This is a genomic window from Maribacter zhoushanensis (genome assembly GCF_029350975.1).
Taxonomy (GTDB): Bacteria; Bacteroidota; Bacteroidia; order Flavobacteriales; family Flavobacteriaceae; genus Maribacter; species Maribacter zhoushanensis.
The window spans coordinates 1-115,343 of the sequence record NZ_JARKMR010000005.1; the positions used below are offsets into that span (position 1 = coordinate 1).

Genomic DNA, 115,343 nt, shown 5'->3' on the forward strand with positions numbered 1-115,343 from the left:
CCTTCGAGATCATGCTGAGGTATGAATTCCTGAACAAGTACAAACGAGTGATCACCCCAAGATTCTTTTAATAAAAAACGACATGAAAAAAACAGGATATATTTTTTGTGGCTTGGCGGTAATGGCTATGATGGCAAGCGCACAGGACAAGAAAGTACGTAAAGCGGATACAAAATTCACGAACTATGCCTATGCCTCGGCGATACAATCGTACGAGCAATTGGTAAAGGACGGTTATACAGAAGAAGAGGTGTACAAGAATTTAGGTAACGCAAACTATTTAAATGCAAACTACGAAGAGGCATCCAGCTGGTACGGCAAACTGTTCGCACTTGAAGGCGCGGACATCGACCCGGAGTATATGTACCGCTACGCACAGACCTTAAAATCTTTGGAAAACTATACGGAATCCGACACATGGATGCAGAAGTTCAAGAGTGCAAAAGCGAACGATCAACGTGCCATCACTTTTGGAGAGAACCAGGACTACCTGGAACAGATCGAGGAACGTTCTGGTAGGTACGAACTGAAGAACATCGGTTTGAACTCGAAGGTATCGGATTTTGCGCCCTCGTTCCATGAAGAGGGGCTCGTATTCTCCACGGCAAGGGACAGCGGACTGTTAACGAAGAACATCCATAAATGGAACAACGGTTCTTTTCTGAACCTATATAAAGCTGCACAGGACGACCAAGGGAATTTCACCGATGTGGACAAACTGAGCAAGAAACTGAACAAAAAGACCCACGAATCGTCCACGGCATTTACCAAGGACGGACAGACGATGTACTTTACACGTAACAACTCCGATGATGGTAAGTTCGAAAGGGATGAAGAAGGAGTCAGTAGACTAAAAATATACAGAGCACGATTAATAGAAGACGAATGGAACGAAATCGAAGAACTGCCCTTTAACGGTGACAGTTACTCTGTAGCACACCCAACGCTGAACAACGACGAAACGAAACTATACTTCGCCTCTGACATGCCGGGCACGAAAGGGGAATCGGATATCTACGTGGTGGACATCAACAAGGACGGTACATTCAGTACACCGAAGAATCTTGGAGAACGAATCAATACCGAGGCAAGGGAGACCTTTCCGTTCGTGACGGAATCCGATAAATTATATTTCTCTTCTGACGGGCATCCGGGACTTGGAGGGCTTGATGTCTTCGCGACCGACCTGAAGAACGAAAGGGGAGAAGTGTTCAACGTAGGACGTCCCTTGAACGGAGAGGAAGACGACTTCTCGTACATTATAGACGAAGAAACGAAGAAAGGCTTTTTCGCATCGAACAGAAAAGGAGGACAGGGGAACGACGATATCTACAGTTTTGTGGAAATGACGCCGTTGGACTTCACCTGCCATACAAATATCACGGGAATAGTAAAGGACCAAAAGACCAATGTACTTTTAACGGATGCATCGGTAACGGTATACGACAAGGACAACCAGGTAGTATCTAGTTCACAGACCGATGCCAACGGAGCTTTCGAGATGGAAGGCAACTGCGAGGAAGGCAGTTACAAGGTAGTGGCTACCAAAGCGGACTATGAGGAAGGCAACAAGACGTTCATGACGGTCAAGGCGGAGGATGCGACCGGTATAGAGATCGTACTTGCACAGGTGGACCCATCCGCACCGATAGGTGCTGACCTTGCGCAATACCTGAACATAGAACCGATCTACTTCGATTTCGACAAGTACTTCATCAGGGAAGATGCGAGGATCAGTATCGAGAAGGTACTGGCATATCTTAACGAATACCCTAGCGTGAACGTACAGGTACGCTCTCATACGGATTCAAGGGCTAATGACGCATACAATATGAAATTATCGGCGAACAGGGCAAAGGCAACAGCGGATTACCTGATCGCTGCGGGCATCCCTAGCAATAGGATCTCGTACGAAGGCTATGGCGAGACGGAGCTTACAAACGATTGTAGCAACAACGTTCCCTGTAGCAAGGAAAAGCATCAGCTCAACAGACGATCGGAGTTTATCGTGGTGGAATAACTCGTATAGAATAATAATTATTATATAATATAGAATCCGATATTTTAGACTAACGATTGTGTTTTTCTAAAGTGTCGGATTTTTTCATGAATCTAAATTGATTGAATTGCCATTGGCAACTCAAAAAAGAAAGCTCAAAAACCTTCTATTTTATATAGAAATCAAAATTATTGAAGAGTACTAAATTAGAGAAAGTCTAATATTTTTTTGTGTTGCGTTTTCTTTTATTTTTAATAAAATCAAGCAGTTTACCGGAAAGGAAAGTAATTGCTAAGCTTTTGATAGTCCCTTTATTACCAAAGGTAGCTCCTAGACCCTGTCTAAATTGTTGTGGTACCAAATCAGTTTTAGCGTTGTTCAACTGCAGTTTAATGCTCTCTTGGGCAATTAAACGTTGTAGATTAAGAACTTTCAAGCGTTCATCTATTTCTTCAAAAGAATGGTATTGCTTGCTCATAATCAGTCAAAATAATATTTAGATAATTTTTTAAGTACAGGTTTGTTTAGCTGCTCCCTAAATATATAAAGCATTATTGCTAAAACTATATAAAAACCGGCTACTATAATAAAGCCAATGAAGTAACTGTTCATTAGTTCAGACAGCCATAAACAGGCTGCAAATGACAAAAATAAAATTGCAAAAAGACTACTTAAACCTATTAAGAGAAGTTTTAGTATGCCAGTGGCATTTTTTGACAAGACTTTGAAAATTTTAAGTCTATAGTATTCGTCACTACGTTCTAAATATGACTCCATTTCGGTTTTTAGCGCCATGAGGTCATTTTTGAATTCTTCAAAAGCCATAACTGCTATTTATGTAGTTGAGCGTTTTGGGCTTTTAATTCTTCTAGTTTTTGTTCTAACTTATCAATGATATCATCTGCCTTGTAGCTCATCGTTGAAATTGCCTCGTCTAATTTTCTATCAAAAGCATCTTTTTGTTCATTAGCGGTTTTTGTTAGCTCATCTTTTGCATGAGAAACTCTTTCAGCTATATCATGACTGGTATCTTCAACTTTTCTTTTGATTCTATGACGTGTTTCAATTCCTTTATCAGGTGCGTATAAAATTCCTATTCCGGCACCAATAGCAGCTCCGGTTAATATCGCTAATAAAATATTTCCATTATCGTTTTGCATGGTATTAAATTTAATATTTCAAGATAAATTTAAATACTTAAAAATGCCTGACATATGATTTAAATCATATATGAAAATTATAATAGCGTAAAAAAAAGAAGAATTTTATTTCATTGAAAATTAGTGAAGTAGCTCATATACCTGCTTTGCAATTTCTAATTCTTCATTTGTAGGGATTACCAGAATTTTTACCTTAGAATCCGTGGTGTTTATTTCTCTAACATTTTTAGACCTTAAATCATTTTTGGAGTCGTCTAAGTGAAGATTAAAACACTCCATATCCTTGCACACGAGTTGACGCATTAAATTGGAGTTTTCTCCAATACCGGCGGTGAAAATAATAGCGTCTAAACCGTTCATTGCCGCAATATAGGCACCTATGTATTTTTTAATTCGGTAGGCGTTCATTTCTAAGGCAAGAATGCAATCGGTATTACCTTTACTCGCCTCTACTTCAATATCACGTAGGTCATTGTAACCTGTAAGACCTAGCATTCCACTTTTTTTGTTCAAAAGTTCATTTACTTCATCTAAACTATACCCAAGTGTATTCACCATATAAAATATAATGGAATGGTCAATATCACCACTTCGTGTACCCATTACCAATCCGTTAGACGGTGCAAATCCCATACTGTGATCTATGCTTTTACCATCTTTGATAGCGGTAATACTACAACCATTTCCCAAGTGAATGGAAATGAGCTTGGTATTTTGATTGCCTAAATATTCATTTGCTTTCTCAGAAACATATTTATGGCTGGTACCATGAAATCCATAAGCCTGAACTCTCTTTTCTTCGAACAGGATATTGGGAACGGCATATTTTTTAGCTTTTATGGGCAACGTACCATGAAAGGCAGTATCGAAAACAACGATCTGCTTAGATGATTCAAAAATTTCTTCCGCCATTAGTATTCCTTCTAAATTGGCAGGGTTGTGTAAAGGGGCTAGGGGGGAAAGTGATTTTATTTTTTGTTTAACTTCTTCATTGATTAAAGTAGTATCAACATAATCTTTACCACCATGTACCACACGATGACCAATGGCATCTATTTCCTCAGTACTATTAATCACGCCCATTTCAGCATCAAGCAAAAGAGAAGTAATTCGCTCCAGACCAGCTTTGTGAGTTGTAATTTCATAGGTTTTTTGAACCTTATGGGTATCCGTTTTATAGGTTGAAATAGCTTGGGTACTACCAATACGCTCTATAGATCCTTGACAAATAATCTTTGCCGAAGGCATATCTAAAAGTTGATATTTTATAGATGAGCTACCAGAGTTGATAATTAAAATATTCATGAAAATGAGTTTAGAATCCTTCTGCTTGAATAGCAGTAATTATTACGGTGTTAAAAATATCATCTACGGTACAGCCACGGCTTAAATCGTTAACAGGTTTGTTTAAACCCTGTAACATTGGTCCGATAGCCAAAGCACCAGTTTCACGTTGTACAGCTTTGTATGTGTTGTTACCAGTATTTAAATCAGGAAATATAAACACACTAGCTTGCCCTGCAACTTCAGAATCCGGCAATTTACTGAGTCCTACTTTAGCATCTACCGCAGCGTCATATTGAATAGGACCTTCTACTTTAAGATCTGGTCTTTTTTCTTTAATGATTTCAGTTGCCTTTCTAACCCTATCTACATCTTCACCAACGCCAGAAGCACCAGAAGAATAAGAAAGCATAGCTACTTTAGGTTCAATTCCAAAAGCGGCACTTGTAGCGGCAGATGAAATAGCAATTTCAGAGAGCTGCTCTGAGTTTGGGTTAGGGTTAATAGCACAGTCTCCAAATACCGTAACCCTATTGGGTAAGCACATGAAAAATATGGAGGACACAATAGAAACCCCTGGTTTGGTTTTAATAAATTGAAGTGCCGGTCTAATGGTATGTTGGGTGGTATGTACCGCACCTGAAACCATACCATCTGCATGCCCTTTATGAACCATCATAGTGCCAAAATATGAAACATCTTCCATCAAATCTTTAGCCATTGCCAAGTTTACGTTCTTATGCTTACGCAATTCAAAAAGGGTAGAGGCATAGTCTAAAAATTGTTCAGACGTCGTTGGGTCTATGATAGCGATAGTATTGATATCTAAATCAATATCTAGTTCAGTAATTTTTGAGATGATTTGTTCTCTATTTCCTAAAAGTGTAATATTAACGGCATCGGCATCTATAAGCATTTTGGTTGCCATTAAAATACGTTCATCTGAACCTTCAGGTAGCACAATATGTTTTTTAGAAGATTTAGCTTTCTGCAGCAGGTTGTACTGAAACATTCTAGGGGTAATGCCCTTAGCCTTAAAGGTGATTAACCGTTCAGCCAATTCTTTTGTGGGAATGTGCTTTTCAAATTCTTGTATAGATGTCTGTATTTTTTCAGTGTTTTCAGCATATATACGTGGTCTAATAGTTCCAATTTTGTTAGTAACATAGAACGTACCCCTTGCAACCGAAAGAATAGGTATAATATCTGACAGACCTTCTATCAGTTTTATGATAGATTCTTCTGGAAGTAAGCCGCCGGTTAAAACAATACCAGAAAGGCTTGGGTAATTTGTTGAGATGTTAGCTTGTAGCGCGCCTAAAATAATATCTGCACGATCACCAGGTGTAATCACCAGACTATCATCTTTTAAATGTGTAATGTAATTACGTAATTGCATTGCACCAACACTAAAGCTTCCTACTTGATTGTTAATATAATCTTCACCAAAAAGAATCTTGGCATCTAATTCTTGGGCAATTTCTTTTAATGTAGGGCTACCTAAAATAGTGTTTACAGGTATGGTGCCTACTAAAACATCATCAGGTAATTTTTCTTTTAATCCGTTAGAGACAATAGTAACATTTTCTGGTTGTACTTTGTTTGCTACTATTAACAGGACGTCTACACCTTTTTCTTTAAAAGAATCATAGGCCATGTATAGGTTACCCACTAGTTCATCTAAAGTTTTATTTTTTCCGCTTGCTAGAATTACTGCGGGTATACCTAAGTTTTTTGCAATAAGCACGTTGATATCCCATTCAATTATTGCGCCTTCTCCAGAAAAATCAGTTCCTTCAACTAAAACGAAATCGAACTTGTTTTCTATGGTTTTATACTTGTGTATAATATGCCCTACAATTTCATCGTCTTTATCTTGGTTTTTTAATTGAACCACCTGGCTACGAGTATATGCAAAAGCCTCTTCAGGTTTCATATCTACATTGAAGTAGCTTAAAACAGTGTCAATATGGTTGTCTGTCTTACCATTTGGAACTTCGTCTATAATAGGTCTAAAATAGCCGACTTTAGCAGTTCTGCCCAATAGAAGTTGCATGAGACCTAGTGAAACAATTGATTTTCCACTGTTGGGCTCTGTAGTAACAATATATATAGCTTTACTCACGAATAAAAGGGATTAGTGTTTAACAAATTTATAGGATTCTTAATGGATTTGGTCTTTCAATATAAAAATCTGACACTTTAGTTTGAAGTTGATAATTATTAGGTCATAATAACAATATATGCCCATATGTTTCTCTTTTTTGATTTTTTAAAGTGTAATTACCAGATGCTTTTAAAGATACAAGTAAAACTTTTGTTTTTTAATTAAAGAACCAAAAATAGATAGGGTAAAGAGTTTTAAAAATGACTTATCTCATATTATAAACATGAGATAAGTCATTTTCATCTTTGTTAGTAACAAGTACATTTGACTCTGTTGTTAATTTTCTGTCCTAGATGCAAAACGAAGTAAATACTAGTCCTTTCCTTTTAAGTGGAGAACGTGCCTTTCTTGATGGACCACGAAGTAGGTTTAAAGAATTGTGGTTTACGTTTAAGGTACAGTATCAATTTATTAGAGCATTTAGAAAGTTACATTTTATAGGCCCGTGTGTTACCGTATTTGGTTCCGCACGTTTTAAGGAAGATAATCAATATTATAAATTAGGGGTAGATGTAGGTAAAGCTGTATCAGAAATGGGGTTCACGGTCATGACCGGCGGTGGACCAGGAGTTATGGAAGCAGCGAACAAAGGAGCTTACCTTAATAACGGCTATTCAATAGGTTGTAATATTATACTACCTCATGAACAGAAACCAAATCCGTATTTGCATAGATGGATTAATATTCCCTATTTCTTTATCAGAAAGTTTTTGTTGCTTAAATATAGCTTTGCATTTGTGGTATTGCCTGGAGGTATAGGTACGTTAGATGAACTTTTTGAGGCTGTAACGTTGATACAGACAAAAATGATACAAGATTTTCCGGTAATCATTTTTGGAAAAGAATATCATAAAGAATTATACCATCACATACAGGTAATGGCAGAAAACGAAAGTATATCAAAGAAAGATATGGATTTGATGTTCTTAACGGATTCTGTAGAAGAAATGAAAGAACATCTTAAAGAGCACGCGGTAAAAAGATTTAAACTAACTAAAAGACCAATGAGAACAAGATGGTGGTTTGGTGAAAAGAAACAAATGCGTTCAGTTTAAAATATTTTAATTGTTAGTTACAATAATAATAGTATAAAATGTTTAAAATCAGTTTTTTGAAAATAATTTTACTAATCATTATTTCAGTTTTTATTACTTCTTGTCAGTTTGAAAACAAGGGCGATATAGGTGCTTTGCCAATAGATAGTACCAATGTATTACTAGCAGATAAAAAAGAGTTAAAGAAGATTGAACAAATTAAAGTCTTGAAAAATATAAAGGTAGGTAGTTATTTTCAGTTTATGGATTCAGTAGTGAGCAAGTATGATACACTGGTACCATATTCGTTAACTGAGCATTTATTGGTTCGTAATAACCCTTGGATAATAGATACTTTGGCGCATACGGATTATTATAGAATGATGGCAAGAGATTCTTTTGTTTATGATCAAAAGCAAATGATAGTGTTGCCAAAAGGCAGTAAGTTAATAGTCCCCGATTCATTAGTAGCTTGTAAAATTTTAGAAGAATTTGCAACTACAGAAATTGATGTTAACATACCAGAATACAAATTACGTATCTATCAAGATTCTGTTTTATTAGAAACGTTTCCGGTTAGGGTGGGGCAATATCGAGAGCGTTATTTAAAGTTTGGGGATCGTGTAACAGATTTACGAACAAAAACAGGAAAGGGAACAATAGTAAGGCATGCAAAGCATCCAGATTTTTACAATCCGGTAAATGGAAAACGGTTTTATATTACCAGAAGAGATGATGGTAAAACCACTATGATGCCACAGATTCCTTGGATTGAGACTGAAATAAATAATATTAGAAACGGTCAGATGATTCATCCTACAACAAACCCAAAAACATTGGGTAAGGCATATTCAAATGGCTGTATAGGTCTTGGTGAAGGTGATGCTTGGCGCGTTTATTATTACGCACCATTAGGTACAAAACTTAGAATTAGATATGATTTAGAAACCTATGATGAAGGTATGGTCATTTCAGTACTTAGAGATGTTTATCACTTAACTGATGATGAAAAAGATTAATTATTCTAAAGCTTAAGCATATTTAGTTTAAAGTGATTTTAAATAATATTCACTAATAATTTTATTAATTTTACTGAAGTGAACAAACTGTTTTCCATACTGTTATCATCGCTCATCATGCTACAAAGCTTTGGTGTGCATTATGATGATATTGTACAGTTAGATGAATTGATCGAGCACGCACAATTTCATAATGAACAATATGGAGATAATATAATAGTTTTTCTTTCTAAGCATTATGGTGAATTGAAAGCTGATCACCAACGTGATCATCAAGAAGAAAAGAAAGATCACGAAAAATTACCCTTCAATCATAGTGGAGCATCGCATATTTGTATAGCAGATGTTATTTTTACCAGATACAAATCAGAATTAAACGAAGTAGAAGTACTTGATTATACAGATTCAAATTTCTATTATCAATCACCATCTTCATCTTTACACGTACAGGGCATTTTACAGCCGCCACGCTTTTCATAAAACAATCGGTTTTTTTTAATTTTTTAGTTCAGATTTATGTTAATGAATTTGAACAATTCACATTGATTTATATGAAAAGATGCTATCACATATCATTAATTTCAGCTTAAAGAATAAGCTTATTATTCTTTTGTTTACCGTATTTATTATTGGGTACGGGCTCTTTGCACTTTCGCAAATACCAATTGGGGCGGTACCAGATGTTACCAATAATCAGGTTCAGGTAATTACAACTTCACGTAATTTATCTACGCAAGATATGGAGCAATTCATCACATATCCTGTAGAATTAGAAATGGCAAACTTACCCGGTGTCAAAGAAATTCGCTCAGTATCTAAGTTTGGTTTATCTGTGGTTACTATTGTTTTTGAAGATGATTTAGGGACATACTTACCTAGGCAGTTAATTGCTGAAAAGATTGCTTCTGCAACAGAGAAAATTCCAGCCGGTTTTGGTACGCCACAAATGGGACCGATTACAACCGGGCTGGGTGAAATCTACCAATACGTTTTAGAGGTAGAGCCAGCGTATAAAAATGAGTATACCACGACCGAACTAAGAACCATACAAGATTGGATTGTTAAGCGACAATTGTCTGGTATACCCGGTGTGGTGGAGGTAAATACCTGGGGCGGATTTCTAAAACAATATGAGGTTGCTATAAATACCCAAAAACTCAATGCCATGAATATCACTGCAAGTGATGTTTTTAAAGCACTGGAAACCAACAATAGTGTTTCTGGTGGTGGGTATATTGAAAAAGTGAATCAGGCTTTCTTTATTCGTGGAGAAGGGTTGGTCTCGTCTCTTGAGGATATTCAAAATATTGTTATTACCACTAAAGATGGACTACCAATTTATATTAAAGATGTTGCTGCCGTAGATTTTGGAAGTGCGGTTCGTTTTGGCGCTATTACAGGTAATGGGGAAGGCGAGAAGGTGCTGGGACAGGTCATGATGTTGAAAGATGCAAACTCTAAAAAGGTAATTGAGGCAGTAAAGGAACGTGTTGCTGAAATATCAACTTCGTTGCCAAGGGGAGTATATATTAATCCGTTTTTAGAACGGAGCGAACTTATAGCCAAAACAACCTTTACCGTTAGTGAAAACCTAATATTAGGGTGTTTAATAGTCATTTTTGTGGTGGTATTACTACTCGGTAATTTTAGATCAGGTTTGGTGGTGGCATCTGTAATTCCTTTGTGTTTGTTATTTGCATTATCACTCATGTATATTTTCGGTGTTGATGCCAATTTAATGAGTTTAGGCGCCATAGATTTTGGTATTATTATAGATGGTGCCGTAATTATTGTAGAATTTATTGCCTTTGAAATTACTAGAAAACAGCAAGAAATTAATGGTTTGGCAAAAGTAGAGCAACAACAATTTAAAGATGAGATTACCTTTAACGGGGCATCTAAAATGATGAATTCTGCCATTTTTGGGCAGTTGATCATATTAATCGTTTTTATTCCTATTCTTTCTTTAAGTGGGGTAGAAGGTAAAATGTTCAAACCTATGGCGTTAACCTTTAGTTTCGCATTAATTGGAGCAATGATTTTATGTTTTACCTATGTACCGGTAGCTGCATCCATTTTTCTAAAACCATCAAAGGAATCAGATAAAAACATATCTGTTCGTTTAATGAAATGGTTGAATAAGAAATATGAGCCAATTATAAATTGGGCTTTACAAAGCAAGAAATTGGTATTGGGCATTGCAGCATTATTTCTTTTAGGGGCAACTGTTTTGTATACTACTATGGGTGGCGAGTTTGTGCCAACTTTAGATGAAGGCGATTTTGTAATTCAGCCCGTATTAAAAACAGGAACATCATTAAGTAAGACTGTAGAGATAACTACTAAAATTGAGAAGATTTTACTTGACGAGTTTACTGAGGTTCAGCAGGTAGTCACCAGAATTGGAGCTGCCGAAGTACCTACTGATCCTATGTCTATGGAAGAAAGTGATGTCATCATAAAATTGGCTCCGAAAGGGGAGTGGACAAGTGCAAAATCTAAAGATGAATTAGCAGATAAATTTAAAGAAGCATTAGCCATTATTCCGGGGATGGAAGTAGAATTCACGCAACCAATAGAAATGCGTTTTAATGAGCTTATTACCGGTGTACGTGCAGATATAGCCATAAAGATTTTTGGTCCTGATTTAGACGTATTGGCTAAAAAAGGAAATGAAATAGGTACATTGATAAAAGATGTTGAAGGTGCCGCAGATGTCAGTGTAGAAAAAATAGCTGGTCTACCTGAAATGAGTGTTGATTATGATCGCGCCAAAATTGCCCGCTTCGGATTAAATATTCAAGAACTGAATGATTTAGTTTCTATGGGTTTTGCGGGCAAAACGGCTGGTAATGTTTTTGAAGGAGAAAAGCGTTTTGATTTGGTTGTGCGGTTAGATAAAGCAAAACGTCAAGATATTGAAGATCTTAAAAACTTATTTGTTGATTTGCCCAACGGAGGTAAAATTCCGCTAAATGAGTTGGCTAACATCAGTTATAAAAAAGGGGCGGCTAAAATATCTAGAGATGATACAAAGAGACGAACTGTAGTTGGTGTAAATGTGCGCAATCGCGATTTGCAATCGGTGGTAGATGATGTTCAAAAACTCATTGTTGAAAATATAAATTTACCTGCAGGCTATACCATTACATACGGTGGTCAATTTGAAAATTTACAAAGTGCCCGTAACCGACTTTTGGTAGCCGTACCTATAGCCTTAATACTCATTTTTGTTCTATTGTATTTTGCGTTTCATTCGGTAAAAGAAGCCCTAATTATTTATTCCGCAATTCCGTTGGCAGCAGTTGGTGGTGTATTGTTATTATGGATGAGAGGTTTGCCCTTTAGTATTTCTGCAGGTGTAGGCTTTATCGCCCTTTTTGGTATAGCCGTTTTAAATGGTATTGTATTGATAGAACATTTTAAAGAGTTGAAAAAATACTCTTTTAACAGTTTAGACGATTTAATAAAACAAGGCGCAAAAGATCGCTTGCGAGCAGTATTGCTAACAGCATCTGCCGCTGCACTTGGTTTCTTACCCATGGCAATATCTACAAATGCGGGTGCAGAAGTGCAAAGACCTCTGGCAACTGTCGTTATAGGTGGTCTATTTACTGCCACAATATTGACTTTGGTAGTTTTGCCTGTACTATATTCTATGTTTGAGAAACATAATCATTCAAGAAAGCCTATACCAAAAACAACATTAGAAAATGGTATTGCTTTTATTGCGTTGCTTATTTCTGTGGGTGTATCTGCACAAGAATCAAATAGTCAAAATCTTATTGAATTAATACCCTTGGCAATTGAAAACAACATGGGTTTAAAAGCAAGTAGATTAAGGGTAGATGAATCTAAAGCGTTGATCAATAGTGCATTTTTTTTCAATAAAACACATGCGTATTATGAATATGATGAAAACAATTTAGCTATCAACAATGTTCCATTAAAGGTATTTGGCGTACAGCAAGATTTTCGTTTTCCTACTGCTTATTTTTCTGAAAAAAAGGTTAATAAGGTAAAAAATCGTTTGATGCAAAGCGAATATAATATTCAGCGCAAGGCAATAACTAGAGATGTTACAAGAGGTTATTACAACTATCAAATTGCTCGAGAACAAGTAAAAGTATATAAACGATTAGATAGTTTGTATGCCAATTTTTCAAAGGTGGCAGCTAGAAAATTTGAATTAGGTGAAACCAATTATCTTGAAAAAATTACCGCAGCTTCTAAACAGCGAAAGATAAGTTTAGACTATCAACAAGCAGTTCAACATGTAGCCGCTGCTTATGCCAATTTGTTGCAATTAATTCAGGTAGAAGATAGTCTGGTTATTTCAGAAGAAATGAACTTGAAGGTTGACATTCAAGATGTAAATGTAGATGCTTCACCTGAATCTGTTTATTACGAAAATAATATGCGATTATTGGCTGCAGAACGTAGTTTTAGCAAACAGCAACTATTACCGGATATTAGTTTGTCCTATTTTCAAGGTTCAAATTCAGAATTGAACGATAATCTATTTGGCTATCAATTAGGACTCAAAATTCCGTTATTGTTCGGTGGTAACACTTCTAAAATTAAGGCGTCAAAAATTGCTCAAGAAAGAGTGGTAACTGAGTCTGTTGCATATAAAATCCAGATAAAAGCTAAGCAAGAAATCTTGTTACAACAATTGTTGCAACTACAAAACTCATTAAACTATTATGAAAATGAAGGCGCAGAGTTATCCGATGAAATATTAAAAACGGCGAGTATTAGCTTTAAAAATGGAGAAATAGATTTCTATCAATATATACAAAGTTTAGAAAGTGCTTATGATATAAAATTGGGCTATCTAAATGAATTGAAAGCTTATAATGAAGCTGTCGTTGATATTAATTTCTTAACCTTATAAATAGGGAATCATGCAAAAAAATAGATATAAAATAGTGTTGTTTTTCTTTTTCGCAATTATTTCAAGTTGTGGAGATAAAGAAAGCAAAACAAGTGAGAATACTACATCTAGTAAGCAAGTAGATGATCGAATTAAAATAACAAAATCACAGTTCAATCAAAGTAAAATGAGTTTGGGTGAAATTGCAGAAAGTAACTTCCCGGTAATGGTAACCACGTCGGGCATGATAGATGTGCCACCGGAGAATAGAGCGGTAGTAAGTGCTACCATGGGCGGTTACATAAAGGCAACACCTTTGTTAATCGGTGATAAAGTTAAAAAAGGACAATTGTTGGTTACCATTGAAAATCCGGAGTTTGTATCCTTGCAACAAGAGTATATGGAGGTCAACGGGCAGTTGAGCTACTTAAAGGCAGAATACGAACGTCAGCAAACTATGGTAGCCGAAAACATTACATCTCAGAAAAGTTTTTTAAAAGCAGAGAGTGAATATAAAACAGGAGTAGCAAAATACAACGGGCTACGGAAGCAATTAGGCATGTTGAATATATCTCCAAGTCAAGTAGAAAAAGGAATTATAAGTTCGGTAGCTTCTATTTATGCGCCTATATCCGGTAGTATTACAAGTGTAAATGTTTCAAAAGGTACCTATGTTTCTCCCGCAACTTCTATTATGGAAATCATTAATAATGACCATATTCACCTAGAACTATCAGTATTTGAAAAAGATATTATGAAAGTAAAAAAGGATCAGCGAGTAGAATTTAAAATACCAGAGGCATCAAAAGAATTATATACGGCAGAAGTTCATTTGGTAGGCACATCTATAGGAGAAAATAGAACCATAAAAGTTCATGCACATATAGAAAATGAAGACGAAGCTAACTTTCTTACCGGTATGTTCGTTGAGGCAAATATTATTACCGCTACATCAAAGAAAATATCATTACCATCAGCCGCTATTGTTGTGGTCGATAACGAATCGTATGTACTACTATTAGATGAGAAAAAAGACGATAATTATTATTTTAAGCAGACTTCCGTGAGGACTTTAAGTACATATAATGATTTCACGGCATTAGAAAACACGACGAATTTTGATGAAGGAGCACAATTTTTGACCAAAGGTGCGTTTAGCCTGATAGGGGAGTAAGGTAAAAAAAGGAATTAGAAAAGATAGGTACTAGTATAAAAGTAGACTAATTGGTAGTTCAAAGAAAAATAAGATTATGAGGAGTTATATGCTGTTACTACTATTTTTATTGACCAGTTTAGGGACTGTAATTGCACAAGATTGGCAGACAGACCTAAACGTAGCCAAAGATATAGCCAAAACAAATGAGATGCCTATTATATTGGTATTTCAAGGTTCAGATTGGTGTGCGCCTTGTATTAAATTAGATAGGGCGGTATGGTCTACAGATAAGTTTAAAGAGTATGCGGATAAACATTATGTGATGTTGCAAGCAGACTTTCCGCGTAGAAAGAGCAATGCATTACCAAAGGAGCAATTGAATAAAAATAAAGCTCTGGCAGAAAAGTACAATAGGCAAGGTATATTCCCATTTGTTGTTGTAATGAATGCAGAAGGTGAAGTTTATGGTGAAACCAGTTACAAGAAACTTTCACCAGAACAATACATTGCAGAACTAAATTCATTCATAGAATAGCTTGAAAAAACTATTTCTCATATTGATGATAATTTCTGTTGGGCAACTATTTGCCCAAGAGCCTTTTAAGCGTACCATGAAATTAATGGGTAGCCGATTTGATATTACGGTCGTTGCTAAAGATCCTGTTGAAGGAGATGAGTATATAGATTTGGCTATCAATGAAATAAAGAGAATAGAAAACCTAATGTCTTCTTGGAACCCAGATTCACAAACATCAGAAATTAATAGAAATGCTGGAATTAAACCGGTCAAGGTTGATGCCGAATTATTAAATTTAATACAGAGGGGCATAGGTATTTCTAAGCTGACAGATGGTGCTTTTGATATTAGTTATGCCTCTATGGATAAAATCTGGAAGTTTGATGGCAGCATGACTACAATGCCCAAAGATGCTATGGTAAAAGCATCGGTTTCTAAAGTAGGCTATCATAATATAATTTTAGATAAAGACAAACATACCGTCTTTCTTAAGTTAACAGGAATGAAAATTGGTTTTGGAGCCATTGGTAAGGGGTATGCTGCAGACAAGGCAAAAGAACTACTAATTTCTAAAGGCGTGGTTGCCGGAATTATAAATGCTTCTGGTGATATGAATACTTGGGGAAAACAACCCGATGGTAAAGAGTGGAAGGTTGCCATTACCAACCCTATGGATAAAAACAAGGTCTTCGCGCTATTGCCAATTACTAATGGGGCGGTGGTAACATCTGGCAATTATGAAAAGTATGTGAATATTAATGATGTAAGATATACCCATATTATTGATCCTCGAAGTGGCTACCCTGCAACAGGTATTATAAGTGTTACTGTATTTGCACCAAAGGCAGAACTGGCAGATGCCTTGGCAACATCTGTATTTGTTATGGGTATAGAGGTTGGTTTAAATAGAATTGAGCAATTGCCACAAGTAGAATGTATTATTATTGATGATAAAGGAAATATTACAGCTTCTAAGAATATTGAAATAAATACCATAGAATGAAAAAGGTTTTAATTTTTACGTTGATTGCAGCATCGTTTAGTAGCTGTACCGTGTTGAAAGAATACGAGAAAATAAATATTAATGATCCAGATATGGTTCTACAAGATAAAAAGGTAGACAGGAATTTAACGACCATGCATTCTTATAGGGAAGCAGCGGTTGGTGCAAACGGAGGTAAGACTGGTGGCGGCTGCGGCTGTAATTAATATAGAACCTAATTTTTACAAAATGAAAATTTTCAAATTAATAGTTTTTATAGCAGCATTATTCGTGTTTACAGTTAGTCATGCCCAACAAGCAAAAGATTCTGTAAAAACATATAAAAAGCGTGTTTTAGAAACTACGGAAGTAGATTTCTTGACCAGTTATTATTCTCAAGATGGAGACAATGCAGCCGTAAGTGGCGGTTTGGGTACTGAAGAGTTAACTGATTTTACGGGCACATTCGTGGTTGCCATTCCGTTGAACGATGATGATGTATTAACTATAGATGCAGGTGTTTCTGCATACACATCGGCTTCTTCAAGTAACGTAGACCCTTTTGATGGTAGTGAACCTGCAGACCCTTTTATAGCAAGTTCTGGTGCTTCTAGTTCAGATACTTGGGCAAATATTTCAGGATCATATAGCCATAGTTCAGATGATAGAAATACCATTGTTTCTGGAAAAGTTTCGGTGTCTAGTGAGTATGATTATTTTTCTTTAGGTTTTGGAGGTGGTTTAACAAAGCTGTTCAATGAAAAGAATACGGAAGTCAGCATAAATGCGAATGTTTATTTAGATAGCTGGACGGCTATTTATCCTCAAGAATTAAGACCTTTTGCTAGTGGTGCCAATGGAATTAATAATGGTTTTTTTAGTAATTATACCATCACTGGTAATAGCAATTACAACCCAATATTCAATGAGTTTGATGATGAAACAAGAAATTCATATTCACTGGGTTTTGGCTTTTCTCAAATCTTGAGTAAGAATCTTCAAGGTTCTTTGGCTTTAGATTTTGTACGCCAAGATGGTTTGTTGTCCACCCCGTTTCAACGTGTTTATTTTAGTGATGTAGCAGATTCGTTCATTGAAAATTTTCAATTGGCAGATGCCATAGAACAATTACCATATAACCGTTTTAAGGTCGCTGCAGGTGGGCGTTTAAACTGGTATATTAATGAGACCTTTGTAGTGAGGAGTTTTTATCGATATTACAATGATGATTGGGGTATTAATTCACATACCGCAAGTGTAGAGGTTCCAATAAAACTAACGGATCAGTTTACCATATATCCATCATATAGGTTCTATCAGCAGTCCGCCGCAGATTATTTCTTTGGTTATGAGCAAGCTTTGTCTACTGAAACTTATTACACATCAGATTATGATTTGTCAAAATATTCAGCAAATCAATTTGGGATGGGAGTTTCGTACACAGATATTTTTACAAAAATGCATATCTGGAAACTGGGACTTAAAAGTATAGATGTGAAGTTCTACAAATACGACAGAGATACTACTTTTAGTTCTAGTATCATTACCGCAGGGTTTAAGTTTGTGGTGGATTAAAATTCATTATTGATTAGAAACGAAAAGAAGGTCTATCGGCTTCTTCTTTGTCTTTTGAAATATGATTTTAATTTGGACATCGTTCAGAATTAACCAAAAGAAATAGTTAACTTTTCAAGCGTATAAAGCGGTAATAAAATTTGATTTTGATGGAATTGAGAAAAGAATATGACCTTATTTGTGTAGGTGCGGGTATCATGAGTGCTACGTTGGCTTTATTGGTAAAACAGTTAAAGCCAGATCTTAAAGTACTGATCGTTGAACGATTAGATAAAGTAGCACAAGAAAGTTCTGCAGCTTGGAACAATGCCGGTACAGGACATTCTGCACTGTGCGAATTAAATTATACTCCGGAAAATGAAGATGGTACAGTTAATATTAAAAAGGCAATTAACATTTGTAGCCAGTTTGAAACCTCTAAACAATATTGGTCTTATTTGGTAGCGGAAGGTTTTATAAAAGACCCAAAGTCATTTATAACTCCCGTGCCACATCATAGTTGGGTAAAAGGAAAAGACAATGCCGACTATCTTGAAAATCGTTATAAGGCTTTTAAAGAGCATTTTATGTTCAATACCATTGAGTTTACCACTGCAAAAGAAAAGATGCAAGAATGGTTCCCTTTAATGATGCATGGTAGAACAGAAAATGAGGTCATGGCAGCTTCTAGAATTAATAGGGGAACAGAAATGAACTATGGCTCGTTAACGGAGCAATTATTTGATATTTTAGATAGAGAGTACAATACTAAAGTGCTATTTAATACCGAGGTGGAAGATATTGATCCAGATCACGATGTAGAGTGGTTGGTGAAAATGGAAGACCTTATAACGGGAGAGAAAAGTACCGTAGATTCAGAACATGTTTTTATAGGCGCCGGTGGTGGCAGTTTACTGCTGTTGCAAAAAGTAGAAATTGAAGAAAAGGATGGTTATGGCGGTTTCCCGGTAAGCGGGGAATGGTTAGTGTGCAAAAACCCAGATATCATAAATCAACACAATGCCAAAGTATACAGTAAAGCAGGTATAGGTGATCCACCAATGTCCGTACCTCATTTAGATACTAGGTACATCAATGGAAAAAGAGAATTACTTTTTGGTCCGTTTGCAGGTTTTAGTCCTAAGTTTTTAAAAGAGGGTTCCAACTTAGATTTATTAAAATCTATAAATTTTGATAATATACCTTCTATGTGGGGTGTGTTTTGGCACAATTTACCACTAACCAAATATTTGGTAGAACAGGTAGCCATGAGTTTTGAAGATAGAATGGATTCTCTAAGGGCATTTGTAAAAGATGCTAAAGATGAGGACTGGGAAATTATGATAGCTGGTCAACGTGTACAGACCATTAAGAAAGATGAGTTTGAGGGTGGTTCTCTAGAATTTGGAACTCAGTTGGTACATAGTAAAGATGGTAGAATTACCTGTCTATTAGGAGCCTCACCAGGTGCATCTACTTCCGTGAAGATTATGTTAGATGTGTTGGAAAAAGCTTTTCCTGAAATAATGGATTCTGAGTTTGGTAAAGCTCAACTTAATAAAATGGTTCCTTTCTATAAAAAAGAGGTTACCAAAGATTTGTTCGATAAGGAGCTAGCTCGTGTAACCAATGTTTTAGATTTATGAATATAATTTATTTAAGATAAATTTATGCTTAATAGCACTAAATCAGTACAATAAAAAAATAGAACTTGCATTATCATTATTCAGTACAGATACTACAAAAATTAAATGCGGTTTAAATTACCTTTATTTTTATTCTTCATAATTAGCTTTTCATCACAAGCACAACTAAGTGATTTAGCTCGTTTAGATTTTACATTTATACCTAATAAAGGTTCTGATGTAGAGTATACACGGTCAAGATTTCTTGTTAATTACCCGGTAAAACTTAAGAAAGAAGGGCAGTATTTATTTTTAGGAGTAGATTATAGTAATGTACACCTTCGCTTTAAAGATGATGAGCTTCCTTTTGATAGAGAGTTATTGAATGATTTTAAACTTTTAGATTTCACCATTGGCTATACCAAACCATTAAAAAATGGGTGGCGTTTAGGTGCACGTTTTCAGCCAGGTATAAGCACAAATCTTACAGCTAGAAATCTGAATGCTAATGATTTGGTTTTTTCGGGAGATTTAGTTTTTATAAAAAAGTTTGAAAAAGATTTAGAAAAGCCGTCACGTTTAATAGTAGGTCTATCTTATTCACAAAATAGGGGGTATGTTTTCCCATTGCCCTTCATTAGCTATTACAAAAAGTTTAGACCTGATTGGTCTTTTAATATTGGTATTCCAAAGTCTAATTTACAGTATCATCTTTCAGAAAAGCATCGCTTTAAGTTATATGCACAATTAGATGGTTTTACCTCTAATATACAGAATGGAGCATTAGTGAACGAAAATGAATTCGCTGAATTAATTAATATGTCTTTGATTAATGGAGGTCTACAGTATGAGTATCATTTCACGGATCACTTGCAGTTAGATTTACGGGCAGCTTATAATTTTAGTTTAAATAATAAGCTTAAAGACGGTAATAATAACACCTTGCTTACTATAGATAATGATTCTAGAAGTTATTTTAGGGCAGTATTAAGATTCAAAATATAAATACTGGCAATAAATATAAAACGCCGAAATCTAAGACTTCGGCGTTTTAATTTTACAATAGCATAAGGGCGTTAGCCAATTACCGATTTTTCAGTAATAAATGGTTGATTGTAATGTCTTTGTCCTGTTGCCTTATAAAGGGCATTTGCCAATGCACCAATAATTGGAGGCAAAGAAGGCTCTCCTAATCCGGTAGGATCAATACCGTTGTCTACAAAAAAGCTTTCTATTTCCTTTGGGGCTTCTTTATGTCTGATCAAGCGATAAGTATCGTAATTTTTATGTTGAGGTTTACCATCTTTAAAAGTCATTTCGCTGTATGTTGCATGACCTATACCGTCGATGATACCACCTTCAATTTGGTTTTTTGCTGCCATAGGGTTAATGACAATACCACAATCAACGGCACACCAAACTTTATCTACCTTTGGTGATTCTGTATCTGTAGAGAGGTCTAAAATCTGTGCTACATAAGAATTATGGCAGTAATATGCAGAAACTCCTCTTGCGGTTCCATTTTTCTGACTTCCGTACCAACTAGCTTTATCTCTCACTAATTTAAGAACACCTGCATAACGCACAGGGTCGTAATCGTTCTTTTCAGGTTCTCCAACAGGATTTTTGATGGCTCTGTCAAATAACTCTAATCTAAATTCAATTGGGTCTTTACCAGCAGTCTCGGCAACTTCATCTAAAAAAGCTTGTTCAGCACCGGCAACAAAATTAGAACGTGGGGCACGCCATGCACCAGTAGTCACATTGGTTTCTAAACTAAATTTTTCAGCTAGGTAGTTATCTACGGCGCCTGCAGGAAATCTATTTTCAAAAAGTAAATCGTCATTACTACCCGCGCCTTTAACGTGCCATGCAATTAGATTACCATCTTTATCTAGACCTGCCTTATATTTTACTTTATATGTAGGGCGGTAGGTACCTTGGGTCATATCATCTTCACGAGTATAAACCAACTTTATAGGTGTTTGCATACGTTGAGATATCACGGCAGCTTCTACACCAAATGTACCATAGAGACGACGACCAAATCCGCCACCCATACGGCTCATTTTAATATCAATTTTCTCTAGTGGCATTCCTAGTCTAGATGACAAGGTCTTCTCTAAAAACTCAGGAGTCTGTATAGGTCCGTTGAATAATGCTCTTTCAGCAGTAACATCGGCATAAAAGTTCATTGGTTCCATGGTATTGTGCGCTAAAAAAGGAGCACTGTAGGTGCGTTCAATAACCTTGTCCGCTTTTTTAAATGCACTGGCAACATTACCATCTTTACGAGCTGGTTGTTTAGAAGAAGTATTCAATAATTTTGTCAATGCTTCGTCATGCCCTTCTGTGCTTTCTAGTGCTGATGTTTCTTCCCAAGTTACGTTTAGCGCCTTTTTTGCTTGCATACATTGCCAAGTACTTTCACCCACAATAGCTACAAGCTTATTAATGGCACCGGCATCTGACCATTGTTTTTCTGTATCTTCTTTATATACTTCAATAGGGAAAACATCTTTGATGCCTGGCATAGTCTTTATGTCATCGGCATTCATAGATTTATAGGTCATACCAAAAGCTGGCGGGTGAACGATCATGGCAATCATCATTCCTTCCTCTTGAATATCTATACCGAACAAAGGTTTACCGGTAACAATATTAGGACCGTCAACATTACGTCTATCGGTGCCTATAATATCAAAATTACTTGTTTCTTTAAGTTTTACTTCTTCTGGTACTGGTAAAGTAGCCGCTTTAGAAGCCATTTCTCCAAATCCGGCAGAGTTGTTAGATGCGGCGTGACTTATAACACCGGCATTGACCGTAATTTCAGCTTCGTCAACTTGCCAAGCTTCTGCAGCTGCAGCAACTAACATATGCCTTGCTGTTGCACCTGCCATTCTTAATCCTGACCAACCAACACGAATAGATTGACTGCCACCTGCTAATTGTCTTTGAAAAATATCAGTGTTTAAAGGAGCTTGTTCTACAATTACATTTTTCCAATCTACACCAAGTTCATCTGCAACAATCATGGGCATAGAGGTTTTTACATTCTGCCCAATCTCTGGATTTGGAGACATGATAGTCACCATACCATTATCTCCAATTTTTAGAAAGCTATTAATATCAAACCATTCTTTTGGTATGTTACTAACTTGTTCAGGGGTAGGTTTACATGATGCTAGCCAACTAAATCCTAAAATCATACCACCACCGGCAAGCGTACCACTTTTTAAGAAAGAACGTCTATTATATGTTGTTTTAATGAGTGTCATCTTTTTGTTTTTTGAAGGTTAAAAATCCCAACATTGTGGGGTATAAATTACGCGTTAGAAATACTAGAAGCATTTTTAATAGCTTTCTTAATTCGCGTATAAGTACCACAACGACAGATATTACCGTTCATAGCATTTTCAATTTCGGTATCAGTAGGGTTGGGGTTCTGTTTTAAAAACGCACTGGCATTCATAATTTGACCCGCTTGGCAATACCCACATTGGTACACATCTTCTTCTATCCAAGCCTTTTGAACAGGGTGGTCTCCGTTTTCAGAAAGACCCTCAATAGTAGTTATAGATTGTTCACCCACGGCAGAAACCGGAAGCTGGCAAGAGCGCACTGCATTATCACCTAAGTGAACGGTACATGCTCCACATTGTGCAATACCGCAACCAAATTTTGTGCCTACCAATTTTAAATGATCCCGTAATACCCAAAGCATTGGTGTAGAAGGATCTACATCTACTTCTTTGGTTTCTCCATTAACTTTTAAACTGAAATTTGCCATTCGTTTTTCCTATTTGTTTGAGTTCTCTGAAATTAGGTATTTTTTTAGAAAAATGACCGAGATTTAAGAACAAAAAATCTTAAAATTTTCTTGACAGCATATTAAGATTGAAATTTTTAATTTTTGTGTAAGGTATTGATAATTAGAGGTGTGAAGGGTTTATTAGAAATTTCCATAAAAATGGCGTTTTCCATTTCTCTTTTTAACTTAAAACCGAAAGAGTTATTTAATTATTGAATAGTGATATTTAAAGAGTGTCTATCTAAGTAGTTTTAGCAACGATAGCAATCCTTGTTTTCTGAATAACCACTAATCTATTGAATATGATAACACAAAATATTTCTGATACTGTATCTGATTCTATTATTAATACCATTGGTAACACACCATTGGTTCAATTAAATAAAATTTTTAAGCATAATAAATTCAATCTTTTCGGCAAGCTAGAAGCTGCAAACCCTGCCGGAAGCATTAAAGACAGAACTTCCCTTTTTATATTGCAACAAGCACTTGCCAATGGCAGAATAAAAAAGGGAGATACGGTCATAGAATCAAGTTCAGGTAATATGGCGGTTGGTCTGGCGCAGGCATGTTTATACTATGGTCTTAAATTGATAGTTGTAGTAGATCCCAAATTAAATTTACACACAGAGAAAATTCTAAATACCTATGGTGCCCGCATAGAAAAAGTAACTGAGCCAAAAGAGGATGGAGGCTTTTTAGCGGCAAGATTAGAGCGTGTTCGTTACTTATTGATCAGTATTCCAAATAGTTTTTGGTCAAACCAATACGGTAATCAAGACAATCCGTTAACGCATCATAAAACAATGACAGAGATTATGGATTCTTTAGAGGGTAAATTAGATTACCTATTTGTTGCTACCAGCACATGCGGCACATTAATGGGCTGTGCAGATTATATAAAAGAAAACAATTTGGACACCAAGATAATTGCTGTTGATGCTGTAGGTAGTGTTTTGTTTGGCGGTCCGCCATTAAAAAGATTAATTCCGGGTCATGGTGCGGGTGTACCTTCCCAATTTTTGGATACGGACAAGATTTATGATCATGTATATGTAGATGATGTTGATTGCGCAAGAGGATGTTGGTCATTACTGGAAAATGAATCAATTTTATGCGGAGGTTCTTCTGGCGGTATGATCAGTGCCGTAAAAAAGTACAGTAAAAAAATAGAAGCGGATAGTAATTGTGCGCTGTTTTTAGGTGATCGTGGAGAACGCTATTTAGATACTATCTATAATCAAGACTGGTTATTAAAAGAATTACCGGAAAGTAGAAATGCTTTTACTCCCTTAGGAGGGTGGAAAGTAGCATAATCTATGAATGATAATAGCATATATAATATTGGAATAATAGGTTTTGGACCTAAGGGCTTCTATGGTTTTGAAAGATTGATAGCGTATTTAAATGAAGCTAAAATTTTAAATACTGTACAAATACATGTTTTCAATAGCACATCTTTTTTAGCATCGGGCGATGTATATAGATCAGATCAGCCAGAGTACCTAATTATGAATTACGCCAATCGTAATATTAATAGTTGGGTATTACAAGAACCTTTTTCATCTGCTACCGAAACTCCTGATTTTGTAACATGGCTTGCAGATAATGGTCATAAGAATACTGCTTCTGGAAAATATGCACCTAGAGCTCTAGTAGGTAGCTATCTGGCAGATTGTTATCAGTATGTATTAGACCATTTGCCAAGTAATGTTCAGGTAGTTACGCATATTGGCACGGTAACTAATATGACAAAACAAAAGAATAGTTATCAAGTATTTTATAAGGATAAAGCAACCAGTAGACAAGAAGTTGTTACCTGTAACAAGGTTTTATTTACAACGGGGCACCATTCTTTTAAAACTCAGAAAAGCAAAAGTGTCATTTCAGAAAATAAGATTGATTTTATTTATCCTACCAACGAAAAATTAAAGCCTATATTTTCAAGGTCTTTAGTAGCTATAAAAGGTTTTGGGCTAACGGCTATTGACGCAATTATAGCTTTGACAGAAGGTAGGGGAGGTAATTTTGAAAAGAGTGATACAGGTAATTTAAAATATATTTCATCAGGTGATGAGCCTTTTAAAATTTATCCGTTCTCTAGAACCGGTGTGCCTATGGTACCAAGAAATGACTCATTGTCAACTGTTACGGATTTGTATTTTTTAACCGAAGATGTGGTAACTGAACTTAAGAAAAATAAACCTGTTAGTTTTAATGCTACGCTGTTACCTTTATTTAAGAAAGAATTTTATTTTTCATATTACACGGTATTGTTTAGAAATTATGGTCATCAGTTTTATTATGACGATGATTTTAAAGTAATGGAAAAACAGGTGAAATATTTTCATGAAGATTACCCTGATTCTCCTGTTTTTAATTGGAAAGCTATAATAAATCCGTTTAAAGAGAAGTCCGTTTTATCAACAAAGGAAATACAAGTTTACCTACAGTTTTTAATTGATGAAGCTAATGATGGAGAAGAAAAAAGTCCGTTAATGGCAGCAGTTACCACATGGCATAAAATTAGTCCTATATTCAATGAGCTATATAGTTTTGGAGGTTTAGATGCGGTTTCGCACAAGGAATTTGATACCTATTATTTTGGACTGTTCAATAGGTTATCCTATGGTCCGCCAGTTGAGAATATGCAAAAAATTGTAGCGCTTTGTAACGCAGGTATTTTAGATTTCACTTACGCTAAATCTGCAACTATATCTATAGATGATGCTAATAAAAATTTTAGCTTACAAATAGATAATGGTCAAAGAACGGAAATAAACTATTTGGTAAATGCAACAATTTCCAGGGCTAAGGAAGGAAATTTTGAAAATGAACTTTACCAGAATTTGTTGGAAAATGGACTAATTAGTGAATTTGAAAATAAAACACAGACCGGTTACAAACCAGGTTGTATAGAAATTAGTAAAGCAGGAAATGCTATAGACGGCAATGGTCATGTCAATACAGATATTTCATTTTATGGAACACCTACAGAAGGCATAACCTGCGATAATGATACCTTGTCAAGAACCCGAAACGATTTTGCGTCTATTTGGGCAAAATCTACCAGTGAAGCAATTAAAGAGAAAGATGAAAGAACAAAAAAATATAAAAGGAAAGAACATGTATTATAAGGGAAAACCTGAATATCAATTGACACCAAAGACTTCTGAATGGATGCATGAGCTATTCAATGACCAAGGGGTTGTAAGAGGTTTAGTTGAACGATATGGTTCGCCCATAAACATACATCATTTACCATCTTTCAATCTCAATTGCGAAAGCTACCAGGAGGTTTTTCAATCCTATGGATTAAAATATAGAATTTTTTATGCCAGAAAAGCTAACAAATCTAAAGGTTTGGTAAAACAGGCATTTACATCTGGTATAGGTGTAGATACCGCCAGCTTTAAAGAGTTGGAACAGTCACTGGCACTGGGCGGAAATGCTGAAAATTTAGTGTTGACGGCAGCAATAAAGACCGAAGCACAAATAGAATTGGCAATTAATAATGGCGTACCCATTATTTTGGATAATGAAGATGAATGTAGGTTGACCCAAACAGTAGCTGCTAAATTGAATAAAACGGCAAAAGTTGGATTTAGAATTAGTGGTTTTGAAGTTGATGGAAAGAAACTTTATAGTCGTTTTGGTTTTGATGTAGATGAAGTAATAGATTTTATAGGGTCCTATGTTGGCGACGGTAAAACTTTTGATTTACTAGAAGTAACCGGACTTCATTTTCATTTAGATAGTTATTCTACGCATCAGCGAAGTGTCAGTTTAATTGCAAGCATTCACATCGTTTCAGCTTTAAAAGAAAAAGGATACCCCATTTCATTTATTGATATAGGCGGTGGTATTCTAATGAACTATTTAGAGGATGAAAAAGAGTGGACGAATTTTAATGAAAAATTAAAAGATGCTGTATTAAACCAGGATAATGATATTACTTTCAATGATAATGGATTGGGCTTTAGGCTAGAAGATGGTAAGTTGAATGGTAAATTGAATACCTACCCGTACTTTAATAAGATAAATAAAGGTTCTTTTATAAAAGAGGTGCTAGATTTTATGGATGATGCATCAGGGTTATCGGTAGCATCTTTGTTACTTAAAAATGATATAGAAATACGTATAGAACCTGGTCGCTCTTTATTGGACCAAGTGGGAATGACGGTCGCAAAAGTCATCCACCGAAAAAAAGATGCTAAAGGGCAATGGTTGGTTGGTCTAGAAATGAATATGAGTCAGATGATGAGTTCAAGCGCAGATTTTCTACTAGATCCATTTATGCTTTATAATTCTGAAATTATGGAAAATGAGCATGTTGATGTATTTTTTACGGGAGCTTATTGCTTGGAAAGAGATGTATTGTTAAAAAGAAAAATAACACTACCTAGATTACCGGCAATAGGCGAGTATGTGGCTTTTGTGAATACAGCGGGTTATATGATGCACTTTTTTGAAACGGAAGCGCATCTTTTTGAACTAACTACCAATTTAGTTTTTACGGGATTAAATGAAAAGTTATCATTTTTTCAATTTATAGATGATAAAAAGATTGTGTTGGAATAGCATTATTAAATGCATCAATAACTAAGTGTATTAAGACAAGGCAAATTTGAGGTATTGGGTAATTTGTATAAAAATTAATTATCATGAAAACACAAGCATATTTAGCCTTCAACGGCAATTGTCAAGAAGCATTGAATTTCTACGGAAACCTGTTCAATGCAGACATTAAAAACAAACAAACATACGAGGATAAGAAAATTGATGTACCGTCATCTTTTCGTCAAAAATTACAACACGCAGAATTAAAAGGTAAAGGTGTACACTTTATGGCATATGATGCGGCACCAGATACACCATTAAATAATGGAAATCAGATTAATATGAGTATTGATACGGATAGTCTAGATGAAGGAAAACAATTGTTTGAAGATTTATCTAGTGGTGGTCAGGTACACCACGAATTTAGAGAACGAGAATGGGGTCATTTTGGTAGATGTACAGATAGATTCGGAATAGGGTGGATGGTCAATGTAGATAAGTAGACCAAGCTCTAAAAAGTAATTAAAATTTAAGAATATAAATATTAAGTATCGAGGCAAAACTCCTTGGAGTTACGCCTCGATTTTTAGATTAAAACAAAACATATGGATATTATATATGAATATGATGGCGTAACAGCTAGTCAAAGATTAGAAAGTTTTGCAGAAGAGAAGTTGAATAAACTACAAACCAAGTTCAGTGACATAATTAGGGCCGACGTGTTTTTAAAACAAGAAAACACATCATCAGATGAAACGGGTATGATCTGTAATATACGTTTAAGCCTACCAGGTCCAAGAATTTTTGCCGAAGCCAGCAATGAAAATTTTGAAGAGTCTGTCAATGAATCTGTAAGTGAATTAGAAAGACAACTGAAAAAGAGAAAAGATAAACTGAAAACTTATTAATACCCTATTATGAAAAAAGCATTAATACTTTATTTTGGCAAAAAGTTTTATAACAATTGGTTAAAGAGAAAACGTGCTGAGCAATCTAATAGAGCAATGAAATAAGAAGTTTGAATAAAGCATAAAAAAGCCCTTGCAAATTGCAAGGGCTTTTTTATGAATGAATATTATTTATATATAATCTTCTAAAACTTCAGTAGTCTCTAAAGCATTCTGCAGATGCTCTTTCTGTACTCTAATAATTTCTTTTAATCTATGTGGCATCATTACTTCTGCCAAGGCATTATCATAATCATTAATTGCAGCTTTATCGCCTCTTATAGCTTCTTCTAGCATAGCTTCATCATTATCTTCGGCAAAAAACGCTTTTACGTCCATCCAAGTTCTATGTAATGTTCCGGCCGCACTTCCTTCAATTTCTACACTACCTAACTCAAGCTCAGGAACAGTTGCTCTTAATTCTCTTAAAAATTGCATACGATCAATAACTTTTTTTTCAAAGTAGCTTTTAATTCCTACATCTTTAGAATTTTCAGATGCCTTTTCAAATCCTTTAATAGCATCTTCATTTTTACTTATTAAATCTTTTAAGTGATCTTCAATCTTTTTTATATCGGTGTTCATGTATTAAATTTTATTAGACCTTATGGTCTATGGTTAAACAAATTTTATATTACTAAGATACGGGCATAGAACGGCAATGCTTAGCTATATAAAATATCACTTTTGCTCTATTCAATAAGTAGTTATATACCATAAAAATGGGGCTTAAGTAAGTGTATTGGTATATCATTTTAAGGGATTGAGTTAAGTAGAAATGACTGTTCATATTATTTTGGTCAGGAACAATAAAAAATAATAGAATGGGATTATCACCTTTATTTGGAGTAGCAAAAATGTTAGTAAAAAGTAGAAAATTAAAAATGGCGGCCGTAGGACTGCAGTTAGCTTATTTGGGATACACTTATATTTCAGATAAAAGAAAAAATAAACAGGTAAGAAAATAATTTAAAATTTGTTGTAATTGTTTGATTTTTAATTGTTTAAATTGATTTATCGATTTAATGGTTCATTGAAATTTCAAAAACCTATGAATTTTTATTAATAATCAATTGAATGAGTTGTAAGACCTTTGGAGTATTAATCCCCAAAATCTAGTAATATGAACAATTCAATTAAAACTAGCCTTTTGTTTGCTTGCATGGCAACCATGGGCTATGGCCAAGATTTGGCCTACAATGACAACAGCACTACTTTTCAACAAAGAAAGGTTGAAGAAGTAACTAACCGTACAGAGAATTATAACAAGCTAAAGACACTTGGTTTTTCTGATGCAGAAATCTTTGAAGATTTAGGTAATGCCAATTTCTTGACCAAAAAATATGCAAATGCATTATACTGGTACGGTAGACTTATGGAAATTTCTGAAGATGGTACATTAAAGAGAAGCTACCAGAAGAGATTTGACCATGCAGTATCTCAATTAGGTAAAGAAGTCCAAAATGAAATTGCCGATGAGAACTGGACAGAGTTGGTAAAAGATGATTATAAGATGACGCGTTCAGTTGTACCATCTAGACTTACCTCTAATAATAGACGTAATTTTTTACCGTGGGATGGCCAAGGTACAAACAATGAGTTTGCATCAAATAAAGTAGCTCCAGCAAAGACAAATGGTGAGTATGCACCACCGGTAGCTATTACAAATGGTGGTAGAACTGCATACTACAGTAAAAAAACATACCAAAAACCTACAACTGGTATGTTCTCCAAAAAGAAAGAAGTATATAAGATTTACAAAGCCGATAAAGTAGGTGGCGAGTGGAAAAAAATTACTGAAGTGGCTGTATGTCCAAGTGATTATTCTGCTAAACACCCGGCAATATCGCCAGATGGTAGTCGTCTATTCTTTGCATCTAATATGCCAGGTACATTTGGCGAGTATGACATCTACGTGGCAACGATTCGGAAAAATGGAATGTTAGGTCAAGCAAAGAACTTGGGTACTAAAGTAAATACTGCTAAAAACGATGTACACCCAAATCCTATTTCTAATGGTAGCTTGGTTTTTGCATCAGACGGTAGAGATGGTTACGGAGGTTTAGATGTTTACATGGCAGAAGTTGGTCAACGCAGTGTTGGTCTTGCAGTTAACATGGGTAACACTATCAATAGTTCTTATGACGAGTACTCGGTAAATCTTTTACAGAGCGATGGATCTGGTTATGTGGTATCTAATAGAATGGCTCAAGGTAAACATACCCAAAATATAGCTTTTAATTTAAGCGATAAGCCTATTAATGAGAAAAGTAGAGATGATCGCTTCCTAGAAGCCTTTAATACAGATAAACGAACACAGTATTCTAGTTCGGTATTTGAAGATGAATAACCACCCATTATTCATTTCCCCCACTAAATCACAGACAATTTCAATTCTAATCACTAAATCTAATCGTTATGGAAAGTCCGTATAAAATCAATAGTTTTCTTATTGCTTTATTCTTATTGGCTCTTGTCCAAACAGTAAAAGGTCAAGAAACCAATGCAAACTTAGGATCAAGTAGTACCTACCACAACCAATTATTTTTCAATAGGTTTTTTATAAACCCAACGTTCTCTTTGGTACGTGAGAACAAATCATATTTAAATATTCTACATAGAAATCAATACGCAACTTTTGAAGATAATAGTCAAAACTATTTTCTAGGTTTCAGCAATAAATTAAACGAAAGTACTGCAGTTGGTATTGGGGTTTACAGTCAATGGTCTGGTGTGGTTCAAGAATTTGGATTCAATGCTAACTACGCATCTGCAGTACGTTTAGGAGAGAAATCTGTACTAACTTTTGGTACCAACGTTACATACTTTAATCAAGGATTGGACAAAAATAGAATTGTAGTTGCCGAAAATGATCCACAATTGGCAGATGCAAGAAAAGAAAGTAAAATTGCCGTACAGCCAGGCATTAACCTAACGTTAGGTAGCTTTGATTTTGGTTTGTACGCAGAAGACCTTTTAAAATACAATCAAACAACGAACGAATTTTTAACCGAATTGTCTACCAAAAGTGTAAAGGCATCGGTACAGTATACGCACTCATTTGAACATTCAAGAGGACTTTTTGAGAACGCAAGGTTGATGCCAATGGCACAAGTAGGGCAAAATTATGATGGTAGCCTATATTATTTTGGATCTTTACTATTAGATATGCCTAAATATGGTTGGTTGCAAACTACGGTAGATGAAGAGTATGGAGTAGCGGCAGGAGTAGGGTTTAACCTTAGTGAGAAAATGTCTCTGGGTTATTTAATGGAAAAAGATTTATCAAGTGAGGATGCAAACCTTGGTTGGAATCATGAAATTACCTTGGCATATAAGTTCAAAGATGATGATTTGGCTATCACGGTAGCAGATAACTCTTCAGACAATCAAATAGATAATATTGTACGTAACTATGAAGAGCAAATAGCTCATTTAATAGAGGAACGTGATAATGCAAGAAAGTCTAATCGTAAAAGACAAGAAACAATTACAAACACGGCTACACCTGTTTCAGAAAGTAGTTTGGCATATGAGAATAAAATTATTTTAGATGAGTTGATTTTACGTCAAGATTCTATTGAAATTGAAAGAATAGCGGCATTTGAAGAACGTTTTGAATTAATTGTTAGAATGTTACGTAATGATATTGATACTACGATAAAGAGCTCCTTACAAGACTTTAGCGTAGAAGAAAACACCTCTTATGCATCAAATGATTTAAAAGACGATGCAATGGACTTTGTAACTGAACCTGCAGATGCATTTGCTACGGCATCAGCTTCAACAGCAACAACAACAGCTACGAAGACATCAACGGTATCTAAGTCTTCAAGAAGAGCAAATTTCAAAGAATTACCATCTACAAGAGATAACTTTAAGGCAATGCCGGTGAAAATGTTAGTAGATTCTGATGTTATAGATATGAACTCTGGTTATTATGTTATAGCCAATGTTTATAGCCAAACAAAGTATATGAATGCTTTCATGAAAGATTTGAAAGAGAAAGGGTTAGATCCAAAACAGTTTTATAATAAAGAAAATGGACTGTATTATGTATACTTGGCAGATTACGATTATAAGAACGATGCCCAAATGGCAGCAAGCACAGATTTAAACGGAAAATACAATCAAGAGAAATGGATCATGCAGGTGAATGAAACTACTGCAACCGCATCTAATACTTTTGAGGACGATTATATAAGTATCGAGTAATGGATTAAAAACTATTCATCGATATGGTTATATGGTTGATTTGAATTGTCAATAAATGGAGGGGTGTTGTCCGGGGGGATAACTGGGGCCCCTCCTTTATTTTTTGGTTCATATTTATAGTGATTCTCGGTTTTAACTTTATGTTAACTATCGACGAATTACCTTCTTTTTTATGAAAATGTGGTATTTGAACGAAAATTCTTATGTTTTCAACGGGGATATTGCATTAATATATATATTTCGATCACCAAAAAGATTTAAACCCAATTGTATAACCCCAAATCCCCCCACAACCATGAAAGAATTTACCCTACTAAATTCCGGTTTTAAAACACATTTTTTTCTTCACAAGATTTCTATCATTATAGAATTTCGAAATCTCATTAATCCAAAGTTTGGCAAACGCCTCGGTTTCATGAATTAATTCTCTAGCGGTTAACCGTTTTATGATTTAATTTTTTAACTGAACAATAGTGAAGCATGGTCAATATTTTGACTATTCTTCTAGGCGAAATTTGTCAATTTTTGATGTAAAAATGAACTTATAGCATACACTATTGGTTTACAAAACATAGCTATTGTTTAGTTTTCATGCCTTTCAACAGGTACCTGAGATAACTTAAAACTAATTTTAGTTATTGTTCTATTTTTAGAACGATAGCCTCAAAATCTATGGAGATTATGAAAAATTCAAGCATTAGAATAATAGTATTAGAAAAAGATAGTTCATTACATTCCGTGTATAAAAATCACTTTGAAGATATAGATGGTTATGAAGTGGTAGGCTGCTACACATCTGCCAAAGACGCTATTAAAGATTATAAATTTACCAAACCTGAAATTGTATTATCTGAGATAGATTTAGATGATATGAACGGGGTAGATGCCATTAAGCTTTTTAAGAAAAAAGATTGGGAAGTGAAAATTATAATGTTTAGTGAAATCAATGATTTCGACGTTATTAAAAATGCTTTCAAAAAGGGAGCTAATGGATACTTGACTAAGCCATTGACCTTAGACAAGTTAGAACACGCTTTACGTAGTATGGAAAAAGAAGGTGCGGCAATGAGCAATGATATCGTCAAGAAAATTATAAGTAATTTTCATAGAAAGACCTTTGCTTTTTTCTCGGAGAGAGAGAATCAAATTGTAGATTTTCTATGTCAAGGTGCTACTTATAAAATGATTGCAAAAAAATTATTTGTGACGCCTAGTGCCGTAAATTTTCACATTCAGAATATTTATTTAAAGCTAGATGTTAACTCAAAATCAGAGGCACTTTCTAAGTTAGAACAATTACAGAATCAGCTAGAACAGTATTAAAAAATGAATTCTTAAGTATTGATATTAAGGGTAGTACGAAAACCCTTTCGAAAATAAGTTGTTTTCAATATTAAGTATAACAACCTTATATTCAGTAATTTATATTTTTGGATTTATACATTGATATTTTTAAAAAATTGAACTACGATAATTTTTCGTTGTGTAAATATTGAATGGTCTTCATAGTAACTATTTTTGGTTTAACTTATTTCAGCAAACCAATTTATACTATTTATGTACCATTTAGGATTAGATATCGGCAGTTCATCTATTAAGATTGCCTTGGTAAATGCTTCAACAGGAAAAAGTGTTGGGGTGGTTACAGAACCTGAAACAGAAATGTCGATGGAAGCTGTAAAAAACGGCTGGGCAGAACAGCGTCCAGAAGATTGGTGGAGCTACGTCTGTAGTGGCATTGACAAGATATGTAAACAAGAAAATATTGATAAAAAAGATATATCAGGCATTGGTATATCTTATCAAATGCACGGTCTAGTGCTCATTGATAAAGAAGGTAATTCCCTTAGAAAATCTATCATTTGGTGTGACAGTAGAGCTGTTGGCATTGGTCAGCAAGCCTACGAAGAAATAGGGGCAGATACTTGCGACACCCATCTTTTAAATTCACCATCAAACTTTACGGCATCTAAGCTGAAATGGGTGAAAGAAAACGAACTTGACATTTACGCTCAAATTTATAAAATGATGCTTCCGGGCGATTACATTGCCTATAAATTATCAGGAGTAGTAAATACTACGGTTTCCGGTTTATCAGAAGGTATTTTTTGGGATTTCAAAAAAGACAGTATAGCAGATTTGGTACTGGATTATTACGGATTGGAAAAAGATATGATACCGGATATTGTAGATACTTTTTCGGTACAATCTAAAGTCAATGAAAAAGGAGCAACTGAAAGCGGGCTTTCAATAGATACCCCAATATTATATAGGGCGGGAGACCAACCAAATAATGCATTGGCATTAAATGTGTTTAATCCTGGAGAAGTTGCGGCAACAGGTGGTACATCTGGCGTTGTTTATGCGGTAACAGATAATCTTTCAGTAAAAGAAAGCTCTCGGGTAAACAACTTTGCACACGTAAATTATTCAAAGGGAAAACCGGCTAGAATTGGCAAATTACTTTGCATTAATGGAGCAGGAATTCAATATCGTTGGTTGTTGAATAACCTAGATGTAGACTCTTATGAAGAAATGAATACGTTGGCAGATGAGGTTTCTATTGGGGCAGATGGTGTAGCTATGATTCCCTTTGGTAACGGGGCAGAAAGAATGTTAAAAAGTAAAGACGTCGGTACAAGAATTGTCAACCTAAATTTAAACAATCACGGTAAAGGGCATTTGTGTCGTGCAGCGTTAGAAGGCATTGCTTTTTCTTTTGTTTACGGAATGGAAATTATGGAGTCTGATGGTATAAAAGTAAATGTAATGCGAGCCGGTAACGATAACCTTTTTCGTTCAGATATCTTTTCGAATACAGTCGCAACTTTAATAGGGTATGATATTGAGATTTATAATACTACTGGTGCAATTGGAGCGGCTAGAGCGGCAAATTTACATAAGGGAGATTTTGAAGCTTTCGGTAAGGCAATATTAGATAATGATTATGTAATGACCTTCAGTCCTAAAAAAGATAAAATAGCATACCAAGAAGCCTACGCTACTTGGAAGAAAGAATTAGAATTGATATTGAACAACAAATAAATCATCATAATGGCAAACAAGGAATATTTTAAAGGAATAGACAAAATTAAATTTGAAGGCAAGGAGTCTGACAATCCGTTAGCTTTTAAATACTATAATCCAGATCAGGTTATTGCGGGTAAGACAATGAAGGAGCACTTTAAGTTTTCAACAGCTTATTGGCATACCTTCTGTGGTCAAGGTTCAGATCCATTTGGTCCTGGTACACAGAATTTTGAGTGGGATAAATCATCTGATGCGGTGCAAGCGGCTAAAGACAAGGCAGATGCTGCTTTTGAGTTTTTTGATAAAATAGGATTTGATTACTACTGTTTTCATGATTTTGATTTAATTGAGGAAGCATCAACATTTGCGGAGTCTGAAAAGAGATTGGCAACGATAACAGAGTACCTTAAGGAGAAGCAAAAAGAATCTGGGAAGAAATTATTGTGGGGTACGGCTAACTGTTTCTCAAACCCAAGATATATGAACGGTGCATCTACCAATCCTGATTTTAATGTATTGGCAAGAGCAGGTGGTCAAATTAAATTGGCTTTAGATGCTACTATTGCCTTAGGTGGTGAGAACTATGTTTTTTGGGGTGGTAGAGAAGGTTATATGTCTTTATTGAATACAGATTTAGGTCGTGAAGTTGACCATATGGGGCAGTTTTTGACTATGGCAAGAGACTATGCACGTAGCCAAGGGTTTAAAGGAAATTTCTTTATTGAACCAAAACCAATGGAGCCAATGAAACATCAGTATGATTTTGACTGTGCAACAGCCATTGGGTTCTTGAAAGAATATGGTCTAGAGAACGATTTTAAGATGAATATTGAAGTTAATCACGCCACATTGGCACAACACACTTTTCAGCATGAAATTGCCGTTGCCGCAAAAGCAGGTATGTTAGGTAGTATGGATGCTAACAGAGGAGATTACCAAAATGGATGGGATACCGATCAGTTTCCTAACAATATTCAAGAAACTACAGAAGCAATGTTGGTATTCTTGGCAGTTGGTGGTTTACAAGGTGGCGGTGTAAATTTTGATGCCAAAATAAGAAGAAATAGTACGGATTTGGAAGATGTGTTCCATGCACATATTGGTGGTGCAGATACTTTTGCAAGAGCATTGATTACTGCTGATAAAATTATTGAATCATCATCTTACAACAAGTTACGTGAAAATAGATACAGATCTTTTGATTCAGGAAAAGGAAAAGATTTTGAAAACGGTAAGTTAGATATGAAAGATCTTTACAACATTGCTAAAGAAAATGGTGAGTTGGAGTTACAGAGTGGTAAGCAAGAATTGTTTGAAAATATCATCAATCAATACATATAAATATTTTTACCCATTAAGCGTTTTAGCATAGTAGCTTTTTGGGTACTAATAGTTATAAAATTAAATTTAAATGTCCCTAGGTTTTTACCTTAGGGACATTTTGCTTTTTACGAATAATTTAAATGTCAAATTAAATCTGTTCTTTTGCAGTATATATTATGAAAAAAGTAACCTTAAAGGATATTGCCGGGCATTTTGGTGTTTCTATCTCAACCGTTTCTAAAGCGATAAACGATAGTCACGAGATCAGCAATGACCTAAAGGTAAAAATTCAAGCATACGCCAAAGAGAAACATTATAAGCCTAATAGATTGGCTCTTAATTTGTTGAATAAAAGCACTAAGACCATTGGTGTTGTTGTACCTAACATATTAAATTACTTCTTTGTTCAGGTTCTGTATGGTATAGAGAAGGTTGCAAATGAGAGTGGTTATAATATTATTAGTTGTATTAGTAACGAGTCTAAAGCAAAAGAAACGAAGACACTTGAATTTTTTGACGCGGGCACTGTAGATGGTGTCATAATGTCCCTTGCGGAAGAAAGCCAGAATGAGGATCAGCATGATGCGTTGATAGATGTTATAAATAATGATATACCCGTAGTACTTTTTGATAGGGTTTCGGACAATGTGCAATGCGATAAGGTGGTTGTAGATGATCTTGAAGCCGGTTATAAAATCACTAAGTACCTCATAAACATTGGCTGTCAAAATATAGCTGTGGTAAATCCTATTTCAAGCTCAAGCGTAGGTAAATTAAGATTGTTAGGCTACAAAAAAGCATTAGAAGAATTTGACATACCATTTGATTCTAAATTAATTATAAATCTTACGGTCAAAGATGATTTAGATTTACTGATGTCATTTCTTTTGAATTATAAAACCATAGATGGTATTATAGGAATTGATGAATTAATTGCTGTTCAAGTCTTAGAAGTTGTAAAGGCAAGAGGCTATAATGTACCTAATGATATTTCTATAATTGGCTTTACCAATGGGCAGTTGTCTAAATACGTAACTCCGTCATTAACAATGGTTAGTCAGCATGGAAAGTATATTGGCGAGCAAACCGCTAAATTGTTGATCAATAGAATTAAAAATCCTGGGCTACCTTATGAAACTAAAACAGTAAAGACCAGCTTGCTGGTACGTGATTCTACTAAAAAACTACAATAAATTTATACGGTATCTGGGTGCGGATGTTCCCACGGTCCACGATATTCTCGCTGTAATAGGGCAGTAGCTTCTGGATCATTTAAAACGTTTCTACTTTTAGGATCATAGGTTAAAGGTCTTTTTAAATCCATCGATAAATTAGCCAAAATACAGCTGGCAGATGAAATGTGCCCTTGTTCAATGTCTGCAACAGGTTTTGTATTGTTTTTAATTGCATTTAAGAAATCTATCATATGCCTACGCGTTGCTGGTGCGGCATGTAGTTCTAAATCTTTTTCGGTAAGGTCTTCTATATATTTTTCTTTTTCATAAAGTACATTAAAACGAATACTGTCGCTACCATCAACGGGTACAAATTCGGCTTTCATGACATCTCCCTTAAGTACACCTTTTTCTCCATATATTTTAAATGCCCAAGGGTACTCTGGGTCATTGGGATTTCCCCATGTTCTATGCTGCCAGTTGCAATTAAGACCATCATATTCAAAAACGGCTGATTGTGTATCAGAAATATTAGATTTGCCTTCTTTCTGCACATAAATACCTCCTTCAGAACTAATGCGTTTGGGCCATCCTAAATTGAGCATCCAACGAACGGTATCTAACATATGTACACACATATCTCCTGTAATTCCGTTTCCATATTCACGAAATGTTCGCCACCATCTCTTATGCGGTAATCCGTCATAAGGTCTTATAGGTGCAGGGCCCGTCCACATTTCATAATCAAAGAAATCGGGGATTTCCTGCTCTGGCGGATTTCCATTGGCGCGCATGTGATAGTAGCAGCACATATCTACATGACCAATGGTGCCTAGCATTCCGGTATCGATGATTTGTTTTTTAGCATCAACCAAATGCGGAGTACTTTTTCGTTGTGTACCCACTTGTACTACCTTGTTGTATTTTCTTGCTGCGGTAACCATTGCTTCACCTTCCATAACATCAACGCTGGTAGGTTTTTGAACATACACATGAGCGCCAGATTTTATAGCTGCAATACAAGTTAAAGCGTGCCAATGATCAGGTGTGCCTATAAGAACAATATCCAATTTTTCACTTTGTAACATGGTTCTATAATCAGAATATAGTTTTGGTTTTTTACCATTCTTCTGTCTTTCGGATACTAGCTGGGCAGCTATGTTTAACTGGTGACTATCAACATCACACAATGAAACTACTTCTACATTCGCTATTTGAATAAGACGCAATAAATCACCAGTGCCATACCAACCAGTTCCTATAAGGGCTACTTTTTTTGGCTTTTCGTTTGCGAAAAATTCGAATCCGTATGAAGGTATAGAAGCGAAAAGTAGCGATGCCGATGCTGCTTTAATAAAATTTCTTCGCTTTAATGATTGTGGTAGGTTAGGCATGACAAGTTGAGTTTAAGTAGATTATGAACATCACAAATAAAGTACTTAAGATAGCAAATACTTTAAAAATAATATTGAATGATTGTGAATTTGTTAATATGGAACATATTTAGGTATATTTAAATCAAAATTTTATCGACTGCAATGAATATACGTTTTACCCTGATTTTGCTGTGCCTAGTGGTTACCACTTTTACAAAAGCTGAAATAACACTACCCAAAATATTTTCTAATGAAATGGTCCTGCAACGAGAAAGTAATGTGTTGTTGTATGGCTGGGCAGATCCCAACGAGGAATTTACTATTTACACGAGTTGGAACGATGAGACCGTTCAAGTAAAAGCTGGTAACGATGCAAAATGGGAAATCACCGTAAAAACTCCAGAAGCTGGAGGTCCTTTTAAAATAAGCTTTACGGGAAAGAATAATGAAATTACTTTACAAGATGTTTTGATAGGCGAAGTTTGGCTTTGTTCTGGGCAAAGTAATATGGAGTGGAGTGCAAACAGCAAAATAGCGAATAGGGATTTTGAAGTCGAGAATGCAAACTATCCAAATATTAGACTATTTACTGTAGCAAAAAGAACAGCAGATTACCCACAGGAAGATACAGCAGGATCTTGGACATCTTGTTCATCTGAAACCATGCAAGATTTTAGTGCGGTTGCTTATTTTTTCGCAAGAAAGCTTCAAAAGGAAATGAACATTCCGATAGGATTAATAGATAACGCATGGGGAGCGTCTAGCGCAGAAGTGTGGACACCAGAATCTGTTTTTAAAGCACACCCTGAATTGGTAGAAGCGCACAAAAAATTAGAACCAAATAAATGGGTAACGGTACAGAAATCATCTTTGTTCAATGGTATGGTGGCGCCGTTGACCAAGTTCAAAATAGGTGGTGCCATCTATTATCAAGGTGAAGCTAATACGCCAAATGCTGAAAGCTATCAAGAGCTTTTTACCAATATGATCACATCTTGGCGAAAGGAATGGAAAGATGATTTTCCATTTTATTATGTTCAAATAGCGCCATTTAAGTATGACCAAGAATTTGCAGGAGGTATCGTTAGAGATCAGCAAAGAAGAACTTTGGCACTAGAGGATACTGGTATGGCAATGACAAGTGATATCTGTACAACAGAAGATATTCACCCGCTTAACAAACAAGATGTAGGTTTACGTTTGGCAAATATTGCGTTGAAAAATCACTACGGTCTATTAGCCAACACAGAAGTATATGGTCCGCTTTACGAATCTTTTGAAGTAGACGGCAATCAGTTAAAAGTGAAGTTCACTCACGCTGACGGATTATATAATAAAGGAAAGAAAATAACACTTTTTGAAGTTTCAAATGCTGCGGGAGAATGGTTTGCTGCCAAGGCAAAATTAAAAAATGGAGAGGTGTTATTGACTTCAAGTGAAGTAAAAAAACCGACAGGGGTAAGGTATGCTTGGAGGAGTACGGACATAGCTACCTTATTCAATAAGGCAGGTTTGCCCGCTTCTACCTTTACAAGTAAATAACAACATAGCTGAATTTGTACCAATGTGCTTGAAAAATATCCGTCCGTCCAGTAACGAATGTTATTCAGCTAAAAACGCAGGTTCTTATTTTATTTAATAGTTAAATTGTAATCATCAACTAATCTCAAATTATGCAAATAAAAGAATCCTCAGAAATCTTTGATGTTATCATCGTAGGTTCAGGAGCCGGTGGTGGTATGGCTACCAAACAATTGGCAGATGCAGGTTTAAATGTAGCTGTTGTAGAAGCGGGTCCATTTTTTGATCCTGCCGATCCAAAAACCATGACACAATTAAAACAACCTTATGATTCGCCACGTAGAGGTGCAGGAACAACCCGTGCTTTTGGAGAATGGGATATGTCTTGGGGAGATTGGGAAGTAGAAGGAGAACCATATACGCATGCAGAAGGAACTGAATTTAAGTGGTGGCGTGCAAGAATGCTAGGAGGACGTACAAATCACTGGGGGCGTATTTCTTTACGCTTTGGACCTAAAGATTTTAAAGGGAAAACCCGTGATGGTCATGGAGATGATTGGCCAATAGGATATGAAGACGTTAAACCATATTACGATAAATTAGACAAGTTAATTGGTGTTTTTGGCACCAATGAAGGTAGAGAAAATGATCCTGACGGGTTTTTTCTTCCTCCCCCGAAACCAAGATTGCACGAGTTATTTTACATAAATGGAGCAAAGAAATCTAATATACCGGTTATACCTGGTAGACTTTCCATGCTGACCAAAAGAATTAATGAAGACCGTGGCGTTTGTTTCTATTGCGGACAATGTGGAAGATCATGTCAAATTTATGCCGATTTCTCAGCAGGTAGTTGTTTGATCTTTCCGGCGCAAAAGAGCGGTGGTCAAGTAAAACTGTTCGTAAATTCAATGGTGCGCGAAGTCCTTACCAATGAAGAAGGTAAAGCAACAGGGGTATCGTACATCAATAAAGAAGATAGAAAAGAATATACACTTAGAGGCAAGGTGGTTGTATTGGCTGCATCTGCATGTAGTTCGGCACGTATACTTTTAAACTCTAAGAGTAAACAACACCCTAACGGATTAGGGAACAGTAGTAACTTAGTTGGTAGATATTTACATGATTCTACGGGATCTAGTGCTTCAGGAGTAATTCCTGGTTTAATGAACAGAAAGACCTCTTATAATGAAGATGGTGTTGGTGGTATGCACGTTTACTCGCCATGGTGGGGAGATAATTCCAAGTTAAATTTCCCAAGAGGATACCACATAGAAGTGTGGGGCGGAATGGGGCAACCTAATTATGGTTTTGGTTGGGATCCTAATGCCTTGAACCAATATTTTGGATTGAAATCTGGAGGCTATGGAGATAGCTTGCGTGATGATGTAAAGAAATACTACGGTTCCGTAATAGGTTTTGGTGGTCGTGGAGAAGCAATTGCTTACAAAGACAATTACTGTGAAATTGACCCTACAACCGTGGATCAATTTGGTATTCCTGTTTTGAAGTTTAACTACAAGCATTCAGAGTACGAGGTAAATCAGGCAAAGCACATGCAAGATACCTTTGAAGAAATTATTCATAATATGGGTGGTCATTATTTAGGTGAAAAGCCAGGTAAAGACAAAGATTACGGATTAAATAAGCCAGGTGAAATTATACATGAGGTGGGTACTACCAGAATGGGAGATGATCCTAAGACATCGGTGACCAATAAGTTTCAACAGTTACATAATGCAGATAATGTATTTATAGTAGATGCAGGGGTGTTTGTATCTCAAGCGGATAAGAACTGTACTTGGACTATTATGGCGCTTTCATGGAGAGCATCAGATTATATCATTGAACAATTAAAGGCACAAAATATTTAGATGATGGATAGAAGAAAGAGTTTACAAACTTTAATACTTGGTGGTGCTGCGGCAACTTCTGGGCTAGTCTTCAATTCATGTAAGACTGAAAATGGCGAATCTGTAGATCAAGATATTGCAGCTAGTAGTGAAAAGTATTTTGGAAGAACACCGGCAGAATTGGAACGTATAGAAAAGTTAAACGCTGAGCAGTTGTTCAACGAGCATGAGATGGAAACTATTGCAGCTTTAAGTGTAGTGATACTTCCTCCAAAAGAACCACATGGCGGTCCTATAGAAGCAGAAGTGCCGGCACTTGTAGAATTTATGGGCAAAGATATTCCAGAAATGGCACCTACATTATTAGGTGGCTTAATGTGGTTGGATCATAAAAGTAATACAGAATTCGGTACTGAATTCAAGTCGGCTACATTAGAGCAGAAAAAACAAATTTGTGATGAAATTTGCTGGCATGATACAGAGAAACCATTAAGTGAACAACCACTGGAAATTCAGTTTTTCTATACTATGCGTGGCTTGACCGTTACTGGATATTATACCTCTAAAGTGGGTATTGCAGATTTAGGATATAAAGGAAATTCACCAAATGTTTGGGATGGTGTACCGCAAGATGTACTAGACCAGCACGGTGTTGCTTATGATCCAGAATGGATTGCAAAATGTGTAGACCAAAGTCAGCGTAATGTTATGGCTGAGTGGGATGACGAAGGAAATTTACTTACGTAAACAACATTATAATGATAAAGAAAGTAATGATAGCCGCTATTCTTTTGGGTAGTGGTTTTTTAGCGCAAGCGCAAGAAGTAGGTCTGCAATTATATAGTTTACGAAATCAATTTAAAATGGATGTTTCTAACACCTTAGGATTGATTAATGAATGGGGGATAACCAAAATTGAAGGGGGCGAAACCTATGACATGCCATTAGAAGATTTCAAAGTTTTGTTGGTCGAAAATGACTTAGAGATGGTAAGTGTAGGTGCTGGCTTTGAAGATTTGGAAAACGATGTTGAAAAGGTCATTAAAAACGCTAAAGATTTTGGTGCAAAGTATGTAATGTGTGCATGGGTACCTCACGATGATAATAAGTGGGATTTAGAAGAAACTAAACACGCCACGGAAGTATTTAACAAGGCAGGAAAGATTTTAAAGAATAACGGACTTGTATTAGCTTATCACCCGCATGGATATGAGTTTAGACCTTATAAAAGCGGAACATTGTTTGACTATATGGCACAGAATGCTAAAGATTTTACATTTGAGTTAGATGTTTTCTGGGCGCAACATGGTGGTGCAGATCCATTGGCATTAATGAAGAAATATCCTAAAAAAATTACCCTTTTACATTTGAAGGATATGGAAAAAGGTATTGAGGGTAATAACACTGGTCATGAAGATGATGATACTAACGTTGTGCTAGGAACAGGACAAATTGATATTGCAGGCATAGTCGCCGAAGCTAAAAAAATAGGAATTGAATACATGTTTATAGAAGATGAATCTAAAAATGTAGTTACCCAAGTACCAAAAAGCTTGGTGTATTTAAAGACCTTGAAGTAAACCAACAACCAAAAGTGCATTCTAGCCTTCTATTTTTATACTATAGAGGGCTATTTTGTTTTACAATAAGTATACCTGTCCATTTTTTACTTTTCATTTTCAAACTTTAGAATGGTATTTTTACTCTTTACTAGTGAATATTATATTTTTCTAGTTGTTTAAGTTATAACAAATGAAAATGTGTGCCATGAAGACTATACTACAATTAGTGACACTATGCCTTATCGTTTTTACAACCAGCTGTAAAACGGAAGAATCTAAAAAACAAATGGATACTACAGCTGAGTTGGCAAAAGAAATAGAGGTAGATTCCGTAATAGAAGAAAAAGTCCAAGAGCCAGTGTTCAAAAGCTTGGAAGGTGTTGCAGATACTACATTTGTTCGTTTAGCAGACTATAGTGATGGCTTTGCATATGATCTTAGATATGCCACCGATAATAACTTTCTTAAAGAACAGGTGTATGAATGTGGAGAATGTTATACAAGAGCAAAAACGGTAAAGGCTTTGTTGAAAGCAAATGAAGAATTTAAAAAGCATGGTGTAAAAATTAAATTTTACGACTGTTACAGACCTAATTCTGTCCAGTATAAAATGTGGAAAATAGTACCTAATCCACAGTATGTAGCCAATCCTGTAAAAGGTTCTATTCATAATAAAGGTGGGGCAGTAGATATAACTTTAGTTACCTTGGATGATAAGGAAGTGAAAATGCCATCAGATTTTGATTTCTTTGGTAAACGAGCCTATCATGATAATTTTGATTTACCACAAGAGATACTTGATAATAGAAAGTTACTAAAGGAAACTATGGAAAAACATGGGTTTTGGTCCACCAGAACAGAATGGTGGCATTATAATTTACAAGGCGCATCTAATGATCCTATTGCAAACTTTAAATGGGAATGTAATGAGGTGGAATAAATATACTTATCTGTTCGCTTTAGTTTTTGCGATTAATTTTATGAGTTGCTCTAGCCAAGTAGAGATTATTCCATTGTGGCCTAAAAATTCTGTTCCAAACAATATAGAAAATGAGGTACAGGAAGTCCAAGAGATAACGGATATTTTAAGAATTTCAAAAGTTCAAGAACCAACCATAGAAGTGTATTTACCAGAAAAATCTATTGCTACCGGCAAAGCTTTCTTGATTTTTCCAGGAGGGGGTTATGGTATATTGGCTTACGATTGGGAAGGTACCGATATAGCTAAATTTTTGAATACATATGGAATTGCAGGAATTGTTGTTAAGTACCGATTACCATCTGATGCTACCCAGGTTGATAAGCACAATGTACCTTTAATAGATGCCCAACGGGCAATAAGGATAGTTAAAAGCAAGGCAGAAGACTGGAACTTAGATTCAAATCAGATCGGAATAATAGGGTTCTCTGCAGGCGGTCATTTGGCGTCTACCTTGGGTACACAATATAATCGTAAGGTTTATGAACCCATAGATGAGGTTGACGAGCTTAGTGCAAGACCAGATTTTATGGCATTGATGTATCCGGTAATTACAATGGGGGAGAATACTCATAAAGGTTCTAGAGAGAATTTATTGGGTAAAAATCCGTCAGAAGATTTAGTGTATCAATATTCAAACCAATTCAATATTGATGAAAATACACCAAGAACATTTCTAGCCCATGCTATTGACGATACTGTGGTACCAAGAGAAAATAGCGAATACTTTCATTCGTTATATAATGTAAAAGCAAAAGAGAAATCTGTACTGTATTTATATGATAAAGGCGGACATGGATTTAGTTTGGCAAAAGGACAACCAAATTTAGAGCAATGGACTAACCGACTGTTAGAATGGGTAAATGCATCTGAATAGTATTATTTATTAATAAATAATATATTGTTCTTTTGAACTTCTCTATTTTTGCAATCGAAAATTTCGGGATGTAGCCCTTCGACTTTACTCTGGATAAACTGCACTACAGTGAATCTTAAGTAGTTGAAAAAATATATAATATTAAGGAGATACTCTTTAATTAACATTTCGGGATGTAGCGCAGTCCGGTAGCGCACTCGGCTGGGGGTCGAGTGGTCGCAGGTTCAAATCCTGTCATCCCGACTGAATAAGAAAATGAACTGTGAGAACAGTTCATTTTTTGTTTCCAAAAGCGTCATAAACATAGTTTATAAAAGCGATTGGGAACAAAAAATGAAAAGGCGATAGCCTTTATTTTGTTATTTGCACTGAGGGTTTATTAGGATTATCAAAATCCTTTTGTTTTTGTAAACGATTGGAAACAAAAAATGAAAAGGCGATAGCCTTCACTTTGTCGTTTGCTACGAGGGTTCATTAGGGTTATTTATATTAATTAATAGTCCAAAAATCTCATAGACTTGGGCAATTTGTCTTGACTCGTGTTTTTATACTTAATTGCTTATCTTTCATTTCGCACCAAAACAAAATGTAAGTATATTAATATTCTTGCTCCTTTTGTTTTTAAATAGTAGGTACAAATGAAAAATACGATCCTAGTTTTTGTTTTATTAATCGTAGCTATTATAACAGGTTGCTCTGGTTCAGAAAATCCAGTAAATAATGGTTCTTCAGAAGAAATAGACAACGTAGAAATACCTAGTGACGATTCCGGATCAGATGAAGTCATTGATGGAACTATGCGAGATATCTCTCCTAAAGAATTTGTACTTGACATGGGTTCTGGTTGGAATTTGGGCAATACATTAGATACTGAAGATGTTGACGTGACGGCATGGGGAAATCCTTTGACAACTAAGGCAATGATCGATGAGATTGCCAACATGGGATTTAAAACTTTGAGATTGCCGGTAACTTGGCAATATCATACCGGTTCAGCGCCAGATTATCTATTAGAAACTGATTGGCTGAATACAGTTGAAAATATTGCAAATTTTGCTTTAAGCAATGATATGTATGTGATTATCAATATTCATCATGATGATGAGTGGATTGTACCTACGTATGAAAATGCACCTTTGGTAAAAGATAGATTGACTAAAACGTGGACACAGATTGCCAACAGATTTAAACCCTATGGAGACTATGTAATTTTTGAAACTTTAAATGAACCACGTCATGAAGGGTCACCAGAAGAATGGGAGGGAGGCACCGCCGAGGGGCGAGATGTTGTAAATCAATATCATCAGGTCAGTGTTGATGCAATTCGTGCAACAGATGGCAACAACGCCGTTCGTAAAATTATGGTTTCAACCTATGCGGCTGGTACAGGAGAAAATGTACTACAAGATTACATAGTTCCAAATAATGATGAAAATGTAATTGTCTCCATCCATAGTTATTCTCCTTATTTGTTCAGTCTTGCAGGTACTGATCCAATTTGGGGAACAGATGAGGATAAGGCGCAATTAACGCAAGAATTTAATACCATTCAAAATAAGTTCGAGAGCGAAGGTAGGGCAGTAGTCATGGGCGAATGGGGTTCCACTTTTTCCGATAACGAGAATGACCGTTTAGCTCATGCTGAATATTATGCTAACCTCTGTGCCGAACGCGGTATTTGCCCCATTTGGTGGGATAATGGCAATGCAGATGAATTCGGTATTTTCAATAGAAATACGTTAGAATGGGTATATCCTGAGATTGCAGAAGCAATTGTTAATGCTACGAATTGATGGTGAAATTTATTTTTTTTCAGTATTTTCTGAGGTACTAAGTGTATATAACATCTAATAATGGTGCAATAAAAAAATATCGAAATGAATAGCTTTAGTTTTCATTTCGATATTTATAATCAAGGTTTAGTGGAATTTCGAACTCATTAATATTTTATTTTAAATCATTTTCTTTTTTTCTTCTTTTTTACTTTGGATTTATCCAATTTCAATTTCTTTTTGATTCTATTTTCTTCATCCCCAATAAAAGAGAAGTAATCGTCATTGTATGAATGCTTTTTAGCTTTTTTAAGAAACTTTAAAGCATCTTTATATGCTTCCTTGGTTTCTAACGCATACGCTGAAAGCCAAAACAAATTTCCTTTTGATATCCCTTTTAATGTAAGGGCAAAAGCAATTAGTTTGTTTGCCCTTTCAATTTCATCAACCCAAATCAAGTATTTTATGTAAAGTGGATATACACCCAAATAATAACTATCAATTGCGATGACTTTGTCAAAACAATCAAATGCTTTTTCATATTGGTTTAAGTTTCTGGCATATACTTTCCCCAAAAGACAAAGTGCTGCGCAGTGGTTTTCATCATAAGACAAGGCATAGTTTAGTGATTCGCAAACTTCGTCCCAATCGTAACCAGATGCCGCTTTTGCCTTTAGGTAATAAGTGTCGGCTATTGTAAGTCCCATTTTTGTTGTTTTAAATCGTTTTTTAGCTTTTGCCGTTTTGGTTTAAAGCCTTTTTTCTCTTCTTGATGTTTAAAGTCCGTGCCCTTAAAAACACGAATAGGGTTTCCACGTTGCAAATTCATATGATTTTCCCATTCGTCTATCATGCTATTTTTTAACTGCGCTAGATTAACTTCGTTTACTTTTTCTTTTAATCGAGCTATTGCTAATTTTTTGTTTTGATGTTGTGATCTACTATCCATTGCAACTACTTGAACTCCAGTTGTGTTATGAATTGCTCTCACCGCCGAGTTTACTTTATTTACATTTTGGCCACCAGGACCCGTACTTCGCATAGTTTGAAAAGAGATGTCCTTTTCATCCAATTTCATGGTTTGCATTTGCTTCAATTCAAAAACTCCAATAAACCAGTTTTTTCGTTTATGGTATTTTCGAAATATAGAGATACCGATCCATTGAATGGTTCCCAACCAAGTTGCTAAAAAGGCTTCAAGATCTTCTCCTCTTAAGCGAATAGTCACCGATTGAACTGTTCCATTTAGGTTTCCTTTTTCTCGGTGTATTATAATATGTTTAAACCCTTTCATCTTGGTTTCTTCCAAAAATCGTTTAAGCACTTGGGCAACGACCCAGCTACATTCTGCTGGACCTCTACCTGCTGTTATTTGTATAATTTTTTCCATGTTTTTTAATTAAAAGTTAAACTATAGTGTTCCTACGCCTTTGACTAAGATCAGGATGACAGCTGAGCAAATACTGCTAGCTGCAACTGTCAACTGAACACTAATGTTTACTTATCCATTCTTACTATTTTAGGGGTAAAGGTTCCTATTACTTCTACTAGTTCTTGTTGATTTGCCATGACTTTATTAATGTCTTTGTAAGCCATCGGCGCTTCATCAATACCTCCACCAATAAGGGTTACTTCATTTGATTCTAGTTGCTTTTTAATATCACTTCGTGTAAAAGTTTGTTTACACTTTCGTCTTGAAAAAAGCCTTCCTGCACCATGAGAAGCAGAGTTTAAACTCTCTTTATTTCCCAAACCTCTAACAATGTAACCCGGTGCGGTCATAGAGCCAGGAATAATACCCAATTCACCTTTTGCAGCTGGGGTTGCTCCTTTTCTATGTACAATACACTCTTCGCCATTTACCTCTTGCTTCCATGCAAAATTGTGATGGTTCTCGATTTTAGCCACTGGCTTTTCCCCTAAAAGCTTAGCAAGTCTTGCGTGAATATCGTCATGACATGCTTTGGCATAATCTCCCGCTAAATTCATAGCTAACCAATATTCTTGTCCGTCATGTGTATTTAAATCTAACCATGCTAAATGTTGCACGTGCTTAGGTAAAGGACATTGCTTTGTTGCCAAATAGGTGTAATGTTTTGCAATGTTGGCTCCTAGACCTCGCGACCCACTATGAGAAAGCGCACCTAAGTATTCACCAATTTTCAAACCCCATTCGTTTTGGTTATCTGCAATAGTAACCGTTCCAAATTCTACGAAATGATTTCCGCCACCTGAGGTTCCCAATTGTTTATATGCCTTATCTTTTAATCTTTTCAAGAGAGGGGTATTTTTAAATTCATCTCGCTCAAAGATTTCATGATCGTGCTTTATCTGATGCGTTTCCCGCATTCCAAATTTGGTATGTTCCGAAAGGAAATTAGCCAATTGGTGTTTCTTTCCTTTGAGGTATGAAACCGGAATCGGATAAATAGTCAAACACATTCGACAACCGATATCGACACCGACTCCATACGGAATTACTGCATTCTTAGTAGCCAAAACTCCGCCAATGGGCAGACCATAACCACTATGGGCATCGGGCATTAAAGCCCCAGCGACAGAAATCGGAAGCTTTAAAGCATCATACAATTGGTATTTTGCTTGTTCTTCAATTTCATTTTCTCCATAGATATGAAAAGGTGCTCGTACCGAACTTAAGGCTTGTTTTTTTACTATAACCGGGTCTAATAAACTTTCGGAAATCTTACCCCAAACACCATCGCCCTTATAGTTTTCAGGATGCAACAACACTTTTTTGGCTTCAGTTAATATCTTTTCTTTTTTTACTCTTTTATGATACCTATTGATTTGACCTAAAGTGATATTTATACTATTGTTCTTTGGAAAGCCCAATTCGATAAGGTCTTTTCCACTTAATTTCTTTCCCATGATATTTCATATTAGAGAATAGAATGACCGTTCAACCTTTGAAAAGCCATACTTAATTTGATAAAATGTCTCGGAAAGTTTTGCTCTTAATTAATAAGCATAAAAAAAGTCCGAAACTTTAAAGGCTTCGGACTTTTAATCATAATCGTATGAAGATTTATGTATATAGAAAGTCCTGAAGCAACACTGTTAAAGCACCTGGTACCTTTAGTGTATTCTGATATGTGTTAGAAAAAGTCATATATACTTCAGTTAATTAGTTTTATTGCAGTATTGCGCTGCAAAGCTAAAATGTATTTTTATATTACACAAGAAAAAATAAATATAATTTACTGATTATCAATTAGTTATATTGTTTATTAGACATAGGTATTCCTGTCCGTTGTTTAACAGATAACAGTACAATTAATCAATTTGCTGTTTTTCAAATACTTAGCTTTTAAATAACATTCTTTTGGAATTTTTAGAATTCTCTAGAAAAATTGCATAAAAAAAGCGCCCAATTTCTTGGACGCTCTAGTTATGTATCTGTTTTTAATAGTATCTATCAATCAATTCGATGCAATCCTAGCTTTTCAGCGTCCGGTATGTGATTAAAATGATTTAGCATGTACTATTTTATTTATAATTAACTTTTAAATTTTAAAGATTAAAATGTGGCATGGAGCCTATAATATCTCTATTACTTTACCATACACATTTTTTGTCCATCCGTTAATTCTACCGTGATTATTACCAATTAGCAAACCTCGTTTATCATTCTTCCCTTTTACAAGGTGTGTAAATTCATTTCCACGTACTTTACAGAATACAATATCACCAACATTACATTCATCCCAACTAATTGGCGCAAGGCGCACTGGTTGTTTTGATTTTAACAATGGTAACATAGAATTACCGGGTTCTTTTGAAATGATGGTTTCCCCATCAAGTAATTTTTGAATTTTCCAATTCATAATTTAAATTTTAAAAGTTATGCAGACCAGTATTGGCATGCATATCCCATAAAATTTTCAAAAGAACTATTTCAATGAACTAATGCAAAGATGCAATTTTTATCTTAAATCTGATTTATTAGATCATATAAGAGGTCTTTTCTACTTTTACCTTCCAATTGCTTTTCGTAGCAACTGCTTAAAATTACCCCAAATTGTTGGGAAGGTTTTAAACCTAGATCAATCAAATCTTTTCCTGAAATCAAAGGTTTAATTTCATTCTCTCCAAATTTTTCAAAAAGGTTAAAACAGGTTTCGGATACTTTATGCTCGTCTAAAATGACATCTCTACCAGTTCTTCCCGCAGAATCAGCTTTGCTCTGCCAGCCTAAGATATCAATTCTACATTTGTTGTGTAACCTTTTCCAGGCTGCCTCCTTTGCCCCAGATGCATATAATTGCCCAGGTCTCATATGTAAGCCAACAATAGTGGTTACCTTATGGATCAAAGTTTTATTATTGGTCATCCGTTTTAAAAAAATTTCGGCCAAGAGCATTCCCTTAACATCATGACCATAAGCTGTTAATTCTGGGGTTGTGGTAGAGGGTTTACCAACATCATGTAACAATGCACCAAACATAAAGGGTAATTTCCATTTCTCAGGAATATGAGCCCTTAATTTTGCAGCATTATCCAAAACCATACATGTATGTACCCAAACATCTCCTTCTGGATGCCATACAGGGTTTTGAGGGCATCCAACTAAGTTTTGTAATTCGGGAAAATGCTTTAACCAGCCAGAATCTCTTAAAAATTCTAATCCTATAGAGGGTTGGTCTGCTTTAAGTAAAAGCTTTTCCCATTCTACAAAAATGCGCTCTCCCGGTAATTCTGAATAAGAATCTACCATTTTTCGACAAAGAGCCAAAGTTGATTTAGCGACCGATTTTCCTTTTCTCGGCAATAACTGCATGATACGAAGAACCCGTAGCGGATCTTCTATAAAGGTTTGCTCGTTGGTAGCCCTAAGAATACCTTTTTGTAAATCTACGAGTCCATTAAAAGGATCTACCAATTCTTTGGTATGTAAGTTTAGATACATGCTATTAATGGTAAGGTCTCTTCTTAATCCTGCCTCTTTAGGAGTCATTTTTTCGTCTAGTTCAATGGTAAATCCTTTGTGGCCTATACCCACTTTATTTTCTCTTCTAGGAATAGATATGTCGATTTCTAAATTGGCTATGACTGTTTTAATAACACCAAAAGAATTACCAACCATATTACAATTAATATCTAACCCCTCTATTAAATTGGTGAGTGCTACATAAGAAAGACCATAAACTTCAATATCTACATCTTTAATTTTTAAACCTTGTATTTCATCTATAACAGCCCCACCAATTAACATTGCAGTTCCGTTTTGTAATTCTATTTCTTTAAGGAATTTTTGGAAAGCAACTTCTTCAAAGAATATATTCTTGGTCCTTTGTAAGTTTTCCATATTCTGTTTTATTTAAATTTTAGCTTTCTCTCTTCTTTTCTTCCTCCAAGGAGCATTTACCTGAAAATCTCCAGCCATAATGCAACCGTAAGGCATTACTTTATCAATTATCTCTCCTAAGCCATACTCTTCCATTTGAGAACGAACCGTTTGTGCATTTTTATAAGCGCTAGGCAGCTCAGAAATATCAATTTCTTTAGAAAAGAAACGAACATCTAATCCTTCCGTTTCCAAATTGAACAAGGCTTCTTTGGTAAAATCTGCATTGTTTCTTTTGTGTTGTGTTCTACTCATATTTCTACCAGCTCCGTGTGGGGCAAAACCTAAGTTCTTAGTGGTGGTTTTACCTTCCACAATCAAAACAGGTTCAGCCATATTCAAGGGTATTAATCTTGGACCGGTAATATCAGGCATAAATTTAGGATCTAAGGGTGTAGCGCCTTTAGCATGGTAAAACAAATCTCCGTCTTTAAAAACAAAGTTATGCTCATTCCAGTAACGGTCTTCAGCTTCCATCTCTAGAACTTCTAAAGTGGCGTTATGAATACACTCGTGGTTTAACTTTGTCCATTTTCTTATCGTCTGCAAAGCACTCCAGTACAATTGTCCTTCTTCAGTTTCAAAAGGGATCCATGCATTTTGTTTTAACGCAGCTGGACAAAGGTCTTTTCTAAACCGTTCTGCAATGTGCATTCCTTTTTTGTACAACCTTGCACCTGGCGCTCTAGAACCGTGATGAGTAATCATCATAGTATTACCAGTTTTTTCTGAAACACCAACAAATAAGAAGTGATTACCATCACCTTGAGTTCCTAAATGTTCTATTGCAAGACTTATGTCCTTTGGTGTATTCAATAGTTTATTTGCTTTGAACTCAGCTAATAATTCTTGGGGTAATTTATATTGTTTACCACGTGGTCTACCACCTGGTCCAAAATGTGTAATTGAATGTGCGGCATCTAAAACTAGTTTTGGATCTGTTTTTCCGAAATCGGTCAACATTACAGAGCAACAAATATCTGCACTATGCATACCTGGGTGAATAGCATTCTTTGCTACAACAACACCACCAACGGGAATTGTACCTAGTGGCCCAGTAGGGCACGCATCAGGCATTATAGCCCCATTGACAGTTGTAGGTGTGCGCATTAAAACTTTCATGGAATCCACTACTTTAGTTACATTGGTCTCTTCCAATTCATTTTCGGCTTTTATATTTATTTCGAATTCTGCAGGGTTAGAATGCAGGTTGATCATAGGTGGTAAACGATATTGCTCTAAGAAGTCTAACATAGCTTCTTCTTCCAACTGGTTTGCGTTAATATAATCTATGGCTTCTGGAAACCATTTTCCTGAACGAAAACCTAAATCAATTAATTCTTTTCCTGTGATGTTTACTGTATTTTTCATCTGTTTAGTGTTATTGTTTTTTTAAGGTCATATGCAATTCGCTATTAGAAATTTTAAATAATCGGTAAATCTTTTTAGCTCATTTCATAATTTCTTTTAATTAGCTCTGCCGACTCCATTCGTTCGGCAGAGCGCTACATGAAGACTGTTTTAACTGGTCTTCTTTATGATTCTGGTACAAACTTGAGAACTATGTGCGCAATTATTTTGCGTAGTTGTTTTTGATTTTTTATTTTAATCAAAAACATTGTTAAATGGCAATCAATAAAAATGCACTTATCCGTTATAAAACGATTGATAAATGTCTTCAGAATACATACCGTAAATGGACATTAGATGATTTAATCGAAGCTTGTTCAGATGCTTTATATGAATATGAGGGTCGTGAAATCAATGTAAGCAAACGTACCGTGCAAATGGACATTCAGTTAATGCGAAGCGATAAATTAGGTTACAATGCACCCATAAAAGTTTACGATAAAAAGTATTACAAGTATGAGGAAGATGAATATTCCATAACAGATATTCCCATCACAGAAAATGATATGAATGTGCTTAGTGAAACTGTAGAAATGCTCAAACAGTTTAAAGACTTTTCATTATTTTCTGAACTAGGGGGCATTATTCAACGATTAGAAGATAAGGTGTACACAGAGAAAACGCATCAAGCTTCAATCATTCATTTAGACAAAAACGAGAACCTAAAAGGACTTCATTGGTTGGATGAATTGTATCAAGCAATTCAGAAAAAAATAGTATTGAAATTGGAGTATCAATCTTTTAAAGCAAAGCAATCTGGGGTGATTCAATTTCATCCTATACTATTAAAAGAATTTAATAATCGTTGGTTTCTAATTGGGAAAGGTGCAAAATCAAGAGGAATTGTAAATTTAGCTTTAGACCGTATTAAGAGTGTTGATTATGCTTTTTCCGTGCCTTATATACCTGTAGAGTTCAATGCAGATGAATTTTATAAGAACGTAATTGGGGTAACTGTAAACCAAGGGGAAAGAGCGGGCAATGTTAAATTGTGGGTAGATCATAGGCATGCACCATATGTGGTAACAAAACCTTTGCATCATTCGCAATGTATTGAAGAAAGAAATGAAGACGGTAGTATAGTTATATGTATTAAGGTCAAATTGAATTTTGAATTGGAACGAATTATACTGGGCTACGGAGAAGCTATGAAGGTTTTACAGCCAGAGCGATTAATTAAGCGTATTGCCCTACGAGTCAATAGAGCAAAGAAGTTATACGATATAAAGCCATCTTAACTCATTCAAATGGTCTATTCACTCAGTTTGCATTTCATATCTCGTAGTTTATGTAGACTTTTATCAAAACCATAAAACTACCAATCATGAAAAAGCTGATTTCACTAATTTTTCTATTTATATGTACACAGTTTTTTGCCCAAGAGTCTCTTGAAATAGTACTAAAAGACTCTAGCAAACTAAAACTAACTAGTCTAAAAATTGATGTGACCATCATTGGCAATTTTGCTACGACTACGTATGATATGAAATTTTATAATGAATTAGATAGAACCTTAGAGGGAGAATTAGTATTCCCGTTAGGGCAGGGTCAGTCGGTTTCTATATTTGCGATGGATGTAAATGACAAACTTAGAGAAGCCGTCATTGTAGAAAAAGAATTGGCTCGTGTTGCTTTTGAAAGTACAATAAGGCAAAACATAGATCCGGGTCTGTTAGAAAAAACAGAAGGCAATAATTACAAGGCAAGAATTTATCCGATTTTGCCTAAAAAGTATAAGCACATTGTTTTGACTTTTGAGCAAGAATTGTCAACATTAAATCAACGTCAAATTTATGAACTGCCTTTAGGCATGAAAGCTAAGTTGGATAATTTTTCAATACAAATGAAAGTATTGAATGAGGGAAAGCTGCCTAAAATAAAAAGTGATAATGAAAACTTCTTTTTTAAGGAAAGTAATGGTGGTTTTACGGCATCTTTAGAGAAACAGAATTATATACCAAACTCACCTGTTATAGTAGAGTTGTCAAGTACTGGCAATGCTGAAACACTATTAAGTTATCAAGACTATTTTTATATAAATCAAACGCTTAAACCAAATACTAGGTTAAAGCAAAAGCCTAAAAAAATTAAATTGCTTTGGGATACTTCGTATTCATTAAGAAATAGAAATGTAGAGAAAGAATTAGCAATACTTGGTGAATATTTTGATTACTTAAGAAACGTCGAAGTAAATTATATTTCTTTTAGTAATTCTATAGTTCAAACTAAAATTTATAAAATAGAAAATGGTGATTGGCAAGAATTAAAAGAAGCATTAAAAGATGCTGTTTATGATGGTGGTACATGTATGGATTTTTCTAAGTCATTAGCAAAAATTTTGGGCGAAACACTTTTGTTTACAGATGGTTTGGCGAATCTCGGAGATTATGCTAGAACTAATAACGGCTCAATTTATACAATCAACTCTACTACGTCTGCAAATCATGAATTGCTAAGAGAAGTCGCTACAGTTTCTGGTGGCAGTTATATAAATTTAGTAAGGTTGCCACAGACCGAAGCCTTAAATATTCTAAAACACGAGACATTTCAATTTTTAGGATACCAGCAGAATAATGATATCTGGGAAGTCTATCCAAATAAGAAAACAAACGTTTCTGAAGATTTTACCATTTCTGGAAGATTTTCAAAAGATAGCACTATAGAGTTGTTATTTGGCTATAGCGGAAAAGTAACGGAGCGCATCAAACTTCAGATTAACAAAAATAAAAGCGATGATGTAGTAAAACGACTATGGGCTAAACAAAAGCTAATGCACTTAAGTGGTAATAAAGATGAAAATAAAGAAGAGATAATCTCGCTTGCAAAGAGTCATTATTTGGTAACAGATTATACTTCAATGTTGATTTTAGATAGGGTTGAAGATTATGCGAAGTATCGTATTGAGCCACCCCAAGAATTAAGAGCTCAATACAAAGAACTAATTAAGGATTTAGAAAAAGATGAAGCATATCACCTTGAGCGATTTAATGATAGAAAGAAAGATTTATTCAGTAATTATGATAAAATTTTAAACTGGTATTCAACCAAGTATCCCAAAAAGACATTAAAGCAAAAAGGTGATGCAACAACCAATGGTGTTAGCTCTAGTATAGTAACAAATACCACTAAGGTAGACACTATTGAAGTAGTTGAAAATTCGGTGAGTCCAACTCTAAACCCTAGTGTTATAGGTATTGATTCTACAAAAAGAATAATTACAGGTACTATTGTAGATCAAGCTGGGTTGCCGCTGCCAGCAGCAAGTGTAGTCGTACAGGGAACAGCTAATGGCGTAACAACAGATTTTGATGGTAATTATAGTATCAATGCAGAAGAAAATGATGAATTGGAAATATCATATATAGGTTTTAATTCTTTGTCTCAAACAGTTACTGATTCTAATAATATTTCTATTTCATTAGACGAAAGTTCAGAATCTTTAGAAGAAGTTATTGTTGTAGGATATGGTACGGAGGTAAAAAGAGAAATGACTGGCTCTGTTACAATTAACGTAGCTCAAGCTTTACAAGGTAAGGTAGCAGGGGTAGAGGTAACACAAATTTCAGGTGAGCCAGGTTCAGATTCTAATATTACAGTTAGAGGTATCAATTCAGTTACAGCTAATAATAGTCCGCTTTATTTTGTTGATGGTGAAATTGTTTCAAATAATCCGATGGACGAACTACAACTTGAAGACATTGATGGTATGCAGGTGCTAAAGGCATTAAATGCAGCTTCCATTTACGGAGCTAGAGCTTCAAATGGAGTAGTTATTATAACAACGAAGAAAGGTTTGGAAACTAACCAAGAAGCAATTGAAAAATTTAATCAAGAAATAAGTGATCAGATAGATCTTAAATCTTGGAATCCAGATACGCCCTATATTAAGATTCTAGAAAAAGAACCTAATACAGAATTAGCCTATTGTAAGTATTTGGAAATTAGAGATAAATATTCAAATAGTCCCTCTTTTTATTTAGATGTATCTGACTTTTTTGAGCGCAAAGGAAAATCTGACATTGCAATTAGAATTTTAACCAATCTAATGGAAATTGAATTAAGTAATCATGAATTAATGAAAGCTCTAGGCTATAAACTTGAATACTTTAATCAATATGAATTAGCAGTAATTGTCTATAAAAAAGTTTTAGAACTAAGACCTGAAGAACCGCAATCTTATAGAGATTTAGCTTTGGCATATGAGCAATTGGGCGAAATACAAAAGGGGTATGATTTATTATTTAAATTATATAATGGCGATTTATTAGAAAAAGATGAGGATGACCGCTTTAATGGAATAGAGCAAATTGCTTATGTAGAACTAAGTAGACTGGTATATAAGTATGGTAACAAACTAAAATTAAAAAAAGAAGAGAAAGAAAAGTTTAAACCTCTTGAGACAGATGTAAGAATTGTGATTGACTGGAACCATAATGATACAGACATAGATTTATGGGTTGTTGATCCTAAAGATGAAAAAGCAAATTACTCAAATCAAGAAACAAAAATAGGAGGGCATATGTCTGAAGATATCACAGAAGGTTATGGTCCAGAAGAATTTATGTTGAAAAATGCTATTAAAGGCGAGTATAAAATTTTAGTAGATTATTATGCTGATGACGTTCAGAAAATTTCAGGACCAACAGTTTTAAAAATTACCATGTTTACTAATTATGGTAAACCAAATGAAGAGCGTAAAACAACTGTAGTAAGACTTGATAAAGAGAAAGATGAACTTGAGGTAGGTAGTTTAAGGTTTTGAGATTTCAAATAATCTAAATTTTATTCAATTTTTCATGTTATAGTAAATAAAAAACCACTGTTAAGTAAAAGATTAACAGCGGTTTAATTATTCAAGCATACAGTTAGGTAGCTTTAAGAAAGATAGATCTATGATATAGCTAATACCTTAATTACGTCGTTTCTTTTCAACGTTCTGACTACGTGCAGCATAACCACTGTTTAATGGTACTTCTTTAAGTGGTATTGCTCCAGGCTCCTCCATCTTATCAATAATAATTTCAAGATCTTCATCAGCCAATAAGGTTCTTATATGGTCAATGTTATCGCACCATGTTTCTTCTTCATTTTTATCAAGACTCGGTGACCTTTCGTTACTGCGGTTTTCGTCAGCTACAACACGTGCTTGTATTCGGCTGAGGTTTGTTGGACTCATAATTTCAACTCCGTAAAGTGAATTTGACTCCTTTTTTACGACCAGGCGACCATCTTCTACCCATGCAGTTTGCATAGTTTCGTTTATGGTATAACCTGCTTTTTCAAGTGCAGATTTTATTGCTTTTCTTCTTGCTTCGGCGATACGGTTTTCTGAAGTATTCTTATAAAATTCACGAGCTTTTGCGGCCGTTTCTAACAAATCTTTAAGTGACGAATTTTCGAGTTTCTCTCTCCACTGTGCCATAAATTTAAAGTCTTCGCCTAGTGTTTCTATGAGTAATAAGCTATTACTTAAATCTTCTCGAGCTTCTCTGAGTGCAAGTTCATTTTTAGTGAAATCTGCAGCGTCAATGATTAGAGAATCCAACTGAACCTCATATTTTGCTTCGCTTGAATCAAGCAAACCACAGCGGTCTATTAATGCCTGTATTTTATCTTGAGACATCTCGTGTACGTACATTTCTTTGAGTGTATCTTCTAGTTTTTTCAAGCGTGACTTGGTTTCCGGTAACTTTGCTTTCCATGCAGTAACTGATAACATACTATCGCCTTGCGACAAACGTTGCTGCATATCTAATTGTTCTTCAGATAACTCATCAACCTTAGAGATAGATTTTTGTAGTAATTCGTATAAATTATCTATTTGCGATTTATATGTGGCAAGGTGACTTTTTGTAATAATACTCGGAGCGTTAAAAGGTTCAATAGCAATATTATTTTCTATTGATAGTGCTTTCAACTCGTTATGGGTACTTTTTAGATGTTTAAAACTATCCCAATCTGTGGTGCGCTCGCTGGCTACTTTTTTTTGTAATTTCTTTAGTTCAGCATTTAAGTATTCAATTTGTTGTGGTACTTCTTGCTCAATTTGCAGGTAATCATCAATGGTTAATTTGGCAAAATGTCCATAGGTTTCTGCTAAGCCTTTCTCCAAATCTATATCTAATAGATTATTATTTCTAGCATAATCTTCAGTTCGTTTTAAGGCATATGCAAGTTGTGAGAGCCATCGATCTTTTATGATTTGACGTTCTTGTTGTGTAACAATACGTACTACTTTAGGTCCGCTCATTAATGTTGTATTAGTGCCATTTCTATGGCGTTTTTGAGTTTTAACTGTTCCTCTTGAGTATTCTCAAGCCACTGGTATGATGTTGTTCGGTGTATATGTGGAATAGATCTCTTTAATACTTTTGGGCGCCATAATTCTCTATAACGAGCCTGTTTTAAAAGCATATTATAAGGTGCATCACATTCTATACCTAATACAAAATGACCTTGTTGTTTATCTTTAATGGCAAGATCCATATAGAATACAGAATTATCACTGTTTTCTACAGTCTCATAACCCAAACTCTCCACATAGGCTTTAACGATATTTTTGAATCCGTCATTTCTGATCTTAGCTATTTGCTGTTGATCGCTAGTAGATAAAAGGCGTAAGGTTTTGGTAGCCATCTCAATTTGATTATTAGAGTGTATTTCTGCATAATTGAGATACGTTTGTATATAATCTCTAGGTTTAGATGCCAATCTTCCTGTAGATAAAATATCAGATATTGCTTGTGTAGGCATAGAGGTTGCAATAACTACTTTATTCCGAGCTCTAGTGATGGCTACATTAAGTCGACGTTCGCCACCGCGATGACCTAACGCTCCGAAATTTCTACGAAATGAACCTAAGGTGTTAATACCAAAAGTAGTACTGAATAAGATCATATCTCGCTCATCACCTTGAACATTTTCTACATTTTTAACAAAGAAGCCCATGTCTTCTCCATCTTGCTGCTTATTACGAGCAATGGTAAGGGCTCTACCAAACGTACCATCTTCTACGGCATGTTGTTCAATGATATCTTCAATAAGTTCTGCTTGTTTTTTATTGAAGGTAACAATACCCGTACTCAGTCTCTCATCTTCAGGAAGTGTCCAATGTTTAGCTAAATAAGCAATTAATGTATCCGCTTCGTCTCTATTGGTCTGTTCGTCATAAATTCCATTAACACGAAGTACTTCTATAGGTTTTACAGCAGTAATTTCTTCCTTTGGATGATATGCAGGAATATGTAACATACCGTCATAGAATGCGTAATTAGAATAATTGATAAGTGCCTTGTATTGCGAACGATAATGTATTTGTAGGGTAGTGGTAGGCAAGACTGTTTTTGCCAAGGACAGTAGATCCGGACTGTCTTTTACCTCTTTTTTATTCCACGCATCTTCATAATTTACAAGCTCTTCTTCAGAGTGATCTTCGTCAAGTTCTGACTGATCCGTATCATCATCGTCGTCTTCTACCTTCTTGGTAAAAAATCCTGTGGGAGGCATTTGTTTTTCGTCTCCGCTTATAATTACCCGTTTACCTCTATACAATGCAGGTATTGCATGATCCACTAACATTTGCGATGCCTCGTCAAAAATTACAACATCGAACATACCGGACTGTAAGGGTAATGCTTGAGAAACCACCTCAGGATTCATAAGCCAAACGGGTCTTAGTTCAAGTAATCCTAATGGTTCGCCTTCTGTTATAAATTCACGGAGTTTTTTATAATTCTTACCTCTTAATCTCGTAATGCCATTCCATGCTGATTGAGAATCTATTTTGTCAAAATTGAAGTTGAGTGCTAAAATATTTCTATTGAGCGTTTTCATCGATTTTAGATTTTTTTCTAAATCACCAATCTTATTTATCACTTCACTCTCTGCCATAAGCATTGAGGGATACGTTTTTTCAATACGCTGCTTCCAAGCCAACAATCCTTCACGATGAAGCGAAGTACCTATTACAACAGACCATTTTTCTTTAGGGAAATTAGAAAGTTCTTGTTCATAGTTTCTAAGAATAGCAAAGATTTCAATAAGTTCATTTTGAGCCGGACTATCGTTAAAACGTATTCTAAATTTTTGATAAGCGACAAAATTTTCCATATCAGCAATGATCGATGTAATAGGGTCTAAGTCTCTGTAATTATGTTCTATAGCATGATTAAAATTAGAGACCGCATTAGGTGTCAACCATTTTTCAAGCACCTGTAACTTCTCTAGAGATTGTTGTCTGTTTTGATGGCGTGTGCTTGCATTTTCTAAGGCAATAGAGAACTCTTCAAAGGCATTCTCATCACCCGTTTCAAGTATTGCTCTTGCTTCATCTTTTGCAGGACAGCTACGTAAGGTACTTACCAGTGAAATTGCTTTTGATAAATCTCGAGTCGTTGATTTTATGTCCACAGCCAATCGTCTCGGTTCATTTATTTCGAGAGAATTAGTCTTTAATTTTACAAGATTTTGAGCGTATTCATTCCGGTACGCTCTAAAATTATTTTCAAGGTGTACTGCAGCTTGTAATTCTTTAACGGTATTTTCATTTAATTGAAGGTGATGCTCATTCGTTATTTTTTTAAGCCGAGCTTTATATATCCAATAAAAAGGATTCATAATTTTTAAACCAGAGGTACTTAAATAACTAGTACAGACCTTATTTAATTTCAATACTTTATCATCGTCTAATGTATCGAAATAATGAGCAAATCTATCATCTTTATAGTTAGAGATAAGCTGCTCTACTTGTTCTAATAGTTGACTAAGCTTGTCATGAATATCTTCACCAATAGAGCGGTTATCAAATTCATCATAAAGAAGATCTAGCCAAAGTTGACTTTGAGAAGCTTGTGATTTTGATACGTTAATCAACACATTTTTATGCGAAGCTAACCATTGACTATAATGTTCCGCATTAACGGTGTCTAGTTTTCCGGTAGACTCTTTAATAAAGTCTACACGTATTTTTTCAGTTTCATAGAACGCGTACAGGTCTTTGGTCAATACTGTTTCAGTAGTACTATCAAACGAAGTTACTTGAAGGTTTTGAAGATTATTACCTTCATACTTAGAGGGTACCCAATCTGTTATTAAGCTACTTATTTCTTCAATATGTATGTTAAGCTTGTCTCTGGTGCTATCTTCAAAAAGCATTCTCAGTTCAGGTACTTCTAGGTATTCTTTCGAAGTAATAGCAATCAATTCTGATAGCACATTTCTATAGCTCAACCCAGAAGTATCGTCTTCAAGATGAATCTGATGAGATAATACATCAAGATTAGCTTCTATTCGATCTATTTTTTTTCCGAGATCTTCGCGTTTTTGAATAAGATTATCTAAGTTGTGTTGATTGTAAGGTTGAGAATAATAGTGTGCTATTTGTTCTCGTATACCTTGTATGATTGGTTGGCGATCACGTATTAAATCTGTAATAAGCAAGGCTCTTTTATCTAAGCCAACTGCTTGTAATCTTTTTAAAATAACTTGTATTGCAGCTCTCTTTTGAGAAATGACCAACACTTTTTCGTTTCTACCAATACAATCTGAAATAATATTGACAATGGTTTGACTTTTCCCTGTACCTGGTGGACCTTCGATAACGATGCCTGGCGCTGATCTACTTTTTAGAACAGCGTTATCTTGAGAAGGATCAATTGCCATTGTGGTATACCGACCATTTTCTGTACTTTCTTCTACTTGGGTAGTTATTTCAGGTTCAGAAATTTTTAAGATAGGTTCCATTGATGAACCAGTGTGCGGTAATTTTTGTAAAAGACGTAAGTCTTCACTAATGGCCTGACCCGTAAAATTTGCATTGAAAAATACCGCAGATGGATGCAGCTCTGTTCCAATTTCATCTCTACTGAAATTAACACTAGGGTGTGCAATGAGTTCGTTTGTTTTTGCAGGAAAACATGCGCTAAACGCATCAATTATTTCAGAACAATGCAACGATTGTCTACCCAGAATCTCACGGCTTATTTTCTCTAATTTTTTATAACTATCAGGATCTAATGTATTTGCAAGAGCAGGGTTCAACCTTATTTCCCCTTGCGCATAATCAAAACTTATTTTTAACGATGTAGTTGCTCTAGAACTAAAGTCTAAATGAACTGGCCATAATAGAATAGGCATGATACGTGGCCTGTGGGTCATTTTCTGTTGGGCTATCAAAAACGGAAACCCCATAAATAACGAATCTAAACCTGTATCGCGCTTAAAATTGGCAGCTTTAAGCAACATTCTTCTCGTTCGTCTTGCTAACAGTGCATTTTTATTGAAAGCCAAGGGGTCTACATTTTCCGTACCTGTAGATCTTTTAAGAATATTTTGTACAAGCTTTTCAGTAGATTTTAAGCTAGTGCCAAGTTCATTAACGTCAATACGAGCCGAGTGTTTTGATATAATCAACCTAACTAACGGACCTCTAGAGGATGCGTACACCACTTTTTTCTCAAAATGACGTAATAAGCTAGAACCATATTCATGTTTGGGCGGTGCTACCCATCTGTTTTTAGGAATAGATAGACATAGTACAGAAGGTATAATGGGTAATCTCTTTTCAATTCTGAAACGATCTGCCCATCTATCCAACGCTTCATTATTACAGCGAGAGAAACCTTCTAAATGGTTGTTTAGCATCTCAAAGATTTCTAATCTATACTTTATAAGACAAGCTTCATAAAAAGGTACGTTGAGTTCTAGATCATGCTTTTTCGCAAGTTTTTTTGTTTTGTTTATAAGCTCCTCCAATGTAATAAACTGATTTCGACTGGCACTTAAAACAAGTATCATATCTTCTTCACGAACCCTTAGATTACTCATAACATCTGAAAGTCCGGCATTATGTGCATCTGGATAAAGGCGACGCAAGAAATCCATTTCAGATTTAAGTTTTACTCGTGAAGAACTTAGGCTGTAAATTAAAAACTTATCATTGTCTAATTGAATTTCTTGGTTTTTTGCTTTTCGCGTAATGTTCGCTTTTCTTTCCTTAAGCTGAATGAGCCATTTTTCTCGCTGAATACTTGCTAAATAATCGGGTACTTGGCTTTCAACAAGGTTGATAGCTTCTTTCGTATTTCCCATAAGCCATGCCGGGATTACGATCTGTCCTCGCCAAGTAAGCGGCAATGCCTCATTTAAAACCATTAAGGCTAGGGGGTAGCACCATTCTAAAGCAATATCCTCTTTATTTCTAAGATCACGAACAGCTGCAGATTTTTGGTCGTTACCAAGAACCTCACTTACCCAGCTGGCAAGAGAACCAGAATTAAAAAGCGATAAGCCCTCTTCCCAATGTTCTTCTTCGGCAGCAGCTAAAGCAAAGAATGCAACATTGGTATAACTTTCAGAACCCAGCGTAATTTTCTTTTCTTTTTTCGTAGTCGTTGTAAGGTGTTCTACAGGAGCTAAGACCTTTTCATTTTTAAGCCATTTATCAACCTGTTCCCAATTCCAACGTTTTACCGGGTCTCTGTAAAGTAAACCCTTAAGCAAATGCAAAATACGCTCATCAATAGTAGGCGGAATATCTACGCCTCTAGTGATCAGGTGAATCATAAATGCTTTGTCATTGATATTTTCAAAGAATTCTCCCTTTGTAATATGTTCTAAGACAATCATACCTAAACTCCACCAATCTGAAGCCGGACTAACACCACCTATAATGGCTTCTGGGGCGGTATATCTAGTAAGTTCTATGGGTGTGTCCGTATCTAGATCATAATCTGACAAACGTGCAGAACTGTAATCTATAATAACCACATCAAAATTTTCAGAATCTCTTAGTAGAAGATTTTTAGGACAAATATCGCGATGACGAATACCTGCCTCAGAAAAATCGTGTATAGCTCTACCGACTTCATCCACTAATTTCTCTATTTTATCAAGCTCTAGATATCCCAATTTATCTAAAGACCCACCATCTATGCATTCAGAAACTTCAAAAAAGCGACCGTTCCATTCACCGGTTTTTATAAGTGTGGCAATATGGTCGCTATCCATTTTGTCCAATACTTTGTAAAGACCCTTGTCCGGCTCACTGTTTTCAAAATACAGGGTTAGAAAGTACTCCTTGTCTGCAGCGTCTTTGACTATAAAGCATTCTTTGGTTGTACGTTGTGCTTTAACAGTTTTAACAATTTGATATTCATCTATTTGTTGGGTATTGGTATTTTCATGGGCAGTAGTTAGCGTTTCAATATCTGCACTACATTCCATACACATAAAGTCGTTTGGCTGAACTTCGTGTCCGTTAGTACAGTAACGCGCGTTCTGTACAACAGGGGTGTTTTCAATTTCTACCTTACCGCCTTTTGGTGTTTGGGTAACGTTCATGAGCAACCAACTACACGTAGCATCATTGACCGTATTTTGGCAGTACATTTCTTGAACAGGGCGTTCACTATTACAAGCAGGGCAGAGTCTTACAAATTCCATAATTATTACTTTTTGATCACTGCTTGACTGTGCGTTAGGGTTACATTATTCTCTTTACTTGCTTGGGTAATCTCATTCATTCCGTCAACGGGTATGCCTGCCATCCAAATAGTTTCTGGGGTAATATGAAGGTCTAATTTTTTCTCTATAGGATGTTCTAGATATGTAGTGAATTCATTTTTACCTACCGATGTTAGAAAGTGAACCTTTTGATTATCACTACCAAGAAGTCTTTTGGTCTGGCTTTGAGTATGGTCATAAGGTTCAGATATTAATACATCTATCAATCCGTTTTGCACTAGCTTTTTTTCTTTTAATACATCAAACGAATATCCGCTATAGACCAAAATATTCTTATCAAAGGAATTTAAAAATACAAGCAACTCCGTAAGAGGTTTTTCTTGATCAAAAGGTTCACCGCCAGAGATGGTAATTCCGTCACATTGTGGTAACCATGTTTTTAAAACTTGCTTTAAGTCGTTCATGGATACCTTGTTGGTATTAAATTGCCAAGTATCTATAGAAATACAACCTTCACAATGAATAGAACAGCCTTGCAGCCAAATACCTATACGTTTTCCAGGACCTAATGTTGTAACCGGATAGTGCACACGAGAAATATGTATATCCATATAGGTTATTGTTTTTGCAGAATAATTGTTGTGCCCGTACTGTCTACGGTAATAGCAGTAGCTTTTAAATTATCATTAGGTGCAGGGTCAAGACTGAAAAGAGAACGTGAAATAGGGGTAATGAAGTGATATTCTATTTTATTTCTAATACCACGCCCACCATTACTTAGGTCTTTTAAGGCTAATTCTTTTAGACTGTTTTTTACGGAGTCATCTATATTCAAGGTGATGTTCAGTTGTTTTTGTATGGCTTTCAAATGGTTATCAAGCATCATATCAAAAATCATCTCGCCAACATGTGGTCTTATATAGTCAAAAACAATAATATTATCACCAATACGATTTAGAAGTTCAGGCCTATTCAGTTCAAACTTGAAATAATTCTCAATTTCATACTTAATTTTTTCTTGTATGGTAACAAAAGAATCCTCATAAGAAGTATGGGCAATACGACCACCAGTAGGTGTCTTCTTGTAAATTCCTAGGTTAGAGGTGAATATAATGAGGGTTTCAGAAAAATAAACTTTATCGCCACGACCGCTGGTGAGAACACCATCATCTAGTATTTGTAAAAACTTATCCAGTATACGCGGATGTGCTTTTTCAATCTCGTCAAATAATAGAACGCTAAAAGGTTTTTCGCGTACCGCATTGGTAAGTTCACCACCAACATCATACCCTATATACCCAGGAGGAGCACCTAAAAGACGCTGGTCTGAATGCTCTGCACTGAACTCTGACATATCAAAACGGATGTAAGCATTCTCATCGCCAAAAAGTAAACTGGTCAATGTTTTTGCCAATTCCGTTTTACCTACTCCCGTTGGTCCTGCCAAAAATACAACACCTCTAGGGCGACTATTTCGTTTGGAAGAACCTACACCTGTAATAGCTCTTTTGACAATATCCATTATGTGCTGTACAGAATGATTTTGTCCTTTTACTCGAGTCTTAATAAAGGTTTCTCCCTGCACAATTTTCTCTCGGTCTATATTGATCCAAGGGTCTTCTGTAACCCCGATCTTATATCTACGTACGGCATCGGCAATATGGGTTATGGGTATAGATTCTGCTCTTGTAAGCTCTATAATTGCAACAAGGTCTAAAAGTAGTAGGCCTTCTGTTTCATTTACAAAATCGGTAACAATTTTATCTACGTCTTCATCTTGTTTACCAAAACCTTTAATTAGCGTATCTACAAGTCTTCTGCGTACAATGTGGTCTGGTTTTTCTATGGGAATGTGGCGTATTTTGGGGTTGTTTACCACCATCCAATCTGGCAGATCACCTTCTTTGTCAACGATCCAAATAACCGAATTGTAAAATGGGGTAGGCGGATTGCCGTGTGGTCTTGTATTTGTAGTTTGTGAAAGTACGTTTGCAAGACTAAAAGTATCATGCTCCGCTTTTACCAAACTTTCAGGATTCATGAGTAATTGCGATGCAAAATCTACAATCAATGCAATAGGACTTTCCTTGAAGTTGACTATAGATTGAAGAACGTTATTAAAAGTATCAAGATTATTAAAACTAGTAGGACTACTTAGCGGTATGTTCAGCTTGTTGAAAAGGGCTTTTTTCTCATTGGGGTTACCGGTGAAAAAAGGAATGTCAAATCCGTCTAACGGGTTGTAATATAACACCTCTTCATACCCTAAACTTTTAAGTTCAATGTCAATCGCATTTTCTAGCCTATGCCAGTTGAAACCGCCAAAACCATTGTCAATAAGTTGTAAGTCTTTGGTGTTCCCAGAAAGTATAAATTGGCTCTTAAGTGTTACAAATCTTCTAAGGTCCTGTAGCCATCTTACTTTGGTATCTTTCATATATGTTTTGACTTGAAATTTATAAAGCTGTATAAAGGCTTTTTAATTGAACGATATCAGTTGTTTAATATTTTAAATAAAAGATAATAACAACTACGTCAAGTGTACTCAAATATAAATGATTCTATTTGAAAATAGTTTGTGTAACGTAGTATTTAGGTTACGTTTTCACGACAATTAAAATACAGTATGGTAATGCTCTATAAGTAATACATTATCTAATTATGCAATGCATTTAGATTGTAGAAAGTATTAAAGAGATGTTGAAAAATACATTTTAACACTTACTTCTATACTATTAATTTCTCTTTTTTATAGAAGTGGTAGGAACAAAAAACAGCAGATAAAATTTGTGGGACAGTTACTTGTTATTAGGGTATTGAAGTTGGATTTTTTTGAGGATGATAAGTGATGTAAAAATCAGTAATGATATATAGCACATAGGAATTCCAGAATCAGTTTTAGGGCATTCTGCCTTATTAACAAGCTGCATTATCGAAGCCACTAAAGCAATTAGTGCTGCAATAGCGGTAAATATGAAGTAGATAAGATTCCACTTTTTAAACAAATGCGAAACAAAGGGTAGTATAAAACAAATTAAGATAATTAAACAGGCTGGCACAGCCCCAAACTTGGGGCAGCCATTACCTGTTGTAAATTCTGTAATAACAAGGCTACCCGCACCAAAAAGACCAATGAGGAAAAGAATATTTATAATCCAGTATAGATTGATATTAGTTCTCATTTTTAAGAGTGATATGACAAGTAGGACACTCTAGTCCGCTAATTTTACTTTTTAGCTGTATACCTGTTAAATGGGTAACTACAAAATTTTGAATAAAGGCATGTTTACTAGTGTGATTGTTTACTTCAATCTGTAAATCTTTATATTTTTCACGAACTAAATTTCCATATTCTTGGTCACCCCAACAATTTGGGCAAACTCCTTCAGGAGTTATATCAAATTCGTCCGGTCTTTTATGGAACATTTTTTTAAGAGATTCTATCATAATTTTGTTTTCAATTTTGTTACTAATGTATCGTTTGCCTTTAGTAGATTACGTTCTTTTATAACATCTACGACCGAATTAATTTTAGGTGCAATAATCTCGTCTTTGTTACCATTTGAATAGGTTACCGTTATTTTATTAATATTTTGATTTTGTCCTAATCCAAAGTGTATCAATGCGGTTTGATCACTCGCTAATCCCTCACCCGTTACCAGCCAATCTGTATATGTTTGGTTTGGTGTAACAACGGTAACTTTTGCTCCCATAGCTTCTGCGGCATCTGCTAAATCTACTTGTACAAAATTGTTGTTATTTCCTTTATTGATAAAAGCATTTGACGGGCCATCTAGATTGGCCCAGATAAGATCCAAATGACCATCCGCATTGAAATCGCTTACAAGTGCGGTTATACCGTAAAAAGGATTTTCAACACCACTTTCTTTTTCTGTAGGAACAAAGGTGTGGTCTTCTTTTTGAATCAATAATCGTCCTGGTAGTTTAAATATTTTGCTAAAAGGAAAATCCACATAATTCTCTGCTACCATTAAATCTTGTAAGCCATCATTATTCATGTCAGCAAAAGTACATCCCCAAGAAAACTCATAATCAGCAATTTTAGCTTCTTCTGCGGCATCTGTAAATCGAAAGTTACCTTCATTCTTGAATAAAATCCATTTATCATTAAAAAGAGATTTATCCTTAATATCTCCACTTGCCATAAAATTTGGAGCAGTTGTACCAACATTTGAGAACATAAAATCAACCAATCCGTCATTATTATAATCACCAACAGCTAGCCCCATAGGGTAGGCAAACTTGCCAGTTAACGGGTTAGATTTCATTGTAAAAGTTAAATCGCCATTGTTTTTGTAGGTTCTAGCTTCGCCAGTATCATGCACTACAACTAGATCTAGCCATGAATCATTGTCAATATCTACAAGAACTCCTTGAAAAGTGTTGTGTATATAGTCTAAACCGGCAGCTTTTGTAATACTCTTAAAAGAATTATCACCGTTGTTCAATAATAACTCGCTTGTAGATCCATAGTCATAGCGTTCAAATATATTTTGACCCTCCATCAATTCTTTATGGAGGTATGTGGCTAAGAAAATATCTAAATCGCCGTCCTTATCAATATCACCAAGAGTGATTCCTGCAGGGGACGACTTTTTATTTACCGGAGTATTAACGACTGTTTCTGTAAATGTTTTTCCATCATTATAGTAAATTCGAAGACCATCTTCTCTACCAATAATTAAATCTGTAAAGCCATTATTGTCCATATCTCCGGATACAACACCTAATGAGGTAGTAGTGTTTCCTTTTTTAGGTAAGCCAACTTCATCTGAAATCAGTACAAATTCATTATTACGATATGCATAAATGGCATCTTCTTGGTCCATTCCACCACCAAAAAATACTTCATCAATGTTGTCATTATTAATGTCAATAAGGGCAGACGGAGCTAAAGGAAGTGATTTGTCACCAGTGTATTTATGAATACAATCTAAGGGTACACTTGAAAATTCAGGTATTTTATCTGATTCAATACTAACATCGTATTTATCAGAAACTGCATCACGCCAAAATCTAAAAAATACTAAGAGTATCATTGTTAATAGGATTATACCTATTATTTTAAGTATTTTTTTAATCATTATGTAAAGGTTTTAGAAGATTATTTAATTGGTATAGCGATAAGCTAAAAAGTATAAAATGAGTAATATTCATAAGAATTGGTAAAGTATGCTGACCAATAGCAGGAATAGCTAAACCAACTAGGGCTACGACAATTAATATTACAATTGGACTAAAAATTGCCATCCATTTTTTATAGTAAGTACCGCCTTTAAGTATAGCAACAATAAAAACAATGGATAGTAACGCAACTATGACTCTTAGCGCTTGCACTAATACTTCCATATGATTTGTATAATGGGCTAGTAAATCTTTATATACTTCTGGGGACATTACATTTTTAAGATGTACAATGTTGCCTATTGAAGAGCGAGAGCCAATCCATATTCCCCCAACGGCAAAAGCGATAAAACCAATTGCGAGTACCATTCTGGCTAATGTTTCATTGCCCGATCTCAACATTAGATATATATGAATATAGCCAGCAAAGTAAAAGGGTAGACCAATGACTGCTAAAAAATGACCTAAAGACATATGATCTAAGTCTACAAAAGCAAAGAATTCATAATTTTCTGAATGACCCAAAATATTAGTAGAGTAGTGGAGTAAATATTCTCCCATCCCTACCAGAATAGATCCTATTAATCCTAAATAGCCTAAAAATTGAATAGTTGTTTTTGTACTCATGTGGTTGATTTAGAATCTTTGACGAATAATTTTAACAATTCTTTCAATAAAAAATAAAAAAATATAGAAGTGGGTATTATAGTTAAGGCCCAACCCACAAAACCACAGACTAATTCATATGAAAGAGAATTTAGTGTTTTCCAAAAACTAAGATCATAACTTGCTTTTATCGCTTTAAAAGTTAACAAAGTATGTTCCGTTCCAAAAAGTGTTTCGCCAATATTGATAAAAGGAATAAAAAGAAAAGCCTTCATAGGCTCAACCACATAACTTAATACAATCATTATAGGGAGGTTTAATTTGTATTTAACAGCAAGTGCGGTGAGAACTATTGTTGAAATGCCAAAAATTGGAAACAGAGAAACTACAATTGCAACAGTAATACTTAATGACAATTGCCTAGGAGTAAGTCCTTGTTGAAAAAGTGATTTGAATCTGCTCCAAGTTGTTTTAATAAAATTCATTCAATAATTATATTCAGATAAGTTTTAAGTCGTAAACTAGACTCAAAACTTTTGAAACAATTTTGAAAGTAATATTAATTTAATGGATTCTGAATAATGATTTTCTAGAAGTTACTACAGGCGACAATAGTAGCTTTTGTGATTATTTTTAGAACTTAGTAGAACGATGTTATCTAGCGATTACAGCGTATAAAATACCAATGACAATAATGCCAACGAAAGTATAGCCTACTAATTTGCCCGTAATTTTAGAACCTTTGAATACCGAAATGCCCAATTTAACAAGCATATTACTCATTACTGCGGTAACTATAACAGATGATGCCAGTTTAATTTTTTCTGCATCAGAAGCAAATTTTGCCAAGCTTATGGTGATAGCATCCGTATCTGCTAATCCGGCAATTAACGCAGAGTAGTATAGACCACTCTCACCGAAAAATTTATTACTGTAAAAAACGGCAAAAAGTATGACCACATAAATTACACCAAACCAAATGGCATTAAGTAAATTCATAGGGTTGCCTAGCTTAATATTTGTGTCGGGCTTATTGGTATCTTCTCTAATTAATAGAAGGGAAACTGTAAGGCATAGAATTGAAAATATGGCAAAAGGTATGGCTACATATTTAAAAAGTGCGGTATTGAAAATATAGACCAACAAGGCTAGCCTTGGAAACATTATTGCCGATGCTATTATTATACCTGCAGCATATTTTCTAGAAAGTTCAGGAGATTCTACACTACGCGAAGCATAGCTCCAAGTTACCGCAGTACTTGAAATTAGACCACCCAGAATTGCGGTTAATAAGATACCTTTTTTAGAGCCAACAAATTTGACCAGAAAATAGCCTATGAAATTTAAAAAAGATACAATAACGATGATGGATCCAATCTCAAACGGATTAATCAATTCATTAGGACCGTAATTATTATTCGGTAAAAAAGGTAGAATCAATAAAGCTATAATTGAAAATTTTATCAATCCGAAAAGCTCGTCAGATGTAATATTTCTTATAACAGTATGAAAACGAGTCTTTAGAGATAGTAAGGTGACTATAATCACTGCCGTAGCGACTGCATTTCTATAATAATCTGCAGAAACCATTAGCCCTAAAACCAAAGTTGCAATCAATGCGATGTTGGTAGTGAAACTACGCTCATATTCTACAATTTCTTTATATAAATGATTGAAGCCTAAAAAGAAAATGAAAGTACCTAGACCAATAATGGGCAACCAGGTAGAGTAGATTTCAGTAAGGCTGCCAAGGGTGAAACCTAAAATGGCTACAATGGGGAAAGCACGTATACCGGCAAACCCTTTATCTTCCTTTAAGTTATTATATTCTCTCTCTAGTCCTAGAATTAGACCAATACCCAAACTAATGAGTACCCCTAAGATATAAGGATTCAAATACTTGGTGATATTTTCAACTTCATCCATATATTAAATACTTAAAATTGATCATTTCTAAAGATGGAAATTATGATATAAAACCCAAGAATTGCAGACAATACAAACCCTATTGCACCTAAAAGAGGAACGCCGTTAATTAATGGCGGCATTTTAGCCATGACCAATAAAGATGATCCAATGGAAAGTGCTGCGATGATAACGGCAAAGACTAAGCGATTTACAGCCTTGCTAGTTGCAGTTTGAAACTCTTTAAGACCTTTATGTTCATGCACGATTTCTAACTTACCTTCCTTAATTTTTTTTAAGATAGTATTGATATCATCTGGCAAGGTGTCAACTAACGCGTTGATATCTTTTATGCGGTTAAGGTTCTTTTTAAACAGGTATTTTAAGCTAAACCTTCTTTGTAAGATTTTTGCGGTATAAGGCTCTAGATTTTCAGTGATATTAAATTCAGGATCTAGTTTTAACCCAACCCCTTCAATAAGAACAATACCTCTTATCATCATATATAGATAATGGGGAATTATAATTTGATTCTCGTATAGGACAACTTTAAACTGAGACAAGGTATCGCCCAGTTTAATGTTCTGTATGGCAGTATTACTTACACCTTCAAGTAATTGATAGAGGTCTTGTTCTAGTTTTTTATAATCGGGTATATTAGTTCTTATAGCAATGTTTTCTAAGAGTGTAATTATCTTTTTAACGTCTTTGCTGAGAAAATACAGTAATAAGTCGTTTATATATTCTTTTTCATTGGGTAGAATGGTACCCATCATTCCAAAATCTAAAAAACATATTTTTTCTGTTTCCGGAATTATAAAAATGTTACCCGGGTGTGGGTCTGCGTGAAAAAATCCGTAATCTAAAATCTGTTCTATATATAGGTCAACACCAATTTTTGCAATTGCTTTTGGGTTTATGTTTGCTTTTGTAAGTGCTTCAATATTAGAAACTTTTATACCGTCTATAAGTTCCATACAAATAATCTTATCTGTAGAGAGTTCCTTATAAATTTCAGGTACGTGAATATTTTGATTGTCAGCAAAATTTAGGGCAAAACGTTCGGTATTGCCTATTTCTCTCGCAAACTGTAGTTCTTCATTAATGCTACGTTCAAAAGATTCAATAATACGAATTGGCTGAAAAGCTTGCGCCTGCGTACTATATTTCTCAAGACTATCGGCAACCTGCTTCATGACCATTAGATCTGCTTCAATGACTTCTGTAATATGTGGTCTCTGTATTTTTAAAATGACATCTTCACCATTTACCAGTTGAGCTTGGTGTACCTGCGCCAAAGATGCTGCCGCTAAAGGTTCTAATTTAATGGTGGCAAAATACCCGAATTTTTCAATACCTAATTCTTGCTCAACAGTATGTAATACATCAAAGTCTTTAAGTTTGGGAACATGATCCTGCAGTTTCTCTAGTTCTTCTATAAGCTCTAGCGGTAGCATGTCTTCTCGGGTACTGAATATTTGTCCCAGTTTTATGTAGGTAGGTCCTAATTCTTCAAGAACCATTCTAATACGTTCGTATTTAGAAAAAGATAAATTTTTCTGAGTATCTGGGTGGTTGTCCAGATACTTTTTAGGAATTAATTTAAGAATTGGACTATGTGATAACACATCTTCAAAGCCATATTTAACAAGTACATTGAATAAAGTGGTGTACCTCTTTATTTCTTTCTGAGTTGAAATTCTTAATATGGCCATTAGGTTTATAGTTCTGTGTGTTGAAAATTTTAGTTTTCAGCTTTATGTTCTTCCAAATAATGATGTAACATTTGTTTTAAGCTTTCTAGGTATTCTTGCATGACTACCTTGTCCATATGCGGGTGTTGACTAACAGGCAGGGTCATTGGATTTTCGTCTAAGGAACGGTATAGTTCTGGGTAGTTAGTTTCTATATTGCTAGTAAGCTGGGTAATTTCATTTAATACTTTATGTAACTGTTTCATATTTTTATTTTAATTATTTACTTGTGGTAGAACCAATAATGGAATTTTTATTTTAGCACTTAAATTTTTAATGATATTCTCTCTTAAAAGTTGTTTAAAAAAACCATGTTTTGTTTTTAAAATTACCATGGTATCAATATTCTGGTTTTCCTTTTCGATTTGATAAAGTGTGTACGCCACATTGTCTTGTAGTTCAATCTCAAAAAAATGATGTTTAGTTTTTTTTAATTCACTTTTTAATAATTCTTTGTTCGAGATTTGTTCATTGCTTAAAGTTTCTTCAGTTTTAACATGCGCAATGTTTAATGTAGTTTCTTTTAAGTTAACCATTTTTAAAACAGGAGATAACTCGGCATTAGTAAACGTATGCTTATAATCGGTTGCTAATACAATTTCCTTTGCACTAGAGTTCTTATATTCTGGAGGAACAACTATTAAAGCAGAATTTTCTAGATGCTCAATAAGATCTAAAGCATTGCTACCAATAAAAATTTGACTGAGAGCAGAAGATCCTTTAGTACCAATTATAACAAAATCGGCATTTATGATATTTTGGGTATGGTTAGTCAAATTTATAACCGATTCGGTTTTTAAAATTCCTTCAAAATAGAAGTCTTGATCTTCATTTTGCAGCTCTAAACTTTTAATTAAAATATCTAAAGATTTTTGAGTGGCAGATTTAGACATTTCTGAAGAAGGCGCGTTATGGTAGCCATGAAGAATGTAAAATGTGCATGTTTCATTCTTAAATAAATCAAGAGCGTAATCAATTGCTTTTTGAGCGTTTAAAGAAAAATCTGTTGGAATAATAACTTTTTTCATAGTAGAAAAGCTTTGAGTTTTAATAAGCAAATAGTTTGGAATTTATACTCTTGTAATACCTAATCGTTTTATCATTTCTTCACCATCAATTACATGTTCGGTGATAGCGAAAACTTCTTTTCTGTTCGTTCTAAATTGTTTTACAAAAACTGCGATTTCATCTTCAAGTTGCTCATGTTCTGTTCTAAAAGTATGAGAATCATACGCAAATGGGTTATCTATTAATTCTGCCAAATGATGCAAGTGGGTATCAATTCGTTTTACCAATGAATCGCACTTCTTATCCGTATCAATAAGGCTTACTTCTATTTCACGCACCATATCAATATTATCTTTCTTAGAAATCCACATAAAGTATTTATCTATTAAGTGATGTAGGAACTTTAAATCTTCATTGTAAAAAGCCATATCAGATTTCCAATGTTCCGTCAATACATAAAGAGATTTCCAGTCTGCTTCATGAATGTAGTTGTCTTTAGGTCTGTTTCTAAAAGTGCTCATTTCTTAACATTTTAATTATAGCATAAAGTTATAATCCATAGCCTTAAAAAATAATGACCAAAATCATATGAAGTATAGACTAACAAAGTGTAGAATTTGTAGTAATAATGTAAAAAGATGTCAATTTGATTAAAAACCAAGATATAAACCGAACAACCTCATTTTTAAGTCATAAGACAATTATTTGCATGAAATAAAAGAAAAATGACTAATTTAAATTTTAGGTTGAATTTGATCAACCCAAATAGGTTAATACACCTTTTATAAAAATAAAGATGGTTGAAGAAAATAATGATAATGTGTTAGCGGATGAACAATCATTATCACAAGAAAGCACTGTAGTTCAGGAACAAGGTGTAACAATAGTTGATGCAATCCAGAATTTAGAAGCAGATTTAGATGCTGAAATACTGCCTGAAAAAACAAAAAAGAAGAATGCTAAGAAAAAGAGCACTTCTAAAAAGAAGAAACGAAAAAATATAAAGTATAAGTCAAGTACATATAAATTAACTAAAAAGATGAAAGCAGAGATTAAACAGGTAACTAAATCAGCAAAGAAAGTAGAAAGTCTTAAAAACAAACTGAAAAAAGCGAAAAAGAAAAATGCTAAGAAAAGCGAAATAAAAAAAGTGAAAAGTAAGTTGAGCGCGTCGGTCAAAAGACTGAAGAGCAAGAAAGCAAAACTTAGAAAAGCTTTAAAATAATATATGAAAAACCGAGATGAAAATCTCGGTTTTTTTTGTTCAATATTTGATTGACTATATCTCAAAAGACTGCATAAGTAATAGATAATTGAGATTTATAGGTTGATTTTATAAAGCATGATATTACTCATATCATACCTAAAAGATTTCCTGTTATTTTGAATTATAATAATCTATAATTCATGAGATATCTGAACATTAGCGTACTATTTCTACTTTTTCTTTCTTGTGGAGAAAAACAAGAAAAGGTACTACCCCAAAAATCTCAACTAATATCTTCTGTTTATGCATCTGTTACCATACAACCAGATAGTATATATCAGGTTTATGCAGTAGTAGCCGGTATTTTAGATGATAATTTAGTAGAAGAAGGAGATTTGGTCAAGAAAGGAGATGCTATTTTACAGATTAATAATCGTACTCCCGTTTTAAATTCAGAAAATGCGTATTTGACTTTGCAACAGTCCAAAGAAAATTTTCAGGGTAGTGCCGCTATTTTAAAAAGTATAGAAGATGATATTTATGCAGCAGAATTGAAGTTCAACAATGACTCTATAAATTTTGCTAGACAAAAACGGCTTTGGGAACAGAATATAGGATCTAAGGCAGAATTTGACAATCAGAAGTTAGCGTATGAGCTATCAAAAAATCAACTGAACCAACAAAGGTCAAATTATACCAGAACAAAGAATGACTTGGAAACTGCTCTGCAGCAAGCAAAGAATAGTTATTCATCCTCAAAAATTACCGCAGAAGATTATACCATTAATAGCAAGATTAACGGCAAAGTCTATGCATTGTTTAAAGAACCGGGAGAGTTGATCAATACGCTAGAACCATTAGGTGCAATTGGTAGTGCTACTCATTTTAAAATAGAAATGTTGATTGATGAAGTAGATATTATTAAAATTAAAATGGGGCAGACTACCTTAGTAACTCTTGATGCTTACCCAACAGAAGTATTTACGGCTACTGTAAGTAAAATATATCCGCAAAAGGACGAAACATCACAAACTTTTAAAGTAGATGCAATTTTTGAGAATCAGCCCAAGGTATTGTACCCTGGTCTTGCCGGTGAGGGTAATATTGTAATTTCTAAGAAAGAAGATGTACTTACCATACCTAGAACATATCTTATTGACGGCAATAAAGTTATGACCGAAGACGGTACGGTTACCGTTGAAGTAGGTGCTGAAAATTTACAAAGAGTAGAAATTATTTCAGGTATAACCGAAAATGATTTGCTTCTAAAGCCTGTAGAATAATGAATTGGCCTGTTATACTAAATATCGCCAAAACCCATCTTTTGACCAAGATGAAATCTACTGCAACTGCAGCCTTGGGGGTAACTTTTGGCATTGGTGCTTATATAACTATGGTAAGTTTTATGACAGGTCTTAATGATATGTTAGATAATTTGGTGCTGAACCAAACTCCTCATATTCATTTGTATAATGAAATAGAACCTACAATAGACCAGCCAGTTTCCTTGTATGAGCAGTTTAATAATTCCGTACAAATGGTCAGTTCAATTAAACCTAAAAACGGACAAAAAAAGATTCATAATGCGCTGCCGATCTTAGATCATTTAAAACAGATGGATGAGGTAAAAGGAGCTACTGCTCAGGTGCGTGCACAAATCTTTTACCTATCTGGTTCTATTGAATTGTCAGGTAATTTGGTAGGTGTTGATATTATGGAAGAAACTAGACTTTCAAATATGCGAGATTATATCATAGAAGGCTCTCCCGAGGCTTTGAACAATATGGATAACGGTATTTTATTGGGTTCTGGGCTAGCTAGCAAAATGTCTTTGCAAATTGGAGATAGAGTACAGGTCAGCACAACTAGAGGCACTGTATTTCCATTGAAAATAGTGGGTATATATCAAAGCGGAGTGGCAGATATAGATAATTCCCAAAGCTATTGTAATTTAAAAACGGTACAGCGAATACAAGGAGAGGCACAAAATTATATCACTGATATCAATATAAAATTGAACAGTATTGAAAAAGCCCCAATTTTGGCAAAAGGTTTTGAAAAGCAATTTGATGTTACCGCAACTGATATTAACGAAGCTAATGCCCAGTTTGAGACCGGTACAAACATTCGTAACTTAATTACCTATGCTGTATCCATAACCTTGTTAATAGTAGCAGGATTTGGAATATATAACATTCTAAACATGCTTATTTATGAAAAAATGAAAGATATAGCCATTTTAAAAGCTACAGGGTTTTCAGGTAAAGATGTGCAATATATATTCATGAGTCAAGCTATGATTATAGGTATAGTCGGTGGCGTTCTAGGCTTAATTTTAGGTTTTGTACTATCGGTCATCATAGACGGTGTTCCTTTTAAAACAGAGGCTTTACCTACTATGACCACCTATCCGGTTCATTTTAGCTCTATGTTCTATATTATAGGAATTGTATTTGCACTCATTTCTACATTTGTAGCGGGTTGGCTACCATCTATCAAGGCAAAACATATTGATCCGGTAAAAATTATTAGAGGTACTTAAGACATACTAGATGGACATTGTATTAGAAGCAAAAGATATAAATAAGCACTTTCATAAACCAAAAGATTTCCATGTCTTAAAAGATATTTCATTTCAAATTTTTAATGGGGAATTTGCTTCTATAATGGGGAAATCTGGTTCTGGAAAATCAACACTATTATATATTCTGTCAACGATGGATACTGAATATACAGGCGATTTATTATTGAACAATAAGTTGGTAACGGGTTTGTCTGCAACAGAATTATCATTAATTAGAAATGAGAATATTGGGTTTGTATTTCAGTTTCATTATCTGTTATCAGAATTTAGTGTAATTGAAAATGTAATGTTACCCGCCAAAAAACTAGCTCGTAAAAGTCATCAAGAAATTGAGCATGATGCCATGGAGAAATTGAAAATGTTAGGTATAGAGAATTTGGCAAAACAGAAGGCATCGCGTATTTCAGGAGGAGAAAAACAACGCGTAGCCATTGCTAGGGCATTAATTAACAATCCGTCTATACTTATGGGCGATGAACCCACCGGAAATTTAGATAGTTACAATTCTGATAATGTTTTTAATATCTTCAAGCAACTGAAAGAAGAAGAAGGGCTATCATTGTTAATAGTTACACATGATGAAGATTTTGCGAAACGAACAGACTACATCATACAAATGGAAGATGGTAGAATTGTTGGTAAATCTAGTAACTTGTAACAAATCATAGTTGTTGTTTTTACTTTAATACTACGGGAATATACAGAACGCGAATTTTATGTGGACGTCAATTTTTATTGGAATTTATGTAATAGTAGCATTGTCAATTGTATTGTCAATTCTTTTATATGGAGCAAAGCCTACCAAAAGTTTAGCTTGGCTCTTAGCTATATTTGCCCTACCTGTTGGTGGTATTTTCCTTTATTTATTGTTAGGTAGAAATAGAAGAAGGTACAAACTTATTCAGAATCAAAAAGACTTGTTCCATAGAATGCCAATGCCGAACACGGAACGGATAAACGTTTTTGAAGGCAAGTATGATAAGCTAATGACACTCAGCTACAAGAACTCTCATTTTCCTCCTACTACTGGCAATGAGCTTAAAATATTAAAAGATGGGAGAACAACTTTTGAAACTATATTTAAGGCATTAGAAGGAGCAACGACCAGAATTCATATTCAATATTACATATTTGAAGAAGGAGATTTAGCTAATAGGTTATTAGCGTTGTTTGAAGAAAAAATAGCGCATGGGGTAGCTGTTAGAATGATTTATGACGGTGTAGGTAGTTTTTCTTTAAGTAAGAAATATTTAAAAAAGTTACTAAATATAGGCGTAGAGGTATACTCTTTTTTGCCATTTAAATTTGGAAGGTATTTTTATTCATTGAATTTTAGAAATCACCGTAAAATTATAGTGGTCGATGGTAAAATTGCTTTTACCGGTGGTATTAATGTTTCTGATAAGTATTTAAAAGGTCAAATAGGTTTGGGTAAATGGCATGATATGCATTTAAGACTTATAGGTACTGCAGCCACACAGCTAGATCAGGTCTTTATGACAGATTGGTACTTGGTAAGCACAAAATTATTGAAGCCCATACCATTACCCCAGGATAGTTCTATTGAGCCTGTAGCTAATGAATTGGTACAAATTGTTGCCGGTGGTCCAGATGATGATTTTCCGGTGTTGGAACAAACATATTTCTCTATGATAAATATGGCCAAGAACTATATTTATATAACCAACCCATATATTATACCTGGGCAGGCAATGGTAAGAGCGTTACAAACGGCAGCTTTAAGTGGGGTAGATGTAAGGTTGTTGGTATCAGAAAAAATAGATAATCAAGTAGTAAGTTGGTCGGTTCAATCTTATTTTGAGTTGTTCTTGAAAGCGGGTATTAAAATATATCTTTTTCCTGATGGATTTTTACACAGTAAAATTATGGTGAGTGATGATGCCGTATCATCTATTGGCACGGCTAATTTAGATGACCGTAGTTTTGAACAGAACTATGAAGTCAATGCTATTATGTATCATAGTAAAATGGCTAAGATCTTAAAAGAAGACTTTTTAAATGATTGTAAGGTAAGCAACGAATTATTCTATGATGAATTTGTAAAAAGGTCATGGGGCAAAAAGTTGAAACAAGGAGTGGGCAGAGTATTGAGTCCGTTATTCTAAAATCTACTCTTTGCTGGATAATACAAGATAATTACATCCTTAATCTTACCTAGATATTAGAAAATGTTTCTTTCAAAATACCTTACATAATTGCCTAAAAGCAGTTTACTCAATTTGTGATGTAAATACCAAGTCTTGATCTTCCATAGCAACAATGATCATTTTTACGTAATCTTTTATAGCTTTATCAATGTTGTTAGGTTCTGTAATTTCAATGATACCTCTCCATATCATAGCTCTTTCTTTACCTTCACAAATGCAATATAAAGTAGTCTCTGCATGGTAAATGGTAAATTTTTCATAGTAGTTATCGTCGTAATATATACCTTGGTGTTCTAGGTAATCATCATTAAATCTAGATTGGTGGTCATCCCATCTAGAAATAGATTTTACAAAGCTTTCACGATTTTCTGATCCTATAATCTTGGTTAATAAAATAGCATCAAAATCTTTGTCTAAAAGACTTTGTTCTACATCGTCTAATTCTTTGTCCGTCTTACGTGAATCTGTCAGAGAAAGGTCAAATATATCTACACTACGCCATGCTTCAACATCTCTACTAGTAAATTCTTTCTGTAGTTTGCTTTCAAAGTTTTCTCGTGTATCATTATTTTGAGCCATACCTACAATTAAAACTTTGTTGGCATTGAATATTACGATATCCGGGTTTTTCCAGTTTTCTACTAAACTAATAGAAGAACACCCCATTAACATCAATGATAATACTACAAATAACTTTTTCATAAGGCAGGTATATTTATATCTAATACTTGTCCAAGATACTATTTAGAAAATGCAGTAGATATGACGATTATCAGTTCGTCTAAATGTATAGAAAAATGTAAATGTAGTTTATATGAGTAAATCTATGGTTTCTTCTAATTTTGGAATATGACAGTGCCACCCTTTAGTATCTCTAATTTTTACTTTAAAAGCATCTAAAGCACCTGGTTCTCCATGTATTAAGAAAACATTTTCTGGGGTATTTTTAATACCATCAATAAAATGAAGAAGCTCCGCTTGGTCTGCATGTGCAGAAAGGCTTTCAATAAAATGAATACTAGCTTTTACGGGATAATATTTTCCGAATAACTTAAGTTCATGTGTACCCTCTAACAATTGTCTTCCTCTAGTACCTTCTGCTTGGTAACCGACTAACAAAACTCTAGTTTTTGGCTCATCTATTAATTGTTTTAAATAGGTGAGTACGCGTCCGCCTGTGACCATGCCACTACCTGCAATGACAATTTTGGGTCTGGGGTCGTCAATAGTTTTCCAAGTATCCGCGTAAGATGAAGTTATGGTAAAGTGATTGCACATAGCTTTAAAATCATTCTGGTCAAGCTTATGCCAATCTGTAAATTGCTCAAAAACATCAAGAACATTGCTTCCCATTGGGCTGTCTATGAAAATGGGTATGTTAGGTATTTTGTTCTTTTTATATAAATCCCAAAATATGAACATGAGCAATTGTAATCTTTCAACGGCAAAAGAAGGTATGATCAAAGTGCCTCTTTCATTAATGGTTTTGTAAACTAAATCACTTAAAATTTCAGTGATGTTTTCTTTAGGATGTAGTTTGTTGCCATAGGTACTTTCTAAAAAAAGATAGTCTGCCCATTCGGGTCTTTCTGGAGCCATTAATAGCTTGTCATTCAGTCTCCCTACATCGCCAGAGAAAACGAACATTTTTCCGAATATCTCCAATTCAATAAACATGGAACCAATGATATGGCCGTTATATCTATATTTAAATCTGATGTTCTCTGAAAGCGGTATCCATTCGTCTCTATTTCTACCTGAGAATAAACTAATCGTTCTTTCAGCTTCTAAAAGATTATAAAAAGGAAGCGCTTTTGGGTGTTTAGAAAAGCCCTCTTCATTTGCATTTTTTGCCTGTTCTTCTTGAATTTTGGCGCTATCAAGCAGTATTACACGGGCAACGGATAAGGTAGGGTAGGAGCCTATAATTTCTCCTTTAAAACCTTCTTTGACTAATCTTGGTAAATAGCCCGTATGATCTAGGTGACCATGTGTCAATAAAACGACATCTACTTTACTTGCGTCTATAGATAAGGGTTTCCAGTTTTTTTTACGTAGTTCTTTAAGCCCTTGAAACATGCCACAATCTATCATTATGTTCAGTTCGGGAGTTTCTAAATAAAACTTAGAACCGGTAACCGTACCAGAAGCGCCTAAAAATTTAATGCTAACTTTTTTCATACTATTAAGCTTTACAGAGTTGTGAGATTTCGTCTAAAATCTTTGATTTCCGATTGGTAGAAATACCTAGATGATCTAAGTAAAATTTATCTTTAACTAGTTGTCTGCATAGTACTATATTTCTACTAAGAAGAAATTGTTTTTCTCGTTTAGATAATAAGCTAGATACGGTTATCGGGTAGAGCCCAAGCCTATCAATTCTATCTTTTAGTCCGTCGTTTTCTGGAAAATCCCAACTTAAAAGATAGAGGTCTGCACACTTGCCATAAGTTAGGGCATCTTGTGTGAACCTAGTGTTGGTAACGACCCAACCTTTATTCAAGGGTTTATTATTTTTATTTGTTAGCCAATGTGCTTTTACATCATTATATCTAGAATGTATGTAAAGTGGAATTTTGACATTGCAATTACGCCCCTCGTCATTATGAAACTTACATTCAATAACGGTGACAGTATTATTTTTTTCTGCGATTACGTCTATTTCATGGGTAACACACTCACCGTTTAATGTAACACCAACTTGTACATCATAGCCAGAGTATTTTAGTATTTCGGCAATAAAGCGTTCAAATGGAAAACCAGTTGGTCCCAATTCATAGATAGCTTTTTTAAGTTTGTATTTAGAAGCGAAAACAGACTTGTTTTTTTTAAGAAGGGAATAGGCTCTATTATAGATTTCATTTGATGTGATGCCTTCAAAAAGTTCATCATATACTTTGCTGACAATTTCTTCTACTAGTTCATGATTTGCTCCACTATGCTTAAGAGAGTTACGAAGCTTTTCTAGCGAGAACTTCATTTTCTGCCCAGAAGATTTAATGATGTCAATAGATTCTTTAGTATCCATATTACTTTTTTAGATTAACATTAAGTGGTGGTACCTCTAGTAATTGTAATGTTGTAGAAGCCAATGTAACCTTGCCATCTGTTTTCGAAATAGCTTGTTTGATATATTGAAATAGCGTGTGTTTGGTATTTCTTCTTCTTTTGTAATCTGTTATATATCTTAGATTTAATTGAATCCAATTATCGGTAAGGTTCATGGCTATCGTGGGTTCGATCGTTGCATCTTCTATATAATAATGAGCTACCATTTGTTGCCATTTGGCTTTTGATTTTTCAGTATAATCAGACAATAATTCGGTAGCTGTATTTAGCATAATGGTTTTGGCAAGTTCGGCATCAGAACCATAGGTGATGAGAATGTTCAGTTCGTCCCAAACGAAAGGAAAATCCATCGAGTAATTCTTTATTGGACCTTTAAAAACAAAGGCATTACTAATTTTTACAATTCTACCAGAATAGTTATCGCTGCTAACCCATTCTCCCATTTCCATAATGGTGGTGTAAATGCTGTCAATATCAATAACATCACCTTTTATATTATTAATCTCAATACGGTCACCAGGTTTATAAACACGCACGAAAAATATATAAAAAGAGCCTGCAATACTTAATATCAGTTCTTGTAAGGTGAAGGTAATACCAGCAGTAAATAAGCCAATTATTATGGTGTAATCTTTTATGCTGTCGACAGTAAATGCCATTAGAACTAAGAAAATTATAAGTACATAGCCAACAATTTCAACACCTTTTTGTGCTTTGTATCTAATAGAAATATCTTCAATTCTCTTTTTAAGTGTTTTTCTTACAAAGCTGATAATGAAAACAATAAAGAGTATCCACGCAATTAACTTAAGCATTTTAATTAGCGTTGTATTCTCTAATAAACTCGAAAATGTATCCATATGAATTATTTAAAAAAACCGCCAATGAAAAGAATTCTTTGACGGTTTAATTTTAGACATCAACCAACTAAAAATGTCTAAAATATTCTTACTTCTTGTTAACTGTAAATATTAAATAAACTTACTAGTGTAATGCTAAAATGGGTACATCGCTGTCGTAACCAATTTCTTTAATCAATGGTTTAGAAAACACACTACCAAAAAAGAAATGTTTACGGTTAATGAAAGAGACCATATCACTTTCTCTACTTTCAACAAAATCCTGTATACCCTTGCCTAAATTCTTCTCTCTTAGGGTATGAAATTGGCATTTAGTCTCACTTAAAATAGATGATAATAATTGCTTATTGCTTAATTGGGTTTCAGTAAGTTTTTTATTGTTATCTATATGCAATACGGCAATTTCGGCATTATGCATATTAGCCAATTCAATAAGATATCTAAACGCTGATCGTTTATAGATATCTTTGAAGTCTGTTGGAAAAACAATCTCTTTCGGCGACATGAAAGATACATGTTCTGGTATAGCCAGTACAGGGCATTCTCTAATTTTTTCCATCGCCATTACGGTATTGCTGCCAAATAGAACACCTTTTGATCCTGTAGCGCCCTTAGTACCCATGGCAACCAAATCAATATCCTTTTCAGCGATTATTTTTTTAATAGCCTCTGAAAGAAAGGTATAAGATGATTCTGTATAATAATTATGCTTTAGGTTGTCTGGGTGCAAGGCTAAGGTATCTAGAAGCTTTTCAAAGTTCTTTTCAGAATCTTGTTTTGCCTGTTCAAATGCAGCGCTGCCTTCTTCCGGTATACTTAAGCTATTCGTTGTATATTTATCAAAACTGAATACGTTTAAAAAATAGAAATCACAGTTTAGTTTAGCATAAAGATCAATAGTATATCTAATGGCGTTCAAGGCATTTTTAGAAAAATCTGTAGGTATAAGAATACGCTTGTTCATTGTTAAATGATTTAGATTGCTCAATAAATATATGTCCTAATGATTACTAATACTATGATAAATATCAGTCTAGTACCGGTAGAATTAGAAAGGGAATAGTGGCATAAATACTTAAATCCATAATTACAGGTTCATGTAAAAAACGTTCAAAGAATTTTCTTCTGTGGTATGCCATGGCTAGCATACTGATCTCTCTTTCAACTATAAAATCTTGTATAACATTAGCCTTGTCGGCATAATTCCAAATTTCATCATAGCTATGTGGTGTTTGCTGTAAACACTTGTCTAATAATTTTTGATTGGAAACTTGTTTAGAAGTCATAATCTCTTCTTCATTTATATGAAGAACAGCAATAGAAGCATCTGTTAAAGTAGCTATATTCAACAATGAAGATAGTGTAGACTTAGTACATCCTTTTTTATAGTCCGTTACAAAAGCAATCTCTTTTATTGGTTTAAATGCAATTTCTTGAGGTATTGCTAGAATGGGGCATTTGGTAATTGTATTGGCAACTTGAACGGTATTGCTGCCCATAAACAGTTCTTTGGCGCCAGTTTTACCTTTGTTGCCCAAAACTACAAGTTCTATGTCATGACTATCTATAGTCTGTGAAATTACCGTAGTAAGACTGCCCTTACTTGAAATGGTGTTGAATTTATAAATTTTGTTACCTGTGTCCAATACAATTTTGTGAACAGTTTTAGTTAGGTTTTCTTCAGATAGGTTCTGTAAATCATCCATCTCTTTCTGACCTGTAAATAGTGCGTTTTTTGCGCTTAAAACTATATCGTCAAAGGCATGCACTATATGAAATGTACAGGCTGTGGATGCAAAAATTTGTGTTACATAAAATAGCGCATTGTAGGCTTCATTAGAAAAATCTGTAGCTACTAGTATATTTTTAATTTTCATAATTTTTATTGTGGAATTACTAAAAATGGAACCGTTACGTGAAAGCCTATTTTCTTTATTACAGGCTCAATGAATAAGCGTTCTAAAAAGGTGTGTTTATTTTGTACCATTACCAATAAATTGATTTTTTGCTTAATCTGAAATTCATTGATTGCAGCAATTACCTCGTTGCTTGGAACGTCATGAAAAAATCCGCTTTCAGATAGTACCTTGGTAAGTTGTTTTTTGTTTTTTTCTTGAATGGTATTTAGCTTATCACCCGTATAAACATGCATTACATTTACCTGCGATACATGCGATTCTGTAATTTTTAGCAGTTGCGCCAAAATGTTCTCATCTAGCCAAACCTCAAAATCATTTGGAAAAAGTATTTGTTCTGGCGCCTCATATTCAAAGCCCGAAGGAATGATTAAAACGGGACATTTTGCATTTTTAATAACATGAACAGTATTGGTGCCCAATAGTATTTCTGTGGCGCCTGTGGCTCCTTGCGTACCCATAACCACAATATCAATACCTTCTGCTTCTACAGTTCTGGTAACTTCACTAGAAAGTACGTTTAGCGCAGAATGTGTAATAAATGTATGTAAGGGATTTTTAAATTCCTGCTCTAGTTTTTCTTTAAGGTTTGCAAGATTATCTTGAGAGTTTTGTTGTACAATATCTCCAAGACCTATCTGTGCCGGGCTACCCATTAAATATTCTGTATGGTATACGGGCGGCATATAACTGTTTAAAAGATAAAAGGTACACTTTAAATCTTTATATAGTTTAAGCGCATAATGAATAGCCGTTAATGAATTTGTTGAAAAATCTGTGGGTAGTAGAATACGTGTCATAATACTAAATTTTGATAGTATAAAATTAACTACCTATGTCCACAAATGGTATGATATTCGTCATCATTAAAGATTTTATAAATAGTTATTATTAAGTAGCAAATACAAATCGATGAAAAAGAAATTTAGAAAAAGTATTGGGTCAGAAACACCTACATTGGTTTATTTCTTTGCATCTTGGTGTGTGCCATGTAAATTAATGAGACCGGTATTAAAAGAGGTTGTAGAAGAATTCCATACTGGTTTAAACTACTTAGAAATAGATGTAGAATTAAAAAAGAGAATTGTAAAAAGATATAAATAAAGGGTGTCCCTACCTTAATACTTTTTAAGAGTGGAACTCCCCAATGGCGACATACTGGTGTAATGCCTGTTGAAGATATAAGAATTGCGATAAAACAGCATATCTAAATATAGGCTCAATATTACTTATAACTCATTGTTATTCATGTATCACTAAAAATGGTACTTTGGTATGGTAGCTAATCTTTTCAACAGTAGGTCTAAATAAAATACGCTCTAGAAAATTAAGGTTTTTAGCGACCATAATGAGCATATCTAAATTTCTACTTTCCGTAAAACATTGTACGGATTCATCTATTTTTTTTCCAGTTACTTTATGAAATGTGCATGCTGTATCCTTGTAGAAGTCTAATAGCAAATTCTTGATTTTACTTTGATTTTGGTTCAGTTCCTCTCCTTTGTTAGAAACATATAATAAACGGAGCGCAGCTTTTTTTAATAAGACAATATCTTTAATGGTATCTAGTATAGTAATATCATACGCTAAATTTAAATCTGAAGGAAAACCAATTTCTTCGACTTTTTCATAAGTCGCATCTTCCGGTACCGCTAAAAGAGTACATGCTACTTTTGTAATAACATTGCCCGTGTTACTACCTATAGATACAGATTTAAGACCAGAAGCGCCTTTAGTACCCATAACAATAAGATCAATGTTCTTTTTCTTGACCAATTCCTTTAGTTGATTTGTTAAAAAGCCGTAGATAGCTTTAAAATGAAACTTATGTTTAACGTTTAAAGGTAGTTGCTCTATTTTTTTACTGAGCGTTTTAAGCTGTTCTTTGCTTTCGGCCAATACGGTGTCCTCTAAAATTTCTGGTGCTATGTACATGGCTGCTTCACCGCTAACATTAGTGTCGATAGCGTTTATATGAACAATATGAAAGGTGCAGTGCGTTTTTTCAAAGAAAGAAATACCATATAATAATGCATTCCACGCATTATCTGAAAAGTCTGTAGGTATTAATATATTTTTCATTGTAATAGTTTAAAGGTGAACGTTGATGAAGAATTATTGGGGTAAGAATAATACGGGGATTTTAGAGTGAAATGCTATCTTTTTAACTACAGGTTCACCAATTACTTTCTCCCAAAAAGTATGCTGATGGCGTAATATGCTTAAAAAGCTAGAATCTTTATCTTCCGTATACATATCAATACTCTTAGAGATATTTACTTCAAAAGGTACGTTGGTAAACTTAACGTCAAACCCAGACAAGCGCTCTTTCAATACTTCTTTATGAGCCTCTTGATTATCGTTCAGATTAAACTCAATGGCAACATGAACTACTTCAATACTAGTGTTCCATAGTTTGGCAAGTTCTATAATAGAGTCAAATAGGTTTTTCTTATAAGCCGCAGAAAAATCAGTTGCAAAAAATATTGACTTCAGACTTTGAAAGTTAAAATCTGTTGGTACTACGAGAATAGGAATACTTTTAATAAGACTCAATACCTTTACGGTGTTGCTGCCCAAGAAAACTTCTTTGGCACCTGTAGCACCTTGGGTACCCATAATTAATATATCAATATCGTTCTCGTTAAGCACGACTTCTACTGAATCTTCTAAATTACCAGGTTTAGATAAGGTGGTAAATTCATGCTTTGGGTTATTATGGTTTGTCTTTAGGTATGAAAGCACTTCTTCTAACTCTTTAACCGAGTATTTTGATAGCGAATCATAAATAACACCAAGTCGTTGCTGGCTTTTTGACCCCATTAGGTTTAAAGGCGTAGGCTCATAGGCATGCAGCAAGTAAAAGTGGCAATCTACTTCTGTATATATTTTTAGTGCCGTAAAAATGGCGTTCCAGGCATTATTTGAGAAATCTGTAGTAATTAATATCTTTTTCATAGCGATATAATTTTAATTAGCGGGGTAGATTTTGCATCACCAAAAACGGAATGGTTGGTGAAAGACCAATTTCATCTATGGTAGATTGGTAAAGCATATCTTCTAAAAAGGAATGTCTAGAATTTACCATAACAAGTAAATCCATATTGTTTTCGTTGATATAGGATGTAATTGCATTTGCTCTATTGGCAACACCTTTAGTAACAAATGATAACCTGGCATTTGGTAAAGACTCTTCTAAGAATTTTTTGTTATCCAATTGGCGCAGACTTAAATCCTCAAAATCTGAAATATAGAGGCTATGAACTTCTGCTTTGAATTCTCCTGCCATGATATCTAACAGTTTTAATTCTCGTCTTTTATAAGGCAACATATAGTTGCTTGGAAACAGTATTTTCTTTGGCTGATTATAACTGTATTGATCGGGCACTGCCAAAACCGGACATTTTACATATTTAAAGACCTGAACGGTGTTACTGCCAAAAGTAAGAGTAGTGCTAGCTGTCTTGCTCTTAGTACCCATTATGATGAGGTCAATATTTTTTGATTCGGCAAAATTATTAATAGCATCTACCAGAGATTCAAAAGAAGAAACAGCTTCATACTTATGCAAAGGGTTATGAGTTTTAGTTTGGGTGCTGGTAACAAGCTGATTTAATTTGTTTTCAGAATCATCAGCGATAATTTTCTTCTGTTTATCAAAAGTTTCGGCATCTACATTATGATAAGGTCCGTAAACCTCATCTGCATACGCATGAATAAAATAAAAGTTAGTACGCTCACACTTAAATACATTAAGCGCATAGGAAATGGCGTGATCAGCATTGCTAGAGAAGTCAGTGGGGATAAGAATATTTTTCATGGCTTTCTTTTTTTGATGTTTTAAAAGTATAGGAGAGTAAAAAAAAATCCTATGATAAATATCATGAGCAATCTAACCATCATACACTGCTACATAAGTATTATATCTAAAAACCTAAATGAGTTTAGGGCTGATATTCGTCATATTATATTGTAATTCAAGATCTTACATTTATAAAGATTTATAATTCAATAACAATTAATACGTAACTATGAGCAGGTTAAAAGATAAAGTAGCTATAATAACAGGTGGTACGGGTGGTATAGGCATGGCATCTGCAAACCTTTTTTTAGAACAAGGGGCAAAAGTAGTTTTAGTAGATAATAATCAAGAAGGTATAGATACGGCGCGCAAAAGTTTAAATAATAAAAATGTGTCTTTTTTTAGAGCTGATGTTTCTAAAAAAGAGGATACCATAAAATTTTTAAACCATACATTAGAAACATTTGGTAAGATTAATATTTTCTTCGCCAATGCAGGTATAGAAGGTACTGCAAGTCCTATAGCAGAATATCCGGAAGATGTGTTCGATAAGGTCATGGCGGTCAACCTTAAAGGTGTTTGGTTAGGTTGTCAATATATCATTCCTAAAATGGAAGAGGGTGGTAGTGTTATAATTACCTCATCTGTAGCCGGTTTAAAAGGATTTGCAAATTTAGGCGCTTATGTTGCTACAAAGCATGCAGTAGTAGGTGTAATGCGAGTTACGGCAGCAGAAAATGCGGTACGTAAAATTCGTGTGAATACCATACACCCAGGTCCTGTTGATAATGAAATGATGAGAAGAATAGAAAGCGATATGTCTCCTGATAGTCCAAATGCCGTAAAAGATGGTTTTAAGGCTACAGTTCCTTTTGATCGTTATGCAACCTCAAAAGAAGTAGGTGAACTTGCCCTATTTTTAGCATCAGAAGAAAGTAAGTATATCACCGGTTGTACACATCTTATTGATGGAGGTATGATAAATGCATAGATTGTAATTGAACTATATTTTTTTGTAAACTTGACAGCCTAAACAACCATATTTAAGCTGTCAAGTTTTATTTTTGAAAAGAGTATCTAAGAATTAAAATATAACATTCATGACCATTCATAATTTAGGAGATCAAAATTCAGTTCTCAATCAGTTTATTTCAGAAATACGCGACTTACAGATTCAAAAAGATCCCATGCGATTTCGTAGAAATATAGAGCGAATTGGAGAGATTTTAGGTTATGAGTTTAGTAAAGAATTAGCATACCATGCTAAAACTGTAGAAACTCCGCTTGGCACCAAATCTATGCATTTAAGTCAAGATCAGGTAGTTATATGCTCTATTTTAAGGGCAGGTTTGCCATTGCATCAAGGACTTTTAAATTATTTTGATGCGGCTGAAAACGCCTTTATTTCTGCCTATCGTAAACATGAAAACAATGAAGATGATTTTGAAGTTGTGGTAGACTATTTTGCGGCTCCGTCTTTAGAGGGTAAGGTATTGGTGTTAACAGATCCTATGTTGGCTACAGGGAGAACTTTGGAAAATGTGTTAAAGGGTTTAAAAGACCATGGTACACCAAAGCAAATTCATATCGTATCCGTTATTGGATCTAAAACAGGTATAGATTATATACAAGATATTTTTCCAGAAAGCACACATTTATGGATTGCCGCAGTAGATCCAGAATTAAATGCTCGTGGTTATATTATTCCAGGTATAGGTGATGCCGGTGATTTGGCATATGGTCAAAAGCTGTAATTAAACCTTTTTCTTAGATCGTTTAATTCCTTTTACAAGTTCATACCAAAGTACAGAAATAGCACCTATCAGTATTGTGGTGCCTAGCTGTGTTATAGTTAAACTTTCAAACTCAAAGAAACGTGTTAATACGGGAACGTATAGCAATGAAAATGAAAGTATGATAGTTAGACTTATGATTAGAGGAACCAGATTATTTTTGTATTTCAAGGTGGTGAATATGGAATAATAGAAAGAACGATTTACCAAGGTCAAAAATATATTGGCAACAATGAGCACCATAAATACCATGGTACGTGTTGTATTTTCAGAGAAACCTACCGATACCGAATATTGGTAAGCTACTAACGCACCAATAGTTATAATTAATCCTTGTATAACACTGGTAGTAAGTTCTTTATAGTTAAAGAAAGTAGTAGAAAAAGGTCTAGGTTTCTTAATCATTAAATTTTTCTCCATCGGTTCGTTTTCAAAGGTGATAGAGCAGGTAGGGCCCATGATCAATTCTAAAATAATAACATGTGAGGGAGAGAATATATTTGGGTATACCCACCGTAACGCCAAAGGAATAAATACGGTGAGGATGATGGGTATATGTATTGATATGATATACTGAATCGCCTTTTTTAGGTTGGTATAAATTTTTCTACCCATGGCAACGGCATCTACCATTCTAGATAGATCATCATCTACTAAAATAAGAGATGCTGCTTGTTTGGCAATTTCAGTACCTTTTTTTCCCATGGCAATACCAATGTGCGATGCCTTCAAAGCCGGACCGTCGTTTACACCGTCACCAGTCATTGCAACCACTTCATTGTTTTTCTTTAGTGCATTTACAATTCTCAGTTTTGCATCGGGGAACATTCTTGAGAATACATTGATATCCTTTACCCTTTCTTGTAATTCAATATCTGAAAGCTGCATTAATTCATCGCCTGAGATACATTTTTCGTACCCTTTAAAATTAATCTGTTTGGCAATTGCCATTGCCGTATTTGCATTATCACCGGTAACCAATTTTACTGCTATACCGGCATTGTCAAAGTCTTGCAGTACTTGTTTAATATTTTCTTTTGGTGGATCATAGAAAGCGATAATGCCTTTAAAATCAAATTTAAAATCTTGTTGCTCTTTAGGGTAATTTTCGCCTTCGAATATAGCCAGGCCAACAGCAAGCATTCTATACCCATCTTTACCTAAACTGGTTAATGTAGTTTGTATGATGTCAATTTCAGGAGAAGTAAGGTTAGATACCGCAATAATAGCTTCCGGTGCTCCCTTTGCTGCAATTATTTGGTTACCACCTGCATTCTGAAATACGTGGGTCATCATTGGCGGTTTGCCACCTAAAGGGTATTCATGAACCATTTTATAATTTGGGCGCTCATCGTTTTCTGTTAGCCTAGCGTATGCATTATGGATGGCAATTTCCATAGGGTCAAACGGTATAGGTTCACTTGCCCACATAGAGGTGGTAACCAAGTCTTTTTCATCAGTGCCTAAAATATCTTTAGTATTGACGATAGTGCCGGTTTTCAATGTAAATAGTTTGGCTAAAGCCATTTTGTTCTGTGTAATGGTACCTGTTTTATCCGTACAGATTACGGTGGCACTACCTAGGGTTTCAACAGTTTTCATCTGTTTTACGACAATACCCATTGTCATTAGTCGCCATGCACCCAAAGCCATGAATGTGGTAAATGCAACAGGTATTTCCTCGGGAAGAATACTCATGGCCAAGGTCAATGCTTTTAATAGACTGTCTAGAACAATGCCAGAACGCAAGTAGTTTATGCCCCAAACCAATAAAAATATAATACCTCCCCAAATGGACATCAACTTAACAAAGTTGAAAATCTTTAATTCTAAAGGTGTTTTTTCTTCGGTAATGTCTTCAAGGCTTTTTCCAATTTTACCAAGTCTGGTCAAGTTTCCAATAGCGGTAATCTCGGCAATCGCTAATCCGCTGGCAACGGTGCTTCCTGTGAAAATAAAATTATCAGTACTGGTAGCATCTTTATATACAGAAAGAGACTCTCCGGTTAAAATAGACTCATTTACAGAAAAATCGTTAGAATGTATAATAGTGCCATCTGCAGAAATGGTAGTGCCTTCCTCAACCATTAAGAAATCGCCAACAACAATATCTTGACTATCAATTTCAATAACCTGAGCATTACGTATAACTTTACTTTTGGGAAGAGTAAGATTTTTGAGATTCTCTAATGCCTTTCTACTGCGTGAATCTTGATATAATGATATTGACCCAACAAGTACAATGGCAGTTGCCAAGAAAACACCATCTCCCCAATTACCGGTTATAAAATAGATAGATGAAGCTATAAGCAATAAAATGACCATGGGCTCTTTAGCAATGCTTTTAAGCGCATCTAAAAAGCTGTTCTCTTTCTTATAATTGAACGAATTTAGACCATGTTCTTTTTTAGAAGCCTCTACCTGTTGGTCGGTTAGTCCGGTAATTCCAAAATCTTTAGGATTGATCATGGGCTAGTTATATTTAATTAAAAAGTAAGAAGTACTAAAGTATCTGAAATCTTTAGGTAACTCACTGACATTTATCATATGAATTACGCCTATAAGTTTGCAATTTTATGATGTAATAATCTTAAAAGTAACATATTATGGAAACTGCTATGAATGATGTAAAAATAATAATGAAAGAAACCTATTCTAAGTTAGTTAGCTTTAAGCGTAAAGAAAATAGGAAATCTTTTAATACGGAGCTATTAAAGGTATTACCAAAAATTTATAGATATGTATCTAAAAGATTGAATAGTGCCGTTGCCAATGGTAAATTAAATAAGGGTATGTTCAACCCGAGCGATTTTACCGATCAGCTTTTTATAGAAGTGTATGATAATATTGATGATATAAAGAGTGAAAATGAGCTACATGTTTTTCTATTTAAAAAAGTAGATGAATTATTGGAAGACAGTTTGGTAGAAGAGGAATTTGATCATGTTTTCTTTGATAATATAGATACATACTCTAAACCCGAGTGGGATGCTATGGAAGAAAATTACACCCAAGATGGCGATGGTGATTTCTTGCTCTTAGAAGAATTGGACGATAGTTCTTTAAATAAAAGTAATTATACTTTAGACCATGTTTTTATTACTGATGAAGAAAAGCAATTAGCCGATAAGCTTGATGCTACATTGGATAAGGAACGAATATATAAACACATACAGTTGGTATTAGATAAAATGAATTTACCCATGAGAACGGTATTTGAACTCTTTACCAATGAAGGCTTGACTACTGAAGAAATCGCCGATATACGCAAAACTACCTTAGAACAGGTAGAGGAGTTGTTGGCTTCGGCAAGGCAACTGCTTAAGAATAGTTTTGAGAAACGATTTCTTATAGATAGCAATTAAAATTGAAAAAAAGCTCTCATTTAAATTAGAGCTTTTTTTTTCATTATAAATAGTAATAATCACGGGACGGTAACAACTGAGGTATTTGAATTAAAATATTTTATCTCGATTATTTATCGGTTACTCTTAGTTTTCCCTTCAGTTCGTTGATGTTGATCCTAAAAATGATAGGAGCATCTTCGGTATCAATTTTTGCAGAGAACTCACTTATACATTTTGGGTGTTCTCCGTAGTTAGTTGCGATTACTTTTTTAACTCCCTCAGAAAATTCATGTAGCATATGTTTTGCATCTATACGAGAAAGTTCCTCAAAAGTGCCTTGCAATAGAACAGATTTCCAGTCTACAATGGAGGTTATTTCATCTATCGATAAACATACAGCCGTATTTTTTCTCATTTCCTGAATTTTATGACCTTCAGAAGAATAGCTAGTAATAGTGTTAGTTTCAGAATCGTAGAAATAGGTGATGGGTACAATATGTGGACATCCGCCAGAAATATAAGCCAGTCTACCAATGTAGTTCTGTGCCAATAATGTTTTGCATTCTTGTTGATTTAAATTTCTTCTCATGACCTATGGTTGTTTGTTGATGCGATAAAAGTATAAATCATTGAATTAGTGGTACATGATATTGGTCAGTAGTAGAAAAACTATAGTAGACTACGAATTCTAGTTCAACCCCAACGAATACTAAAAGGTGCCTATTTTACGAGTAGTTCGCAGTTAGATTTGACTTCAAATAATAATAATCTAAAACTACGATCATGAAACTTCTTTACACCTTTTTACTGTGTTGCACCATCTTCACAGGCTTTTCTCAAGATAATGACAGTCCGTATTTATTGGTATCTACAGAAGATGCAGTCATACCCTTAAAATCTTCTAAAACAGAAGTTGAAATATCTGGTACTATCGCTCATGTTCGTGTGACACAGGTATATCAAAATAATGGGGCAGGGGCAATAGAAGCTAAATATGTATTTCCGCTTTCTACTCAAGCAGCGGTGCATAAAATGCAGATGACCATTGGTAATAGAATTGTAAATGCCAAAATATTTGAAAAGCAAGAAGCTCAAGAAGTTTATGAAGCGGCTTTGAACGAAGGCAAGCGAGCAGCGAAGTTAGATCAAGAAAGACCTAATGTATTTAAAATGAACGTGGGTAATATTATGCCTGGTGATGAAATTGCCACTGATATCTATTACACAGAAATATTAGTGCCTGTAAACGGAGAATATCAATTTGTAGCACCAGGTGTTGTAGGTCCTAGGTTTACTGGCGAGAGCACTCAAAACGAAGAAAGTTTTAATATGCCTTATACGGCAAAAGGAATAGCGGATAGTTTTGATTTTGACATGACCGTAACCCTAAATGCGGGTATGATCATTCAGAATATTAATAGTAGTAGTCATAAAGTAACGGTGAATCATCCTAATGCAAAAACAGCAGAAGTCTTTTTATCCGAAGAGAATGAGCATCCGTCTAATAGAGATTTTATATTGAATTACAACCTTAGGGGAAATCAAATTCAAACGGGGTTATTGTTATACGAAGGTGAAGATGAGAACTTCTTTACTTATCAAATGGAGCCTAGTAAGAAGGTGGTTTTAGATGATATTCCTGCAAGAGAGTACTTGTTTATTGTAGACGTATCTGGTTCTATGAATGGGTATCCTTTAGAAGTATCAAGACAATTAATGCGAAACCTACTTTGCAATTTACGAATGAGCGACACCTTCAATGTTCAGTTATTTGCTTCTAGCTCAACGATGTTTAGTCAAACCCCAGTAGAATCGACCGAGCAGAATATTGAAGCAGCCATTCGTTTTTTATCAGATGGTCAAGGCGGTGGTGGTACCCAATTATTAAGTGCATTGCATGAAGCTTATAAATTACCACGAAGAGATATGAGTGTAGCCCGTTCTATGATAATCATTACAGACGGATATGTGAGTGTAGAAAAAGAAGCATTTGAACTTATTGGTAATAATTTAGATGAAGCCAATGTATTCACATTTGGCATAGGGTCAAGCGTTAACAGGTATTTAATAGAAGGCATGGCAAAGGTTTCCAACAGTGAATCTTTCATTGCAACAACATCAGAAGAAGCGGCAGAAGTAGCTAAAGACTTTGCAGATTATATAGCCACACCATTATTGACCAGGGTAAAAATAGAATCGAAAGGATTTGAGATGTATGACCTTACCCAAAAAAGCATTCCAGATGTTTTTGCTGCAAGACCCGTAATTATTCATGGTAAATACAAGGGTAAGGCAGAAGGTAAAATTATAGTAACCGGGTATCAAGGTAAAAAACGATTTAGAGAAGTGTATAATGTAGCTGACGGACAATTAAGTAAGCAGAACAAAGCCTTGCGCTACTTGTGGGCAAGAAAGAAGATTAGCGAGTTAGATGATTATAACAACTTGTTCAATGAAGATGTAAAAGATGAAGTAGTTGCCTTAGGATTAAAATATAACCTGTTGACCAATTACACCTCTTTCGTAGCTGTAGATGAAGCTATAGTAAATGAAGACGGCACCTTGACCAAAGTGAAGCAGCCGTTGCCTATGCCTAATAATGTAAACAACTCTGCCGTTGGTGCAGAAGCTGAGGTCAAAGAGACAAGTAAATTCAAACGCTCTTTCTCCATGCATTTTGAAAATGAAATAGCAAAGAATGTAAAAAGACAATTTACGATGGAATTTAAAGTGATGTGCAGCAAACTGGTAACAGATTACTTAAAAAAGTATGAAAGTCTACGTATTAAATTTAATGCCCATGGCGAGGTTATTCGTGTAGAAAAATTAGAAAATGGTAGCTGGGTAGTTGATGAAAGTATGCAGTTAGCGTTTGAGAAAATCAGTTTAAAGTCCGTAAAAAAAGAGATGACTTTAACGTTGAAAAAATAGGTAGTTAGTTTTGGTTAGTTGGTTCTCCGAAAGGAGAAGAAAACCTGTAAGATGTGTGTCATTTTGCAGGTTTTTCTTTTGCAATAATTTGAAGAATGAACATTTGCAACCTGAATAAATACGCCATGTTCAACGAATTCTAGATGAGGTGCTACGAATACTAGAACACCCTCATAAAAGCCCTGTCTCTGCTGTAATTTAGTAGTGTAGAAACATAACAACTAAAAATATTATCATGAAAAAATTCATTCTTTTAGCTTTCATATTCAACATTTGTATAACCAATGCACAAGAGTTTCAATTGACCGATAGTTATGATATCACCAACCAAAGAAGTAGTGGTCAAGAAGAGGAAGATACGTGGATGGTAGATGTAATCGTATCCAACAATCCAGAAAGTCATGTAGCAACATTATCTATATCAGATTTTGGTTTATTAGATGAAATACGCATCTCGGTTTTAAGTAATCCTGATCTAGAGGATATCAATGAAATTTTAAAAGTAACACTAGAGTATAACTCTTGTTGTTCAAGCACAGAAGAGTTCTATTATTTGGTTACCAATGATAATGATTATATCGCATTGCCAAGTATAAAAAATGAGTATGCGTACGAACCTATTTCAGACATACATTACATTTTTCCTAATCAGTCTTTTGGCAAAGAAGGAACCATTTTAAGAGCTGCATTACAATACACCGAAACATATACAATTAAAGATATTAAAGTACTTAGAAGCATTGCCTGGAACGACGATGATTTTGATACTGAAGACGCTATAACAGCAATTAATTATTAATAACCCTTAAAATTTAGAATTATGAAAAATTTAAAGAAAAGTGCCTTATTCCTATGCTTATTCGCATTTGTAAACATCTTTGCCCAAAGCGTAGAACAAGTAGATTTTGAAGTGATGGACAAAGAAATTCCTGCTGAAGAATTAACCTATGAGTACTTATTGGCTCACAAAGTATTTCTGCGTGAAAAGCCATCTGTACGTAGTAAAAAAGTAACCTTACTTAATATTGGTACTAAAATGGTTTTGTGGGAAAAGAGCCTTTATGCTAAAGAGATTGATGGAATTAAAAGTCACTGGTACAGAGTAACTACAGGTAATGAAACCGGTTGGGTTTGGGGCGGAATGATTGCTCAGAAGTCTTTTGGAAGTATTGCGGATAACCAAGTAAAGTTTGTATACGGTTATGAAAGCAGTGCTACAAATGAAGCAGGTATGACAGAAGTAAAATACCAGTTGCGTGCCTTTAAAAACGGTCAGCAATTAGATAAAATGGTTTTGGACAGTTTGTCTGTAATTCCTGTCCATATTGAAAACCACGGTAGTCTAGGTTTGTTCAATGTAGAAGATGTAATCACGATAGATTTAGCTGATGCTGATACCGGTTACCAAGTAGGTAAAAGCTACCTGTTTTGGAACAATGGTAGATTTAAAAAAGTAGCTAGTTTAATTGACTACGCAGATAGTAACTATTTAAAGACAGAGTCTTTTGTTTTTCCTTCAGATATGCAAGGTGTTAAGAGTACTATTTTACTGAAAACGACGATAACAAAAAACATTAAAACTTTAGATGATGCCTTTGCGCAGAACAACGTAGAATTCATTACCACTCCGTATGTATGGAACGGGTCTAAGTTGACCAAAAAAGAAGAAGTTCGTGAAATTAAAGATGATGCTGTAGTAAGTATAGACTTTTAAAAAATAGATATGAACAAGTGTTTAATTATGGTATTGGTTAGTGTGCTAATGCTTGGTGGTAAGATGCCGTTTTCGCAAAAGTCGGAGGCGGCACTTGCTTCACCTACCAAAAAAGAAATGGTACAGGAATCCATTGTTTTTATAGCTGGTTTTGATGAAGGTGATAACACCTATTATAACAATGCCAAGCAATATTTTGAAAATCAAGGATTGCCTATTGTTGATAGTTTATATACCATTGACGATATCGTCAATTATTTAAATAGAGCAGGGGAGAACCAAGTTCGTTTCAACGAAATTCATATTGTAAGTCATAGTAATGCCTGGTTGGGCATGTCTTTAAAAACAAACAGCACAGGAGAAAGAATTACAGTAAAGACCTTACAAAATGCAAAAAAAAACCATGACATAGAAACCATGTGTGATTTCATAACTAGTGATTCTAAAATCATTTTTCATTCTTGCGGGTTGGGAGAAAATCAGCCTCTTCTTCAAGAATTAAAAAATACGTTTAAAGCAGGGCAGGTAGTTGCTTCATCCTATTTCAATGTGTTTGGTGGTAAATATGCAGGTCATTATTTAGCAAAACCCTATTACGGTTATTACCCAACGGCAGAATCTTTAGGTCCGGCGCATTTATCAAAAGAGTTTAAGGAAACTTATCCAGAAGTCAATATAGATTGGTTTACTGCCATAAAAACAAGAAAGGAATCTTCTTTCGGTAAAGCCTATAGTTTCAAATTCAATATTCCGGTAGATTGGGAATTTACTTTTGATTCTGTAACTGATATACCTACATTACAAGACAAAGAGGCAATAATGGATTGGGTTTCAGAATCTCCAGAAATGGCTGAGGTTTTGTTTAAATTAAATATACCCATAGAAAAATTTCGTTGGAGAAGTACTATCCAGGGAAATAAATTGATGATAAATGGAAAAACCACCGTACTCTGTGTATTGGCACCTATTTTGCAATCTAACAATGTAAATGAATACCAAAACATTACTTTTAATGACCCTTTATTATATCAAATATTATAGGGATAACAGCGTTCGCATTAATATGAAAATTGTATTCACAATTATATTTTTAATTTTCGCATCTACTATTTTAGGGCAAGAGACATCTTTTGTTTCAGCTGAAAATGGATTAATAGTTCGTAAAAATCCAGACCAAACATCAGAGAAAATAGGCAAATTATGTTACGGTACCGAAGTAACCATAATAAAAGAAACTGAAATTGGATTAAAAATCGTTGATGCTGGGAAAACAATTTCTGGGCAATGGTTTGAAATTCAAGAATTAGTAGGAAATCTAAAAGGTTTTGTTTTTAGTGGTTATCTCACAGGAGATGAAATATTTACATTGAAAAATCCAAACGTTTCTATTCTAAAAGGTCAGCTGGATTCTGAGCAAATTACCGAAGTGATTTATAATTATTTGTCAAATAATTATCACCCAGTTGGTGAGAAATTTCAGTTAGAGTATTATGATTGGGATAAATCTAAAATTTGTTCTTTTACTCAAGAATTTAAAACGGGAATAAAGTATTCTTTATATGAATGCAAAGAAGGGGGAGGGATTACGGTAGAATTGGAGTTGCCTAAAACAAATAGAAATAACTTAATGAATTGGATAGAGGGTATTTATGAGGTGGATAATAGCGATATAGATCCAAATGTGTGGAAAGAGAACAATACTAAATTTGAGCCAAAAGAGATAAATCCTGGTTGTTATTATAAAATTGAAGAAAAAGACAATTCAACCTTTGTTGGATTATTCTGTGGGTGTTAAAGCTTATAATCTAAAAAACGTTGGTAAAGATTAAATAACTAATTACTTAAAATATAACACATATTTGAATCTGATTCTTAAATACATCGTACTGGTATTTTGTTTCTTAGGAACATTGCACCTCGCTGCACAAAATAGTCAGGTTAGGGCATATACAATAGCGGATGGTCTACCGCAATCTCAAGTTTATGATGTACTGCAAGATGAAATGGGATACTTGTGGTTAGGCACTCAAGGTGGCGGACTCGCAAATTTTGACGGTGAAAATTTTGAAGTTTGGAACGAAGGTGATGGTTTGCTTTCCAATTATATCGATGCTCTTTATACCGAGAACGATTCCCTTTTTATAGGAACCAGAAAAGGACTTTCTATAAAAGTAAAGAACAACTTTGTAAATTATAATTCCCCACAAATACTACAATTCTATAAGCCTGAAAATGTATTGTTCTTAGGGACTAAAAAAGGATTGTATACCTATGCCAAGAATAGTAAAATAAGCAAGATTAGCATAAATGCAGAAATAGATGTCAGCGAAATCAATTCCATACTTTTTGATGGAAATTACTATTGGTTAGCTACGAATAATGGCTTGTGGAAGCTTAATGAATTGAGCGAATCAGCCACTGAAAAAACAAAAATTGAAGTAAATAATTTTAAGAGTGTAATTCAGCATAACAATAAAATACTGGCTGCCACTTTTGATGATGGTGTTTTTGTAATGGATAGCGAGAATACTGATAATCAGTTTCTAATGCCGGAGCCATCGCGTATAAATTCAATGTCCATTCAAAATACAGATGAGCTTTGGATAGCCACAGATAATGATGGAATTACAATAGTTGAGACCACTAAGTTCTCTGAGCTAAAACGACTAAATAAATCTAACGGTTTAGCAACACCACACATTAGAAAAATCATAAATGATGACAACGGTAACCTTTGGATTGCAACTTCTGGTGGCGGATTCTACAAATATTTCCAGAATAATTTTAAGCATTATGACCAACGAACGGGCATAAAAGGCAATCGTATTTATGCGGTTCATAATGCCCCAGACGGATTATGGTTCTCTACTTCAGAAGCCGGCTTAGCAAAAATAGATTCCTCGGGAATTAATTCCTTACCAACTAAGGGTACATTTTTCGATGTTAAGATTAAAACGATTGATAGTGATTCAAAAGGTAATATTTGGGCAGGTTCAGATAATAGGGGATTGCTATTTCGAGAAACTAAAATGGTAGATAGTTTGGTGTTTTCGTCAAGCGAAACCTATTTAATACAAATAGATACTGTTTCCATAAAAAGAACTACCAATCATATTATAGATGAAAGCAAAGGCTTTCCGTCAGATTGGGTGCGTACCATAATTGCAGAAGATGATTTTATGTGGGCAGCCACTTATGCAAATGGTATTGTAAAATTCAATTATTACCCAGATAATGACAGTCTCGTGGTCAGAAAGACATTTTCTAAGCGAAATGGTATTGAAGACATGCTTATAAAAAGCATGGTAAAAGCACGCGATGGTAAACTATGGTATGCTACACGAAAAGGGTATTTGGGCTATATAGAAAACAATAAGGTGACCAGTGTAGAAACAGGCTTGGAACAACAAACCGCAATCGGTACCATTTTGTTTCATGATGATACTATGTATTTGGGTACATCGGGCAAGGGAATTTGGTATGCCAATAGTACAAATCCTGTAAATTTTCAGCAATTAAAAGGCAGTAAAAATCTGTCTTCAAAAAATATATATCAGCTCATTTTTGATGACCAAGGTTTTCTTTGGGCAGGTTCTGAACGTGGCGTAGATAAGATAGAACTAAATACGGATAACCAAATATTAGACGTTTATCATTTTGGCAGAAACGACGGTTTTTTGGGTATTGAAACCTGCCTAAATGCTGTTGATAAAGATGATAACGGAAATATATGGTTCGGTGCTATTTATGGGCTGACCAAGCATATGCCTAGTGAGGGTAAAAAGGCATCGGCACCCCCAACACTGTATTTTACAGGAGTAGAGGAACGTTATAAAAATATAGACTCGCTTATACTAAAAGATTGGACGAATAGCAAAAAGGTATTGCAGTTATCTCCCGATCAAACGCAACTTGGCTTTTCATTCATAACAGTAGATGTTGACCACCCTAATGAAGTAGAATACAGAACAAAATTAGATGATACTGATTGGAGTCCGTGGGTTAGGGAAAACAAACAAAATTTTGCAGGATTAGCTTATGGTGCACATACCTTTTCTGCCCAATCTAGAAATTACAGATGGCAAGAAAGTGAACCCATAACATTCAGCTTTTTTATTGATAGTCCGCTGTATAAAAAAGATTGGTTTCAATGGACGGTACTGGCTTTGGCAATTGCAATAGTATTGGCAATTGGTTGGTATTATATTCGCAAGATTAAAGCCAGAAACAAAGCGGAACAAGAACGCTTAAAAACTCAGAACTATCTATTGACTTTAGAGCAAAAAGCATTGCAATTACAGATGAATCCGCATTTTATATTTAATGTATTAAATGGGGTAAAAGCTATGGCAGGCACCAAACCGGAGAAGATGGATGCTACCATTAATAGCTTTGCCATATTGTTGCGTGAAACCTTACAGAATTCTAGAAAAGAACATATAAATTTAGACCAAGAAATTAAGGCACTACGGCATTACATAAAAGTAGAGCAATTGATGGCGCAGAAAACTTTTGAATATACTATTGATGTAAACACGGATCCCGATGCTGAAGAGATTTTGATTCCACCAATGTTGATTCAGCCTTTTGTGGAAAATGCCATTAGACATGGTATTCTGAAAGGAGACAAGGAAGGGAAGCTAGAAATAGGTTTCAATACCACAGAAACTCATTTACAGTGCAGTATTATTGACAACGGAATGGGTATTTTTAAATCGCAGAACGAAAAGCCAAAAACGGACCATCAATCTATGGCGTTGACAGTAACTAAAGAGCGATTAGAATCCATTGCCGGTAAGAATACCTTGCAAATTAGTGAGATTAAAAATGACGACGGCAGCATTGGTGGTACCAAAATTAGCTTTAAAATACCATTACTAACAGATTACTAGAAGACTTATGCATACAGCGATTATAGTAGAAGATATGATTGACGCCTTAACCCTTTTGAAAAAGGATATTGAGACGCAACACCCAGATATTGAAATTATCGCTACGGCACAGAGTGTAGTAGAAGCCGCAAAGGTGCTACGTAAAAATCAGCCCGATATTTTGTTTTTGGATATTATGTTAGGCGATGGTACAGGCTTTGATATTCTGGAAATTTTCCCCGACTTAAAATCGAAAATCATATTCGTAACGGCTAGTGATGAGTTCGCGATAAGAGCCTTCAAATTTGCAGCAATAGATTATGTTTTAAAACCATATTCAAATGACGATTTAAGTTTAGCGATTGCTCGCGCAAAAGAGCAGTTACAGCCCAATAAAGAGCGTTTACAGATTTTAAAGGAGACCATTTCAGCGCCAGAGAAAAAACCTAATAAGATATCGTTACATACGCTAGATCAAATTATCATTGTTAGTCTAGACGATATTATCAGGTGTGAATCCGATAGTAACAACACCATTTTCCACCTTCAAGATAAACGCAAGATATTCGTAACAAAGACCCTAAAATACTTTGCCGATTTATTAAGTAGTCACGATTTTGTTCGTGTACACCAAAGTCACTTGGTCAACCTACAATGCATCAGCGCCTATATCAAAACAGATGGGGGTTATTTAATGTTGAAGAATGGAGAAAACGTACCTGTATCTGTGCGAAAGAAAACCGAAATTATTGAGATTTTGGATAAGATGCATAGGTAATTAGTATCAGAAAAATGACATTTATTACTTCTTTTAAATTTAATACAGCTAAATATTATTTAAAAGTAAAGTAAGAAACTTTTATTCCGGGAATGAATTTCAATTAAAATGAAATTATTCTTGCAAATTCAAGCTGTAGTAGTATCCCGAAAATCTAAATAATTATCCTATTTTTATATATTTGTGTCAAACATTTCTAAAGATGACAGAAATAGGAAAACTCTTGGAGAAAAAATCAGTTAATAAAGCTGAAATATCCAGAAGAACAGGAATAAGTGCTTCAAGACTAAGTGAATTGAGTTTAAAAAACTCTACACGTTTGACAGCTGAAGAACTTTATTTAATTGCTTTAGCAATTGATAGCAAACCTGCTGATGTTTTAGAAGAAGTTTGCAAACATTTAAAATTAGAGGTAAATAATGACTAAGATTGCTTTCAAAGTTTCTGCAAGAGCGGGAAAATTATTGGGTAGAGAAAATTTCTCTAACCCAGAAGGAGCTATTATCGAATTAGTCAAAAACTCTTATGATGCTGATGCAAAAAACTGTCTTGTACTTTTTGACATTCCAACAAAAAAGGTAAAAGACGACGATGGAAAAGAAATTGAAATTCCTGTAAGAGAAAAAAGCATCCTTTAAATTATTGACAATGGTGAAGGAATGACTGTAGAAGTTATTAAAGACCACTGGATGCAAATTGGAACAGGCAATAAAGAGAAAGATTATATCTCTCACGATAAAAGAACTAAGACTGGAGCAAAAGGAATTGGGCGTTTTGCATTAGACAGGCTAGGATTTGAAACTGAAATGTGGACTCTTTCCAAAAATGCAAAAGATGGTATTGGCTCTTTTTGGAAAATGGATTGGAATCAATTTGATAATGCGGACAAAGCTATTTCACAAATTGAAGCAGAATTAGAGACTGAAAAAATTGACTTAAAGAGTAAAATTAAAAGCCTTACTAATGACAATGTGCTTATGGAAAAAGTTATAAGAGATTTAAACTTTGATAAAGGTACAATCATTAAAATAGCACACTTAAAAGATGATTGGTTCAACGAAGAGACATCTTCTGTCTTTAAAAGTTTAGAAGCTTTAATTCCACCAAAAGAACTTAATATTCCTTTTGAAGTCTTCTTTAAACATTTTCAACAACCAAAAGAGTTTGGTAAAGTTGATACCGCATTTTTTAACGATTTTGACTATAAACTAAAAGCTAGTTATGATGCCGAAAATCTGAATGTAGATTTCGAAATCATAAGGAATGAAATTGACATTAAGTCATTAAAAAAGAAATATCCCAACGTATATAAAAGCAAAAGTCATCCCTATGACTTACAAACCATAGAAAACAAAACATTTAAGTATTCGAAGTCTATTGACAAAGTATTAGAATGGAAACTTAATAGTTCCAATAGAAAATTATTGAAGGAGGTCGGGAGTTTTGATTTTACATTTTTTTACTTAAAACTTACAAATTCATTAAAAGAAGGCTATCCTTATAAAACTATATCTGCAAGTGAAAGAAAATCAATTTTAAAAAGATTTGGGGGTGTTAAAATATATAGAGATTCTTTTAGAGTTAGACCTTATGGAGACCCTAATAACGATTGGCTTCGATTGGGTTATCGTGCAGCACAAAGTCCTGCTGGTCCAGGTCAAAGAATTGGCGACTGGAGAGTTAGGCCAGAATCTACTGCCGGTATAATTACTATTTCTAGAAGTACTAATCCATTATTGGTAGATAAAGCTGATAGAGGTGCATTACAAGAAAATGAAACTTTTGAAATTTTCAAACTTATTCTCACGGGTATTATTAATGAATTTGAATATGATAGAACAAAAATTCTTAATCCTATCTATTTAGAACAAAAGAAGAAAGCAAAAGAAAAAAAGGAAAGCGAAATTCAAAAAAGAGCGGAAGCACTTGCTAATAAGATAATAGAACAAAGGAAAAAAGTAGAAGAGTCTATTTACGGTAAGAAAGGAAAAACTGATTTATTTGAGGAAAAGAAGGAAGAGGAAGAAAAAAAATCCTATGAAGAGGCTTTTAAAGACACCTTTAAAGCAATTGATGATGAAAAGGCAGAGCAAGAGAACCAAGAAATTGTTCAAGTACGATCATTGGCTAGCTTAGGACTCGTAGTGTCTTCTTTTGCTCATGAATTAAAGGAAATTAAAGATAATGCAGTAGAGATAAAAGAACTAGAAGTATTATTTAAATCTATTGTTCCAGAAGAAAAGAAAAAGTCTGTTGAATATAAAGACGGTATTGATATTATAGAATTATTAGATGAAAATTCTGATAAGATAATTCATTGGGTAGATTATGCGTTAACGGCAATTAAAAAAGATAAGAGAACTAGGGGAAAGTTTGAATTTTCTGGCTTCCTCAAGTCTTTAGATAAATCTTGGAGTAGAATTTTTAAGAAAAAAGATATTTCATTAAATATTGTTGATGAAACCAAAGATAACCCATACGACTTTAGAGCATTTGAAATGGATATCTCAACAATATTCACTAATCTCATAAACAATTCAATCGATTCATTCAACAATTTAACAGAGGTACAGAAAAGAATCATCAATATCTTAGCAAAAGTTAAAGATAATTCTATTGAAATATTATACTCAGATAATGGAGTTGGATTAGATGAAGTTTTTGAAGACAAGGAAGAAATATTTTTACCTTTTAAAACTGCAAAAAGGGATAGAAGAGGTAAAGAAATAGGCACAGGTTTAGGTATGTACCTAGTGAAATCTGTAATTGATGATAACAATGGAACTATCGATATTCTAGAACCAGAAAAAGGCTTTTCGGTGATGATATCATTTCTGCTAAGAAAATAAAAATTTATGGAGGCTAAATATAGAATTGGTTACATCGATGAAGATGTTAAACAAGTCAAGAAATATCAAAGACGTTTTAGAAATTATGGAATAGAAATAATTGGTTATGAATTCCATAAAGGAATGACTTTAGACGAACTAATGCATCAAGTTTATGAATCTGATATAGATTTATTGATGATTGATTATAAGTTAAACGAAACTAACCAAGTTACTTTTAACGGAGAAGTAGTAGAAAGTGAGTTTTATGACAAGAAACCTTTATTTCCGCATATTATTTTTACTAATAAGGTTGAGCAGGCTGAACCTCACGTAGAAGACTGGAAAATTATTTTTGATAAAGATGATATTTTTAGTGAAGACGATGAAGATGAGAAGAAAATACAGCATTTTATAACAACATTGTTTAAGAGTATCGAACAATATAAAAATCACGTTAATAAAAAGAAAGTCATTGTATCAGAACTATTAGAAAAGGGAGAGAAAGAAGGTTTAACAGCTTCCGAAAAAGATTTATTAGTTTCTAAACAAGAGGAATTATTAGCTTTAGATAAAAGTGAGAAAAATGAAATACCGAAGCATTTATTAACTGAAAAGACATTATACGATTTGTCTAAAACTAAAAAAGATGCCGAAGATTTTCTTCAATCTCTAATAGATAAAAGAAAAAAGTAATTGGTATATGAAAGTAAGAGCAACATTACCAATTAGAAGAACAGTTACTACTAAACAACCAACTGGTAAAAATTGGAGCGAACATAAACCTGACCTACATGAAGATTTTAATAATTGTTGTGGCTATTGTGACTCTTTTGACGGGTTTAGTCATACATATTTTGAAGTCGACCATTTTATTCCAAAGAGTCTATTTGAAAAAAATGGAAATATTGATTATTGTCAATATGACAATCTCACTTATTCCTGCAAATATTGTAATAATAAAAAGGGAAGTAAATGGCCATCAAAAGATGAAACTATTCCAAATATTAACGACCAAGGGTTTGTTGACGCTTGTCTATCTGATTATGAAAATCATTTGTATAGAACAACCTCAGGTAGTATAATGTGGAAAACAAATTTGGGTAAATGGATGGCTACTAAAGCCTTTCGATTTGATGAAAGAGAACGTTCAATAATTGTTTTGTGGAATTTGAATGAACTAAGAAAAATCATAAATGCCTTAATAGTTGAGTTAGAAAACTACCAAATTGGTGATGGTACATATGAAGTAATAAAAGAGAAATTGGGGGATTATTCTCTAAAATATTTTATTTATCATCAAGAATTGATGGAATATTATAATGAATAAAAAAAGTACAGGTTCATATTACACGCCAGCATATTTGGCAAGTTTTATTTCTAAAAGAGTCTTATCTCATTTTGGAAACCGAGCTCGTATGTCAATATTAGAGCCAAGTGTCGGTGATGGAGCATTTATTTCAGAATTAGAAAAGGAAAGAAGCATAGATATCAATTTAACTGCATTAGATATTAATAAAGTTGAATTAGAAAAAGCAAGTGATAGATGGAGCAAAAAAGCAGTTTCATTTATAGAAACGGACTTCTTAGAATTTTCAACTAGTAAAAAATATTCGGCTGTAATTGGGAATCCGCCTTATGTCAAAAAAAACATACTTACATCAAAACAAATTGCATTAAGTAAAGAAATACATTCTAATGAAAATTTGACTGAAGCGTCAGTTAAAAATATTTGGACTACATTTTTGGTGAAGGCAAATACATTGTTGGTTAAAAATGGAGTTCTAGCATTTGTCTTACCATCAGAATTATTACAAGTTAAATTCGCAGAAGAAATTAGAGAGTATTTAAAAGCTCAATTTGAAAGAATTGAAATATTTACTTTCAATGATTTAATGTTTGAGTGCAAAGGTCAAGATACCATTGTTCTTTTCGCTTTTAAAAAAGCTGATGATAAAGGCGAGTTTTTTACTAATATTACTTCTAAAGAAGCTTTAATGAACAATAGATTCATTTTGAAAAATAATGAATTGCTTGTTTCGTCAAATGTAAAATGGACACATCATTTTTTAACTTCTGATGAATTAACTTTTATAGACAACCTCAAGAATGAGCTTAAAACTGTAAATGATTATTCGATTTCAAAGCCTGGTATCGTAACCGCTGCAAATAAGTTTTTCATTATCGATAAAGAAACCGAAAAACAATATAATTTATCCAGATTTACGAAACCAATTATACAAAAGGGTCAATTTGTAAATGGAAGTGTTGTGTTTAATAACGAAGACTTAAAAAAGCTTGAGGATAATAAAAAACCTTCTAAGCTTCTTCAATTAAACGATGACGTAAAAATTTCCAAGAAGCTAAGAGAATATTTACAATTAGGTGAATTGGAAGAAATACCTGAAAGGTATAAATGTAAAATTAGAAATAATTGGTATGTTATTCCAAATATATCTGAAAAACCAGATGCATTTTTCTTTAAACGAAGCCATTTATACCCTAAACTTTTAAAAAACAATTCTAATGCATTAGTGACTGATTCTGCATATAAAGTAGGAATGAGAAATGATTATGATTTAAATAGTTTTGTATACTCTTTTTATAATACGTTGACCCTGTTATTATCTGAATTAGATGGTAGATATTATGGTGGTGGCGTTTTAGAGCTTATTCCGAGTGAATTTAAGAAATTACCTATTCCTTACATTAAAATAAACAGTATGGATTTTGATAATTTTACAACAAGTTTCAAGGAAAAGTCAAGTATTGAACAAATACTAACACATAATGACTTTAATATTCTAAATTCTACCTTAGGAATAAATAATGAGGATATAATAAAATTAACAGATATAAGGAATAAACTGAAAAAGAAAAGATTACGGAATTAAGGCTCAAAAACAAATTCTCAAACTATCTTCAATTCCATTTCAAAATCCCTTCCGAAGTACAAAAAATCCCCACCCCATTTTTATATAATTCTTAAAAGCAGCATTAAAAGTTATATTTTATGTTAAGGTTAACATAATTGTATCTAAAGCCTAACTATTTTTAGGGAGCACGAATAATTAAGTTAAAGATATTTCTAGCTCAATCGCGAGAATAACTCAATAAGGTAGTTAAATTTTCATATGATTAAATTAGAAATAGTTTTTTTCTTAAAGAACAACGCTAACAGCATTGAAACACTATAAAACTAACACATGAAAAGAAGAGATTTTGTACAGTACGCCGGGTTGGGTGCCGGAGCATTGATGATGCCATCATTATTGCTAGGTAACGACATCCCTACAGAGGCGTTACTGGAACCAGGTATGGATGCCTTGGTGAAAAAACGAATGGCAGATGTTGCCTTAAATACTGCCAAATCATTAGGTGCTACCTATGCAGATGCCCGTATAGGCAGGTATTTAAATCAGTATGTATTCACTAGGGAAGAC

96 protein-coding genes, 1 tRNA gene and 1 pseudogene (1 of these 98 running past the window's edge) are annotated in these 115,343 nt (G+C 34.6%); 57 read left to right on the top strand and 41 right to left on the bottom strand.

Translation table 11 applies throughout. From position 1 onward, the window contains the following. Positions 1 to 82: 82 nt before the first annotated feature. Entirely contained in the window at positions 83 to 2,020 is a 1,938-nt protein-coding gene (locus tag PXD56_RS14895; protein ID WP_276494140.1) for an OmpA family protein, read from the top strand. 196 nt (positions 2,021 to 2,216) lie between these two features. Here the strand turns inward: PXD56_RS14895 and PXD56_RS14900 are convergent, their stop codons facing one another. The 5 genes from PXD56_RS14900 to pta form a co-directional block, all read right to left on the bottom strand. Next, on the bottom strand, positions 2,217 to 2,477 hold the full coding sequence (locus tag PXD56_RS14900; protein WP_276494141.1) for a DUF6327 family protein: 261 nt from the start codon (positions 2,475 to 2,477) through the stop codon (positions 2,217 to 2,219). Positions 2,478 to 2,479: 2 nt separating this feature from the next. Next, positions 2,480 to 2,824 carry a phage holin family protein gene (locus PXD56_RS14905; RefSeq protein WP_276494142.1) on the bottom strand — a complete coding sequence of 115 codons (345 nt, stop codon included), beginning with the start codon at positions 2,822 to 2,824 and terminating at the stop codon, positions 2,480 to 2,482. A gap of 5 nt (positions 2,825 to 2,829) precedes the next feature. Next, entirely contained in the window at positions 2,830 to 3,159 is a 330-nt protein-coding gene (locus PXD56_RS14910; protein WP_276494143.1) for a YtxH domain-containing protein, read from the bottom strand. A gap of 120 nt (positions 3,160 to 3,279) precedes the next feature. Further along, positions 3,280 to 4,464: an acetate/propionate family kinase gene (locus PXD56_RS14915; protein ID WP_276494144.1), complete on the bottom strand. Its 1,185-nt coding sequence runs from the start codon at positions 4,462 to 4,464 to the stop codon at positions 3,280 to 3,282. Between the two features lie 10 nt (positions 4,465 to 4,474). Continuing rightward, a complete protein-coding gene (pta, locus tag PXD56_RS14920) occupies positions 4,475 to 6,568 on the bottom strand; it encodes a phosphate acetyltransferase (protein ID WP_276494145.1) in 2,094 nt (697 codons plus the stop codon). A 335-nt stretch (positions 6,569 to 6,903) separates the two neighbouring features. Here pta and PXD56_RS14925 point away from each other — a divergent pair, with 335 nt between their 5' ends. The 11 genes from PXD56_RS14925 (at position 6,904) to PXD56_RS14975 (ending at position 20,378) form a co-directional block, all read left to right on the top strand. Beyond that, positions 6,904 to 7,665: an LOG family protein gene (locus tag PXD56_RS14925; protein ID WP_276494146.1), complete on the top strand. Its 762-nt coding sequence runs from the start codon at positions 6,904 to 6,906 to the stop codon at positions 7,663 to 7,665. 56 nt (positions 7,666 to 7,721) lie between these two features. Continuing rightward, positions 7,722 to 8,663, top strand: coding sequence for a L,D-transpeptidase (locus PXD56_RS14930; RefSeq protein WP_276494147.1), 942 nt, complete (start codon positions 7,722 to 7,724; stop codon positions 8,661 to 8,663). 78 nt (positions 8,664 to 8,741) lie between these two features. Next, complete coding sequence (locus PXD56_RS14935) at positions 8,742 to 9,143, top strand: hypothetical protein (RefSeq protein WP_276494148.1); 402 nt, start codon at positions 8,742 to 8,744, stop codon at positions 9,141 to 9,143. 79 nt (positions 9,144 to 9,222) lie between these two features. Continuing rightward, complete coding sequence (locus PXD56_RS14940) at positions 9,223 to 13,560, top strand: CusA/CzcA family heavy metal efflux RND transporter (protein ID WP_276494149.1); 4,338 nt, start codon at positions 9,223 to 9,225, stop codon at positions 13,558 to 13,560. Positions 13,561 to 13,570: 10 nt separating this feature from the next. Next, a complete protein-coding gene (locus PXD56_RS14945; RefSeq protein ID WP_276494150.1) occupies positions 13,571 to 14,713 on the top strand; it encodes an efflux RND transporter periplasmic adaptor subunit in 1,143 nt (380 codons plus the stop codon). 76 nt (positions 14,714 to 14,789) lie between these two features. Then, entirely contained in the window at positions 14,790 to 15,230 is a 441-nt protein-coding gene (locus tag PXD56_RS14950; protein ID WP_276494151.1) for a thioredoxin family protein, read from the top strand. A 1-nt stretch (position 15,231) separates the two neighbouring features. After that, positions 15,232 to 16,215 (top strand): FAD:protein FMN transferase, encoded by a 984-nt coding sequence (locus PXD56_RS14955; protein ID WP_420828452.1) that lies wholly within the window; start codon positions 15,232 to 15,234, stop codon positions 16,213 to 16,215. Then, on the top strand, positions 16,212 to 16,421 hold the full coding sequence (locus tag PXD56_RS14960) for a DUF4266 domain-containing protein (protein WP_276494152.1): 210 nt from the start codon (positions 16,212 to 16,214) through the stop codon (positions 16,419 to 16,421). Before PXD56_RS14955 ends, PXD56_RS14960 begins: the two co-directional genes overlap by 4 nt. Positions 16,422 to 16,443: 22 nt before the next feature. Continuing rightward, a complete protein-coding gene (locus PXD56_RS14965; RefSeq protein WP_276494153.1) occupies positions 16,444 to 17,769 on the top strand; it encodes a DUF3570 domain-containing protein in 1,326 nt (441 codons plus the stop codon). Between the two features lie 149 nt (positions 17,770 to 17,918). Continuing rightward, on the top strand, positions 17,919 to 19,394 hold the full coding sequence (gene mqo / locus PXD56_RS14970) for a malate dehydrogenase (quinone) (protein ID WP_276494154.1): 1,476 nt from the start codon (positions 17,919 to 17,921) through the stop codon (positions 19,392 to 19,394). Between the two features lie 105 nt (positions 19,395 to 19,499). Then, the gene (locus PXD56_RS14975; RefSeq protein WP_276494155.1) at positions 19,500 to 20,378 is read left to right on the top strand and encodes a DUF6268 family outer membrane beta-barrel protein; all 879 of its coding nucleotides are present in this window, start codon (positions 19,500 to 19,502) and stop codon (positions 20,376 to 20,378) included. A 71-nt stretch (positions 20,379 to 20,449) separates the two neighbouring features. Here the strand turns inward: PXD56_RS14975 and PXD56_RS14980 are convergent, their stop codons facing one another. Both PXD56_RS14980 and PXD56_RS14985 read right to left on the bottom strand, forming a co-directional pair. Continuing rightward, positions 20,450 to 22,654: a xanthine dehydrogenase family protein molybdopterin-binding subunit gene (locus tag PXD56_RS14980; protein ID WP_276494156.1), complete on the bottom strand. Its 2,205-nt coding sequence runs from the start codon at positions 22,652 to 22,654 to the stop codon at positions 20,450 to 20,452. Positions 22,655 to 22,701: 47 nt separating this feature from the next. Beyond that, positions 22,702 to 23,166, bottom strand: coding sequence for a (2Fe-2S)-binding protein (locus PXD56_RS14985; protein ID WP_276494157.1), 465 nt, complete (start codon positions 23,164 to 23,166; stop codon positions 22,702 to 22,704). A 323-nt stretch (positions 23,167 to 23,489) separates the two neighbouring features. Here PXD56_RS14985 and sbnA point away from each other — a divergent pair, with 323 nt between their 5' ends. The 5 genes from sbnA to hpf all read left to right on the top strand — a co-directional run bounded on the left by sbnA (position 23,490) and on the right by hpf (position 28,655). Next, on the top strand, positions 23,490 to 24,503 hold the full coding sequence (gene sbnA, locus PXD56_RS14990; protein ID WP_276494158.1) for a 2,3-diaminopropionate biosynthesis protein SbnA: 1,014 nt from the start codon (positions 23,490 to 23,492) through the stop codon (positions 24,501 to 24,503). A gap of 3 nt (positions 24,504 to 24,506) precedes the next feature. Beyond that, entirely contained in the window at positions 24,507 to 26,324 is a 1,818-nt protein-coding gene (locus PXD56_RS14995; RefSeq protein ID WP_276494159.1) for an FAD/NAD(P)-binding protein, read from the top strand. Beyond that, positions 26,281 to 27,768 (top strand): type III PLP-dependent enzyme domain-containing protein, encoded by a 1,488-nt coding sequence (locus PXD56_RS15000; protein WP_276494160.1) that lies wholly within the window; start codon positions 26,281 to 26,283, stop codon positions 27,766 to 27,768. The genes PXD56_RS14995 and PXD56_RS15000 overlap by 44 nt, the downstream gene beginning before the upstream one ends. An 83-nt stretch (positions 27,769 to 27,851) precedes the next feature. After that, positions 27,852 to 28,250: a VOC family protein gene (locus tag PXD56_RS15005; protein WP_276494161.1), complete on the top strand. Its 399-nt coding sequence runs from the start codon at positions 27,852 to 27,854 to the stop codon at positions 28,248 to 28,250. Positions 28,251 to 28,352: 102 nt separating this feature from the next. Beyond that, positions 28,353 to 28,655, top strand: a complete 303-nt coding sequence (hpf, locus tag PXD56_RS15010; protein WP_276494162.1) for a ribosome hibernation-promoting factor, HPF/YfiA family — start codon at positions 28,353 to 28,355, stop codon at positions 28,653 to 28,655. 171 nt (positions 28,656 to 28,826) lie between these two features. On the opposite strand, the gene PXD56_RS15015 is transcribed toward hpf, so the two are convergent. Beyond that, the gene (locus tag PXD56_RS15015; protein WP_276494163.1) at positions 28,827 to 29,279 is read right to left on the bottom strand and encodes a ferritin-like domain-containing protein; all 453 of its coding nucleotides are present in this window, start codon (positions 29,277 to 29,279) and stop codon (positions 28,827 to 28,829) included. A 239-nt stretch (positions 29,280 to 29,518) separates the two neighbouring features. Here PXD56_RS15015 and PXD56_RS15020 point away from each other — a divergent pair, with 239 nt between their 5' ends. The 7 genes from PXD56_RS15020 to PXD56_RS15050 all read left to right on the top strand — a co-directional run bounded on the left by PXD56_RS15020 (position 29,519) and on the right by PXD56_RS15050 (position 38,455). Then, on the top strand, positions 29,519 to 29,662 hold the full coding sequence (locus tag PXD56_RS15020; protein WP_276494164.1) for a hypothetical protein: 144 nt from the start codon (positions 29,519 to 29,521) through the stop codon (positions 29,660 to 29,662). A gap of 155 nt (positions 29,663 to 29,817) precedes the next feature. After that, positions 29,818 to 31,044 carry a TolB family protein gene (locus PXD56_RS15025; protein WP_276494165.1) on the top strand — a complete coding sequence of 409 codons (1,227 nt, stop codon included), beginning with the start codon at positions 29,818 to 29,820 and terminating at the stop codon, positions 31,042 to 31,044. A 68-nt stretch (positions 31,045 to 31,112) separates the two neighbouring features. After that, complete coding sequence (locus PXD56_RS15030; protein WP_276494166.1) at positions 31,113 to 32,909, top strand: PorP/SprF family type IX secretion system membrane protein; 1,797 nt, start codon at positions 31,113 to 31,115, stop codon at positions 32,907 to 32,909. Positions 32,910 to 33,590: 681 nt separating this feature from the next. Then, positions 33,591 to 34,232: a response regulator transcription factor gene (locus PXD56_RS15035; protein ID WP_276494167.1), complete on the top strand. Its 642-nt coding sequence runs from the start codon at positions 33,591 to 33,593 to the stop codon at positions 34,230 to 34,232. Between the two features lie 234 nt (positions 34,233 to 34,466). Beyond that, positions 34,467 to 35,954, top strand: coding sequence for a xylulokinase (locus PXD56_RS15040; RefSeq protein WP_276494168.1), 1,488 nt, complete (start codon positions 34,467 to 34,469; stop codon positions 35,952 to 35,954). 9 nt (positions 35,955 to 35,963) lie between these two features. After that, positions 35,964 to 37,280, top strand: a complete 1,317-nt coding sequence (xylA, locus tag PXD56_RS15045) for a xylose isomerase (RefSeq protein WP_420828453.1) — start codon at positions 35,964 to 35,966, stop codon at positions 37,278 to 37,280. A 158-nt stretch (positions 37,281 to 37,438) separates the two neighbouring features. Beyond that, positions 37,439 to 38,455 (top strand): LacI family DNA-binding transcriptional regulator, encoded by a 1,017-nt coding sequence (locus PXD56_RS15050; RefSeq protein WP_276494169.1) that lies wholly within the window; start codon positions 37,439 to 37,441, stop codon positions 38,453 to 38,455. A gap of 2 nt (positions 38,456 to 38,457) precedes the next feature. On the opposite strand, the gene PXD56_RS15055 is transcribed toward PXD56_RS15050, so the two are convergent. Beyond that, positions 38,458 to 39,831, bottom strand: coding sequence for a Gfo/Idh/MocA family protein (locus PXD56_RS15055; RefSeq protein ID WP_276494170.1), 1,374 nt, complete (start codon positions 39,829 to 39,831; stop codon positions 38,458 to 38,460). 144 nt (positions 39,832 to 39,975) lie between these two features. Between PXD56_RS15055 and PXD56_RS15060 the strand changes: the two genes are divergently transcribed. The 8 genes from PXD56_RS15060 (at position 39,976) to PXD56_RS15095 (ending at position 48,398) form a co-directional block, all read left to right on the top strand. Further along, on the top strand, positions 39,976 to 41,355 hold the full coding sequence (locus PXD56_RS15060) for a sialate O-acetylesterase (protein ID WP_276494171.1): 1,380 nt from the start codon (positions 39,976 to 39,978) through the stop codon (positions 41,353 to 41,355). A gap of 131 nt (positions 41,356 to 41,486) precedes the next feature. Then, positions 41,487 to 43,208: a GMC family oxidoreductase gene (locus PXD56_RS15065; RefSeq protein ID WP_276494172.1), complete on the top strand. Its 1,722-nt coding sequence runs from the start codon at positions 41,487 to 41,489 to the stop codon at positions 43,206 to 43,208. 3 nt (positions 43,209 to 43,211) lie between these two features. After that, entirely contained in the window at positions 43,212 to 43,934 is a 723-nt protein-coding gene (locus tag PXD56_RS15070; RefSeq protein WP_276494326.1) for a gluconate 2-dehydrogenase subunit 3 family protein, read from the top strand. 11 nt (positions 43,935 to 43,945) lie between these two features. Then, positions 43,946 to 44,767: a sugar phosphate isomerase/epimerase family protein gene (locus PXD56_RS15075; protein ID WP_276494173.1), complete on the top strand. Its 822-nt coding sequence runs from the start codon at positions 43,946 to 43,948 to the stop codon at positions 44,765 to 44,767. Between the two features lie 187 nt (positions 44,768 to 44,954). Beyond that, positions 44,955 to 45,689, top strand: coding sequence for a M15 family metallopeptidase (locus tag PXD56_RS15080; RefSeq protein ID WP_276494174.1), 735 nt, complete (start codon positions 44,955 to 44,957; stop codon positions 45,687 to 45,689). Next, the gene (locus PXD56_RS15085) at positions 45,676 to 46,605 is read left to right on the top strand and encodes an alpha/beta hydrolase (protein WP_276494175.1); all 930 of its coding nucleotides are present in this window, start codon (positions 45,676 to 45,678) and stop codon (positions 46,603 to 46,605) included. The genes PXD56_RS15080 and PXD56_RS15085 overlap by 14 nt, the downstream gene beginning before the upstream one ends. Before the next feature lie 169 nt (positions 46,606 to 46,774). Further along, a tRNA-Pro gene (locus PXD56_RS15090) sits at positions 46,775 to 46,848 on the top strand. Between the two features lie 395 nt (positions 46,849 to 47,243). Continuing rightward, positions 47,244 to 48,398, top strand: coding sequence for a glycoside hydrolase family 5 protein (locus PXD56_RS15095; protein ID WP_276494176.1), 1,155 nt, complete (start codon positions 47,244 to 47,246; stop codon positions 48,396 to 48,398). Positions 48,399 to 48,562: 164 nt separating this feature from the next. Here PXD56_RS15095 and PXD56_RS15100 read toward each other — a convergent pair whose 3' ends face one another. The 6 genes from PXD56_RS15100 to PXD56_RS15125 form a co-directional block, all read right to left on the bottom strand. Next, entirely contained in the window at positions 48,563 to 49,084 is a 522-nt protein-coding gene (locus PXD56_RS15100) for a tetratricopeptide repeat protein (protein WP_276494177.1), read from the bottom strand. Further along, positions 49,069 to 49,767, bottom strand: a complete 699-nt coding sequence (gene prfH / locus PXD56_RS15105) for a peptide chain release factor H (protein WP_276494178.1) — start codon at positions 49,765 to 49,767, stop codon at positions 49,069 to 49,071. The genes PXD56_RS15100 and prfH overlap by 16 nt, the downstream gene beginning before the upstream one ends. Before the next feature lie 107 nt (positions 49,768 to 49,874). Next, positions 49,875 to 51,266: an RtcB family protein gene (locus PXD56_RS15110; RefSeq protein ID WP_276494179.1), complete on the bottom strand. Its 1,392-nt coding sequence runs from the start codon at positions 51,264 to 51,266 to the stop codon at positions 49,875 to 49,877. Between the two features lie 668 nt (positions 51,267 to 51,934). After that, a complete protein-coding gene (locus tag PXD56_RS15115; protein WP_276494180.1) occupies positions 51,935 to 52,222 on the bottom strand; it encodes a hypothetical protein in 288 nt (95 codons plus the stop codon). Between the two features lie 104 nt (positions 52,223 to 52,326). After that, the gene (locus PXD56_RS15120) at positions 52,327 to 53,703 is read right to left on the bottom strand and encodes a CCA tRNA nucleotidyltransferase (RefSeq protein ID WP_276494181.1); all 1,377 of its coding nucleotides are present in this window, start codon (positions 53,701 to 53,703) and stop codon (positions 52,327 to 52,329) included. Positions 53,704 to 53,715: 12 nt separating this feature from the next. Further along, positions 53,716 to 55,113, bottom strand: coding sequence for an RtcB family protein (locus tag PXD56_RS15125; protein WP_276494182.1), 1,398 nt, complete (start codon positions 55,111 to 55,113; stop codon positions 53,716 to 53,718). Positions 55,114 to 55,367: 254 nt separating this feature from the next. On the opposite strand from PXD56_RS15125, the gene PXD56_RS15130 reads away from it, so the two are divergent. Further along, a complete protein-coding gene (locus tag PXD56_RS15130; protein WP_276494183.1) occupies positions 55,368 to 56,390 on the top strand; it encodes a helix-turn-helix transcriptional regulator in 1,023 nt (340 codons plus the stop codon). A gap of 86 nt (positions 56,391 to 56,476) precedes the next feature. After that, the gene (locus tag PXD56_RS15135) at positions 56,477 to 59,914 is read left to right on the top strand and encodes a VIT domain-containing protein (RefSeq protein ID WP_276494184.1); all 3,438 of its coding nucleotides are present in this window, start codon (positions 56,477 to 56,479) and stop codon (positions 59,912 to 59,914) included. Positions 59,915 to 60,061: 147 nt separating this feature from the next. Here the strand turns inward: PXD56_RS15135 and PXD56_RS15140 are convergent, their stop codons facing one another. The 14 genes from PXD56_RS15140 to PXD56_RS15205 all read right to left on the bottom strand — a co-directional run bounded on the left by PXD56_RS15140 (position 60,062) and on the right by PXD56_RS15205 (position 78,553). Beyond that, on the bottom strand, positions 60,062 to 61,402 hold the full coding sequence (locus tag PXD56_RS15140) for a hypothetical protein (protein WP_276494185.1): 1,341 nt from the start codon (positions 61,400 to 61,402) through the stop codon (positions 60,062 to 60,064). Then, positions 61,402 to 67,593 carry a protein kinase domain-containing protein gene (locus tag PXD56_RS15145; RefSeq protein ID WP_276494186.1) on the bottom strand — a complete coding sequence of 2,064 codons (6,192 nt, stop codon included), beginning with the start codon at positions 67,591 to 67,593 and terminating at the stop codon, positions 61,402 to 61,404. Before PXD56_RS15145 ends, PXD56_RS15140 begins: the two co-directional genes overlap by 1 nt. A 5-nt stretch (positions 67,594 to 67,598) precedes the next feature. After that, the gene (locus tag PXD56_RS15150; RefSeq protein WP_276494187.1) at positions 67,599 to 68,225 is read right to left on the bottom strand and encodes a 4Fe-4S single cluster domain-containing protein; all 627 of its coding nucleotides are present in this window, start codon (positions 68,223 to 68,225) and stop codon (positions 67,599 to 67,601) included. A 5-nt stretch (positions 68,226 to 68,230) separates the two neighbouring features. Continuing rightward, positions 68,231 to 70,051: an AAA family ATPase gene (locus PXD56_RS15155; RefSeq protein ID WP_276494188.1), complete on the bottom strand. Its 1,821-nt coding sequence runs from the start codon at positions 70,049 to 70,051 to the stop codon at positions 68,231 to 68,233. Between the two features lie 361 nt (positions 70,052 to 70,412). Then, entirely contained in the window at positions 70,413 to 70,796 is a 384-nt protein-coding gene (locus tag PXD56_RS15160) for a hypothetical protein (protein WP_276494189.1), read from the bottom strand. Next, positions 70,786 to 71,061: a hypothetical protein gene (locus PXD56_RS15165; RefSeq protein ID WP_276494190.1), complete on the bottom strand. Its 276-nt coding sequence runs from the start codon at positions 71,059 to 71,061 to the stop codon at positions 70,786 to 70,788. The genes PXD56_RS15160 and PXD56_RS15165 overlap by 11 nt, the downstream gene beginning before the upstream one ends. Then, positions 71,058 to 72,674, bottom strand: coding sequence for a CRTAC1 family protein (locus PXD56_RS15170; protein ID WP_276494191.1), 1,617 nt, complete (start codon positions 72,672 to 72,674; stop codon positions 71,058 to 71,060). Before PXD56_RS15170 ends, PXD56_RS15165 begins: the two co-directional genes overlap by 4 nt. Positions 72,675 to 72,711: 37 nt before the next feature. Next, entirely contained in the window at positions 72,712 to 73,386 is a 675-nt protein-coding gene (locus tag PXD56_RS15175; RefSeq protein WP_276494192.1) for a DUF6796 family protein, read from the bottom strand. Next, positions 73,383 to 73,850: a DUF2062 domain-containing protein gene (locus PXD56_RS15180; protein WP_276494193.1), complete on the bottom strand. Its 468-nt coding sequence runs from the start codon at positions 73,848 to 73,850 to the stop codon at positions 73,383 to 73,385. The genes PXD56_RS15175 and PXD56_RS15180 overlap by 4 nt, the downstream gene beginning before the upstream one ends. 169 nt (positions 73,851 to 74,019) lie before the next feature. Beyond that, positions 74,020 to 75,291: an MgtC/SapB family protein gene (locus PXD56_RS15185; RefSeq protein ID WP_276494194.1), complete on the bottom strand. Its 1,272-nt coding sequence runs from the start codon at positions 75,289 to 75,291 to the stop codon at positions 74,020 to 74,022. Positions 75,292 to 75,302: 11 nt separating this feature from the next. Then, on the bottom strand, positions 75,303 to 76,985 hold the full coding sequence (locus PXD56_RS15190) for an ABC1 kinase family protein (protein WP_276494195.1): 1,683 nt from the start codon (positions 76,983 to 76,985) through the stop codon (positions 75,303 to 75,305). A 29-nt stretch (positions 76,986 to 77,014) separates the two neighbouring features. After that, positions 77,015 to 77,230: a hypothetical protein gene (locus tag PXD56_RS15195; protein ID WP_276494196.1), complete on the bottom strand. Its 216-nt coding sequence runs from the start codon at positions 77,228 to 77,230 to the stop codon at positions 77,015 to 77,017. Between the two features lie 9 nt (positions 77,231 to 77,239). Continuing rightward, positions 77,240 to 78,052: a universal stress protein gene (locus PXD56_RS15200; RefSeq protein WP_276494197.1), complete on the bottom strand. Its 813-nt coding sequence runs from the start codon at positions 78,050 to 78,052 to the stop codon at positions 77,240 to 77,242. Between the two features lie 42 nt (positions 78,053 to 78,094). Further along, a complete protein-coding gene (locus tag PXD56_RS15205; RefSeq protein ID WP_276494198.1) occupies positions 78,095 to 78,553 on the bottom strand; it encodes a hypothetical protein in 459 nt (152 codons plus the stop codon). 275 nt (positions 78,554 to 78,828) lie between these two features. On the opposite strand from PXD56_RS15205, the gene PXD56_RS15210 reads away from it, so the two are divergent. From PXD56_RS15210 to cls, 5 genes are all read left to right on the top strand, one after another. After that, positions 78,829 to 79,257, top strand: coding sequence for a hypothetical protein (locus tag PXD56_RS15210; RefSeq protein WP_276494199.1), 429 nt, complete (start codon positions 78,829 to 78,831; stop codon positions 79,255 to 79,257). 182 nt (positions 79,258 to 79,439) lie between these two features. Further along, a complete protein-coding gene (locus PXD56_RS15215) occupies positions 79,440 to 80,522 on the top strand; it encodes an efflux RND transporter periplasmic adaptor subunit (RefSeq protein WP_276494200.1) in 1,083 nt (360 codons plus the stop codon). Further along, on the top strand, positions 80,519 to 81,781 hold the full coding sequence (locus tag PXD56_RS15220; protein ID WP_276494327.1) for an ABC transporter permease: 1,263 nt from the start codon (positions 80,519 to 80,521) through the stop codon (positions 81,779 to 81,781). The genes PXD56_RS15215 and PXD56_RS15220 overlap by 4 nt, the downstream gene beginning before the upstream one ends. A 10-nt stretch (positions 81,782 to 81,791) precedes the next feature. Then, positions 81,792 to 82,481, top strand: a complete 690-nt coding sequence (locus tag PXD56_RS15225; RefSeq protein WP_276494201.1) for an ABC transporter ATP-binding protein — start codon at positions 81,792 to 81,794, stop codon at positions 82,479 to 82,481. Between the two features lie 58 nt (positions 82,482 to 82,539). After that, the gene (gene cls, locus PXD56_RS15230; protein ID WP_276494202.1) at positions 82,540 to 83,949 is read left to right on the top strand and encodes a cardiolipin synthase; all 1,410 of its coding nucleotides are present in this window, start codon (positions 82,540 to 82,542) and stop codon (positions 83,947 to 83,949) included. Positions 83,950 to 84,054: 105 nt separating this feature from the next. On the opposite strand, the gene PXD56_RS15235 is transcribed toward cls, so the two are convergent. The 7 genes from PXD56_RS15235 to PXD56_RS15265 all read right to left on the bottom strand — a co-directional run bounded on the left by PXD56_RS15235 (position 84,055) and on the right by PXD56_RS15265 (position 90,636). Continuing rightward, positions 84,055 to 84,693, bottom strand: coding sequence for a hypothetical protein (locus PXD56_RS15235; protein ID WP_276494203.1), 639 nt, complete (start codon positions 84,691 to 84,693; stop codon positions 84,055 to 84,057). Between the two features lie 108 nt (positions 84,694 to 84,801). Further along, positions 84,802 to 86,172, bottom strand: a complete 1,371-nt coding sequence (locus tag PXD56_RS15240; protein ID WP_276494204.1) for an MBL fold metallo-hydrolase RNA specificity domain-containing protein — start codon at positions 86,170 to 86,172, stop codon at positions 84,802 to 84,804. 4 nt (positions 86,173 to 86,176) lie between these two features. Continuing rightward, positions 86,177 to 87,019, bottom strand: coding sequence for an ATP cone domain-containing protein (locus tag PXD56_RS15245; RefSeq protein WP_276494205.1), 843 nt, complete (start codon positions 87,017 to 87,019; stop codon positions 86,177 to 86,179). Between the two features lies 1 nt (position 87,020). Next, entirely contained in the window at positions 87,021 to 87,920 is a 900-nt protein-coding gene (locus tag PXD56_RS15250; RefSeq protein ID WP_276494206.1) for a mechanosensitive ion channel family protein, read from the bottom strand. Between the two features lie 124 nt (positions 87,921 to 88,044). Beyond that, the gene (locus tag PXD56_RS15255; RefSeq protein WP_276494207.1) at positions 88,045 to 88,884 is read right to left on the bottom strand and encodes a universal stress protein; all 840 of its coding nucleotides are present in this window, start codon (positions 88,882 to 88,884) and stop codon (positions 88,045 to 88,047) included. A 64-nt stretch (positions 88,885 to 88,948) separates the two neighbouring features. Further along, a complete protein-coding gene (locus tag PXD56_RS15260) occupies positions 88,949 to 89,797 on the bottom strand; it encodes a universal stress protein (protein ID WP_276494208.1) in 849 nt (282 codons plus the stop codon). Between the two features lie 5 nt (positions 89,798 to 89,802). Continuing rightward, positions 89,803 to 90,636, bottom strand: coding sequence for a universal stress protein (locus PXD56_RS15265; protein WP_276494209.1), 834 nt, complete (start codon positions 90,634 to 90,636; stop codon positions 89,803 to 89,805). 112 nt (positions 90,637 to 90,748) lie between these two features. On the opposite strand from PXD56_RS15265, the gene PXD56_RS15270 reads away from it, so the two are divergent. Beyond that, positions 90,749 to 90,940: a thioredoxin family protein gene (locus PXD56_RS15270; RefSeq protein ID WP_276494210.1), complete on the top strand. Its 192-nt coding sequence runs from the start codon at positions 90,749 to 90,751 to the stop codon at positions 90,938 to 90,940. Between the two features lie 138 nt (positions 90,941 to 91,078). Here the strand turns inward: PXD56_RS15270 and PXD56_RS15275 are convergent, their stop codons facing one another. The 3 genes from PXD56_RS15275 to PXD56_RS15285 are packed head-to-tail and all read right to left on the bottom strand — an operon-like array spanning position 91,079 to position 93,656. Beyond that, positions 91,079 to 91,918, bottom strand: a complete 840-nt coding sequence (locus tag PXD56_RS15275; protein WP_276494211.1) for a universal stress protein — start codon at positions 91,916 to 91,918, stop codon at positions 91,079 to 91,081. A gap of 33 nt (positions 91,919 to 91,951) precedes the next feature. Continuing rightward, positions 91,952 to 92,794 carry a universal stress protein gene (locus PXD56_RS15280; RefSeq protein WP_276494212.1) on the bottom strand — a complete coding sequence of 281 codons (843 nt, stop codon included), beginning with the start codon at positions 92,792 to 92,794 and terminating at the stop codon, positions 91,952 to 91,954. A 16-nt stretch (positions 92,795 to 92,810) separates the two neighbouring features. Next, on the bottom strand, positions 92,811 to 93,656 hold the full coding sequence (locus PXD56_RS15285; RefSeq protein ID WP_276494213.1) for a universal stress protein: 846 nt from the start codon (positions 93,654 to 93,656) through the stop codon (positions 92,811 to 92,813). Between the two features lie 211 nt (positions 93,657 to 93,867). Here PXD56_RS15285 and PXD56_RS15290 point away from each other — a divergent pair, with 211 nt between their 5' ends. Both PXD56_RS15290 and upp read left to right on the top strand, forming a co-directional pair. Next, on the top strand, positions 93,868 to 94,629 hold the full coding sequence (locus PXD56_RS15290) for an SDR family NAD(P)-dependent oxidoreductase (protein ID WP_276494214.1): 762 nt from the start codon (positions 93,868 to 93,870) through the stop codon (positions 94,627 to 94,629). A gap of 109 nt (positions 94,630 to 94,738) precedes the next feature. After that, the gene (gene upp / locus PXD56_RS15295; protein ID WP_276494215.1) at positions 94,739 to 95,392 is read left to right on the top strand and encodes a uracil phosphoribosyltransferase; all 654 of its coding nucleotides are present in this window, start codon (positions 94,739 to 94,741) and stop codon (positions 95,390 to 95,392) included. Here upp and PXD56_RS15300 read toward each other — a convergent pair whose 3' ends face one another. Beyond that, positions 95,393 to 97,900: a cation-translocating P-type ATPase gene (locus PXD56_RS15300; protein ID WP_276494216.1), complete on the bottom strand. Its 2,508-nt coding sequence runs from the start codon at positions 97,898 to 97,900 to the stop codon at positions 95,393 to 95,395. 137 nt (positions 97,901 to 98,037) lie between these two features. Between PXD56_RS15300 and PXD56_RS15305 the strand changes: the two genes are divergently transcribed. Then, on the top strand, positions 98,038 to 98,796 hold the full coding sequence (locus tag PXD56_RS15305) for an RNA polymerase sigma factor (protein WP_276494217.1): 759 nt from the start codon (positions 98,038 to 98,040) through the stop codon (positions 98,794 to 98,796). 109 nt (positions 98,797 to 98,905) lie between these two features. Here PXD56_RS15305 and PXD56_RS15310 read toward each other — a convergent pair whose 3' ends face one another. Beyond that, positions 98,906 to 99,367, bottom strand: coding sequence for a pyridoxamine 5'-phosphate oxidase family protein (locus PXD56_RS15310; protein WP_276494218.1), 462 nt, complete (start codon positions 99,365 to 99,367; stop codon positions 98,906 to 98,908). Between the two features lie 194 nt (positions 99,368 to 99,561). Here PXD56_RS15310 and PXD56_RS15315 point away from each other — a divergent pair, with 194 nt between their 5' ends. The 14 genes and pseudogenes from PXD56_RS15315 to PXD56_RS15380 all read left to right on the top strand — a co-directional run. Further along, on the top strand, positions 99,562 to 101,709 hold the full coding sequence (locus PXD56_RS15315) for a VIT and vWA domain-containing protein (protein ID WP_276494219.1): 2,148 nt from the start codon (positions 99,562 to 99,564) through the stop codon (positions 101,707 to 101,709). 235 nt (positions 101,710 to 101,944) lie between these two features. Further along, a complete protein-coding gene (locus PXD56_RS15320) occupies positions 101,945 to 102,508 on the top strand; it encodes a hypothetical protein (RefSeq protein WP_276494220.1) in 564 nt (187 codons plus the stop codon). Positions 102,509 to 102,529: 21 nt separating this feature from the next. Then, positions 102,530 to 103,423 carry an SH3 domain-containing protein gene (locus PXD56_RS15325; protein ID WP_276494221.1) on the top strand — a complete coding sequence of 298 codons (894 nt, stop codon included), beginning with the start codon at positions 102,530 to 102,532 and terminating at the stop codon, positions 103,421 to 103,423. 9 nt (positions 103,424 to 103,432) lie between these two features. Then, on the top strand, positions 103,433 to 104,464 hold the full coding sequence (locus PXD56_RS15330; protein WP_276494222.1) for a hypothetical protein: 1,032 nt from the start codon (positions 103,433 to 103,435) through the stop codon (positions 104,462 to 104,464). Between the two features lie 22 nt (positions 104,465 to 104,486). After that, on the top strand, positions 104,487 to 105,218 hold the full coding sequence (locus tag PXD56_RS15335) for an SH3 domain-containing protein (protein ID WP_276494223.1): 732 nt from the start codon (positions 104,487 to 104,489) through the stop codon (positions 105,216 to 105,218). A gap of 64 nt (positions 105,219 to 105,282) precedes the next feature. Next, the gene (locus PXD56_RS15340; protein ID WP_276494224.1) at positions 105,283 to 108,315 is read left to right on the top strand and encodes a sensor histidine kinase; all 3,033 of its coding nucleotides are present in this window, start codon (positions 105,283 to 105,285) and stop codon (positions 108,313 to 108,315) included. Between the two features lie 7 nt (positions 108,316 to 108,322). Beyond that, positions 108,323 to 109,072, top strand: a complete 750-nt coding sequence (locus PXD56_RS15345; RefSeq protein WP_276494225.1) for a LytR/AlgR family response regulator transcription factor — start codon at positions 108,323 to 108,325, stop codon at positions 109,070 to 109,072. 202 nt (positions 109,073 to 109,274) lie between these two features. Beyond that, on the top strand, positions 109,275 to 109,499 hold the full coding sequence (locus tag PXD56_RS15350; RefSeq protein WP_276494226.1) for a helix-turn-helix domain-containing protein: 225 nt from the start codon (positions 109,275 to 109,277) through the stop codon (positions 109,497 to 109,499). Further along, positions 109,492 to 109,980, top strand: a pseudogene (locus PXD56_RS18600) (ATP-binding protein); the annotation flags it as partial. The gene PXD56_RS15350 and the pseudogene PXD56_RS18600, both read left to right, overlap by 8 nt. A gap of 1,590 nt (positions 109,981 to 111,570) precedes the next feature. Next, positions 111,571 to 111,921, top strand: a complete 351-nt coding sequence (locus tag PXD56_RS18605) for an ATP-binding protein (protein WP_338088469.1) — start codon at positions 111,571 to 111,573, stop codon at positions 111,919 to 111,921. 6 nt (positions 111,922 to 111,927) lie between these two features. Next, on the top strand, positions 111,928 to 112,596 hold the full coding sequence (locus tag PXD56_RS15365; RefSeq protein ID WP_276494229.1) for a hypothetical protein: 669 nt from the start codon (positions 111,928 to 111,930) through the stop codon (positions 112,594 to 112,596). 7 nt (positions 112,597 to 112,603) lie between these two features. Further along, positions 112,604 to 113,230 (top strand): HNH endonuclease, encoded by a 627-nt coding sequence (locus PXD56_RS15370; protein ID WP_276494230.1) that lies wholly within the window; start codon positions 112,604 to 112,606, stop codon positions 113,228 to 113,230. Continuing rightward, positions 113,223 to 114,794 (top strand): Eco57I restriction-modification methylase domain-containing protein, encoded by a 1,572-nt coding sequence (locus tag PXD56_RS15375; RefSeq protein WP_276494231.1) that lies wholly within the window; start codon positions 113,223 to 113,225, stop codon positions 114,792 to 114,794. Before PXD56_RS15370 ends, PXD56_RS15375 begins: the two co-directional genes overlap by 8 nt. A 312-nt stretch (positions 114,795 to 115,106) precedes the next feature. Continuing rightward, positions 115,107 to 115,343 carry the start of a TldD/PmbA family protein gene (locus PXD56_RS15380; RefSeq protein WP_276494232.1) on the top strand. It continues 1,404 nt past the right edge of the window, so 237 of the gene's 1,641 nt are visible here — the first part of the coding sequence; the start codon lies at positions 115,107 to 115,109; the stop codon falls past the right edge of the window.

Bases quoted from the DNA above. Each gene is read 5' to 3' on its own strand.
- PXD56_RS15265 (WP_276494209.1), bottom strand. From the start codon at position 90,636: ATGACACGTATTCTACTACCCACAGATTTTTCAACAAATTCATTAACG.
- PXD56_RS15190 (WP_276494195.1), bottom strand. From the start codon at position 76,985: ATGGCCATATTAAGAATTTCAACTCAGAAAGAAATAAAGAGGTACACC.
- PXD56_RS15205 (WP_276494198.1), bottom strand. From the start codon at position 78,553: ATGAGCACTTTTAGAAACAGACCTAAAGACAACTACATTCATGAAGCA.
- PXD56_RS14960 (WP_276494152.1), top strand. From the start codon at position 16,212: ATGAAAAAGGTTTTAATTTTTACGTTGATTGCAGCATCGTTTAGTAGC.
- PXD56_RS15180 (WP_276494193.1), bottom strand. From the start codon at position 73,850: ATGAATTTTATTAAAACAACTTGGAGCAGATTCAAATCACTTTTTCAA.
- PXD56_RS15095 (WP_276494176.1), top strand. From the start codon at position 47,244: ATGAAAAATACGATCCTAGTTTTTGTTTTATTAATCGTAGCTATTATA.
- PXD56_RS15060 (WP_276494171.1), top strand. From the start codon at position 39,976: ATGAATATACGTTTTACCCTGATTTTGCTGTGCCTAGTGGTTACCACT.
- PXD56_RS14915 (WP_276494144.1), bottom strand. From the start codon at position 4,464: ATGAATATTTTAATTATCAACTCTGGTAGCTCATCTATAAAATATCAA.
- PXD56_RS15370 (WP_276494230.1), top strand. From the start codon at position 112,604: ATGAAAGTAAGAGCAACATTACCAATTAGAAGAACAGTTACTACTAAA.
- PXD56_RS15290 (WP_276494214.1), top strand. From the start codon at position 93,868: ATGAGCAGGTTAAAAGATAAAGTAGCTATAATAACAGGTGGTACGGGT.
- PXD56_RS15025 (WP_276494165.1), top strand. From the start codon at position 29,818: ATGAACAATTCAATTAAAACTAGCCTTTTGTTTGCTTGCATGGCAACC.
- PXD56_RS15280 (WP_276494212.1), bottom strand. From the start codon at position 92,794: ATGAAAAAGATATTAATTACTACAGATTTCTCAAATAATGCCTGGAAC.
- PXD56_RS15315 (WP_276494219.1), top strand. From the start codon at position 99,562: ATGAAACTTCTTTACACCTTTTTACTGTGTTGCACCATCTTCACAGGC.
- cls (WP_276494202.1), top strand. From the start codon at position 82,540: ATGTGGACGTCAATTTTTATTGGAATTTATGTAATAGTAGCATTGTCA.
- PXD56_RS15255 (WP_276494207.1), bottom strand. From the start codon at position 88,884: ATGAACAAGCGTATTCTTATACCTACAGATTTTTCTAAAAATGCCTTG.
- hpf (WP_276494162.1), top strand. From the start codon at position 28,353: ATGGATATTATATATGAATATGATGGCGTAACAGCTAGTCAAAGATTA.
- PXD56_RS15185 (WP_276494194.1), bottom strand. From the start codon at position 75,291: ATGGATGAAGTTGAAAATATCACCAAGTATTTGAATCCTTATATCTTA.
- PXD56_RS15165 (WP_276494190.1), bottom strand. From the start codon at position 71,061: ATGATAGAATCTCTTAAAAAAATGTTCCATAAAAGACCGGACGAATTT.
- PXD56_RS15175 (WP_276494192.1), bottom strand. From the start codon at position 73,386: ATGAGTACAAAAACAACTATTCAATTTTTAGGCTATTTAGGATTAATA.
- PXD56_RS15075 (WP_276494173.1), top strand. From the start codon at position 43,946: ATGATAAAGAAAGTAATGATAGCCGCTATTCTTTTGGGTAGTGGTTTT.
- PXD56_RS15030 (WP_276494166.1), top strand. From the start codon at position 31,113: ATGGAAAGTCCGTATAAAATCAATAGTTTTCTTATTGCTTTATTCTTA.
- prfH (WP_276494178.1), bottom strand. From the start codon at position 49,767: ATGGAAAAAATTATACAAATAACAGCAGGTAGAGGTCCAGCAGAATGT.
- PXD56_RS15140 (WP_276494185.1), bottom strand. From the start codon at position 61,402: ATGAGCGGACCTAAAGTAGTACGTATTGTTACACAACAAGAACGTCAA.
- PXD56_RS14900 (WP_276494141.1), bottom strand. From the start codon at position 2,477: ATGAGCAAGCAATACCATTCTTTTGAAGAAATAGATGAACGCTTGAAA.
- PXD56_RS15145 (WP_276494186.1), bottom strand. From the start codon at position 67,593: ATGGAATTTGTAAGACTCTGCCCTGCTTGTAATAGTGAACGCCCTGTT.
- PXD56_RS15155 (WP_276494188.1), bottom strand. From the start codon at position 70,051: ATGAAAGATACCAAAGTAAGATGGCTACAGGACCTTAGAAGATTTGTA.
- PXD56_RS15285 (WP_276494213.1), bottom strand. From the start codon at position 93,656: ATGAAAAATATTCTTATCCCCACTGACTTCTCTAGCAATGCTGATCAC.
- PXD56_RS14980 (WP_276494156.1), bottom strand. From the start codon at position 22,654: ATGACACTCATTAAAACAACATATAATAGACGTTCTTTCTTAAAAAGT.
- PXD56_RS15170 (WP_276494191.1), bottom strand. From the start codon at position 72,674: ATGATACTCTTAGTATTTTTTAGATTTTGGCGTGATGCAGTTTCTGAT.
- PXD56_RS15305 (WP_276494217.1), top strand. From the start codon at position 98,038: ATGGAAACTGCTATGAATGATGTAAAAATAATAATGAAAGAAACCTAT.
- PXD56_RS15235 (WP_276494203.1), bottom strand. From the start codon at position 84,693: ATGAAAAAGTTATTTGTAGTATTATCATTGATGTTAATGGGGTGTTCT.
- PXD56_RS15210 (WP_276494199.1), top strand. From the start codon at position 78,829: ATGGTTGAAGAAAATAATGATAATGTGTTAGCGGATGAACAATCATTA.
- PXD56_RS18605 (WP_338088469.1), top strand. From the start codon at position 111,571: ATGGATATCTCAACAATATTCACTAATCTCATAAACAATTCAATCGAT.
- PXD56_RS15300 (WP_276494216.1), bottom strand. From the start codon at position 97,900: ATGATCAATCCTAAAGATTTTGGAATTACCGGACTAACCGACCAACAG.
- PXD56_RS15050 (WP_276494169.1), top strand. From the start codon at position 37,439: ATGAAAAAAGTAACCTTAAAGGATATTGCCGGGCATTTTGGTGTTTCT.
- PXD56_RS15135 (WP_276494184.1), top strand. From the start codon at position 56,477: ATGAAAAAGCTGATTTCACTAATTTTTCTATTTATATGTACACAGTTT.
- PXD56_RS15130 (WP_276494183.1), top strand. From the start codon at position 55,368: ATGGCAATCAATAAAAATGCACTTATCCGTTATAAAACGATTGATAAA.
- PXD56_RS15005 (WP_276494161.1), top strand. From the start codon at position 27,852: ATGAAAACACAAGCATATTTAGCCTTCAACGGCAATTGTCAAGAAGCA.
- PXD56_RS15040 (WP_276494168.1), top strand. From the start codon at position 34,467: ATGTACCATTTAGGATTAGATATCGGCAGTTCATCTATTAAGATTGCC.
- PXD56_RS15065 (WP_276494172.1), top strand. From the start codon at position 41,487: ATGCAAATAAAAGAATCCTCAGAAATCTTTGATGTTATCATCGTAGGT.
- PXD56_RS15320 (WP_276494220.1), top strand. From the start codon at position 101,945: ATGAAAAAATTCATTCTTTTAGCTTTCATATTCAACATTTGTATAACC.
- PXD56_RS14940 (WP_276494149.1), top strand. From the start codon at position 9,223: ATGCTATCACATATCATTAATTTCAGCTTAAAGAATAAGCTTATTATT.
- PXD56_RS15240 (WP_276494204.1), bottom strand. From the start codon at position 86,172: ATGAAAAAAGTTAGCATTAAATTTTTAGGCGCTTCTGGTACGGTTACC.
- PXD56_RS15245 (WP_276494205.1), bottom strand. From the start codon at position 87,019: ATGGATACTAAAGAATCTATTGACATCATTAAATCTTCTGGGCAGAAA.
- mqo (WP_276494154.1), top strand. From the start codon at position 17,919: ATGGAATTGAGAAAAGAATATGACCTTATTTGTGTAGGTGCGGGTATC.
- PXD56_RS15085 (WP_276494175.1), top strand. From the start codon at position 45,676: ATGAGGTGGAATAAATATACTTATCTGTTCGCTTTAGTTTTTGCGATT.
- PXD56_RS15035 (WP_276494167.1), top strand. From the start codon at position 33,591: ATGAAAAATTCAAGCATTAGAATAATAGTATTAGAAAAAGATAGTTCA.
- PXD56_RS14895 (WP_276494140.1), top strand. From the start codon at position 83: ATGAAAAAAACAGGATATATTTTTTGTGGCTTGGCGGTAATGGCTATG.
- PXD56_RS15070 (WP_276494326.1), top strand. From the start codon at position 43,212: ATGGATAGAAGAAAGAGTTTACAAACTTTAATACTTGGTGGTGCTGCG.
- PXD56_RS15310 (WP_276494218.1), bottom strand. From the start codon at position 99,367: ATGAGAAGAAATTTAAATCAACAAGAATGCAAAACATTATTGGCACAG.
- PXD56_RS15150 (WP_276494187.1), bottom strand. From the start codon at position 68,225: ATGGATATACATATTTCTCGTGTGCACTATCCGGTTACAACATTAGGT.
- PXD56_RS15100 (WP_276494177.1), bottom strand. From the start codon at position 49,084: ATGGGACTTACAATAGCCGACACTTATTACCTAAAGGCAAAAGCGGCA.
- PXD56_RS15115 (WP_276494180.1), bottom strand. From the start codon at position 52,222: ATGAATTGGAAAATTCAAAAATTACTTGATGGGGAAACCATCATTTCA.
- PXD56_RS14985 (WP_276494157.1), bottom strand. From the start codon at position 23,166: ATGGCAAATTTCAGTTTAAAAGTTAATGGAGAAACCAAAGAAGTAGAT.
- upp (WP_276494215.1), top strand. From the start codon at position 94,739: ATGACCATTCATAATTTAGGAGATCAAAATTCAGTTCTCAATCAGTTT.
- PXD56_RS15200 (WP_276494197.1), bottom strand. From the start codon at position 78,052: ATGAAAAAAGTTATTATTCCAACAGATTTTTCTTTAAACGCTCAAAAA.
- PXD56_RS15120 (WP_276494181.1), bottom strand. From the start codon at position 53,703: ATGGAAAACTTACAAAGGACCAAGAATATATTCTTTGAAGAAGTTGCT.
- PXD56_RS15345 (WP_276494225.1), top strand. From the start codon at position 108,323: ATGCATACAGCGATTATAGTAGAAGATATGATTGACGCCTTAACCCTT.
- PXD56_RS15330 (WP_276494222.1), top strand. From the start codon at position 103,433: ATGAACAAGTGTTTAATTATGGTATTGGTTAGTGTGCTAATGCTTGGT.
- PXD56_RS14945 (WP_276494150.1), top strand. From the start codon at position 13,571: ATGCAAAAAAATAGATATAAAATAGTGTTGTTTTTCTTTTTCGCAATT.
- sbnA (WP_276494158.1), top strand. From the start codon at position 23,490: ATGATAACACAAAATATTTCTGATACTGTATCTGATTCTATTATTAAT.
- PXD56_RS15110 (WP_276494179.1), bottom strand. From the start codon at position 51,266: ATGGGAAAGAAATTAAGTGGAAAAGACCTTATCGAATTGGGCTTTCCA.
- PXD56_RS15270 (WP_276494210.1), top strand. From the start codon at position 90,749: ATGAAAAAGAAATTTAGAAAAAGTATTGGGTCAGAAACACCTACATTG.
- PXD56_RS14905 (WP_276494142.1), bottom strand. From the start codon at position 2,824: ATGGCTTTTGAAGAATTCAAAAATGACCTCATGGCGCTAAAAACCGAA.
- PXD56_RS15350 (WP_276494226.1), top strand. From the start codon at position 109,275: ATGACAGAAATAGGAAAACTCTTGGAGAAAAAATCAGTTAATAAAGCT.
- PXD56_RS14975 (WP_276494155.1), top strand. From the start codon at position 19,500: ATGCGGTTTAAATTACCTTTATTTTTATTCTTCATAATTAGCTTTTCA.
- PXD56_RS14950 (WP_276494151.1), top strand. From the start codon at position 14,790: ATGAGGAGTTATATGCTGTTACTACTATTTTTATTGACCAGTTTAGGG.
- PXD56_RS14995 (WP_276494159.1), top strand. From the start codon at position 24,507: ATGAATGATAATAGCATATATAATATTGGAATAATAGGTTTTGGACCT.
- PXD56_RS15260 (WP_276494208.1), bottom strand. From the start codon at position 89,797: ATGAAAATTAAAAATATACTAGTAGCTACAGATTTTTCTAATGAAGCC.
- PXD56_RS15325 (WP_276494221.1), top strand. From the start codon at position 102,530: ATGAAAAATTTAAAGAAAAGTGCCTTATTCCTATGCTTATTCGCATTT.
- PXD56_RS14910 (WP_276494143.1), bottom strand. From the start codon at position 3,159: ATGCAAAACGATAATGGAAATATTTTATTAGCGATATTAACCGGAGCT.
- PXD56_RS15215 (WP_276494200.1), top strand. From the start codon at position 79,440: ATGAGATATCTGAACATTAGCGTACTATTTCTACTTTTTCTTTCTTGT.
- PXD56_RS15000 (WP_276494160.1), top strand. From the start codon at position 26,281: ATGAAAGAACAAAAAAATATAAAAGGAAAGAACATGTATTATAAGGGA.
- PXD56_RS15225 (WP_276494201.1), top strand. From the start codon at position 81,792: ATGGACATTGTATTAGAAGCAAAAGATATAAATAAGCACTTTCATAAA.
- PXD56_RS15080 (WP_276494174.1), top strand. From the start codon at position 44,955: ATGAAGACTATACTACAATTAGTGACACTATGCCTTATCGTTTTTACA.
- PXD56_RS15250 (WP_276494206.1), bottom strand. From the start codon at position 87,920: ATGGATACATTTTCGAGTTTATTAGAGAATACAACGCTAATTAAAATG.
- PXD56_RS15335 (WP_276494223.1), top strand. From the start codon at position 104,487: ATGAAAATTGTATTCACAATTATATTTTTAATTTTCGCATCTACTATT.
- PXD56_RS14965 (WP_276494153.1), top strand. From the start codon at position 16,444: ATGAAAATTTTCAAATTAATAGTTTTTATAGCAGCATTATTCGTGTTT.
- PXD56_RS15020 (WP_276494164.1), top strand. From the start codon at position 29,519: ATGGGATTATCACCTTTATTTGGAGTAGCAAAAATGTTAGTAAAAAGT.
- PXD56_RS15160 (WP_276494189.1), bottom strand. From the start codon at position 70,796: ATGAGAACTAATATCAATCTATACTGGATTATAAATATTCTTTTCCTC.
- PXD56_RS15015 (WP_276494163.1), bottom strand. From the start codon at position 29,279: ATGAACACCGATATAAAAAAGATTGAAGATCACTTAAAAGATTTAATA.
- PXD56_RS15375 (WP_276494231.1), top strand. From the start codon at position 113,223: ATGAATAAAAAAAGTACAGGTTCATATTACACGCCAGCATATTTGGCA.
- xylA (WP_420828453.1), top strand. From the start codon at position 35,964: ATGGCAAACAAGGAATATTTTAAAGGAATAGACAAAATTAAATTTGAA.
- PXD56_RS15195 (WP_276494196.1), bottom strand. From the start codon at position 77,230: ATGAAACAGTTACATAAAGTATTAAATGAAATTACCCAGCTTACTAGC.
- PXD56_RS15275 (WP_276494211.1), bottom strand. From the start codon at position 91,918: ATGAAAAATATATTAATACCTACAGACTTTTCAGATAATGCGTGGAAT.
- PXD56_RS15365 (WP_276494229.1), top strand. From the start codon at position 111,928: ATGGAGGCTAAATATAGAATTGGTTACATCGATGAAGATGTTAAACAA.
- PXD56_RS15055 (WP_276494170.1), bottom strand. From the start codon at position 39,831: ATGCCTAACCTACCACAATCATTAAAGCGAAGAAATTTTATTAAAGCA.
- PXD56_RS15125 (WP_276494182.1), bottom strand. From the start codon at position 55,113: ATGAAAAATACAGTAAACATCACAGGAAAAGAATTAATTGATTTAGGT.
- PXD56_RS14925 (WP_276494146.1), top strand. From the start codon at position 6,904: ATGCAAAACGAAGTAAATACTAGTCCTTTCCTTTTAAGTGGAGAACGT.